Raw genomic sequence first — 114,477 nt, forward strand, 5'->3', positions numbered from 1 at the left:
AGTTATCCCAGTCTTACAGGCAGGTTACCCACGTGTTACTCACCCGTCCGCCGCTAACATCCGGGAGCAAGCTCCCTTCTGTCCGCTCGACTTGCATGTATTAGGCACGCCGCCAGCGTTCGTCCTGAGCCAGGATCAAACTCTCCGAGGTATGCAGGATGCATATCACACATGCGTTGCTACACGATGTAGCGAACTTAGCATGTGATCATTTCCTGCCTCGTCAGCGTTTGACTGACTACCTATGAAGTATCATAGGATTTTTTTATAAAAACTCGAATTAACAGGTACGTTTTGTCTTGTTTAGTTTTCAAAGATCATCTCCGCCGTCTCTCAGAGGCGACTTTATTAATATAACATTCTATCAAGATAAAGTCAACAACTTTTTTCTTAATGTTATTTATCAACCGCGCTGTTTCAGCGGCGAATACAAATATAACACCTTTTGAGAGAAGAAACAAGTATTTTTTCTAAATAATTTATTTTTCCTTATCTCTTCCTATATATCGATACAAATGCTGCTCATCTCGGGAATTGTCTATTGTTGATCCTGCAGGTCTTTAGTATATTTATAATAGATTGAAACTAAATAACCGCAGGGGGAGCTTTGTGCTGAGAGTGAACATTCGTTGTTCTGACCCTTTGAACCTGTCAGTTAATACTGAAGTAGGAATGTGGAATCACTTGGATACATATGGTGTATTCAAATCGATATGTTTTTCTATGAATAACATACTCATCCTTACACGGTCTCTCCTTGCTCAATTCATGAAAAAGGAGATTTTTTTATGCAGCAATCAAATCAATTGGTACGACTGATGGAAATCGCGATTATGACTTCACTTGCACTTGTATTAGATTACTTATCAGGTCTCTTTTTAAGAATGCCGAATGGCGGATCTCTTGCTCTGATTATGATTCCCGTTATTCTCATGTCTATTAGATGGGGGATATCTACCGGATTTATCATCGGTGTGTTAATCGCAGGTCTTCAGCTGATGAATAGCCCGATCATCGCTACACCTGTTCAAGGATTCCTCGATTACTTCGTTGCATCTGTTGTCATTTCTTTAAGCGGCTTGTTTTCTGGATTGATCAAAAAAGCCATTCAGGATCAAAAGCGAAAGCAGCAATTTTTCTATATTACCTTAGCTGTTTTTGTTGCTAGTTTCTTCAGGCTGCTGACGTTCTTTATTTCTGGCGTCGTTTTCTTTTCTCAATATGCACCGAAAGGAACACCAGGATGGGTCTACTCCTTAATTTATAACAGCACATATATGGTTCCTTCATTTATTATTTGCAGTATTGTTCTTTGTATACTCATTCCAAGTGCATCCCGTTTGGTTTTTCCTCATCAAAAATAACCGGCTGATGACAGCTGGTTATTTTTTTATGCATAATTTGCTGCTCTATGGAATCTATTAATAATAGAAGATTTCATGCTGGAGGTACGACAATGAGCCCTTACTCCATTATGCTTTGCTGTTATATTCTCAGTCTTGCTTATTTTTTGGCAGGCTTCTATGAAGCTTTAAAAATAGCAGGCGTGAAAGGAAAAGTAGAAGCTTCACCGTTTATTTCTTACATGTTGCTTGCTGTACTTTTCACTTTTTTCTCTCATTATTACTGGAAGCTGACGATTTAATTCGTTTTACATGGTTATTCAATCTAGACAACTCCCATCCATACCCTATTTCATTATGGTTCTCGCCAGCCAGCTCGAACTGGCTGGTAACGACAAAACTAGGTTGAAGCTTTTGATAAAATTGTTTCGCCGAATTTTGTTCAAACACCCATAGCAGCATATTCTGATAACCCTTTTCTATTAAATATTCCACTCCTTTTTCCATTAGAGCAATACCCGCCCCTGATTTCTGTTTCTGTTGGAATAAATAGATGGCATATAGCTCTCCATCATATGTAGAATAACGTTCGTCACGTTGTTTTCCGAAAGAAGCAAAACCAAAAACGCCATCCTCATCTTCCGCGACAAACGTGCCTTTAAGCGGCCTTCTTCTCCAGCTCTCTTCCCGATCTTCAATGGTTAAACCATCTAAATACTCCTGCGAAATAATCCCTTGATAAGTCGTCTGCCAGCTTTTCACATGAATCTCGGCGATTTTCGGAATATCTTGATGTACAGCATGTCTCACCTTCATCCGCTCCACTCCTTTTAGCTTTTTCCACCTTATCTTCATTATGATAAATTTCTATTACATAGAATTCAATGACTAGCGTTTTGTCAGCACATCTTTCAATGGTTAAATCTTCTTCTATAAAAAAGTGACACCTTCTGGTGGAAGGTGTCTTTTGATTTTATTGTTCTATTTGATCATCAGCTTTTTCGATTTTTCTTGGTTGTTTGATTTCATTTGTCAGTTCTTGAATGCTTTGCTTCACATTGCCTTTGCCAGAAAAGTTCTCAATAATTTCTTTTACATCAATTCCAGAGGATGCTTTCAGACTCTCTTGAAGACTAGACATGAGATTTGTGGCATAGCCTGTAACTTTATTGGCACCGCTGCCTTCACCGTTACCGCCTGTATCCACAACAGTAATTTTATCAATGTTAGAAAGTGGTGCAGATACTTGCTTCGCATATTCAGGAAGCATTTTGACAATCATATCAAGGATCGCTGCCTGACCATACTGTTCGAATGCTTCCGCAATTTTCTCTTTCGCTTCGGCTTCTGCAAGTCCTTTTAGTCTAATGACTTCTGCTTCTGTTTCCCCTTTCGCACGATCCGCTTCCGCTTTGGCAAGCCCGTCAATACGAACTTTCTCAGCTTCTGCTTTTGCCATTGCTTCAATGCTATATTTCTTCGCATCTGCTTCAGCAAGACGTTTCGCTTTTTCTGCCGCAGCCGACTGCTCAACAGCATAACGGTCCGCATCTGCTTTCTTTTTCACTTCAGAATCGTATTGACGTTCACGACGCTGAATCTCTTTTTCTTCTAATTCAATTTGTTTCTGACGCTCTATGATTTTGACTTGCATTTCTTGTTCAGTTACGTGCTGACGGTTACGAGCTGTTTCTAGATCGTACGCTTGGTCAGCACTTGCTTTCGCTGTATCCTGTTCACGTCTGAATTCTGCTCTTTTCAGTTCATTAATCTTTTCTGCTTCAGCGATTTCAGTAGCGCGCTCAAGCTCAGATTTCTTCGCATCTTTATCTGCCTCGGCACGTTTGATCCGTGTTTCTTTATCTGCTTCAGCTGTTGCAATATCTGCATCGCGTTTTACTTGGGCAATTCTTGGTTTACCTAGAGATTCTAAGTAGCCATTTTTATCACGAACATCTTTGATCGTAAACGAGACAATGACTAGACCCATTTTCGCTAAATCTTGAGAAGCAACGCGTTGTACTTCTTGTGAGAATTTCTCTCTGTTTTTATAAATCTCTTCGACTGTCATTGACCCTAAGATGGAACGAAGGTGACCTTCTAATACTTCTCTCGCTTCGTTTTCACGATCTTCTTTTGTTTTACCTAAAAATTGCTCTGCAGCAGTAGCAATTTCTTCAATCGATCCACCAATTTTTATGATGGCCGTTCCATCCGCCATGACCGGTACACCTTGTTCGGTATAGACTTCAGGCGTTGAAACATCTAGCTTGCTAGATAGTAAGCTGAGCGGCTCTGCTTGTTGAAAGACTGGAAGGACAAAGGTACCGCCGCCTCTTACAATCTTAATCTTGTTTCCACCTTCGTCCACGTGGACATTTTTACTTCCTAGATAACTTCCTGTCACGATTAATGCTTCATCTGGACCTGCTGTCCGATATTTAGAAACAAATACACCAATAAGTGCAATAAGAATGACAAGCACAATTCCAATGATCACTAAAATAGTTGTTCCTGGCATAGCATTCCCTCCTAGATTTCTTCATTTGGTATAACAGATAAGACGCCTTTGTTCACTTCGACAACTAGCACACGGGTTCCATATGGAATCTCCTCTTGGTCGAAACTGACAGCTGGCTTTGAGATTTTCCCGCTGTTACTGATTAACAGCACTTCTCCAAACCCGTCTTTTGGAACAGATACAATGATCTCCCCAGTTCTTCCTTTTAAATCGGCCTCCGTATAAGAGAGAGATTCTTCAGCAGAGGAAAGCGGGACTAATACAAATACATTCAAACAGGTCACAAGGATCACTGCGAGGATGGCAGATAATACTGCGCCAAGTCCACTTCCTACAATTGCTGTTTTTTCAGAGATAAACCCTCCAGCCGAGAAAAAGGTAAGAAATGCGAGGATCAATGTTGGTTGAAGGAATGGAACAGGGATCGCTTCAAACCATCCATCAAATACATCGCCGAAAAAGACGAAAACAAGTGTCAGGATTCCTGATATCATCAATATGTATAAATACAGCGTCTGAAGAGGCAGCCCAAACACATCCATCTTCCTCACCCTTTCTTCATGAAATGAACATCTGTTGTTTCATTTAGATCATACTCACCTCCAATGTATTCCTTGTAACAGGTAATACGAACCACTTTTGTAAAGGTTTCATATTTCATCACAATTCTTCAAAGGGATTTTCGGATAGCTCAAGAATGATTGTCATGTACCCTTATGTTAAAATTTGATCTTGAGGTGATGAAGAAAATGAGTTTATTACATGAAGCAAGACAAGAATTGTGGCACGAGCTGCAAGGTTTGAGCGAAGAACAATTGAACCAAAAATTATCTGATGATACTTGGAGTATTCAAGAGGTAGCAGATCATTTAAAGAAAATGGACCTAGTTGCAGCAAAACATCTAGCTGCTGAGGGGAAAAAAGCACCGATCAAAGAATATGAACCAAAGCCGGTGGAAATGGCAGAGGATCGTTCGAAAAAAGCCACTGCGCCTAGTATTGTTGCGCCTGAGCACAAGCATGTGACACCTACACATTTAAAGGATGAGCTCGATACAGCTCGTGAGCAGCTCAATCAAATTTTATCAACATTTACTGAGGAAGATTTCAAACGCGTCATTGCACACCCTGTGTTTAAAGAGCTATCCCTTAAGCAATATCTTGATTTTATCGGCGCACATGAAAAACGCCATATTCATCAAATCAAAGAAATTAAAGAACAACTATAAAACATAAAAAGGACTCCCTTTAGGGAGCCTTTTTTCATTGTTACACTGTTTTAGGTGTTAACTCAAAGCAGCGCGCATAAATCCATTTGTACGCTTTTTCGTTTAGATCTCTTGGGTTTCCAACTGTTTGCGGATCTTTCATCGCTTCTTTAGATAAACGGTCAATCATATCTTTTGATACACCTTGTTCTTCTAATGAAGGAATTTCTAAATCTTCTACTAGATCATACATCCAGTTCACGGCTGCTTTGGCTGCTTCCTCTGTTGTCATTCTGCTTGTATCAACCCCAAACGCTTGCGCAATTCGTGCGAATTTTTCCGGATACCCTTTCCAGTTATATTCCATCACTGGTCCCATCATCGCTGCAACACACTGACCGTGCGCGACAGGAATAATGCCTCCGAGTGTTTGGCTCATCGCATGTGCAGCGCCAGCTGATTCACTTCCATAAGAAAGCCCGGCAAGCATCGCAGCTTGTGCCATTCCATATCTGGCTTCCAAGTCCTCACCATCAGCAAAGGCACGGCGAATATAATGAGCTGCATATTCAATGGCCATGAGTGCTACCGCATCTGTAATCGGCTGAGCAAATTTCATCGTATAGCATTCAATCGCGTGAGCAAGCGCGTCAATTCCAGTCATTGCTGTCACATGAGGCGGCATGGATACATGAAGCTCTGGGTCAATCACTGTAAGATGAGCTGCAATAAGAGGACCACCTGTATTGAATTTGAATTCTCTTTCTTCATCAGTAATGACTGCCCATTGCGTCACTTCTGAACCTGTACCAGCTGTTGTCGGAATAGTGGTTAAAGGCGGGATTCTGTTTTCAAGCGGTTTTTTCCCCTCTGCCGCTTCGTAATCAAGAACTGAGCCTTCATGAGTCGCCTCTACTCCAATTGCCTTTGCTGTATCCATTGAGCTGCCGCCGCCTACTGCGACTAATCCATTACAGCCTTCTTTTTCATATAAAGCAGATCCTTCGTTCACTAGACGGACTGGCGGATTTGGCTCTACTTTATTAAATAGAACAACATCAATTTGCGCTTCTTTTAATGAAGCAATTACGGGGTCCACCACGCCCGCTTGATAAATGCCGGGGTCTGTTACAAGCAATACCTTTGAAACGCCGTATGCTTTTACTTCTTCCCCGACATGTTTCACTGCACCAATGCCGTGTTTGATGACAGTCGGAATTTCAAATGTATGGAATTTCTGCATGCTTTCAATTTTCATATTTAGTGTCATATAGAATCTCCTCCAAATGCGTAATTTTTATTTAAACCAATGAACTGCTTCAGGTTTTGTATTTCGATATAAATGCTTCAGCTCGGTATATTCCTCAAGTCCCGTGCGTCCTAATTCACGCCCAATGCCTGATTGCTTGTAGCCACCCCACGGTGCTTGAGCAAAATAAGGATGGAAATCATTGATCCAAACCGTGCCTAATCTTAATTGCCGAGCCACTCTTTCGGCTTTGCTGATATCAGAAGACCACACAGCTCCTGCTAATCCATAAATCGTATCATTTGCCAGCTTGATGACTTCTTCCTCTGTATGGAAGGATTCGACTGTCAGGACAGGTCCAAAGACTTCTTCTTGCACAATCCGCATATCTGACGTGCAGCCTGAGAAAATGGTCGGCAAGTAGAAGAACCCATTTTGCAGCTCCTCTGCGTCAGGTCTTTTTCCACCTGTCTCTAACTTAGCGCCTTCTTCTAAACCGAAGCTGACGTATTTTTCTACTTTTTCTCGATGCTCAGCTGAGATGAGCGGCCCGCTCTGGGTGTCTTCATCAAAGCCGTTGCCTAGCTTGATTTTTTTCGTACGCTTCACCAGTTCTTCTAAAAATTCATCATGAATGGATTCTTCCACCAGCAAACGTGACCCTGCTGAACACACTTGCCCTGCATGGAAAAACACAGCATTCATTGCCTGGTCAACCGCTACGTCTAAATCAGCATCTTGAAACACAATATTTGGATTCTTTCCGCCAAGCTCAAGGGCTATTTTTTTCACATTACCGCTGGCTCCCTGCATAATTTTCTTCCCTGTATCAATACCGCCTGTAAATGAAATCAGATCTACTTGATCATTCACAGCAAGCTCATCTCCAACCGTTGCCCCAGGTCCAAGCACTAGATTTGCAACGCCTGCCGGAACGCCCGCTTCTTCCATGAGTTTAAATACTTTTATCGTGGTGAGTGGTGTGATTTCACTTGGCTTTAGAACGATTGTATTTCCCGCCGCAAGAGCCGGCGCGATTTTCCAGCTTGCTTGAAGCAATGGATAGTTCCAAGGAGTGATTTGTCCGCATACACCGACAGGCTCTCTGATTAATTCACTTTTCGAGTTTGGAATTGGCGATGCAATGATTTCCCCGCCATCTTTATCAGCCAATCCTGCGTAATATTGGAACACGTTTGCAATATCATCCATATCTGCCTTACTTTCCTCTAAAGTTTTGCCTGTATCAAGTGATTCCAATTTGGCTAGTTCATCAAGATCACGTCTAATCAATTCAGCTATCTTAAACACAATATTTCCTCTTTCAAGTCCAGGCATGTTTGCCCATTCCCCTTGATCGAAGGCTTTTCTCGCTGCTTTAATGGCTAGCTGCGCGTCATTTCTAGATCCTTCGCTGACTGTCGCGATCACTTCTTGATTGAACGGATTGATAATATCCCGTGTGTCGCTACTTTTAGCGCCAACCCATTGTCCGTCTATAAATAGTGTTTGACTCATAGAAGGAACCTCCTCTGATTCTTTTTGATAAGTTTGTTAAATAAAAATTTAACGTTTTGAATATAATTAACTTATCATGTTCAAATTTTTCTGTCAAAGGGGAGATATGCTTCATTTATTTTGACTTTTTGTATTCTTTCGTTAACATATAGTCCATAAAGATTTTTTTGAACGGATTGAATTCTCTTAATAGAAAGCAGGGACAAAATGAAAAAGCAGGAACAGCCGCAAGCAGAAGATCGTATTTTAGCTGCTAAAGATCTAGTCATTGATTCCATAGCTGAAACGATGGATCTCTATGGCATTACACGAAGTGCAGGTATTCTATATGGGACGATGTATTTAAATGAGGAAATGACACTGGATGAAATGCGTGAAGAGCTGCAAATGAGTAAGCCGAGTATGAGTACAGGTGTGAAAAAGCTGCAAGACATGAATATTGTCAAAAAAACGTTTCACCGGGGCCGAAGAAAACACAGCTTTGTTGCTGAAAAAGACTTTTTTAAGTTTTTCACTAACTTTTTTCCGCAAAAATGGGAACGAGAGGTCGAGGTCAATTTAACAGCAATTGAAGAAGCGCAAGAGCAGCTTCAAGAGGTGGCGCATGATGATCAGCTGGAGGAACATGTAAGAGAGGAAGCGCAGCAGCTCATTGAGCAGCTTGAGAGCTCAAAAGCCTATTATGACTGGTTGAGACGATTAGCCCATTCTGTTCATTCTGGCGAAATCTTTGACTATATTCCAATTGAGCAGAAGGAAAAATAGGCGATGTGTTTACGTTTTACAGCTTGAATTTCACAGGAGGATTGATTATAATAAATTATGTCGTCATACCTCGGGGCATTAGCTCAGCTGGGAGAGCGCTACGCTGGCAGCGTAGAGGTCAGCGGTTCGATCCCGCTATGCTCCATACGAAAAACCATTCTTGAGAAATCAAGGATGGTTTTTTTATGTACATATCTCTTATGCTTGTTCTTTGTTTTTTCGTATTCTTAATAAATTTATGATGCGGTATGTAATCACAGAAAGATAAGTTAGGATGAGAATGATTGTATAGGACACAGGAAAATCGCTCGTCATTCCGTGATAAATGAAATAGATGAGTAACGCTGACAGCATGATGATTTGGAACAGTTCTTTTTTCATTTTTCTCTCCTCTCATGATAGTGATTTGGTTGATTATATCACACATGATGTCATTTTTTGTTAGCTATCAGCAAGGAAGCATTTCCTCACTTGCTGATAGCACTTTTTATAGATCGTCACTTCTTCAGCAATTGTTCGATTTTGTTCTTCGTCTTCGGTCCGTAAATTCCGTCTGCCGCTAAGCCGTTCATGAGCTGAAACCGCTTGACTGCATTCGCTGTTTTCGGTCCATAATAACCGTCAATCCCGTTGTTTTTTGCCCCTTTGTCTGGGTAAAAATAGAGGGATGATAAGGCTTTTTGCACAGCAGTGACTTGAGGACCTTTTGTTAAGGGCTTGGTTACTTTTAAAATGCCAGATGGCAGGTTTGACGATTTCTGTTTGGAAACGGGTGCTTTGTGGCTCAAGCTTTCTGCCTGAACTGGTTTTCTTGTGCTTTTGCTGCCGGTATGCGCTGTGGCTATGCCAGCTTTAAACTGATCCCATCGTCCGAGAAGTTTCCTTGGACACTCTTTCCCGCTCCAATGTTTATGAGGCACTACATTTGATAAAGGAATCCCCAAATCTCCTATCAGCTTGCGAATGAGCCATTGGGCATTTTCGACTGCTTGTTCAAAGTTACCGTCTGCATTTTCACAAATTTCAATTCCAATTGACTTCATATTGCCGGTGCCTCTGCCATCCCCTGCATGCCAGCCGTTTTCGTTTAACGGTAAATGCTGATAAATCACCTGATCATCAACAGTGTAATGCCAACTGACACCGGTACTTGAACGTGCAACAAACGCTGCATGACTGGCCGCATTAGCACCTTTTGCACTATTTGACGTATTATGCACTGTAATATAGAGCGGCTTCATCGTGTTTCCTGGTCTGTTGCGATGTTGTTTTGGGATCAATGCTTGAATGATTTTCACCATGTCGTTTCTCCTTCAAGTATTATTTTGTTAGCCCTCTTTGTTTCAGAGCATCTTTTTGTAATTGTCCTTTGTAGGTCACATAATTGTTTTTAAACCAAGCGATAACCGCTGTGACCATAGTAAAAATTGTAGAACCTGCCACATAAAGTGCCTCACCTGCGGTTTGTACTTGCTCCTCACTAATCGGCAGCACCGTCTGTCCAAACATGATAAGCGTTTGATTGATCAGAGCAATAAAAAGAAGCACTGTGCGAATCACAGTGCCTTTGTCGAATGTTTTCATGATTTTTCCTCCTATTTTAAATTTCGTTCTATTTTGTCGAGTTTGTCGATCACGACGTCATACTTTTCACTAAACTTGGCTAGTACATCATTTTGCGCCTCGATTTGCTCATTGAGCTTGTTTTCTCGTTCCTTTGTTGTGTTTAATACGTAAAACAGCACCCAACAAAACAACACCGCAAACGGTCCTTGTGTCATTAAATATTGAGTTAAATCCATTTCCACTGCACTCACCTACTCCCTCACTTTGCGCGTCTTTAAAGAAGGCAAAATAAAAACGCCTATTCAGCGTTTGTTGGATATTCTTCTTTTGTTATTTCTTTGTATTGTTCCGGCGTAATCTTCTCGAAACGAACAAATTTTGCTACATCTTCATTTTCATAACACTTCCATTGATAGAACAATGAAATACTACGGAACCAATCCAATTAAATGACCCCCTTTTCATTCAGCAACATGATAAGTTCTGATATTGTTTTTGATTGTTCTTCTACTCTCTTTTCTGACTCTGACAGCTGCTGAAGCAGATCAGCATTTTGCTGTTTTAATAGATCAATTTCTGATGGTGGCAGCGGTTTTGGCTGCAAGCTATCAATGTATTCCTGTGTTGCCGACTCATACCATGCTCTTTTCGTTTCATTGTATTTACCTTTGTACAAACCATCTTGAGGTCTTACATCTGTATATCCTTTTGGGATGTCTGCATCCTCTTCAATTTCTATTTCTTCCCCTGGAAGGTAATTAAATTTTTCGTCGTATTTATATATCCAGTTCATTTCATCCCTCCTGTGCCGCCATGAATTTAAAGCCGAAAGTAATAAATTCATTTGGGTTTGTTGAATTGGAGACACTTTGTATATACACATTACCATCAGTATCAATATGTGTTCTGTGTGTTTGTGGTGTTGAACCAGCACCAATACTAGATGCTACCCCTATGAAATGCATTCCCTGTATAGGACGATAACCACTTGGCAATGTAAAAACAGGTACTTCAAAACCGATAGTCCCCCCTGTAATAGAACCAATTAACTCTACCTCTCCAAATGGATTCTTATAAAATTGCACTTTTTGAGTGCCGTATTGTTTCCATCCGTTTATTATTGTTGTCGGGGACTTCCATTCTATTTGCTCTGCGCTGGTTAACAAACGTTCCCATTTTGACCATACGCTATTTACAACTGTTTTTCGCCATGTTCGGCCGAGATTATCAAAAGCAATAATAGAACCGTAGTTTCCTGCACTATTACATACCCAAACCCCTCGTAAAGCAACACCTGGTCCGTTAATAGCTGATGTGTCTGAGGTGAAATGAACAAAACCTTTATAACGAGGTAGTATGTCATGAAAATCAACAGAATTGATTATGTGAAATTTTCCAAAACCATCTGGATTGGTAATAGGAAATGCTTGAATAGCATTTAAATCTTTAACTGTGAGCTGCCTTTCCCATTCAGTCCATGTATAGTCAGTCTTCCTGATTCTATAAAAAGAGTTCAGACCATTGACTGCATCATAGATAGCTTGTAGCAGGGTATTCCCATAACTGATAACAATCATAAACGCCCTTTTGATCTCTTTTGGACCATTTAGACCTGCATTATAAACGAGATACATTCCTGTTTCCGTAATTTCGTTATAGTCGGTGGTCTCACCTATACTTTTATAAAAGGGTTGACCATTATCCCTTGTTATTTTATGAAGCTGACTGTTGTTCCATTTATCTTTTTCAGCTGCTGTCGGAATCTGAGTCCAAGTGATAGATAAATGGCTAGAATTATAGTAGAAGTAATATGCATTGCCTGATGTATCTATCACAAAACCTGTTCCAATGTTATTTTGTCCCACTGTCTGTATCCCTCTAATGGCGAATTGTGAAGGGCTATCCTCTATTCCACTGGGTGCATAAAATGTACATGTCCCTTTGTCTTTAATTGAGTCAAAGATTTTTGAGCCGGCAGGAATATTTAAAAGTTGTACTCCATTATCTCCTGTAATTTTATACAGCTGCGACTCATTCCATTTCTTTTTTTCTACTTCTGAAGAGTGTTGGCTAGAATCACCGATATGAAGAGTTAATTGTTCTGATATACCAGTGTCGTTATAAAGCAATGTTTTCAACATATCGTTGAATAGATCAGCATGAGCTTTATCACTCGTTTCAAAAGAACGAGGAGTTTTTATATCCAATGTGTTCTCTCCTTTCATCAACTTCATAAATTGTTTCAATGAGATTGAGGATAAGTTATGATTTAATGGTTTCGCCGGAATCACCTATTTACGGTAAAAAAATAAAGCCATTAGGCTTCGTATTTGTCTCCTGTTATGTCTTGATAGTCATCTGCCGAGATCCAGCCGATGCTTACATAAAATGCAATGTCCTCTGGGCCGTAACACTGCCAGTCCCAAAATTGTTTGATGTCTGCTACAGTTGGAAACATCATTCTGAAGTCCCCCCTTTCTGCATAGCCAATAGCTGCGTTAGTTGTTTTGATAATAAAGCATTTTGTTTCTTTAAAAGTTCTATATCACTTGGTGGGAGAGGGGCTGGTTTTAAGCTATCTATATACTCCTGTGTCGCTGATTCATACCATTGTTGTTTTTCCACATCAAAAGCTGCTTTATAAAAAGAAGGATTATTGGGTGGAGCAATTGCTGTGCATTGATCTGGAATGACATAATTACCTTCATCATCCCTTTCGAACACTTCGATAGGTCTGACCAATTCATTTTGATGATTGTATTCATAGGCTTGTATCATCTTTATCACTTCCTTAATTTAATGGAACGACTGTGTCTAAATAGTAGCCAGTTACTGCACTGTTATTCACTGCATGTAAACCGGTTAGCTTTAGCTCTATTGTCTTATTTACTGTCTTATATAGATATAATTTACTATGACCCGTTGTACCTGATACTGGAACTGATACTACTAGACCTTTATCTGGTAAGCTCGTAATTGGAATCTTTCCACAGATAACTTCTCTGTTGGCTACTAGGTGACCTCTAAGCAATAATAAGTTTCCCCATTTAGCATACTGAACCGGTCTGTCTCCAATAGAGGCGCCATTGTCTAATGTGACATTTAGCCACTGAACATTTTCAAAATCAGCATCAGTCACTATTTTTTTCCACCCCTTGAAAACACCGTCAGTATGAACAGTACCAAACCAATGAGTGTTGTCATAACTTCTAATGATATGAATGGTCTTTCTACCATTTACAGTTTCTAAGATATCGATATTAAACCAAGAAGAATCATTATCGACAGGCATATTTAAAACATTAGATCCAACAGCAAAGTAAAATCCGGATGGCAGCGTTAAAATATCAGTACCTATTGGCATTGAAAGTCTTAATCCCTTTGAGTTTAATAGGTTATGGTCATTGAGACGCTTCCAACCGCTCCACTCTTGTTGGGTACCCGTTACATCAGTTGTTGAACGGTTAATATAGACATCTCCTGTATTGTTTGCTCCGATGACCCAGCCATAGGTATTTTCACTAAAGACAGACAAAGCCCTCATGGAACTTCTTGTCGGAAGATCTGGATGTGCTTCATGGATGTACCATGAGTGAACTCCCGGCAATTTTATCAATTTATCTAAAATACTAGGATCATCTGCATTAATTCTTTCAAAAGCTTTTCCATCATCAGCAGTGATTTTAGATAATTGTCCTGCATCCCATTTGTTTTTTTCATTTTGAGTCGGCATTTGCACCCAGTTGATTCCAATGTCTTTCACATGATAGGAAAAACAAAATGAGTTGCCTGATGTGTCAATTGCAATTCCTACACCAATATTGTTTTGTCCTACAAGCTGGAAGCCTCTTAATGCAGCGTTCCCAATAGCAGGAGAATCAACTACTCCTGAACCTCCTGGGGCATAGAATGAGCAAGCACCTAGCGCTTTAATCTCCTCATAGATACTGCCACCAGCAGGGATATTAATCAATTGGGACCCGTTATCATTTGTCAGTTTATATAGCTGGGATTCATTCCATTTCTTCTTTTCTGAACCAGAGACGTGAGGGTTTGTATCTTCTGCATGATGATGAATTTGAGCTAATAGTTCTGTATCATTTTCAATCAAGGTCTGCATCATCTTATTAAATAAATCTGCATGCGCTTTGTCATTTATCTCAAAAGAACGCGGTGTTTTTAAAACCATATTTCTCCCCCTTATAAAGTTTTAAAATGATTTCAACTCTTTTATGTCATGTAATATCTGTGTCATTTGTTTGGTTAAAAAGGCATTTTGCTCCTTTAATATTTCAAGATCATTAGGTAATGGTTTTGTTTTTAGGCTATCGATATATTCTTGCGTAGCTGTTTCCTCCCATTTCTGTTCTTTAGGATTAAATTTTGCAATATACGATTCAACAGGAGGAGGTACATCAGTAAAACCTTCAGGAATTTTTTCATGTTCATTGATGAGTTTCTCTTCACCAGGCACATAAATCAATTGATCATTATATTTATAAATCCACATTTTAGTTCCTCCTATAATGTACTGAATTTGATTAAAAACGTAATGAATTCTGTAGGATTGGCAGAGTTAGAGGATAATTGTACACATACTCTTCCGTCGTTTGTAATAAATGTCCGATGATATTGTGGTACCCCAGATGTACCAAGACTTGAAGCAACCCCCAAATAATAAACAGAATGTTTCGGGCGGTATCCCTCTGGAAGGACAAAAACAGGAATTTCACCTAAGGCCCCATCTCTAACAGCACCATTTATCTCCACTTCTCCCAAAGCATTTTTACCAAAACGAATAGGTAGCGCACTTGAACTATATTCTTTCCATCCGTTTAAAAGCCTTGGAGTGGTCCATATAATTTGTTGATCTGCCTCACTCAAATTACGTCTCCAGCCTTGCCAGCCTAAATTTAGATCAAGGTAATTCGTATACATGTTGTTTTTGTTATCAATAGCAATGACCCATCCATAAGTTCCTATATTATTACTATCAGACGAAGTAAAATGATAAAATCCTCTGGCAGATGACTCAGAAGGATTATCTTTTGCACCAGCCACGGAATAAAAAGTGCCGAATGTTTTACCAGTTTCAGATATTTTATCAAGAAGACTATCTGCTGCATCTACAGATACACGAACACCACCTGTGTCATTAGTAATTTTAATTAATTGACTTCCATTCCATTTGTTTAAATCGTTTATACTCGGAAGAGGTGTCCAAGTAATAGTTGTATGCCCATGATTGTAGTAAAAGCTGTATGCCTTCCCTGCTATATCTACCGCAAAGCCTGCCCCTATGTTATTTTGGCCTACTATCTGCATACCTCTTAGTGATATATTTGACGATGATGGAGAATCTTCTACTCCAGGAGCTGCGTAAAATGTACATGTTCCTTTATCCTTAATTGCATCAAATATTTTTGAATCTGCTGAGACATTGATAAGCTGCATACCATTATCTGCAGTTATTTTATAGATTTGCGAGTCATTCCATTTTTTCTTTTCTTCTTCAGATGCATGTAAGTTCATATCTTGAGTGTGACTCGTAAGCTGTTCTAACAGTCCATTGTCGTTTTCAAGCAAGGTTTGAACCATTTCATTGAATAAATCAGCATGAGCTTTGTCACTAGTTTCAAATGTTTTCGGTGAATTTATTTCCATTAAAATCCCTCCATTAATAAATATCATCAATCTCAAAAACGAATTCGATGTCGCCATCTTTTTGTTTGTCTGTCATGGTGCGGATGGCGGTGAATTTGCCGTCTTCGTCGACAAGTGCTAGTTCGTTGATCACTTCTCCTGCCAGTTCTCCTTCGGCGATCGTGCAGGTGTAGCGGATTTTTGCTGGCTCCATGAAGGTAAATGAATCAATATTTTTTTGGACTAGTTCTTTTTTGAGTTTTTGTTCCGTGCCGTCTAGTGAGATCGGTTTTCCATCCTTCGTTCCCCCATTTCCAAATGCCATTTTGACGACTTTTGTGAGTTTTGTTCCTTCTGCTCTTGCCTTTGCCATTTGTTGACGTGCATACAGTGTTGTTACGGTTAATTGATCAGCCATTGTGATCCTCCTTATAAATCTATTTTTTTAGAAGTTGCTGCTAGCATTTTTGATCCGTCCAGCGGAACAGATCCATCAAGAATCCAGTAATGGTCCTTGATTAGTAAGCTTCCACCCTGCTCAGTTTGGACATGTACTGGCAGACGGAATGTCATCTTCTTTTTGGTTTGATGCTGAAGCTGATTTTTTGTGCGTAAAGTCAATGCCGCTCCTTGCTTCGTTTCATGTACCGCTCCAGTCATGACATAGTTCATGCGCTGTGCTGTTTCTGACTGATGTTGAAGCCGCAGTCTCATGTTTAATGAATGCCGAAAACGAGCAGGCACATCCGTTGTACCTCGTGTTCCACTGAGATAAAACGTACCATTTAAGACAAATTCACCATTGAGTAAAATCGGGATATGATCGAAAAAACCCACCCTGCTGCGCAGTGTGAGCCTCACGTGATGATCATTTTTTTCATGTACGTCGGTATGATGAAAAGCCGTGAACGTATAAGCCAAGTGAGCAGGCTTTAACGTTTCAAGAATTTCTACAATATATCTCGTGTTTTGCAGATCATCTAGATTCACACGTAAGGCGAAGTGATAACGATTGGTTGTGAGACGGATGACAGCACTTGGATTTTTGAGAAAGCGATTCACTGATTTCTCTAATGAAAGATACGTGATTGGCGGAATATTTGACATCATATTGAGTAAGCGTGCCCTACGCAGTTCAATTGAATCATCTGATTCCCGCTGCACCTTCAGCATCCTTTCCCATCTATTCAATCCCCATGTCGCTGTTAAAGGAAAGAACTGATCCGTTAAATCAAAAATGGATTCGTCCAATTGCTCAAATTCCGGTGCCTCTGTCTTGAGCAGGTGATCCACTTCATAAATTTCTGTAAAATATGGCGGCAAATAGTTTTTCATTTCATCCTGTTTGCTCAATAACCTTCACCTGCCTAAGACGCGGAATCTCAATGTCCTGTAATACTAAGTTTTTCGACTCTCCATTCAATAACACATCTGCATAATCTGACACACTTTCTGAATGATACAAAATATCATTTAAGGCGGACATTCGAATGGTACTCTTTTCAAATGCGATGGATTTCAACAACGTCTTGACCTTTTCTTCTATTTCTTTCTGAGCTCCTTCAAGTGTCCAGTCCATTTGAAGTTCGACAGCCACTTCTATGTCGATATCCAGCCATTTGGCGCTTTCAACGGTTGCTTTTGAACCGATAGGCGCTTGTCCTTCTCCTTCACCTGGCACTGGGTCGATATATTCCTGTACCCTTTTGACAAGAAGGTCTGATGCAACATCTAGATTGCCATCTGTGATGACAATTTTGACCGTCCCTTCTCCGTTCCAAAGCGGGAACACTTTCGCTCTGCCAACACCGGCCACTTCCTCAGCCCATTTTTTATAATGCGCCCTGTTGGCACTGACAGCCTCTCGCCTCGCACGTATTAAATATCGATCGTATAATGAAGCGTCATCTTCCTCCTCTTGACCAGGTATTACCAGTTCTTTCATCGTAATCGATTCAAGTCCTGGAATTGTATCAAGTGACAGCAGCGGCTGATCTGTTAATTGAACATTGCCTGCTTTACCAGGTGTCTCACATTCTAGCGTGCCATCCTTCGAATATTGGAAATAAACGTCTTCAATAAAAAAACGTGAGCCATCTGGAATATTGATATTCTCTGGCTGAATGGCCGCTGACCAAACCGCTTTAGTGGCTGGTTTTCTTTCAATTCCTACTTCAGCAGCCCGTCGATCTAGAAACTCTCCTTGTGCTGTATCTGCAAAGACCAGCTCGAACACTTGATCAAGCCAAATATAGGACTGTGCCAATTCAGCAGCAGCAGGTGCCAAGGCATTCCAAATCACACTGTTTTCTCTTTTATCTATGTCATCTGGCAGTCTGTCCATCATTCTTTCCATCAATGCTTCATACGTCTGTTCCTCAAACATCGCCCTCCATCACCTCCTCTATTTCTAATGTTCCCTCATCTGTGACAATAGCTAATTTGACATGAAACGAGTCATTTTGCTTTGTGACCTCTAACTCTTCAATATGATCAATCCGCTCGTCAACGAGCAGTGCCTCCTCTAGCAGCCTTGGAATCTCCATTTCTTTGTATTCATCCGTGGCTTCTGTATCCGTCAACAGCTCCTGAATTTCAGTGCCAATGTCGTGACTGTAGATAGGATGTGCATACCGCTCTGTCCTAAGTGTCATATAAATAAATTGCCGGATTGCTTCAATACCTGAAATGGTTTCGCCTGTCAGTCTGCCTGTTTCAAAATCTATTCGATACGTCGTCGAGGTTTCGACCTCTTCGTCTTCTTCTATTTCCTCGATTTCTTCCTCTGGTGAAAGTGCCACGTTCATCACCTCCCTTACAATTTGTCGATGATGTAAAAGGACTGCCCTCCTGCCATTGCAAGCACCATAATACTGTCTCCTCTTTTCAGCTCATCATCCTCACCCTTATTTAAGCGCTTCGGCCAAATCAGTAATTCTTCTGGAATGATCAGCTTATGATTTTCATTTAATCGAATGCTCAGCGGGGAAACTGCCGTGACTTCTCCAATGACAAGATCGATTGGAGATTCTGCGTCTACTGCATTCACTGCCAATCGTTTAATCGCTTCACTTAATCTCACGCTTGATCACCCTTTGGCATTGAATTTTTCTCAACAACATCAATGGTCATGGTGTGTTTCACCCCACTGAATTCATGTTTGTCTTGATCGATCCAGTAAGTTTTTTTTACGTTAATTTCAGGAATTTTCAAATAGATTGGGAGACCGCTTTGCAGCTCAGGAATTCCTAGCGCTTGGATGCTTTTGACTTCTTGTTTGACGCCTTTTTTCTCTGCCAGCCGTACTTTGGCTCTTTTTTGCAGCTGCGGCTGGTTAATTTGCCCCGTGACTGTCTCAACATGCTGTAAAATACCGTATTTATTCTGACCGGCTTTATCCTGTTCAATCACAACAATCTCTGATTTACTGCCTTTTTTCTTATTTTTCCCCTGTTCATCAGCAGACGTACGCATCTTGACACGAGTGGCTGTCTCTTCAATTGAGGTGCTGTATTGATAGCTGATGAGATTGATGCCTGATTCAATGACCCATACATTCTCTGGATCAGGCCAGGCTCTCAGCCCCATCTTGCCTTTAGCAGAATAGATTTGATAGTTTCTGCCAGTCTGCCGCTTCGTTTCTTTCAATGCTTTCAATATCATGTCATACAGGCTCGTATCATTTTTAAAGACTAGTGATTTGATGACATGTCCTGTATTGGCAATAGAAGTCATTGGAATTTGAAAGTCAGCTCCAATCCGCCTTAAGATTTGATCTGCTCTTTGATTTGAAAAAACATAGACATCTTGGTTTTTCACCAAATATTGAAGCATATCGTATGCGGTAAAGGTCATCTTCCCTTCAACAGGTGTCCGGGAAAAAACGATGCCTCTAAAAAGCTCTTTTCCTTTCCATTTAAAAAGAACCGTGTCCCCTTCCGAGACACGGTAATAAGTTTGACTGCCTTGCTTTGTGATAATATTTGCCTGAATTGAGCGAGGGGCTTGATACCTTTGCCCCTGAAGTGTCACACTCTCTGTGACAAGCTCATACATGGTGCCGCTTCTGATGGCAAAAAGCTCGATCAATGCCAGCCCCCCCTATTGTGGTATTTTTAACCTTTGTCCAGGGAAAATCCAATGCCCCGGCTGCTTAATATTACGTCTGCTACGTTTAATCATCGCTAATTTATTGGCATTCCAAATACGCCGCCATTTTGTACTGTCGCCATAAAACCTGCCAGAAATGGCCCATAGCGTATCCCCTTTTTTGACGGTGTACATTTTTGGTGGTGTTTTTGAAGGCCGTTTCTTTTTCGTTTGTTTTGCTTTTTTCTTTCGTTTGATTTTCCTAGGCGATGCAGTTTTATATTCCTTTAACTCGATCGTAAATTCACGATCTCCAATATCATATGACCCTTCCTTGTGGGTGAAGCTTTCAATGCTGCACGTCATGTTGATTTTTGTCCCAGTTACAATCAATCGCACGGATTTCTTAGAACGCATCATTCGTTCAATTTTCGCAATTGCATTCTCTGGTGATGGAATGCCTTTATATTCAGCAATCGGCGAATATTTCTTAGGAAATAATGAGGTGAATGATACTTGTTTCGCCGATGGTACGTCAATAAAAGTCAGTTCTCCAAAAGAGGCAACCTTCACTGTTTCATTTTGTACGTTATTTGTGATTTCGAGTTCGGATGGAAGGACAGGGAATCGCAACTTGTCCTTTCCTTGGGAAATCCACAATTGATATACTGATTTACCCATCGATCACGACCCCCTTCGTTCCTGTATGAAGCTCTACTTCCAGTTCATCTACAAGCATTTGTTTAATTTTTTCGACTAGCGATTGCTGATCTTGTCCATTATGGAAATGCTGATCGCCATTGAATTGAATTGTAATTTGTTTATTACCTGACGATGTTGTACTACCAGCAGACTGAGCTGAGGTGACTTGCTGCATCTGTGCTTCTGGTAAAGGAGCAGATGCATTTGATGGATCATATACTTGCATCCCAAGCGCCTTGGCTGCCTGCGTCAATAAATACCTTCCTCGAATGCCTCTTTCTTCTGGAATAATCCATTCACGTTTGTTTCCTTCACCAACTCTAGCAACCTGCTCCTGAGTAATCAGTCCGCCATTTGCGTAGCCTTTATAAGGACCGCCTCTTCTCATACTTCGTAATCCCGGCGTGTTGAAGACTGTTCCATATCTGCCCTTAATGTAGTTAATGGCTGCTACGGCATTATGAATCGGATTCCAAATGTCATTCATGCCCTTGCCTTTATTGGCGTTAAACGTCGTTCCAATGGTTTGCATTAAGCCTTTAGAAGGTGTTCCCTTTTTGGCGTTGGAATCCCATAAGTTGATCGCTCTCGGATTTCCACGTGACTCATGCTGCGCGATGGTCATCAGACCTGGAAGCCAGCTCATAGATGTGCCAGTTGCCATGATAGCCGCCATGAGCCATTGTTTAATATTAAGCCCTGAAGCTCCCATACCGCTGAAGGCACCAATTAATGAACCAGCTTGATTTTCAGCAAACTTTTTCACATCAACTGAGTCGAGCCCTTTGACGACACCAATTGATGCAAATTTCCCAAGACTCATCATGACGCGTGAAGGGGAATGAATGTCTAATTCCTCTCTAAACGCCTGTTCTACTTTCTTCGCCATTTCTTTGGCCGCTTGCGTGACTTCGCTTCCTTTGGAACGCATGCCGTTATTAAAGGCGTCAATCATTCCTGAACCCCAGCCTGGTGATTCTTGTTTTGCTTGCAGGAATGGTTGTTTGATGTGTTGATCTACGTATTGGCTCGTGCCAATTGATGTGGCATTTTGGCCTGCTGCAAAACCACTAACCGTTCCAGAACCCCAAGTTGGTGATGCAGTCATGACTTGTTGGTATGGTGTTTTTACACGACTTTGCAAGAAGTTGGCTGTACCTGTTGGTGTCATCTGCTGACCATTTGCAAAGGCTGAAACCGTTTGTTGACCATACTTTCCTGAGTCTGATGTCAATTGACCAAAAGGCTGCTGAATATTCTTTTGTTTCCATTGATCAAGAGAGATTACTTTACGGTTTAACCCTTGTTCAAAATCGTTATTAAATTGCTCACCAATGCTGGAGGCTTGAATGTCCCCAGTCATCGAGACCGATCCGTCTATTGAACCGACAGAAGATGATGAAGCTACTGCTGTAGGAGCTGGGGAGCTTGACACTGAATTTCCTGCCGCTCCGCTTGGTACAACAGACATTCCAAGTTGAGAAGCGGCCTGTGCCAGCAGCATCTTTCCGCGTCCTCGGTTATTTTGAGTTGGAATAACAAATTCGTTACCTGCTTCACCGATCCATGATAAGGTTGGCTGGGTGATATAGCCGCCTGTGGCTTTTTTATCAGGGGTTCCAAAGACATGTTTCAAAACAAAATCAATACCACCGCCAGCCTTATCAAAAATCTTTTTGACCCAGCCAAACGCTTTAGAAAACCCATCACCAATAGCTTCTGCTACTTTTACAATCGGCTTTTGAATGTTGTCCTCAAACCATTTGGATAATCCATCCCATATATCTGTCACGACTTTATACGCTTCTTCAAACTTTTTACCGAAACTGTCTTTAATGGTTCCTACCGTATCTACAAGTGGATTCCACACATTTTCCATAAACCATGTCGATACAACCCCAAAGATTGATTGTATCTTTTGCCATGCATTTGATAATGCTGTCCAAATCCCTGTAGCGACTGTAACAACTGTGCTGCTTAGCGGCGTCCAAACGTTCTCGATAAACCACCCTGCAACTGTACTGAATGTTTCTTGGATCCATGTCCAGGCATTGACTAGGCTTGACCAGATGGTCGTTGCTACCGTAACGACTGTGCTGCTTAACGGTGTCCAGACATTTTCAATAAACCACCCTGCGACTGTACTGAATGTTTCTTGAATCCACGTCCAGGCATTGACTAGGCTTGACCAGATGGTCGTTGCTACCGTAACGACTGTACCGCTTAACGGTGTCCAGACGTTTTCAATAAACCACCCTGCAACTGTACTGAATGTTTCTTGAATCCACGTCCAGGCATTGACTAAACTCGACCAGATGGATGATGCTACTGTGACAACCGTGCTGCTTAATGGTGTCCAGACATTTTCTGTGAACCAAGTCGCAACTGTTGACCAAACTTCAACAATTTGGTCTTTGATTTCAATGGCTTTTTGGCCAATCTTTTCAAATCCGCCGCCATCAAACCATTTTCCGATCGTTTCACCGATAGATTCGCCGCCCATACTACCAGCGATGCCGCCTACAAGACCACCGATGGCTGTACCTACTCCTGGAACTACGCTTCCAATAGCTGCACCTGCTGCTGCACCTGCCATCCCGCCGGCGATACCGCCTCCAGTCGTACCGATCTTTTCACCAGCATTCTCTTTTTTCATACCGATTAAATTTGTTGCACTAAGTAAACCTCCTAGAATAGGTACTTTCTTTAATAATTTACCGCTCCCTTTACTGATATTTTTCACCGCATCCCCTAGTCCACTTAACCCCTTGCCACCTTTCATTAGACCCGTAAGGCCACCAACTGAAGCTGCGATACCCGCACCTTTCTTTAGTCCACTAGGGATTTTTCCAAATAACTTACCTGCATTTGTTTTCAGTTTCCCTAATTTACTTGGAGGCCTTCTATTCATTTCGGTTCTTGATGTGGCATTTGGATTTGTTGATCGTCTCGGTGAACGGCCATTTCTCGCTTTAGTAGATCCTCGGCTGCTTATACCTCTTGCACAACAAGGGCAACAACTACTGCGAAACAAACCTTTTCCACCTCGTGGCTTAGGCTGCGTTTTAGGAGCCGAATTAGATGGTGTTGATGTTGGTGCAGTTGTCGGAGCTGTTGTTGGCGCTGTTGTTGGCGCTGTTGTTGGTGCCGGAGTGGTACTGTTGTTTTCACTTGATTGATCACTTGTACCAAAGAGGCGATCTAATCCAGTCTTCACCCATTGATCTAGTTTTTTTTCAGGATTAAATTTAATCTTCTCTTTAATTCTTCCGATCACATCTTGTTTGTACTCTTCCATTTTATTTTCAACCCAAGGAAGTGCTTTTTCATCCCAAAACTTTCTAGGACTCAATTTTTCCTTCACTTTGTCTGCAACGTCACCTGCATATTTTTGAATTTCATTTAATCCTTTATTGGCAAAGTTCTGTAGCAAACTCTGTTTAGGTTCATCCGTTTTAGCTGATGGACTAGCAGCCTCAGGCTCTTTTTTTATGGTTTTTTCTTTCACAACAGACTCTGCCTGATCTCGTTTTTTTAGCTTACTTTTTGCATTGTCTTGAACAGACACTCTGATTTCGTGTTTGGACATCGTCAAGCTTTTGAGTGTCTTTTTGATTCGTTGAATTGCTGCGGTGGCTTGGTCAACCATGTTTAATCTCATATAGTACGTTCTGTTGATGAGCTGAAGGATTGATTTTTTGATTGATGATATTTTACCTGACAATTGATCGTTCAATTTAAACGTCATCATCATGGGACTTGTCCCCACTTGTTTCAAACGATCTATGCTGGTTTTAATGACATCCAGTCCCTTTGCTTGAATGGATATGACCATATGATTCGGTAACATATTTAACTGATTTTTTAATAATTTTAGATCACGATAGATTCCCTGATCCAGTGTCATGGAAACAGCTGAAATTTTCCGGAGAGATAAAGTGAGATTTCTCAGCTTCTTTTCATCCATTTCTAGGCTTATTTTCACCGGTTTTCTAAATGGTTTGAGCTGCTTCTCAAACGTCTGAAACCGTTTTTGAATGCGTAATAGCTTTTTCGACACCCGGTCTTCTAATTCAAATCGTGCTGTAAGTTTCGCCATTTACTTACCTCCTTTCTTTGCTTCTTTTTCTAGCATGTCTAGTTTGTAGCTGATCAGTCCGAAAAGGAATGCTTTGAATGGTCTTGGTGATTCGTATAAATCAAGGAGTTCAGATGGGGAGTAGTGAAGTTCGTGCATCGCGTAATATAAAAACACGGCTTCTTTATCCCCATCTTTTATTAGTTTTTTGCTGCTTCTTCTAAATCTTCAATTTCATCTTCGAATCCGTTGATTTCGATTGCTTTGTTTAACCAGTTCGCATATTCACCGCCAACTGACAGGACACGTTTTGCTACTTCAACTGGATCTTGTGTGCTGTAGGCTTCTCTTAATTCCTTTGAACGGAAATCTGGGTAAATCGTCGATTCAATTGCAATACGTGCGTAGAAGCGCTGGCTGTCTAAGTCTTTCACACGTCCTCTGCCTTTGACATTTTTGAAGGTTGTGTTTTCTTTTTCCAGTTCATCAATACGTTCAGTTGTAATAGCTTTAAAGACAAAAGGAATGACATTCCCTTTTTTATCAACAAAACGCTTAGAAATCGGTACTTTGACTTCTTCCGCTTCTACTGTTTGTCCTGGCATAAAAAATGAAAGATCAAATGTTTGTTTTTCACTCATGTTTAAAAACTCCCTTTGTTATGTTTTTTTGAATGCAAAAAAGCACATCCATTTTTTGAATGTGCTTTCCAATCTTTTCATGTATAATTTTAATTGTACAATTGAATGGCTTGCTCAAGGGCGTCTGGCTCATCCCCGATAGGAAGGGGGTGATGCATATGTCAACATTTGAAGCGATTTCCCTCATGTTTTTATTCGGGATGTTTATCCTTACTTTGTTGACGTATATAAACAAAAAATAGACTCCCCTTGAGCTTTGGACGGTTGAAGGGGAAGTCTATCCTAAAAACTATCTAAATTGATTAGCCAGCCCCTTTGAGGGCCTCATTGTACATTGCCGGGATGTTAGAGCATCCTAGCTTTTTTTATTGTATGCAAATGGCTTTGCATGTAAACATATTTTAATGAATCGAATACAAGACGTTGCCAGACGAAATTTAGACGGCTGTATTACAACTGCATTATAGCATATTCAGTTTTTATTTTGCTAATTAATTAGCTGATTTCCTCCACTTTTCTTAGAAAGTATTCTTCAGCTTCTCAGGAAGATCAAAGTCTTCAAACGTGAAAGGAACTTCTTCTTCAAGCGCCTCTGAATCAACATCCAATCCAGCGATTTTAGCTGAATCAAAGTTGACATCAAATAATGTCACACGCTCAGTGCCACGGCCTGATGATTTATCGTCAATGACAGCTTGAAGAGTGAAATATGGATCTTCTCCTTTTTTCACGTAATTGAGCATCAATTGAACGAAACGAGATGTAACTTTATAAAAGGTTGCCGTTCCTGTTCCGTTTGCTCCCGTTGTTTTATGGCCAGTCATTCGGCGGCCCATGACGTTCACTTCTGATTTGTTTTTCTCCACGTTTGCTTCGAAGGTTTTGATAAATGCAAGCTCCTCACCTTCTAAGAAAAGACGACCTTCTTTACCTGAAATTGTATTTTGTGCTTTAAAAGCCATCTTACTTCACCTCCACATTGAAATAGAATTTTTCTGCTGCATCTACTGGTTGAACCGCTAAATCGATGATAAATCCATCACGATCTTCATTGAGGCCGATCACGATATCTGTTTCTGAATTAAAGCCTGTAATGCCGCTGCCATCTTGAAGCTGTGTGAGATACTGGGTAATCAGTGTTTTCACAAGCTGCACACCATCATCTGATGCTGGAATGTCATTGCCATTGGCTTTGCGTAATTTAATCAGATTTTTTAATTCGAATGTTAAATCATTGTTGATCGCATCAAGCACACGAATGATTTTGTTTTTCGCCATTTGCTGGTTCTTTTCAGCTGTGAAGCTTGTCAAGGAGTTAATATCTTTTTCAACACTCACCGTGCGATCTCTCGCATCAAAGGTGAAAATGAACTCCCCTTGTGATAATCGGTATTCTACTTGATCATTGTCAAGGCGTTCTAATGTATCGACTGCTCCTTCGTATTCCACAAAGGTGAGTGACTGATTGAAGTTTGCTCCGGCACTTGCACCTGCGACCCATGCTGTTGTTTGAGCAGGAGTTAGTTCTGTTCCATCTTCGAGTACAACACCGCTTGTCACATTGATGATTCCTTCTTGGTCAGCTGCATAATTCGCCACAACCCCTTGCACCTTACGTCCTTGCTTATCACGTAAACGTTCGATAAATGAAGCGAAGGTTGCTTTTAATTGCTCACTATTATCGACTGGAAGGGCAATGACATCGAAGTATTCTGTTTCTGCTGCTTCTAGGAAAGCTGTATAATCTGCAACACTTGCCACGCCGTTTTTCCCGCCGCTTAGTGCCACACCAGCTGTGATGACTGCTTCACCTTCACCAGAAAATTGAACGTACTTGTTTTTCACAAGATCTTTGACATCAGTGATAACCTGTTTGTCCACAATATCTGTTCCCAGATAAGTGATAACATCGCGCTTTGTGCTATCCAGTACATTTTCTGCCACTTGTACTGTGATCTCATTTCCTTTTAGGCCGCCATAATTTGCTGTGACCACAAAGTTTTCAGCAATTTCAGCTTTGGCCGGCTCCCCTTCATTTAAGCGGTAAAGCAAGACCGTTTGCGCTTTTTTCTTTGCTTCACGGAAAAGAAGAAGTGACTTATCATCAATGTTAAGTCCAACCTTCTTATTTAAGTCTTCCATATTGGAAACGGAAATAAAGGTTTTTGGTTCTCCCCAGCTCATCACAAGAGGAAGTGCCACCGTACCTCGGTCGCCTAAAGTAATTCGCTGCTCTGCTGTTGTTTTAAAATTAAAGTAAATGCCAGGACGCTTTTTCTCTGTACCTGGTGTAAAAGTGCCTCCGTTCATTCTTTAAACCTCCTTGGACAAAAAAGCATCAATGTGCTTTTTCGCTTCTGTTTTTGTAATTGGTTGATCTTTGATATAAAAAAGAGCCCCTTCAAGGATTTCTGGTTTGACCCCAAAAAGATCCTTGCTGTGCTCCTTTAAGGCTTCAAATGAAAAGCCAAATTCTTTTTCTTCGCCGGCTGTTTGAGCGGGCTGTGCATTTTTAGTCTTGCTCACGTTTGATCACTCCATCTGAAAAGTTGATATCTTCAAGGCTTGCCTGTTTGTCTCGGTTGTACCAATAGCTGCTATCCCATGTCAGGACAATCGCTGCTACGCCTTGATCTATCATTCTTGTTTCCACTCTTTTTATGCGGACATAATCATCAAGCACCTCTCCGTCTTCACTCATCATCTGAATGATTTGACGATCAGCAAGCAATGCATCAACGATTGTTTCTGCCGCATCATGTGCTTTTTCTGTATCAATATGAAAGACTTTCACTTGCAGCGAATAAGATTTCATAAAGGTAGAAACCGTATCTGGACCACTGATCACTGTCACAGGCGGCACATAAACGGATGGCACTTGAAAGCGTTCTGGCAAAAGACGATCATACATTGTCACAGGAAAGTGTGTGTAGATATAATGCATGATTGCCCCGACTTCTTGATTCATTCCATCACCTCCCAAAATGTCGATCGAACCAGCTTTGCAGCTTTCGATCCAGCGACTGTTCAAACATTTGCTCATAGAGCATGACAGCATGATCCCAGTAGCCATTACCTTCAATCCATTGAGAGGCAAGCATCATTCCTGTACTTGCATTCGGATCATATTCAAAGCGGCTGCCAGTCCATCTGCCAGGCACCCATCTTCGCTCTCCACTTGAAGAAGTGGCATGTCCGTCATTGACATAGGAGGCATATTCAAGCTGCGTTCCCACTTCAAGTGTGAGACCGCCCTTTGAAAGGAAAAAATGATTCTCCTTGTCGCCTTGTGTAAAGGATTTTAGAAGCCGTCCTGTATCAACAGCATTCTCCTTGATTAATTCATCCTGAATGATGTCTAAAAACTGTAGGCCCATGTCCTCCAGCCAATCTTGGTATTCTGTCTTTAAGCCGCCATCACACGCTGTCTGCAGTTGTGAAATCAGCCGTCCAAGTCCATCAATTTTCATAGATTTTCCTTCCTGACTGCCATCACTTCGATGTGATGATTTTTCACTTTTTTAGGTTGCTGTAATTTGAGTGACACGCCATTCCACACCATTTTGTCATGCAAGCGAATATCACTTCCTAAAGGAAAATGGACAAGATAGGATTGATAAATGACTGTATTCGGCTCTTCTTGCACAAGTGACTGGTTCTTTTCTATGACATAACAAGCTAGATCGGTCAGGCTGGGAGCGTCGGGATAGGAAAGTGTCATTTGTAAATCATCAGCTGGAATGCCAAATTTTCCGCGGGCAGACTCCTTATGTTCAAGGTGAAAAAGATCACAGCGATCTGTTAATAGAGATTGATAGCTCATAATGATCTCACCTTTAGTTTGGCACTTCCGGCAGTTAATGTTGGTTCAATGTAATCTACTAGCAGGGCATATACATAGGGTCTGCCTTTCACTTGATCAGCTGCCTTTGCATATGAATAATCGCCCATTTTCTCTGACGTAAAGCCTTTCATCATAGATTCGTCATCATTCAGCATGGCAAAATATTGAGCCATTTTTAATAATGCGATTCTTGCTTTTTCAGGGAGAGGCTGATATTTTTCGCTTGAGAAATCGTGACCTACGATCTGAAATACCGCAGCTTCTGCTTCGATAATATCTGCTGTCAGTCTTTCTACAGATCGATTTTTCACACGATCAAATACAGAATAGGCCTGCAGTTCTTCAGCAGAAATGATCATGGTCTGCCGTCACCTACTCTTTCACTTTCATCACTTTTGCTACAGCATCCTCTTCCTCAAATTTGCTGTCTAGCTTCGCTGTGAGGACAATAATAAATTTACGGCTGCGAATATCTTTTTCTACTTCAATTCGAATATTTCGAGAGAAACCTACGATAATATTTTTAGGATGTGTCAGCAAAATATCTGATACGTCTGTTCCCGCTTCGTCATATGGCTGCATATTGGCAAGACCTTTGACCGGCACACCGAATGCAGAAGAAAGGCCGCCTTGAATGGCCGCATCTCCAAGGCCCGTCTGACGGTTTGCTACTTGATCCTTCCATTCAACTTCTAAGCTTGGGGATGTGTAGAAACGGAAATCCTGAGGAACACGTAAATATTTTGACGGCATCGCTTTATAAGCTTGCTTAAACATTTGGCGGCTGATTTCCGCTCCATTTGCATCTACGATATGAGATACTGCTTGTTTTCTCACGCCATCCATTTGAGCTAGAAATGGATCTGCTGAAGTCGTATCGCCATTGACGATGAGCTCTTCAATGTCAACCGCTGCTCGTTCAGCGAGCATTTGCATAATCGTCTGCTGAATGCCGTCTTTCTCAATATTGTTTTCAATGCTGTCGTAGGTCATGTGTATCTCTGCGATAACCTCTTTCGCATTTAGCTGGACAGTGCTTGTCGCTGGGACAACACGGTCTTTCGCATCAAGCGCTTTGCCTTCTTCTGCTGGACGCAAAATACGCTGGCCAAAGCCGATTTTTTCGATTTTTTGTGAATCACTTTCCATCGGAATGATACGTGCATCATTTAAAACGGTTGGTGTATTTTGCATCATTCTAATGAATGTGTTGGATTGGGTTGCGTTCATGAGACCGCCGGTTTTTAAGCTGGCAAGTGTCATTTCGGCCTTGCGAATCAACTCTTGATTTCTCACACTGTTTCCTCCTTATTTAGGCTTATAGTAAGCCATCCCATATGGGCTTTGTACTGTCGTTTTGTGTATCGTGGATTGTTTGTTTTGACATGCCGCGCGCTTTTTCAAGCATGTGAATCCGCTCTGAAATAGGCAAAAGCTGCTGCTGAAGCACTTGCTCAAGCGCAGCTTTTTCTCTGCTGGCTGATTTCTCTAAAGAAGAAAGCTGATGACGAATTGGTGCTACGGCTTGCTCAAGCACCTTTTGGACAGGTTCTTCCCCAGTTTGATCTGTTTCCTGCTGTTCAGCATGCTGTAAGACGTTTTCGATGGCCATTTTTGCTTTTTCAAGCTCTCGTACTTGCTCCGTCGTCAAAGCGGCGTCTTGTTTTTGTACGGAGGCTGGCCTTTCACCAATCGTTTGAAGCACATCTTCTGTCTTCAAAATCTCCTGCACGATTGGCAGCAATTGCTCAAGCGCTGATCTTACACCCGCCTCATCACCATCACTTGACTGTAAGGTTTCCAGCAGGTGGTCTAAAACGCTCCAAAATTGTTGTGACATGTTTGCACCTTCCTCTTTCAAAAAGAAATTTTTCAGCAAAGAAAAAAGCCCTCTCTCATTCGTGCTTTGAGATAGGAGCTGATCTTGTTCTTCAATTGCTACGATGTCCGCCGTTCCTGCCATTGAATATCCTGTAATGTGGCCTTTCTGAATTTGATCCCAAATCTCTTGAGAAGCCTTTGTTACAAGCACCCAAGATCCTTTTCGAATCAACTCACCGCCTACTTCAAAATCAGCTGGTGCAATGTATGATTCAACCACTTCTCCAACACCATGTTGAAAATCATGCTGCTTATCAATGTGGCGGGCATCCTTCATAAAACCATGTGCTGCTCTTTCAATTTCTTTGGCAGACATAAAGTCTTGGTGTGCATCAGGTGTATTCGGTTCATACACGACACCATACACAAGGCGATGAGCATCTTCTGCCTTTGTCAGCACACTCACCTCTTTTTGAAAGTCAGGCTGGCTTTTCTTTGCCTTCATCAAAAAGAATTTCTTTTTGTTTGCGGCTCTGTCCACGTAGGAAACATGCGTAATTTTTGCGTTTTTTAATTCTCTTGGCATATGTTCACCCCCTTTCAAAAAAGCGCACGCGCTTCGGTTTATTCTTTCAACTGATCTGGCTCTCGTTGAGGCTGTTGTTCAGCTGATGTCATGCGGCTTTCTAAAGGTCTGTGATAGAGATCCTCCGGCCATTCCTCTAACGTTTTCCCAAGGATACGTCCCGCCAGATCTCGCAAATCGTTTGGTGACACTGCCCCAGCCTGAATAAATGGTGTCAGAACCTTGGCAATCTCTAATGGGTCTCTAAAGTCAGGACCATTTAATAGGAAACGGACATGCCAAATATCAAGATCCGGCAGGAAAAGGGTATTGAGTTTCCCTGTGATGAGATGCCGTTCAGGCTGAAATACCTGTTCTTCTGTTGTTTTCCGCGCCGTATCGGCTGTCGCTTTGTTATAGTCTTGAGACTCACCTGTATAAATAGGCGGCAGTCGAAAAGCAGAGCGGATTTTGTTTCTTGTTTTTTCATCGTATTCTAAAAAGAGTGCATCTTCTTGCAAGATCTCTGCTAAGGATTTGAAGTTCACTTTGACATTTGAAACATCTTCTTCTCCAGTTAACCCTTTTTCCGTCGGGAGACCTTCGACTTCAAGCAATAGAAACTTATGTGCATGATCAGAGCCTTCAATATCGTCCATATAATCTTGAAGCTGCTGATAGGATGACTCAGACAGCATTCCATTTTCGACAATGATGGCACCAGGTACGTGCCGCCCTTGTTTAAAATAAAGGTAGTTCAGTTCTTCTGCCTTGCGTGCCCCATACATATTGACGATGTTGCCAATCCAGCGGGGAATCCCATACGTTCCACTGCCGATTTTAAAATGAATCACTTCTGTTGCACGCAGCGACTCTGGGGTGGTGTCATCGTATTTGCCTGTTTCACAATGTAAAATGCGCGGATCACCATACTCCTTGAAGAAGACTTTCTTTTCATTGATCACCTGCACATATTTACGGAATCGCTTCTTTCGATTCATTGTTTTCAATTCGCCGTTTTCTGTATACCGAAATTCGACGTCGACTGGCTCACTCAGCTTGCAAATGCGGATATGGAGCGCATCTAAATACTCGATTCCTGCCGGCTTTCCCTGGCCATCTCGGAGAACTTCTAAAAAACCATTCCCTGTTTTCTCCCGGTCTTCGATGACATAGCCAAGCACCACATCAGCAGACTCATCATAGTTCATGTATTTCGTAAACTCTTCAAGTCTTGTCCATTCCTTCTCTGCTGCCTTCTTTTTTGCCGGTTTCACGCCTTCTGCATTAAAGTCAAAGGCATATTCTACACCAAAACCAAAGCCTAAAATATTGGTCTTATACGCATCAATACATTGCTGAAGAATGGTTGAATATTCTGCCATGCTTTTTAATTCATTGATATTGTAAGGCGGGGGAACAATGTCATCCTTTTCGTAGGAAAATTCATCTGCATACATTTGTTTTGTATGATCAGACATGTTTGCCTTCATAATGGTTGCTTTCAATTGTTTCATTGTATGGACCTCCTCTCTCTGTTTGGACGGACACGCTCCGAGGCAGTCTGTTTCAAATCTGTCACTTCATAATCATCCAGCGCATACCAGATGGCTGATAATGTGTGTGGATCGATTTGAAACTCATCTTCCTCTAGACGTCCATCCTTATCTGCCTTATAGGTTAGTGATTGAAGTTCATAGATGGTATATGGACATGCATCAGAACAAATAATTTTCTTAAACCGTTTGATCTTTTTTGTATACTGTAAACGTGAGCCTTGGAACTTATGTGCCGCCACCATTTGAAAGCCGCGCTGCCGAAAATAGTGAATGGTTTTAGGTTCGGCTGCATCGGCTTTAATCAGTTCTTTTGATTCAATGAACTCTTTCAAGTCAAGGGCTGTTTCATCATCTGTTTTCCCGCGGTCGTAATATTCCCAATAAATATATAAGTACTTTTTTTCATGATCGACAGCTAGCCGAATGAGCGCATTGTATGATTCAACAAATCCAAAATCCATGCCTGCTCGTTTCAGCGGTCTGTCAATCTGCTGAATGGCTTCTAATACATCAGAATGGCTTCTCACCTCAAACTGAGGAAAAACCTTTGTGCCATTAATGCCGAAATATCCCTTCCTCGCAATGCGATAGAGGTCTGGGTCATACTCTTTCAGCTCATCCAGCTGCTTCACGTAACTTTTAGGAAGGAATAGATTATCTTCTGCCGTGGAGTGATGGTAATACGTATCCTTGATAACAACGGTTCGCTTTTTGTATAAGGTTTCATCATCTAAAACAAAACGCTTCAGCTGTTCATCTCGAAAAAAATGTCTATACGTCCAATTATCCTGACCAACAGGATTGGTCGATAACATCATATAAAGCGGTAAGGATGGATGCCTCAGCCTTCCAAGCAGCTCTTTAAAGCCTTCATAAGAAACCTCTGAACATTCCTCAATCCAAATGATCGAGATGTTGTTGATTGATTTCAATTTTTCAGGTTTGTCCAGCCCTTTAAATAAGATGTTGCTGCCGTTTCGAAACGTCAGTGCAAGTGGCGAACTTCGGCACTTCACCACATGGTCGATGCCGAGGTCGCTGACGATCTCTTGTAATAAAGAAAAGGTTGATTCGCGGTGCGTATCATACACGTCTCGAATGACAAGTGCTGTCCGCTTTTCTTCCAGCAGCTTTAAGACGAGTTTTAAAGCAATGTGATAGCTTTTAGAGGAGCCATAACCTCCAACTAAAAATTGAAACTTTTGATTCCAATCGAATAGAAAGTGTTCAAAGTGAGGATTGACTTCTTTTTCAATCAATGGCGTCATGAGTCGTCCTCTTTTCGCTTGATCATGATTTGAAGATCTTCCTCTTTTTCTTCACGCACTGCTTTTTTTGTTTTTTCGATCGTCAGTTCAATTTGTTTCAGCCTTAATCTTCGTTCATCCTTCGCATGTGCGAGCTCTTCAAACTGTTTTATTAAACGCCTGAGTTCACCCATAGCACGGGATTGTGCATTTAGAAACGTCGCATGCCGATCCCATGAAAATTGAAACGAATATTCTTCTGAGGTGATGTCTAGTTCTGGCTGAATGCCTTCTCCTGTTTCTTCTAATGAAGAAGGCATGTATGCCGCCTTTTTCAACTCTTTGATCATGTCCTCTTGATCTGCTACATACATGATTCGCTGCGCCCGAATAATGGCTGCATATTGAATTTGAATTTGATCCCAGATTAAATCAAGCGATGTGCGTCCATCCATTTTCTCCATGATTTCAATCGTTTCATCTGAAAGAAATTGATTGAAGATTGAGTGTGCTTGCTTTGACGAAGTTTTTTGTCTTTGCCATCCGTATCGCCTTTTCCACGATTTGACGGTATGGATTGAGACATTGTAATGATCAGCAATTTGCTGGTACGTCATCCCCTTCATATAATCCTGCTTGGCCTCTATCCGTTTATCTTTCATTTACATTCACCTGCCGCCTCCTTTTAATTCGAATGATTCCCTTTGAAGGAATCATTTGTGTAGGGCTAGCAAACATTCGTTTGGTCTTTCTAACTATAGGTGGCAACTGTAAGACAAGCTTTAGCTGATTTATTTTGGATAGAAAAAAACGCCTATTCAGCAGCTCTGAATAGGCGTTCTTGTACTTTTTTGGACATCTTCGTCCGCGCTCTTTCCATATGTTTTTGCACAGTTCCTTTTTTGACATCCAGCATGACCGCAATCTCGCTAAACGATAATCCTTGTGTTGTGTGCATAAAGAATACGTCCTTTTCTCGATCTGTTAAAACAGACAAAGCTTCATCAATTCGTTTTTTGTCTCTCTCACTGACTTCTCTTTCTTTCTCTTGAATAAGGGTATATTCATGTGATAAAGCCTCTAACACTTCTGGATTTGCAAGAATGGTTCGCTGATAGACTGAACGTCTGTCTAACCCTCTGCGCGCACCTGGCTCTCTTCCGATTTGTAGCCATTCTACTACGTATTCTAGATCGCTCACCATACTGGCGATCATTTTTTTATCATGCTTGTCTTGAACGGACAGCTGATGTTCTTCTTTTTCTTTAAATGGTTCATATTGTTTTCTAGCATTCTTTAAGGCTCTTTTATATTCAATGAGTAAATCTTGCATATTGGCTCTCTCCCTTTTTTAAGAAAATAAAAAACGGACACCAATCAGGTCCCCTTTTAACAGGGTCTTGATCAGTGTCCGCAGGCTTTCCGTCTTGGACGTATTATGATTTGATGTGTTTAGTCAGTTAGCTGATTTTAAAACCAATCTCGTGATCTACTCTTGCAAAATGACCTTTTGCCGTTTGAATAATGGTTTTTCCATGTTCAGGTACATCCATTTGATAAGCTGTTCCTACATTTCCATCTAACACGATGACTTGAATTTTTCCTTTTTCCATCTCACCGACAAATGTTTGGTTATCTTGAATGAATAGTTGTTTTGGCTCGTTCATATGCTTGTCTCCTTTTTTGGTGATGGCCTCGTGCCACTACCTACCGTATTGATAATGATTTCAACTCTTTCACACATACTATAAAACTGGGAAACTCTTAAATCGACAATCTGCAGAGGGACTTGATCAGCTATAGAATGAAGTGCTTCTTGAATATGCTGTAGACTTGGCTGTAAGATGCTGACGTGGACCGGGCGTATCAACCCTTTTTCTGCGTATGTACGCTTTTTTTGGCAGTCAGCAATGTTAAGCGGCATGTGATCAAATAAACGAATTTCAAGTGATAGTGCGCCTTCTAATTTTTGCGGGCATTGTACTTTTGCAGCTGATCGTATTCTTTTCATCAATGTCTCTTTTGTTAACAAATGTTCATGTTCAATGATTAAATGGATGACCATGTTATGATCTCCCGTCATCCTCTGCCCACTGGCGGATGTCTTGTTCGTTTTTACTCGCTTTGAGCAAGCATTTCAAAAATGTCATGATTTGCTTCCATCGTTTCACGTCGCCCTGATTCCTCCTTTTTTGTCATCGACTTAGCTTTCAGGAGGGTCATATATGTCTCTTTCTCTTCTGCTGTGGCAAAAACAAACATCGGTTTCTGTTGAAAAAAGGCGATCCAGCCGCCAGCTTGGTCTAAACAAAGCTGCGCTTCTTTTCTAGCATCAAACATCAGCTGATGTCTCATCTTCTTCAGATCCCTCCAAACTGTCATCAATTTCTGTTTGGTATCCATATCGTTTCATGTCATATGACCAGTAGCTTTTTGGATAACCAAAGTCACTCATCTGTGTCACCATTGGATGTTCAATATTCATTCTGCTCGTCTCTCCTTTTCTAAGAACTGATCTTCTTCTAGAGAATTACTCTTTTTGTGTAACTTTTGACCAAAAAAAAGCTCTTGAACACCGGTATTTAGCAGATCTGCAATATGCTTTGCTATTTCTAAGCTTGGCTTCGTTCTGCCCATTTCTATATTCGCATAGCCGCTTGTGTACTTATAACCTAATTTTTTCGCCATATAGGTTTGTGTTTTTCCTTGCAATATGCGCTCTTCTCGTAAATTTTCAAGTTTCATCTTTCCACCTCTTACTCAATATGTGTAAGTTATATTCATTATGATAATATACACAAAACGAGTAAGTCAACCACATTTTTATTCTTTTTGTGTATTTATTTATCTTTTCCGTGTAATTCATGATAAAATTTACTCATAACATGAAAAAAGGTGTTTCTGATGGATAATTTGACTGGGAAGATTTTAACTGAATTAAGAGAGAAGCATGGATGGAGCAAGTCAACAGTTGCTAAAAAACTCGGATTAAAGGCGATGTCCACTTATGCAAACTGGGAATATGGCTTGAGAAAGCCCGACGGTGATATGATTGTGAAAATTGCTGAGTTATATGGGGTCTCAACCGATTATCTTCTCACAGGTAAGGACAAAGGCAGACACGATAACGATCTTGCAGACGATCCTGATTTGCAAATTGCGTTTAAAGCCGCCTCAGATTTTTCCGAAGAAGCACGAAGACAAACCATCGATTTTATTAACTACATTAGAGAGAAAGAGAAGCAAAAAGGCCGTCAGCCAAAACAGCAAGACGACCATTGATCACTCTTTCATCTGCTTTACATTGCTGGGGTGAACCCAGCTTTTTTTATACCTCTTTTTTCCCTTAAAAAGAAAGAGCATATGAATAAAAAATCATGTGTTTTTTTAATATTCCCGACATAATATGTGACAATTTTCACCACAATTACTCTTTTTTCACATATTATAATTGACATATAATTCTATTAATATTAATATATGTATATACCAAAAAAAGGAGTGTTACCGATGAAAAAATTCATGAAAGTCTGTACATTGTCTTTAGCTGCTTTAGGTGCTCTTACGTTCTCTCAAACTGAAGGTGCTCATGCAGCTGCACAGCCAAAAGAACCAGTCATAGCAAAAGCTCCTATTATGAATAAAGTAATTACGATCGACCGTAAAGTTAAGGTAGGATGGTCTGGTGCTTTTTTAATTCCAATCAGTAAAATAACTTTGTCCGGTAGTACAGGTGCTGTTGAACTGAAACAAACTGCTCCAAATTATACTTGGATTTACTTTTTAAAACCTGGCTTTGTTAAAGTATCTTATCTAAATTCAGATGGTGAACTTGTGATTAACAACTATACAATTACCTACTAAAACTCTTTTAAATTTATTAAGCTTAAGGCGATGACATCATATCATCGCCTTTAATAATGTGACAATTCTCTAAAACCAGCTAGACATTCAATTCTTGCTATAAACCAACCAATATGTTAACTTTTATTTATAATAAGTTGACATTTTAAGGGGCTGATGATGATAAAACACATATCTTTGTCTTGGGCAGCTATAGCGGAGAAGGCCATGAAAAATGAACCGATTACGGTGCAAGAGGGTTTAGACATTCTTGAAGCTGACGATAGTGAATTGTTACCTATTATGCATGCAGCCTATCAAGTACGATTTCATTTTTTTCAAAAAAAGGTGAAATTAAATATGATTTTTAACGCAAAAAGTGGATATTGCCCTGAGAACTGTGGATATTGTTCACAGTCGATGATTTCAAAAGCACCGGTTGAAAGATATACAATGCTTGATCAAAAAACCATTGTGGCAGGGGCGCGTGAGGCTCTCAAAAGAAAAGCCGGGACTTATTGTATTGTGGCAAGCGGGAGAGCGCCTTCTCATAGGGAATTAGATGAAGTTACAGCAGCAGTAAAGGAAATCACTGAAACGATGCCTTTGAAGGTGTGTGCCTGTCTTGGGTTATTAAATGAAGACAAAGCGAAGCGGCTGAAGGAAGCGGGTGTTCATCGGTATAATCACAATATCAATACACATCACGATCATCATGATCACATTACGACAACTCATACATACGATGACCGCGTGTCGACCATTGAGCAGGTCAAACAGTCTGGCATGTCACCTTGCTCAGGGGTCATTATTGGAATGGGTGAAACCAATCAGCAAATCGTTGAAATGGCTTTTGCGCTTAGAGCACTTGATGCGGATTCAATTCCAGTCAACTTTCTTCATGCCATTGAAGGAACACCGCTTGAGCATCAAGAACGGACACATCCGATCAAAGCATTGAAAGTGCTGGCAATGATGAGATTTGTCAATCCAACAAAGGAAATTCGGGTATCCGGAGGCAGAGAGTTTAATTTACGGACACTCCAGCCACTCGCACTTTATGCGGCAAATTCGATTTTCGTTGGTGATTATTTAACAACAAAAGGCCAGCAAGTTCAAACGGATCATCACATCATTGAAGATTTAGGGTTTGAAATAGAAGAATGTGCGTTATAAAAAAGTCTGCCGATTCACCGGCAGACTTCTAAGATTAGAATCTTTTATGAAAATCGACAGTTCCGCTTCCATCTTCTCGGTCAAAGCTGCCAACAAACGTCCAGTTAATATATCCACCGTCACCATTGTTGACAAACGTACCATCTTCAAATACCCAAATACCAAACGTAATACCGTCATATTCAACACTATCATAGTAGACAACATTGTTCAGACCGCTAAAGTCGTGATCTTGGCTTAAATTTTGGACAACTACGTTGTAGTTTTGACCTGCTTCATAGAACGCACTGTATGCCGCGTTTTTTACGAATCCATCACGATTTTGAGATGATTTTACTGCTTGTTCAATTTTATCGGCAATGGCTACTGGATCAATTGAGACACTTCCATCAACACCTGTTGTTGTAGCAGCTTCAGCCGTTTGACCAAAAGTCGTAAGAGATAGAGGGGCAGCAATCATTGACGTGGCGATGACAGAACCAACAAACATTTTACTTGTTTTTCTCATATTTTCTAACTCCTCCTTTAATTGGTATGTTTATGTACTACCCCTTTCTCTGTCTCTTAAACACTAATTTATGAAAAAAATTCTTATTCTACCAATTAAGAGGGTGTTTTTACTGTTTAATTAGGCGAAATAACAAAAAAACTACTCTTTTATAAAGAGTAGTTTACATATTACATGAACAGGATAAATAAAATCACACCTAGGATAATTCGGTATATCGCAAAAGGCACCAGTTTGATTTTATTGATCAGTTTTAGGAAGAATCGAACAACAAAGAGAGCCACAACAAACGCACTCACAAAGCCGACGATAAAGAATGGCAGCATGTCTGTTGTTAAATATTCAGCATTTTTCACAAGGGTTAACAAGCTTGCTCCCGCCATAATTGGCATCGCCATGATAAATGTAAAGTCTGCCGCAGCACGGTGATTCAAACCAAGAATAACCCCGCCTGCGATCGTCGAACCTGAGCGCGAGAAGCCTGGCCATAATGCCAAACATTGAAACAGTCCAATATAAAGCGCCTGTCTGTACGTCATGTTATCGACAGAGCTTGTTTCTGTTTTCCGTTTATTGATCCAGTCAGCGACAAGCATCAGCACTGCCCCTAAAATCAAACCGACAGCGACCGTTCTGACGTCAAATAAGTATTTATCAATATAATCTTCAAATAAGAATCCTAAAATGACGGCTGGAACAAGTCCAACAGCAATTTGGGCGATGGTCAGCTTATGCCCGCTGCGCTTTTGTTCTTCGGTGATATTTTTCTTTAAGCCCAATAAGTTTAAAATACGATCTTTAAACACGATCATGACAGCTAAAATAGAGCCTAACTGAATCACGACTTTAAATGTGTTAGCCGCTTCTGGCGTAATAATTTCCTTTGATTTTAGCCAAAGATCATCGACAATGATCATGTGACCTGTAGATGAAACAGGTGCGTACTCTGTTAATCCTTCGACAATTCCTAAAACCAGTGCCACGAATAAATCCCATAGATTCATGATTTTCTTTCCTTTCAATTCTGATCTTTTGAACACGCCAAACAGCTATGTCCACATAAAGACAAGCTTCCTTTATCGAAAGCTCGTCTTTATGATACTATATTTTTTTCAAAAAAAGATTATGACATCAAACCTTTTCTTCTTTATACAAATTGGACCGCATTTTAAACCAATCAAACAAGTGGGTTGTGATAACCTTCAGAACGGCATACGTCGGAATAGCGACAATGATGCCGATGACGCTGAACAATTTACCAGCTGTTAATAGAACAAAAATAATCGTAATTGGGTGAATATGAAGGTTTTTCCCCATCACCTGAGGCGAAATAAATTTACCTTCAATGAGCTGAACAACTGTCCAGACAATAATGAGTTTTAAAAGCATCACTGGTGACGTCACAAGTGCAATCACAATCGCTGGTGTAATCGCAATTGTTGGACCAAGGTAAGGTACTACGCTTGTACATGCCGCAATGATAGCAAGCAGCAACGCATAGTCAAGTCCAATGATCATATAACCGATTAACAGAAGAACACCGATACAGAAGCTGACAATAATCTGTCCGCGAATATACGAGCTCAGCCGGTGGTTCATTTCGTGAAGCACGATATGTGTATGTTCTCTCATTTTATTTGGAATGAATTTCAAGAAATAGTCAGGCAGCTTTTTGCCGTCTTTTAATAGATAAAACAGAATGAACGGCACCGTCACGATCGAGATGATAACTTCTGTGAGCGCCCCTAAGAATGTTCCTACACCGGTAAAGGTACTTTCCAAAATCTTCGTCGCTTGACTAGATGCTTTACTTACCAATTCAGACACGTTAAAGTTCATCGTTTTTTGCACTTGATTAATAAAGTTACTTCCTGTTAATTGTCTAATTTGTTCTTCTACTGTATCGACGTATTTCGGAAGATTATGAAATAGACTCATGGTTTGAGCTTGTAAAAAAGGAATAATAGACACGATGGTCACTGTAATAATCCCAATAATGACAATATATAAAAGCAAAATGGAATAGATCCGCTTGATTCTTGCTTTCTCTAACAAGTTGACAATTGGATTTAATAAATAATACACAACCCCCGTTAAAATAATCGGTAAGGCAATGGTTTTGACGAGTACAATGAGCGGTGTGAAAATAAATGATGTTTTCATGAAAACAAGGATATTCAATCCGATTAATAGCAGGACGAGTAAAAAGAGAACAAACTTGTTATCAAGAAAAAATTTTCTAAATCGACTGCTCCACATTTGCATAGAATTCATATCGTTCCTCCAAACACGGGCTATTTTATGAGTAAATTGTACACTACTTGATCATGATATGGTGATCATTGTTTCAGCTTTTTTTCCCATTTTGCAATAGACATCGCCCATACAATGAGAATCGGCTGTCCAATAAGTCTTATCCAAAGCAAAGCTTGTTCTGTATTTTCTTGACCTGGAAATGGTATTCCCTCACGTGCAGCAAATAAGTTTGCCGGGAAAATGAGTACAAGATAGACAGCAATGAATTTTGCCGCTGCAAGCCTGGAATTCGGCAAAAGCAGCAGCACGGCCAGCAGCCATTCAAGACATGCAGTCACATAGACCATTACATATGGAAATGGCCAGCCTGGCATCATGCGAGCAAAGCCGCCCGGCTCTATTACATGAAAAATACCAGCAACTATGAATAAAAGCGCAAAGGTGTATGTACTTCCTATATGCAGGACGCGCTTCATGTTTCCTCCTCTCCCTTCTATCCTGAGTATTACCCGAAGAAGGAAGAAACTACCCACTTTTCGTACATTTATATCCTTTATGTAAGACGCATCAGCCTATATAAAGGTTTCATCCGCTTTTCAATAAAAAGAATATTCTTTCATACAAACGCTTTCAAAGCATGTATAATCAGAGGAAAGCAGAAGGAGGGAATCACATGATTCGATTTGCTGTCATCGGAACGAACTGGATTACAGATCGGTTCTTACAAGCTGGTGAAGGAATCGCTGACTTTACATGTACAGCCGTCTATTCACGGTCCGCTGAAAAAGGACAGGCCTTTGCCGAAAAATACGGGATTGAGACGGTTTTTACGAACTTACAACAAATGGCGGAAAGTGATACGTTCGATGCCGTGTATATTGCGAGTCCAAATGCCCTTCATAAAGAGCAAGCCATGTTAATGATGGAGCATCAAAAGCATGTTTTATGCGAAAAACCATTCGCCTCTCATCGAAAAGAAGTGGAAGAAATGATTGCCGCAGCGAAAAAACATCAAGTGTGTTTAATGGAAGCGATGAAAACGACATTTCTGCCAAACTTTCTGCAAATCAAACAGCATCTTGATCAGCTTGGACCTATCAGGCAAGTGGTCGCGCATTACTGTAAATATTCCTCAAGATACGATGCCTATCGAAACGGCGAGCTTCCAAATGCCTTTAAGCCGGAGTTATCCAATGGTTCGTTAATGGATATCGGGGTGTACCTCGTTTACCCAGTCATATCCTTATTTGGTCTGCCGAATCAAATCACCGCGAGAGGCTATAAGCTTTCTTCTGGTGTGGATGGGAATGGTTCAGTCCTTTTACGGTATGACGGGCATCAAGCACTTCTTTTTCATTCTAAAATTTCAACGTCTCATTTATCGGCTGAAATTCAAGGCGAGGATGCCTCGATGGTGATTGATCAATTCCACCGGCCTTCACGAATCACGATACATGACCGTGACGGACATCAAACTGACATCTCGCTCAAAGATGATCAGCCAGCTATGTCTTATGAAATCAATCATTTTATTGAGTGTATTCAGCAGGGAATGGGGCAGTCCCCGGTCAATACATTTGCGTTATCTGTTCAAACCATGTCCGTCATGGACGAAGCAAGAAGACAAATGGGCGTGATGTATCCTGCCGACAGACAAAATGTATAGGGCATAAAATGATGAACAAAGGGCGAATTATTTTTTGGTTCGCCCTTTGTTTTTTAAGTTTCGTGTCAGTCGCTTATTTTGCCGCTAACACATCCGCAAATGCTTTTACATACGGCGGAAGGTCCGGCGGACGTCTGCTGGAGATGAGGTGGCCATCTGTGACGACCGCCTCATCAAACCAGTCCGCACCGGCATTTGTCATATCATCTTTAATACCAGGTGTACTTGTCACTTGTCTGCCTTTCAGGATTCCTGCTGAAATCAGCACCCAGCCGGCATGGCAAATCTGCCCGATTGGTTTTGCCTTCGCATCAAATGTACGGACGATGTCTAATACTTCTGGATAGCGGCGCAGTTTATCAGGCGCCCATCCGCCAGGGACAAGCACAGCATCATAATCATCAGCTTGAATGGAATAAAAATCTGCATCAGATACTGCCGGCACACCATACTTCCCGATGTACTCATGATTTGCTTTTTCACCTACAAGATGGACAGTCGCCCCTTCTTCTCTTAAACGCAGAACTGGATACCACAGCTCTAAATCTTCAAAATCATCACTGACAAACGCAATGACCTTCTTATCTGATAAACGCATTCTATCTCTCCTCTTCTTTCGATTTCCTCTATTGTACGAGATGTCCTCTTAAAAAGAAAAGCGGTTCCCCTCGAGGAGAACCACTTGACCTTATTCGCTGATCTTGAATTTTTTAATTAAATCGCGTAATTCTTCCGCCATTTGGGAAAGAGTCGTGGATGAAGAACTAATCTCTTCCATTGAAGCAAGCTGTTCTTCTGCTGAAGCTGCGATATCTTGGATGCTTGCTGAACTCTCTCTCGATACATCTGCAATTTCATTCACTGCTTTAGAAATTTGCTCAGATCCTTTCGACAGCTCGCGCACCGTTGTATTCATTTCGTTCATTCTTGCTGCTATTTCCGCTGTTTGCTCATTTATTTGTGAGAAGCTTTCTTTCGTTTGATCTGTAATAGTAAGACCGTTCTTTACTTCTTCATTCACTGCTTTGAACATATTTTGAGATGTTTCAATTTCAGAGACGATTTCATTCACAAGCTTTTCAATCTCTTTTGCTGAATCTGATGATTGAACCGCTAGTTTACGCACTTCTTCCGCAACAACGGAGAAGCCTCTGCCTGACTCGCCTGCGCGTGCTGCTTCAATAGCGGCATTTAGTGCAAGTAAATTCGTTTGATCCGCTATGCCGTTAATCACGCCTAGGATGTTTGTGATATCTTTTGATTTATGCTCGAGTCCGTTGATCACGCCTTCAGCTTCTTTCACTGAATGGTCAATCGTCTTCATTTGGCCGACAGTTTGCTCCACAAGCTGACCGCCTGTTTCCGCGACTGTTTTTGATTGAACAGATGACGCTGTGATGACATCAGACGTTTCGGCAACTTCGTTCAGTCCTTCATTCATTTGTTTTAAATGAACTGCGCTTTGCTCCACCATTTCGCTTTGATTTTCATTGCCGTTTGAGAATGTTTCAATAGACGATGTAATATGTTCGGTTGCTTTTGTTGTTTGACCTGCACTTGCCGTCAGTTCTTCAGATGATGAAGCGACATTCTCAACAGATGTTTGTACAGCTTGAATGACATCTCTTAGAGACTCACTCATTTCATTAAAGCTTGTGCCAAGCTGTCCAATTTCATCTTTTGAGTGGACATCAATTTTTTCTGTCAAATCTCCCTGACTGATCTTCTTCGAAGAAGAGACAAGAGTGGAAAGTGGTTTTGTAATGGAACGGATGATAAAGAAGATCAGAATCCCGCCAATGATAAGCGCGCCGGCTAAAATGATGGCGGCCATATTAAAAACTGGCTGTGCAGCTTCTTCTACTTCACTGACAAACATCGTCCCGACAATCTTCCAGCCAGTCGCCTTGTTTGTGGTGAACTCCATTTGCTTTTCTTTCCCTTCAAACATATAACTCATAGATCCGTTATCTTGTGAGTACATTTTTTCTAACCATTCACCAGATAATTTCGTTCCTGCTTTTTTCTTTGGATGTGCCACATATGTGCGGTCCGGACTTCCAATAAAGGCATAGCCTTGTTTCCCAATGTTAATGCTATTGGACTCTTTTACTAGATTCGCAATGTCTAGGTTCATCGCGATGACGCCTGATCCATCCTCTAGTTTTTTAGAGATTGTGACCACCAGCGTACCGGTTGATGCCGTTGCATATGGAGCTGAAATAGACAGCTCGCCGTTTTTCGCCCAGCCGTCTTTATACCAATCCCGCTCAGTTGCGACATAATCGGCAGGCATTTTTTGATTAGGATATCTTGAAAACACTTTGCCGTCACTTGAAGCGACAAAAATACCTTCTGTGTCATCATTCATACTCATGAACTGCTCAAAGCGTCCTTGAATATCGGTCGTGCCTTTTTGCTTGAGCTTTTTCTCCGTGATCCATTTGCTAAAGAAATCGGCTGCGTCTGTTTTCACTTTTACAACCTTCGTAATATTTTTATCTAGCTGCTCTACATTTTCCTTTGCGCTTTGCATAATTTGATCATTTAAGGAGGTGCTTGCCGTATGATATGAAGAGAATGCCAATACGATGATTGGGCATAAAAGAATAAATAAGAAAGAGAATACGAGCTTTTTTGATATAGATGGCTTTCTGAAATACTGTATGAATTTCATAAAAAAGAAAACTCCTTTTAGTAAGATAGTATATATATCGGAAGTACTACTAGGTTCTTTACTTTTTTAACTTATTAAAGTCTAAATAAGTCCAAATTACCCAATTTATATGCATTGAATGGAAAAACACCTGACGTTTTGGCGTCAGGTGTTTCGCTACTCTCTTACATTTTAAATTGTTTAATGAGCTCTCTTAGTTCTTCTGCCATCTGAGATAAAGTGGCAGAGGAAGAACTGATCTCTTCCATAGATGCAAGCTGCTCTTCTGCTGAAGCTGCGATATCTTGGAAGCCTGCTGAGCTTTCTCTTGAGAGCTCTTTGATTTGATTCACCGCATGAGAAATATCATTTGAGCCATGCGATAGCTCTTTGGCTGATCCGTTCATTTGTTTCATTTGTTCTGTCATTTCTGATGTTTTATCAGTGATTTTCTCAAAACTCACTTTTGTTTCATCTGTAATGTTTAATCCAGACTGTACTTCACCTGCTACTTGTTTAAACATTTTCTGCGATTTTTCTATTTCCTCCACAATTTCGTTCGTCAGGCTTTCAATTTCTTTTGAAGAGCTTCCTGATTGCTCTGCCAGCTTGCGGACTTCTTCTGCGACAACAGAGAAGCCTCTTCCAGCTTCACCTGCTCGTGCAGCTTCGATCGCAGCATTTAAAGCAAGGAGATTCGTTTGATCCGCAATACCGTTGATGACCCCCAGAATATTTGTAATATCCTTTGATTTCTGCTCTAAACCTGCAATGACAAGCTCTGCTTCTTTTACTGCCTGCTCAATGGTTTGCATTTGACCTGCTGTTTTTTGAACGAGTTCTCCTCCAGCCTGAGCGGTTTTGCTCGATTCGATCGACGATTCCATCATATGAGAGGTCGTGTCGACCATATGCGATAGGCTGCGATCCATTTCGTTTAACTGAACTGAGCTTTTTTCGATCATATCATTTTGATGTTCAGTGCTGTTTGAGAACTGTTCAATAGAGGATGTGATATGCTCGGTCGCTTGAGCTGTCTGTCCTGCACTTGCCGTTAATTCTTCAGACGAAGCAGCCACATTTTCAATCGAATTTTGAACAGCTTGAATGACTTGTTTCAGCTTTGCTGACATGTCGTTAAAGCTTTGCGCAAGTTTACCTATTTCATCGTGCGTACGAACTTCAATATGCTGGGTCAAATCACCTTGACTGATTTTCTCAGCCGATTCAGAGAGCTCTATCAGTGGCTTTCGAATCGATTTAATAATAAAATAAACCGCGATTCCGCCAATGACAATCGCAGCCGCAAGGATGATCATTGTTAAGTCGAGCACTGGCTGAGCGGCTTTTTTTACTTCATTCACATACATCGTTCCAGCAAGCTTCCAGCCTGTTGCTTCATTTGTGTCAAAAAACATTTGCTTCGGCTGGCCATTGTATTCATATTCAAAGCTGCCTTGTTTTTTATCATACAATTTCGAGATAAAGTCACCAGTCAGCTTTGTCCCAGCCTTATCGGTTTTATGGGCAACATAACGCTGATCTGAGGTGGCGATAAACGCATAGCCTTCTTGGCCAATTTTGATGCTGTTTGTATCTTTTATAACCGTATTTAATCGTACATTTACCCCGATCACACCAGATCCATCTGCTAATTGTTCTGATATTGTGATGAGCAGGTCATCAGATGACTTACTTGTAAAAGGATCTGAAATAATGAGTTTCTTATCTCCCATCGATTGCTGAAACCATGGTTCATTTTTTGCGCTCTTTGCATTATCTTTGTGTATCTCGGAATATTCAGTTAGTTTACCATTTTGATCTGCAACAAATACTTCTACTACATCGTCATCTGTTTCCGATAATTGCTCTAATTTCACTTTGAGTAAATCTTTGTTTTTAGCAGCCAATTCACTCTTTTTGACCGATTTGGATAAGTATGAAACAATGTCAATTTTAGGCTGTATATCTTTATTAATGAGTTCATTTAATTGTTGAACACCATTTGCAGCGCTAGACATAATCTCATCATTGAGAGACTTTGATGCCACTTCATAAGAAAATGCGGCCAATACGAGAATTGGCACTAGGAGAATCGCTAAAAATGCAGTAATTAATTTCTTCGACATCGTAAAGTGCTTAAAAAAGTTGATTTTTTTCATAACTCTACTCCTTTTGATTTATGATTTGTGGTCTTTCTCTTCTATTCTTAGGTAATATGAATTATTTTTCAAGGAATAATGTTCAAAAAAACCAAAAAATAAGCACAATTACCTATTTCTTTTTATTCAATAAATAAAAAGAGCCTCTAGTTGGAGGCTCTTTTCTTCATGTCTATTCAACCTTAAACTTGCTAATTAAATCGCGTAATTCTTCTGCCATCGAAGAGAGTGTGGCAGAGGATGAGCTGATTTCTTCCATTGATGCCAGTTGTTCTTCTGCTGAAGCAGCAATGTCTTGAATATTTGCTGAGCTTTCACGTGATACGTCTGCGATCTCACGAACAGCCTCTGACACATGTGCAGAGCCTTTTGAAAGCTGGACAACGGTTTGATTCATTGTTTGAAGCTGGTTAGAAATTTCTTTTGTCATTTCGAAAATATTGTGGAAGCTTACTTTCGTTTGTTCAGTGAAGCTTAGGCCTGATTGAACTTCTCGATTCACCGCAGTGAATACTTCCTGGGATACGTCGATGTCTTGCACGATTTCATTGATCAAATTCTCAATTTCTTTTGCCGAGTTAGCAGATTGAACCGCAAGTTTTCTTACTTCTTCTGCTACAACGGAGAATCCTCTGCCAGATTCACCAGCTCTTGCTGCCTCAATTGCTGCATTTAGTGCAAGTAAATTCGTTTGATCGGCAATTCCATTGATGACACCGAGAATTTGGGTAATGTTTTTAGATTTATTTTCAAGCGCCCTGATGACGTTCTCTGCTTTTTTCACGGACTGATCAATAACATTCATTTGAGAGGCCGTTTTTTCAACAAGCTGTCCGCCTTCTCCTGCGATATCTGTTGATTTGATCGATGAAGCCGTAATAGACTCAGCCGATTCATTCATATTTTGAAGACCACGGTTCATTTCCTCTAACTCGACTGAGCTCAATTCGACTTTATCATTTTGGCTTTCATTTCCGCTAGAGAATTGTTCAATGGCTAGTGTAATATGCTCAGTTGCTTTACTTGTCTGTCCTGCACTGGCAGTCAGTTCTTCTGATGAAGATGCGACATTTTCGACTGAAGTTTGAACGGCTCCAATGAGGGATCTCAATGAATCAATCATCGTATTAAAGCCTTTACCAACTTGTCCAATTTCGTCATCTGACTGGATCTGAAGCTTATCGCGCAAATCACCATCGCTGACTTTTTTCGAGAAACGGGCAAGATTGGATAATCTTTTTGAAATAGAGCGGACGATAAAGAAAATAAGGGTTCCTGCTACAATGAGTGTGACACTGAATACGATAATGGCAGTATTGAAAACGGGCTTTGCCGCTTCTTCTACTTCAGATACGAGCATCGTTCCACCAATTTTCCAGCCGGTTAATTCATTGGTGACATATGCAACCTTTTTATCTGTTCCTTTGAGGGTATAGCTGCCGCTTCCTTCTTTGTTTTTATAAATAATACTGGCCAGATTTTCATTGACCTGACTTCCTGACTTTTGGGTTGGATCTGCTAAAACCGTTTGATCTTTCTCCATCATGAAAGCATAGCCTTTTTGCCCAATTTTGATTTCTTTTAGTTTTTGGAGCAGGCTGTCAATTTCCATATCAAGACCAATGACACCTGAACCATCTTTCGTTTTTTGGGCAATTGTGATCACCATTTTGCCTGTTGATGCTGCTACATATGGTTTTGTGATGACTTGTTTGCCGTTTTCTGCTTTCAATGCCTCTTGATACCAAGGACGTTCTCTTGGATCGTAGCCATCCGGCATCTTTTGGACTGGGTATTGCATAAACAATCCCTTTTCAGAGCCTGCATAGATCGCAGAAACATCTTTTTCATTAATTTTTCCAAATTGCTGTAATTCTTTAATGGTTGCATTTCTATTTTTTTCTTGAAGATTAGACGCTTTGAGTGAATCTGAGAACAGTGTCACAGCATCTGATTTGTTTCCAATATTCTCATTGATTAAGGTATCAAATGCATTGACCTGACTCATCGCACTGCCCATAATCTGTTTGTCTAGCTCTGTCTTTGATGTAAAAAACGCACTAATTGTCAGTGCCACGGTTGGCAGGATAAGAACTACCAAGAAGGCAATGATTAATTTTTTTGAAATGGATGGTTTTTTGAACCATTGGATCATTTTTCCCATTTTAACTTTCCCCCTTTACTTCTCTAAAGTTAATATCGGATGAAAGGTGTATTTTTAGAGACTGGAAATGACGTTTAAAAATAAAAAAAATACCCAGACAATTCTGGATATTTTTTCATCATTATTTAATTAATTTTAAATTGACTTGTGAGCTCTTTTAGCTCCTCTGCCATGTTGGCAAGTGTTACAGAAGAAGACGTGATTTCTTCCATAGATGCTAGCTGCTCTTCTGCTGAAGCCGCAATGTCCTGAATGTTTGCTGCGCTTTCTCTTGAGACTTGGCGCATCTCCTGCATCGCTTGTGAAACAAGCTTTGAACCGCTCGATAGGTCAATGGCTGTATCGTTTAATTGTGACAGTTTTTTCGACATTCCTTCTGCCGCCTCATAAATGTGCTGGAAGCTTTCTTTAGCTTCTTCTGTCATACCGAGCCCTGCGTTTACTTCTCGATTGACTGCTTTGAACATATCTTGAGATTTAGCAATTTCTAACACAATTTCTTGGATAAGCTTCTCAATTTCTTTCGCTGAATCTGCGGATTGGACAGCTAGTTTTCGCACTTCTTCGGCAACGACGGAGAAGCCGCGTCCTGATTCACCTGCTCTTGCTGCTTCGATTGCTGCATTAAGCGCAAGTAAGTTTGTTTGATCCGCAATGCCGTTAATGACATTTAAAATACTCGTAATATCTTTAGACTTGTATTCTAATTCTTTCATGACCTGTTCTGCTTCTTGTACTGATGTATCAATATGTTTCATTTGGCTCGCTGTGCTTTCAACAATTCGCCCGCCTTGACCAGCCGCCTCTGTTGATTGAAGTGAGACAGCAGCTACTTCAGATGAGGTTTGTGACATATCTTGTAATCCTTCGTTCATTGCCACAAGCTGATTCGTACTAGATTCGACTTTCTCGTTTTGTGCTTCATTTCCATTTGAAAATTGTTCAATCGACATCGTGATATGCTCTGTTGCTTGACTCGTTTGGCTGGCACTTGCTGTCAGCTCTTCTGAAGCCGAAGCCACATTGTCGACAGACTGCTGTACAGCACGAATGACTTCACGAAGAGATTCACTCATTTTGCTAAAGCTTCTTGTGAGGTCTCCTATCTCATCCTTCGATTTCGTTTCGAGAGTTTCTGTTAAATCCCCTTCACTCACTTTTTCTGAGAAATCAACAAGCCTTCTCAGTCCAATTGTGATCGAGCGAACGATAAAGAAGATAGCGACACCGCCAAGGATAAATGAAGAAATTAAAAGAATAATGGCAGAATTCCAAACTGGCTGTGCTGCTTCTTCTGTTTCTGAGACAAACATCGTTCCAGCAATTTTCCAACCTGTTAAATCATTTGTTACAAAAACGATACGTTTTTGTTCTCCTTTATTCTCATAAGTTGATGTTCCTTCTTTGCCGCTGTAAAGGATAGATGAAATATTTTCTGTGACCTTAGATCCTGATTTTTCTTCTGGATGGGCTACAATTTGTTTATTTTTATTTGCAATAATTGGATATCCTTCTCGTCCAATTTTAATATCTTTTATTTTATCTACAATGTCTTGCACATCAATGTCAATTCCGATCGCTCCCGACCCGTCCTTCAGGCGCTGGGCAATCGTGACTACCATGCCGTTTGTTGTAGCAGAAATGTATGGATTGGTGACAACTGGCTCTCCTTTTTCATTCTGCATTGCTTGCTGATACCAATCGCGTGTTGTTGGATCATAGCCTTTTGGCATGTCTACTTTAGGAAACTGAATGAAATCACGATTTTTACTTGCTGCATAAAAACCAACCACATCTTCTTCATTGATTTTGCTGTATATCTCAAGATGCTCATACAGTTCGTCCTGATTTTTCTTTTTAAAGTCTGCAGCAGTAGATGTTTCAGTAAAAAGTTTCACCGCATTTTCCTTATTCGAAAGCTTTTGCTCGATCATGTCATTCAGTTCATTGACTCTTGCATTTGCTCCGTACATGATTTCATGATCTAGTTCTTCTTTGGCAATCTGATATGAAATCGTACTGAGTGTAATAATGGGCAAGACGAGAACAAGTGTGAATGAAATAATCAATCTTTTAGAAATCGATGGTTTTTTCAACCATTTTATGACACTTTTCATGTTTTTCCTCCTTTTAAACGTTATTTTATATATCGGACGGCTTGATATTATTTTCATGTTTTTCAAATAAAAAGGATGACTTTTTGTTTATTTTCACAAATTGATTCCTTGCCCAAGCACCCTGCATACGCTAATACTAAAGGGGGCGCTTTTCATATGATTATCCTTTCAGGACAGCCAGTGACTAATGAGCAGCTGGCATCGTTTCAGCTAGAAGGACAAAAGCGGATCATTTTGATGCAGTTACAGGCCTCGAATGGTACGTTCCGCTATAGGCAAGCATCTGATTTGTTATTTGAGGTCACTTTAAGATCGAACATTATGAATGCTGCAAGAGATTTAAATAAAAGCGGTGCCTCATTTGCCATCTTTCAAAGATCGCGTGCAAATGATGCGTTTTGGCGTGTATCGGAAGCAGGAGCACTAGAGCTGCGCTATCAAGTGGAGCCATCTAGAGGCATTAAAGACATTTTTGAAAATGGTTCAAAATATGCATTTGAATGCGCAACGGCGATTGTCATTGTGTTTTATATGGGGGTCTTGCAAACAGTAGGCGAGGAGAAGTTTAACCGAAGACTTCGCAGTTTAACACTGTATGACTGGCACTATGATACATTGTCAATTTATACAGAGCGCGGAAATGATTTTATCTATGGAGATTGTTTATATTTCGAAAATCCAGAGTTTAGCTATCAGCAGTCGCAATGGCGCGGGGAAAATGTGATTTACTTAGGAGAAGATCAATATTACGGTCATGGGCTTGGAATTTTAACAGCGGCAGAAATTATCGACAAACTGAATAAGCGAAGACGGCCAGGTGCAGTTCAATCCGCTTATTTATTACCTCAGACTACTCGGATGGATGTGATTTATCTCAGGCAAATGTTTGGCAGCTAAAAAAAGCCTCTTGTCTATTGGTTATGACAAGGGGCTTTTGTATGCCTTGCGTTTACGATAATTTTGGAGTGTGCCAAGCATCGTGTTCGCAAGGATCTCCATTTCTTCTAAATCTTTTCTTGTGACCGGTGGATCGTGCCTGCTCCACTTCACATATCGAACAAAATAGTAATGACGAATGGGCGTAAGGACGGCAGGAGAATGAGGAAAATCATCAAACCAAAATTCAATCTGACCTTTTTTTCGGTAGGAATGTTTTAAGATGTCCATCCTGTCACACCACCCGTCATGATTTTATCTCTTCGTCAGTTCGTGCATGATGTCTTCAACGGTTAAAATCGAGTGAATACGTCCAACGCCCTGTCCTGCCCACAGAGCCATTTGTTCAGGTTTACCGCCGGCAGCGGCTGCTTTTCGCATCGGTGTTGTCCATACATGCTGAACTGGATAAGGAAGAACCCTATCTTCATGCAGGCTTTCATCCTCCATCCACTGATTCACAATACCTCTCGCTCTTTTCCCAGAAAAAAGCCTTGTCACCCTTGTTTCACTGCCTTCTGCCTGTAAAATGGCCTTCTTGTATACCTCTGCCGCAGCACTTTCCTGGCTGGCTAAAAACCTTGTGCCGATTTGAACCGCATCTGCTCCAAGCGCCAGCACTGCTTTCACACCTGCTCGGTCCGTGATGCCTCCGGCGGCAATCAATGGCACGCGGCAGAGCGGTTTGACATCAGAGATCAAACTGATCAGTCCCATCAGTGCGTCTCCTTTTGCACGTAAAAATGTGCCGCGATGCCCCCCTGCTTCACTTCCTTGCAGAACAATGGCATCCATTCCTTTTTCCTCTAAAAGAAGTGCTTCCTCTTTTGTTGTGGCCGTTCCGATTAAAAAGGTTCCCTTTTGTTTTAAGCGGTGAATCGTTTGTTCTTTTGGACAGGCGAATGTAAAGGAAACAATCGGAACGTCTTCTTCCAGAAGAATGTTGATTTTTTGTTCAAAATCATCCCACAATTCTTCTTCGTTTGGCATCCTATCTGCTGACGGGCGTGCAGGCAGTCTCTTTTCCCAAAATGCCACATCCTCTTTTTTCACTTCTGGAATTGGCTCTGGTACAAACACATTGACCTGAAACAGGCGAGATGTCAGTTGGTTGACTTCCCTAATCTGCTGTCTTAAATGGTCAGGCTGCACATATCCACTTGCCAGGCTTCCAAGCCCTCCGTATTCCGAAACAGCGGCTGCCAGCTGCGGTGTCACAGCTCCTCCTGCCATTGGCGCTTGGATGATTCCATGTTCAATCTGCAGTAACTTTTTGATATCCCCCATTTACTTCCCCCATTTCTTACTCGTTTGACGACACTTGTACATAAAAATGACGATGTCTCGGCCCGTCAAACTCACAGAAATAGATTCCCTGCCACGTGCCAAGTACAAGATCTCCATCATGAATGAGAACATGCTGAGACGCCCCCATATAACTCGCTTTCATATGTGCTGCCGTATTTCCTTCCATATGGCGGTCCTTTGGATGTTCCCACGGGAAGACTTCATCAAGCCGGCGAAGCATATCCCGTTTCACATCTGGATCCGCATTTTCATTAATGGTGATCCCTGCTGTCGTATGTGGACAATAGACGATGACAGTTCCGTTTTGTATGCCTGTTTCCCTGACATATTGGAGAACCTCGTGTGTGACGTCGATCATGCCATCGCGTCTGTCTGTTTGTACATTGATTTTTTTCATATGAGCTGCCCCTTTTTGACGTTTTCTATAAATTCATACCCTTTTTATGTGAAACAAATCTTCTTACCTAAAGTTTACCAAGCAAAAAAACCTCGTCAAGCAGTACGAGGTTTTTAAGAAAAGTGAACCTTTTTGACTTCAATGGTTCGAATATGGTGGTCTTCAGCATCAATGATCGTAAATTCACAGCCTTCTGCTTCAATCGTATCTCCAATGTCAAAATCAAATTTATGCGTCATCATCCAGCCTGCAATTGTATCAACATCATCATTCTCAATGGCTAAATCCAATAAATCATTTACTTCGTCAATTAACGCTTTCCCATCCATCACATAATGGAAATCCCCTTTTTTCACGATGTGAGGTGTTTCATCCTGATCATATTCATCTCGAATCTCTCCGACAATTTCCTCTAATATGTCCTCTACTGTGACTAGTCCCGCTGTACCTCCGTATTCGTCTACGAGCACTGACATATGAATTCGTTCCTTTTGCATCAAAATGAGCAATTCTTGAACAGGGGTGCTTTCAATGACCCGGATCACCGGACGCATTAAGTCTTCAATAGATACATCTTGATTTAGGAAGCTCGCCTTAAATACATCTTTGCTATTAATAACTCCAATCACATGATCTTTGTCCTCTTTAATAACAGGGTAGCGTGTGTACCTTTCGTTCAGCATATAATGAGTCACATCTTCTAAGGTCTGTTCAATCTCTATAGCTGAAATTTCTGTACGCGGGATCATGATCTCTCTCGCCACTCGGTTATCAAATTCAAAGATTTTATTCACATATTTGTACTCAGATTGGTTAATCTCACCCTTCTCATAGCTTTCAGATAAAATGAGTCGCAATTCTTCCTCACTGATCGCCACTTCATGTTCTTTGACAGAATGATAACCAAATAATTTCACGATGCTTCGTGCAGCCCCATTTAATGCTTTAATAAACGGGTACATGACTTTATAGAAAAAGATGAGTGGTTTTGCTGTCACAAGGCTGACGGCCTCTGCCTTTTGAATGGCAATTGTTTTAGGCGCGAGTTCTCCAACAACAACATGTAAAAACGTAATGATCACAAATGCGATGATAAACGAAAGGATGTCAGTTAATGCGGAATGAAGCCCGATTTTTTCAAAAAGCGGATGCAGAAAATGCTCCACCGTCGGCTCACCCAGCCACCCTAATCCTAAAGCTGTGATGGTAATTCCAAGTTGGCAGGCGGACAAATATTCGTCCAGATTTGATATCAGCTTTTGAACATGGATGGCCCTTTTATCACCGCTTTCAATCAGCTGGTTGATTTTAGAGCCTCTAATTTTCACAATCGCAAATTCAGTGACAACAAAAAATGCTGTCGCAGCAATGAGTAATATGACTAAAAATACGTTTAAAATGTACAAAAAAACCCTTACCTAACACTGGTAAGGGCTCACCTCCTCTGGCATCAATTAATCATTACGGCCATTTAGGAAGATCATTACAAAACGGAGCAATTCAAACAGGGAGACAAGGGCTGCTGCTACATACGTAAGAGCTGCAGCATTTAACACCTTGTTCACGCCTCTTTCTTCACTGCTTCTAATGATTCCTTCTGAAACAATGATATCTTTTGCACGAGAACTTGCATTAAACTCGACAGGCAATGTCACAAGCTGAAAGAATACAGCTGCTGAGAACAAAATGATCCCAAGCCCGATTAAGTTAAGGCTGCTGAGCAAAATTCCACCAAGGAAAAGAAGCGGAGCAACACCAGATGCAAAGTTCACGACAGGAAAGATCTTATGTCTCAAAACAAGCGCACCATAGGATTCCTGATGCTGCAAGGCATGTCCAACCTCGTGTGATGCGACTGAAATGGCCGAAATGGAGTGGCCGTAGTACACAGGTTCAGATAAACGAACCACACGCTGCGTCGGGTCGTAATGATCAGTCAAAGTTCCTCTTACCGGTTCAACGGGCACATCGTATAACCCGTTGCGATCTAAAATATATCGAGCGGTTTCAGCACCTGTTTTCATACTGGATGCTTCCACCTTTGAATACTTTTCAAAATTATTCTTCACTTTAAATTGTGCCCAAAATGATAATCCCAATGCGGCAAATGTTAAAAAATAAAAAAACAGCATGCTCATCAGCTTCCTTTTTATTTTATATATTTATTTACAATTTTAATGACTTTTATGTACCATGTACAGCAAAAAGCACTAGGTCTTTTTCAGGGGAATGACCGCACCAATGAAAAAGAAGAACACACCTAAGCAAGCTGTATAAAAGGTCACTGTACCATAAAGTTCTTGAAAAAAATGCAGCCATGAAAAATCATTCATAAAATGATTCACAGCATTTAAATCAAACACGAGTAAGATGACAGCTGATGATAAAAAGTGCACACCAATAAAAAGAAGTACGGTCTTTTGAACGAACGACATTCGAATTCCCTCCTTCTTCTCCCTTATTTTAAGATATGGGTTCTATTTCAATACATGACGAAGATGAAAAAATCTTTCCTCAATCGGGCATACTGACATTAGCATTCTCCTGAAAGGAAGAGTCCGATGAAATCAAACCGTATCTTTATCGCTTGGCTAAGGTGGCCGCTTTATCTTCGAATTGCTATTATCATTTGTTTCTTGCTTCTTTTTTTTGGACAATTAATCGTTTTACTTGAACCGAAGCAGTATCATACGATCTTTGATGGGATCTGGTGGGCGCTCATTACAGTCTCTACGGTTGGCTACGGTGATTTTGTTCCGCAAACCATGCCAGGGCAGGTGGCGGGTATGGCACTCATTTTTATCGGAGCCAGCTTTGTCACCGCTTATTTCGCCACACTTGCCGCCGCTGTGTTCAGCAAGCAGCACCATTATGTTGAGGGCAAGGTAGCCTTTAAGGGGGAAGGACACCTGATTATCGTCGGCTGGAATGAGAAGACGAACAAACTGCTTCAGTCGTTTCAAACGATTGATCCAGCCATGCCGATTGTGCTGATTGATGACTCCTTGAAAGAGGGGCCTCTTTTGGAAAATGTTCATTTTATTAAAGGACATGGGACCGAAGACGGCACACTCCGGAAAGCCAATATTACCGGTGCAGATACACTGATGATTACCGCAGATCAGCATGAAAATGAAGTGACAGCCGATATGCAGAGTGTCTTAACCTTACTTGCTGCAAAAGGCTTAAACCCTTCGCTATATTGTTTAATTGAAATTTTAACAGATCGTTACGTGAAAAATGCCGAGCGTGCTGGCGCCAACCAAGTCATTCATACCTCTGATGCTGTCAATCATTTAATGGTTGAACATTTTCTAATAAAGGAACAGCTTACGGCGATTAAGAAAAAACGACATATGACGTTGCATAAACACGTCACGATCATACCTGTACCAGCTTCATTAGCCGGAGAAACATTCTTAACAGCGCTCCATCACTTTTTAGAGCATCATGTGATCATCGTTGGCGTACAAAAAAAAGAAGGACCCATGATGAATCCTCCCTTTGGCTATGAGCTTCATCCAGAGGATGAACTGATCAGCCTTTAAAGCAGTGCGTCTTCTAATTCCTTGACGAGTGAAAAGCCAATCTCAGCATAAGCCTTTGATACATCTCCATCTTTCTCTTTTGGTTCTTGGAATTGGTTAAAGGATGCGCCCACATTTCCAACCATCGCATGATCATCTAACTTGTCTTGATATACATGCTTTAAGAGAAATGGATGTCCCATTTTCACCACAACCCCTGGCTGATCCAGCTGGCCTTTCTCGGCTGTAAAAGGAACTCTGAGAAAGGTATAGCCATCACGGTTATCAATTTTATAATCAAAATACCCGTGATCATAATCCCAGTTCCCATTAATGACATAACCGAGCGGCTTCATCGTTTCTTCTAAATGGTAAAGTGAAAAGCTTTCACCAGGCAGCCTGGATGGTACATGAATCATACGAAACCCTCCTTTTTTATTAGGGTTCGTTAAAGAGAGGAATTCATACATTTCCTCTCGCGATTTGTACATTGTTTGTAAACGCGGCATCAAATAAGCTTTGATTGGTTGATTGATTCGTCTCGTTATCGCTGCCGGAACCTGCTGTTTCCTTCGTAGTACTCTTAGAACAAATGCGTCCGACATTGCCAAAGTTCACGATTGCCTGGCCAGAAATATCATGAATATAGACATGATTCGTCCTCATTTTTCACCCTCCTCCATTTATTATTCTATGTACAGAACATAGGAAAGCTTGCACAGGAACCTGAAGAAAACAAAAAAGGCACACCTTTATGTAAAGGTGTGCTTTTTCGTCTTATGATTGTTTTAAACGGCTTTCAAGCTCTGCTTTTTTCTCTTCGAAGCCCGGTTTGCCTAGTAAAGCAAACATATTCACTTTATAAGCTTCTACTCCAGGCTGATCGAATGGATTGACGCCTAGTAAATATCCAGACATCGCACATGCTTTCTCAAAGAAGTACACAAGGTATCCAAATGTATAAGCATCCATCTCAGGAATTGTCACGATAAGATTCGGTACTTTTCCATCTGTATGGGCAAGCATTGTTCCTTCAAATGCTTTTTTATTGACGAAATCAACCGTTTTTCCTGCCAGATAGTTCAAGCCATCAAGGTCTTGCTCTTCTGCTTCAATCACAAGCTCATGTCGAGGCTTGTCTACATTGACGATTGTTTCGAACAAATCTCTTCTTCCTTCTTGAACATATTGGCCAAGTGAATGAAGATCTGTTGAGAAGTTAGCAGATGAAGGATAGATTCCTTTTTCATCTTTACCTTCACTTTCACCGAATAATTGCTTCCACCATTCTGCGAAATATTGCAGGCCTGGCTCATAGTTAATCAGCATTTCAATCGTTCTGCCTTTATTGTAAAGGACATTGCGGACGACAGCATATTGGTAAGCCGCATTTTCAGAAAGCTCAGATGAAGCGAAGTCTTCGCTTGCTTTTGCCGCACCTTCCATCATCTGATCAATGTCTGCACCACTCACAGCGATTGGCAAAAGACCGACTGCTGTTAATACAGAATAGCGTCCACCAACATCGTCAGGGATGATAAATGATTCGTAGCCTTCTTCAGTTGCTAATGTTTTCAGTGCACCGCGTGCCTTGTCAGTTGTCGCATAAATACGTTTTTTCGCTTCTTCAGCACCGTATTTTTCAATGAGGAGCTTTTTAAAGATGCGAAACGCAATGGCTGGCTCTGTTGTTGTACCAGATTTTGAAATCACATTAATGGAGAAATCTGCATCTTCCAATAGATCCATCACATCTGTTAAATAAGAAGAACTGATGTTGTTTCCAATAAAAATGATTTGTGGTGTCTTGCGCTTGCCTTTTGGCAAAGTGTTATAGAAAGAATGGTTCAAAAACTCAATCGCCGCACGTGCACCTAGATATGACCCGCCGATTCCGACAACAAGCAGGACGTCAGAGTCAGACTTAATTTTATCTGCACTTTTTTTAATGCGGTCAAATTCTTCGCGGTCATATTGCTTCGGCAAGTCCACCCAGCCTAAATAGTCACTGCCTGCACCCGTTTGTTCATGAATATTATGATGGGCCACCTTCACAAAATCTTTTAAATATGTAAGCTCATGTTCTTGAAAGAAAGGTAACGCTTTCGAGTAGTCAAATTGAATATGTGTCATCGCTTGTAAGCCCTCCATTACGTTAGTTCTGTCCCTTTCACTTTAGCGGAACTAGCTTTTGAAATCAAGTGATCGTCACTGGCATAGCAAAAAGCCGCTTCTCATTCGGAGAAGCGGCAATCTGAATTATAAAGAAGCTTTCAAAATCGATAGAATGTCATCACGGTTAAGTTTCATAAAGTTTCCAAAACCACCATATTCCATTTCTTTTGCTGCAATGTCAGCAATTTTGTCCAGCTGATCCTCACCAATGTCATAATCAGCTAAACGGCTTGGTGCACCAAGGCTTGTCCAGAACGCTGACAGTTTGTCGATTCCTTCTAATGCGATGTCACGATCTGACTTTCCTTCTGTTTCGATATCAAACATGTTCAGCATAAGGTTTTTAAAGCGTTCGACATTATGATCGAGTGTGTGGCGCATCCAGTTTGGGAAGAGGATAGCAAGCCCGCCTGCATGCGGAATGTCATAGACAGCCGACACAGCATGCTCAATCGTATGGGACGCCCAGTCGCCAAAGTAACCCATTTGCAGCGTGCCGTTTAAAGCAATCGTTCCTGCATAAAGAATGGTTTCACGATGCTCATAATTTTGTAAGTCCTCCAGCAGTTTTGGTGCTGTTTCGATGACCGTTTGAAGAACAGCAAAACACATCCGGTCCTGTAAAGGCGTGTTTTTCACATTATGGAAGTATTGCTCAAAGACGTGGCTCATCATATCAACCATACCATACACTGTCTGGTTTTCTGGCACAGAATACGTATGCTCAGGATCTAGAATCGAAAAAGCAGGGTGAGTGACAGAGCTGCCCCACACATATTTTTCATTCGTTTCCCAGTTTGTGATGACAGAGTCCGGGTTCATTTCTGAACCAGTTGCTGCAAGTGTCAGTACTGTGCCAAACGGCAAAGCTTTTTGAGCGGTTGTTTTCTTTGAAATAATATCCCACACATTACCGTCATACTCTGCTCCGGCTGCAATTGCTTTTGTACAGTCGATCACACTCCCGCCGCCAACGGCTAATAAGAAATCAATGTTCTCTTTTTGGCAGATATCGATTCCCTTTTTCACTGTTGTGAGTCGCGGGTTTGGTTCAACGCCAGACAGCTCAAACACTTCAGCATCTGCTTCATTTAACGCACGGATGACATTGTCATAAAGACCATTTTTCTTAATGCTGCCGCCGCCATATACAAGTAACACTCGTTTTCCATAACGAGCGAGTTCGCTTTTGAGTCCTTCTAGTTGTCCTTTTCCAAACATCAATTTTGTTGGATTGTAGTAAATAAAATTCTCCATCTGTTGAAACATCTCCTTACAACGAATATATCCAAAAACATGAAAGACTACTGTAACATATGTACACGATGAACTCAAAAAAAGATAACTGCCCGCAAGCAGCTATCTTTTGTTGTTCAATTATAAAGAAGCGTTCAGAATGGCTAAAACATCTTCTTTGTTTAGCTTTTTAAATTGACCAAATTCACCGCGTGCCATTGCACGGTCTGCAATTAAATCAATTTTCTCATCGTTGATATCATAATCCGCTAAACGGCTTGGCGCACCAAGACTTGTCCAGAAAGCTGACAGCTTGTCGATTCCTTCTAAGCCGACTTCTTCATCTGTTTTGCCCGCAGGATCTACATCAAATACACGCACCGCTAATTGTTTAAAACGGCCTGGGTTTTCTTGAATCACATGTTTCATCCAGTTCGGGAACAAGATCGCAAGTCCGCCTGCATGAGGAATATCATAGACAGCAGATACTGCGTGCTCAATGTTATGAGATGCCCAGTCACCACGTGCCCCCATTGAAAGCATTCCATTAAGCGCAATTGTGCCAGTGAATAAAATCGTTTCACGCAGCTCGTAGTTCTCTAGATCGTTGATCAACTTCGGTGCCGTTTCAATGACAGTGCGAAGAAGTCCTTCACACATACGATCTTGGTAAGGTGTATTTTCTGTGTGATGGAAATATTGTTCGAACACATGTGACATCATGTCAACCATGCCATAAATCGTATGGTTTTTAGGCACAGTGAATGTGTTGACTGGATCCAGAATAGAGAATTTCGGGAAAACTGCTGGACTTCCCCAGCCATACTTCTCATTTGTTTCCCAGTTTGTGATAACTGATCCAGAGTTCATTTCAGAGCCTGTTGCGGCAAGTGTCAACACAGTACCGAACGGAATAGCTTCCATTGGGACGTGCTTACGTGTCACGATATCCCAAGCATCTCCATCGTACTTCGCACCAGCAGCGATTGCTTTTGTCGCATCAATGACACTGCCGCCGCCAACTGCCAAAATAAAATCAATATCGTTCTCTTTGCAAAGCTCGACCCCTTTTCTTACTGTTGTTAAGCGCGGGTTTGGCTCTACGCCAGCAAGTTCAGTGATGGCAGCTCCTGATTCTTTTAGGATGCTGACAACTTGGTCATAAAGGCCGTTTCGTTTAATACTGCCTCCACCATATACAAGTAATACGTTTTTTCCGTAGTGTTTGAGTTCATCTGAAAGGGCTGATACTTCTCCCTTTCCAAAAATTAATTTCGTTGGGTTCCAATAAGTAAATCGATCCATGTGATCTCCTCCTCGCGCTACATTATGCGCCTCATTCATTCCAAAAGTAAAGTAATTTGCTTTCATCCATTTTCTTACGCATAGTTTGGCTAAAAATCTGCAAAATATAAATGTATTGATGCTGTAGCGAAAGGAGGAATCACGATGAGTGCTATTCAGCGTATTGCCCTCGTGCTCACGATTATCGGTGCTATTAACTGGGGACTAATCGGCTTTTTTCAATTTGACTTAGTAGCAGCGATCTTTGGCGGACAAGGTTCTGCATTATCACGTATTATTTATGGTCTTGTTGGAATTGCAGGTCTTGTCAACCTTGGTCTGTTGTTCAAGCCAAGCGAAGAAGCTGTTCGCCGTGACGAGCCGAATCCAGAGGTTCGTTAAATAAAAAGGCTGCCTACATGAGGCAGCCTAAGGCACCGTTTGAAGCGGTGCTTTTTTATTATTTCTTGATAAGGTCTTTACGGTTTGATTGCTCAATCCACTCTTCAAGTTTATCTTTAAGCGTATTGAAACCTTGTGGTGCAGCAGCTTCTTCTTTCACTTGCTGTGGTCTTTGTTTCTTTGGTTTGCTTTCTTTTCTTTCAGGTGCTTCTTGTGTCGCACGGATAGAAAGGCTGATTTTACCTGCATTTTCATCAACAGAAAGAACTTTTACTTGTACTTCGTCACCAATTGAAAGGTGCTCGTTGATGTCTTTTACAAAGCCATGTGTTACTTCAGAAATATGCACAAGTCCTTGAGTTTCTTCATCTAATGCAACAAACGCACCATACGCTTGTAATCCTGTTACTTTACCAGTGTAAACACTGCCTACTTCAAACTTTGTCGCCATGATAACAACTCCTAAATAAATGTTTTAATATTCGTTTATACGCAATTAAAAACTATATCACAGAACGGGCAGTTACGCAAAATATTTTTTAAATGGGTTTAGATTAGATCAAAAGGGGGAATACCTGAAAACAAGAATGCTTTCTAGTATTCCCCCCTAATTTGTGAGGCATGAGTCCATTTGGATTGATGCCTTTTTTTATTTTAAGATGGCTGATGCTTCTTCCTTCACTTGTCGAGCCTGCAAAAAGCGCTGAATTCTTGAAAGTGATTCCTGAAGATGATCAAGTGACGAAGCATATGAACAGCGTATATGACCCTCACCGCTCGGTCCGAATACATTCCCAGGAACAACAGCGACTTTTTCACTTAGGAGCAGCTCCTCAGCAAATTGTTCTGATGTCATGCCTGTGCTTTTAATCGATGGGAACGCGTAAAACGCTCCGTTTGGCTGGTGGCATGTGAGGCCTAGTTCATTCAGGGAGCCGACAAACAAATTACGGCGTCTTCTATAGCTTTTCTTCATTTTCTCTACATCTTCAAGCCCATTTTTTAATGCTTCTTCTGCCGCATATTGTGCCATCGCCGGCGCGCACATCATAGAATATTGATGTATTTTCAGCATGGCATCGCGCAGTACAGGTGGTGCTGCCACATATCCTAAGCGCCAGCCTGTCATAGCAAACCCTTTAGAAAAGCCTGAAATCAAGATCGTTCTTTCTTTCATATCCTGTATAGCCGCCACGCTTGTAAAAGCTTCATCGTATGTCAGCTCCGCATAAATCTCATCCGTAATAATGAGCAGGTCATGCTCTTTCGCAAATTGAGCAATATCTTCAAGCTCTTCCTTTGAATAAACAGATCCCGTTGGATTTGATGGCGAGCAAAGCAAAATGGCTTTTGTCTTCGGCGTCAGCTTTGTGCGAAGATCAGCAGAATCCGCTTTGAAATCCTTTTCAGCGGATGTACTTAAATAGACAGGCACTCCGCCTGCAAGTGTCGTAAGCGCCCCGTATGCTACGAAACAAGGCTCTGGAATGATCACTTCATCTCCGCTGTTTAAAATCGCACGAAAGGCCAAATCAAGCGCCTGGCTTCCGCCAACTGTGATAATGAGTTCTTCTTCTGGACTGTAGTCAATGTGAAACCGCTTATATAAATAGTGGCTCAGTTCTTTTCGCAAAGAGATTAAACCTGCATTCGCCGTATAGGAGGTCAGTCCTTGTTCTAATGACATAATACTTGCTTCTCTGACATTCCAAGCTGTCACGAAATCCGGCTCACCGACACCAAGGGAGATAACCCCTTCCATTGTGGCAGCCAAATCAAAGAATTTCCGAATACCTGACGGCTGAATGCTTTGTACCGTTTCAGATAAATAAGACTTTTTCATTTAAGGAGACACCACGATTCTTTTGTCATCGTCTCCTGTTTCAAACACTTTCCCATCATGTTTATATCTTTTCAAAATAAAGTGGGTAGTTGTTGAAACAACGGAATCAAGTGTCGATAATTTTTCAGATACGAAGCGGGCAATATCAGACATTGATCTTCCGCGGATCACAACGGAAAGGTCGTAAACACCTGACATGAGATAGACAGACTCCACTTCCTGAAACCGATAAATCCGTTCAGCAATTTCGTCAAATCCGACGCCTCTTTTTGGTGTCACTTTTACATCAATCATTGCTGTAACGCCTTCATGGCCATCCACTTTTCGCCAGTCAATCATAGTTGAATAATCAATAATGACTTTTTGATCTTCAAGTTTTTGAATGATGGCTTCGGCTTCTTCTGTTGTCACGCCTGCCATTTTTGCAATTGTATTTAAATCGGCGCGGCTGTTTTCATCTAAAATCTCTAATATTTCAGTTTCTTTTTCTGTTAGTTTCATTTGATTTCACACCTCAGATTATAAAAGCTAGTTTTAAAAAATCTTCTGAACATTATAGCACGTTTTTCCCATTATGCTAAGCAGGGAAAAGATTCTAATGATAGCTTAAAATCCACTTTTTAGGGTACAATACAGTCACCTAACAGAGAGAGTATCAAGTATCGGAGTGAAGAATGTGGACATTGTTCAGCCAGCTTATATGAAAAGTACATTCGGTTTAGATATCTATTACGAGCACTATCCAAATGAGGGCAAGAAGACATTGATCTTAATTCACGGTCTCTTCTCTTCTACCTTCAGCTATCGAAAACTCATCCCGCTTCTGAAACAGGACTTCAATTTAATTGCAATAGATCTGCCGCCATTTGGACAGTCTGAGAAGTCGAATACGTTTATTTACAGCTATCGCAACATGGGAAAAATTATTATTGAGCTAGCTGGTTATTTACAGATTCAGCATGCGATTCTAGTAGGCCATTCAATGGGAGGACAGATTGCCTTATACGCTACCACTGAGCGGCCCGACCTATTTGAAAAGGCGGTTCTTTTGTGCAGCTCTGGATATTTGAATAAGTCAAAAAGATCACTCGTTTACAGCACATATATTCCTTATTTTTATCTGTATCTAAAAAGAAAGCTTTTAAAGCAGGGCATTATGAAAAATTTAACTGCCGTTGTGCATGATCACTCCATCATTGATCAAGAGATGGTCGACGGATATTTAAAACCATTTTCAGATGATCAAATCTTTCGGGGGATCTTTCGTTTGATTCGGCACCGGGAAGGAGATTTAACCTCGGACGTTTTAAAGAAAATGGAAACACCTGTGCTGCTTATTTGGGGCGAGGAAGATCGAATCGTTCCCATTCAAATAGGCGAAAGACTGCACAAAGATCTGCCGAATTCGACCTTACATGCATTAAAAAAAACCGGGCACCTCATTCCTGAGGAAAATCCGGTCTTTGTGTCTGATCAAATCGGACATTTCAGCCTGTCTTAGCGTGAACAGGAGCTGCTGTCTCGCAAGACAAAAAGCTGATTCGCAGTTTGTTGACAGCTCTCTATCGGAAGTAGCTGTTCAAATGAGTGATGGTAGATGGCTTGAATCTCTTTTGCTAAAGATAACGGGTCTTCTGCGTCGTATAATGCACTGATGACGTCAGCAGGCTCCGTTTCATAAAAATCCTCTCCATAATGAAAAGGGTCCCATGCCTTAATGAATTGAATCATCTCTTCTACAGCTTGACTATCTTTCATCGGTATCACCGCTTATAATAAATTTTGTGATGTTTATTTTAGCACAACCAAGAATGGTTGAAAAACAGCTAGAGGTGGGTTTCATGAATTTCGACGAACAGATCATACGTAAAGGTTCAAAATCAGTGAAATGGGATCAAGCAGAGTCTTTGTTCCTGACAACAGATGCCCTCCCGATGTGGGTGGCCGATATGGATTTTAAAGCGCCGCAGGTCGTCCTTGATGCATTGAAAGAGCGATTAGACCATGGTGTATTTGGCTATGCATTTCAAGATCAGGATACGCAGCAGGCAGTAGCTGGATGGCTCAAAAGAAGACACGGATGGACCATTCAGACAGAAGCGGTCACTTTTACACCAGGCATCGTAACGGCCCTTAGTTTTGCTGTTCAAGCCTTTACAGCACCGCATGACGAAGTAGTTATACAGTCACCAGTGTATACACCTTTTTATCAAATGATTGAGCGAAATAGACGTACAGTCTCAACCAATCCTTTAAAAATAGAAAACAACCGTTATTTGATGGATTTTGATGATTTAGAGAAAAAACTGAGCAGACCACAAGCAAAGCTCATGTTCCTATGCCATCCGCATAATCCGTCTGGAAGAGCGTGGACAAAAGAGGAATTAAAGCGAGTTGGAGACCTCTGTGTGAAGCATGGTGTCACGGTCATATCAGATGAGATTCATTCAGATTTAATGCTTTACGGGAAGCAGCATGTGCCCTTCGCCAGCCTTTCTGACGACATTGCACATATCACGGTAACGTGTATTGCGCCGAGTAAAACCTTTAATCTAGCGGGTCTGCAGGCATCTGCTATTATCATTTCAGATGAAGAAAAAAGAACCCTTTTCACCAATGAATTGCAAAGAAATGGACTGTCCAAACTGAATGCATTTGCGATTCCAGCGATGGAAGCAGCATACCGCCACGGGGATGAGTGGCTTGATGCCCTTGTTCTTTATCTCGAAGGCAATATGAAGATGGCGATGGACTATATTGACGAAAATCTTCCAAATATGCGTTATATGAAACCAGATGCTTCTTATTTATTGTGGCTGGACATTCGGGATTATCAATTCAGTCAAGCGGAATTAAAGCGGAATCTGCTAAAGAAAGGGAAAGTGATCCTAGAGCTTGGCCACGTGTACGGACACGAAGGAGACGGCTTTATTCGGATGAATCTCGGCTGTCCTGCTTCAACAGTCAAAGAAGGACTGAAACGTCTTCATCAAGCGTTCACGCTATCAGCTGAATAAGATCTATACGGTAGAAAGAACATCCTAACGGGTGTTCTTTTTAAAGAAAAAAACCCTCCTTTTATCATATCTACTTTGTACATGAAATGATATAATGAGAGGAATTACTATTATTTACGAGGAGAGCATTTAAATGGAAATGTTCAAGGATTTTCTGCTCCATGTATCTTTTATTCTATTTCCAATCTTTTTATATCATGCGCTATGGCTAAGCCGGACCCCTGCTCATTTCCCAAAAACGAATAAACTGCTCATCACAGTATTCGCATCCATCTCTTCAGCACTATGTATTATGTATCCAGTTGGTTCGATTTTAGATTTGCAGACTGGGCTTCAATCCATTCCCCTTGTACTTGCTATTTTATACGGAGGATACATGGCGGGGAGCGTTGCCATCTTGATAAGCATCATTGTCAAATTCGTGATGTATGGCTCTTTCTTATGGATTGGACTCATTGTTGTCCCAATTTACTTTTTCATCCCGTTCCTGTTCTACCGAAAATGGCATCAATATTCGAAGCCAAATAAGCTTTTTTACGGAGTGCTTATCGGTTTATCCAAAGGATTCTTTATTTACATTGGACTGCTTGCGGTCAGCTTACTGGAATACAGCCCAGCTTTTATTATGCAGCAAAAGCTCCTTGAGTTATTTTTCTCAACTCTTTACTACATATTCTTTCTTGTGCTCAGTATCTATTCCATTGAATTCGTTAAAGAAAATGCGGAAATGAGAACACAGCTTGTCCAGTCAGAAAAACTGACCATTGTAAGTGAACTTGCTGCAAGTGTCGCCCATGAAGTACGCAATCCGCTGACAGTTGTGAGAGGATTTATTCAATTGCTCTTTTCGAGTGATCATACAAAAGAGCCGCCTGCCAATAAAGATTATAAAAATCTTGTTCTATCCGAATTAGACCGGGCGCAGGACATTATCACGAGTTATCTTGACATCGCAAAACAAAACTATTATCAAATTGAATCACTCAATCTATCTAAATTACTTGAGGAATGTGCATCACTGATGACATCCTATGCGAATTTTAAATCGGTCACGATTCATCAATCCATTGAACCTGACTTATACATTCAAGGTGACGTAACGAAGATCAAGCAAGTCATGATTAATTTAATCAAAAATGCGATAGAAGCAGCTCCCGAACATGAAGGAAAGGTTGAACTTTTTGCTTCGAAAGAAAATCATAAAATCTGCCTTTATTTCGTTGATAATGGTGTAGGTATGACAGAAAGCCAAATGAAAAAGCTTGGCGAACCGTATTACACCTTGAAAAACAAAGGGACAGGGCTTGGGCTGACAGTGACTTTTTCAATTATTGAAAATCACCATGGAACCATACGTTTCAAAAGCTCGCTGCAGTCTGGAACAACCGTCACCGTAAAATTTCCTGAAGATACAAGAAGAAAATGATTAATCCATTTTTTTTGTTCTTTTTTCATCTATCCGCTCCTGCTTCTTAGACGCACGCACGATGAGACGAAAACAAATAAACGCAGCAATAAAGAACATCACCGTGGTGATCGCCGCCGGGATGTACTCCCTTTTATCTTCAGGAAAATATAGTAGAAAAAGTACGATGAATGACATCTCGCCATTCCCCCTTTTGCTCGTTTACTTCACTATATTGGCTAAAAGAAATGAAATACCTTCCTATGAGAAGGAAATGGAGGAATTTCACATGACAGACATTCAAATTGGACAAGTTGTGAAAGGTTTTTATAAAACAGGTGTATACGTTGGGGAAGTGACAGCAGTGAAACCATCGACCTATCTCGTTCAAGTAAAAGCCATTCTGACACATCCCACTCAAGGCGACCTGCATCATCCGAAAGAAGCAGACGTGCCTTTTTTCCAGGAGAGGCGGGCTTTGGCCTATAGAGAACAGACCAATATCCCTCATCATATGGTGAAACCTTTTGATGGCGATATACCTGATTATGAAGAGTCACTGAAAGAAGCTGTAGATAAATTGAAACAAGCACTCCATGCGGATGATTCCAAATGGGCTGAAAAATCAAGAGCGTGCCTATCTTCTCTTGAGAAAGATTATTTTCCAGAAGACGTCCGTTAATCAGCCGAATCAAAAAAATGCGAGAAATCGATCAGCTCACCAATTTTGGTTGTTTGCGGATTTTCCACATAGGCTCTGTCTTTTTCAAAAAGGGTTAACAGCTGATAAGTCGTCATGGCATCATCGAGTGCTTTATGATGCTTACCAGCTCCTTCACTGCCGTATTCCTTTGCCGCTTTTCGAAGCCCTGTCAGTGTGCGGTCACCAAAAAAGGTTTTATATTCAAAGGCAAGATCCCTCAGCTTCCCCTTAAAAGGAAAGCTAATATGATTAAGCATACAATTTTGCTTCAATACCTTCATGTCCATGTTGCCCCACGTAATAATCTCACAATTCTCTCCCCCATCAAGTGACACGAGCTTCTCGATAAACACCTCAAATGAAATCCCGCTCTCTACATCCTCCTGCGTAATTCCGAGGAATGATTTACAGCGCTTCGTCAGCTTTGGGAACTTTTTCGGTTTGACGTAGCTGGAGAATGTGTCTATGATCGTTTCATCTGTTGCTTTCACTACCCCAGCTTCAATAATTTCAGGAAAAAAGTTTTGTGGATGATATTTTCCATCAGGCATCGTAAATTCAAAATCGACCACAAGCACCGTCTTCTGTTCCACCAGTCTCACCTCACTTTTTCGTCAGTTTTCATTCTCATACCATTATATTAAGGTGGACCTTGAAATCACTTCATTTTCGTGAAAATAATGCAGATTCACTACGCCCAACCTATTCATCTGATGAAAGATCGTTTATTTTCCTTTATAATTATTAAGGAACACGAAATAAATAAAGAAGGTGGTCTCTATCACAAACAGGAAGAAAAACTTGTACATCATGTGGTTTGTGAACTTTTTTGTATCTGCGAGCATTACAATGATCGTCCCTTTTTTATCACTTTACATAGAATCTCTTGATAGCAGCTATTCAAATGAATTTGTTCAAAGATGGAGCGGCTATGTCTTTGGGGTCACGTTTTTAACGGCCTTCCTGATCTCTCCAATTTGGGGGCGGATTGGCGACCGGCATGGCTATAAAAAGATATTATTAATTAACGGTATTGGCATCGCCACAAGCATTCTATTAATGGGGCTTGTGCACACCGTGTATCAGCTATTCGCATTAAGGCTCTTCATGGGGCTTGTCACAGGCTTTATCTCGACTTCAATGGCACTGATTTCTGCACAGACCGAAAAAGCAACTGCCGGTAAAACCCTTGGAACGATGCAGATGAGTAATGTCGCCGGAGGATTGTTTGGCCCATTAATGGGTGGATTCATGGCAGACAGCGTCGGATTTATTTATACGTTTTTCCTCACAGCGGCTGTCATTTATGTGTCAGCTATTGTGATTATCTTCGGAGTGAAGGAACAGCCGATCCGGTCAAAAGAAGCAAAGCGTGTTTCTTACTCACGGAAGGATGTACTCTTTCACATTTTCAAACAGCCTTTACTTATAGTCACGATGCTTTTAACGTTTATTACACAAGTAGGGAACTTTAGCATTCAGCCGCTTTTGGCTTTATACATTCATGATTTACATGGTCCTGTCAATCTCGCTTTTTATGCGGGGCTTGCATTTTCTGCAACTGGACTTGGCAATTTGCTGTTTACGCGAAAATGGGGAGATCTCGGAGATCGAATTGGTCATGATAAGGTGCTGCTTGCCCTTCTCATCCTCTCCTCTATTTTATTCATCCCGCAAGCGATGGCGGATTCGTACGTGATGTTAGTCATTTTCCGTTTCCTATACGGGATGGCACTTGGCGGCATTATTCCGTGTACGACGGCGTATATTCGGATCAAAGCACCTGCTTCTATGCAAGGGGAAGTGCTCGGATACAATGTCAGCTTCCGCTTTCTTGGGAATGTCGTCGGTCCGGTAATCGGCGGCATTGTGGCGAGTCATTACGGGATTCCAGCTGTCTTTTATGTCACTGCCGGCATTTTTCTGTTTGGCGCGTTATTTTTATGGGCGGTCCGCTCGCATGCGAAGACAAAGGAAAGGAGTGTCTGATCATCTTCAGACACTCTTTTTTTCTTGCGGAAAAGCCTTATTCACTAGACTTCACGCCCATTCTTTTCTAAAAATAACCTTCTCGTATCCGCAAAAGAATGGTACGATATGGCTAGAAAATTGAAGAAAGTGAGTGACCTCATGTTTCGTGCAATCATTGGTTGGTTATTACTTGCTGCCCTCATCCCATTATTTGCTCTGACTTTTTATCTATCAAAGGAAGAAGCTGCAAGTGTAAAGCCTGTTAACGAAGTGCTTGATCAAAAAATCAAGCTGGAAAAGATAGATTTTTCCCAAAACAGTTATATGTATGACCGGGATGGTTCTCTTATCTCCGAGATCGTCTCAAACGATGAGAACCGAGTGTTTGTGAAATACGATAAAATTCCTGAACCTGTGAAGGAGCTGTTCCTTCGTTCTGAGGACCGCAACTTTTATGACCATAAAGGCATTGACTTTATGGGGGTAGTTCGTGCCCTTGCTGCAAACGTCAAAAATCATGGCATCAGCCAAGGAGCGAGTACGATCACACAGCAGCTGTCCCGCAACTTATATTTAAGCCATGAACGTTCGTTCAGCCGAAAGTTTACAGAGCTGCTCTATTCCTATGAACTTGAGCGGAAATTCTCGAAAGATGAAATTCTCGAAAGCTATTTAAATACGATTTATTTCAGTAATGGTGTTTACGGTGTCGGTTCTGCGGCTAATTACTATTTTGATAAGCCGCTTAGTTCTTTAACACTCGCACAAATGGCATTTATCTCTGCTATTCCAAACAACCCAACACTGTATGACCCATTAAAACAGTTCAAGCACACAAAGAAACGCCAAGAACGGCTGCTTGGTATTTTGAAGAAAGATGGCGTCATCACCAAAAAGCAATACAAAAAAGCCGTTAAAGAAAAAATCAGCCTATCCTTAAGTGAAAAGAAAAACCTTTATCCTGACTATGTGACATATGCCAATGAAGAGTTTACCGATCTTGTGTCTGATCAGGAGGGCTTTACAAAACGATTGAAGAAGGCCAAAACGGCTGAAGCAAAAAAGGCGATTCAAAAAGAATTATCTGAAAAGGTCAGTGCTCTGCTCCAGGATGGCGTGAAGATTTATACGGCGCTTGACCCTTCCTTACAGAAAAGAGCTGTCTATCAGCTCAATGCTCAATTGCCTTACCAAGGGGTCGAAGGTGGATCAGCCGTCATTAATCATGAAACGCATCAAATTGTTGCACTTGCTGGCGGGAAAAACTATAAGAAATTTGATTTCAACTACGCTTATCAAGCGCAAAGACAGCCTGGTTCTGCGATTAAGCCGCTTTTAGACTATGCGCCTTATATTGATCAAACCGGCGCAACAGCTTCAAGCACCATCAGTGCCGGCAAGTTTTGCAGCAGCGGATACTGCCCGCAGAACTATAATCATAAAACGTATGGAACAGTCACACTTGAAACAGCCTTTAAAAATTCTTACAATACGCCTGCGATCCGAATGCTGGATACAGTAGGTGTCAAAAAAGGCTTCAGCTATTTAGAGAAGTTCTCATTCGAGCATATCGTAGCAGATGATTACCGCCTTCCTTCTGCACTTGGCGGATTTACGAAAGGCTTCTCACCGCTAGAAATAACAGATGCGTACACCGTTTTTGGCAACCAAGGAGCCTACACACAAAGTCATTCGATCACAAAAGTGACAGACTTAAACGGCAAGACCCTTTACAAGTGGAAAGAGTCGCCAAAGCAAGTATATTCTCAGCGGACAAATGAAACGATGCGTAAGCTTCTTTCCTCCGTTGTGAAAAGTGGAACAGGGAAAAAAGCGAATTTCAATGCCCCTTACATCGGTGGTAAAACAGGAACATCCAATGACTACAAAGATATTTGGTTTGTGGGACTGACAGATCAGTACACAATGGGTGTCTGGGTCGGAAGAGATAGAGGGACGGTTGAATCGATTTATCATTCAAGCCCGCACTTACGTATTTGGAAAAATACGATGCAATACGCCAGATAAACAGGAGGTTTGATTGCGATGCATTCAACACATCCACCCCATTTAATTTTATTTGACGGTGTCTGCAACGTGTGCAGCGGAGCTGTTCAATTTGTGATTATGCGCGATCCGAAAGAACGGATGATGTTCGCTTCATTACAATCAGATACAGGACAGCGTATTTTAAAGGAAAACGGTTTGCCTTTAGAAGAGTTCAATTCATTCATTTATATTGAAAAAGGAACACTTTATACGAAGTCAACAGGCATCTTAAAAGCGGCGCGGCATTTAAAAGGGATCTACAGATGGAGCTTTTTACTCCTTGCCATACCTCGCCCAATCCGTGATTGGTTTTATGAGCTGATTGCAAAAAATCGCTACAAATGGTTTGGTCAAAAAACATCTTGTATGATGCCTACACCCGATATTCAAAAGCGGTTTCTTTCATAAAAAAAGCATCCTCCAATGATAGGAGGATGCTTTCTTTGTCTGCTTACGAAGGCAGACTTGCCATCACACTGTTATAAAGCTTAATAAATAAGTACAAAATACCGATCAAAAATGTCGCCCAAAACAGCAGAATAAACATCATAAATCCAATCAAATTCAGCATATTAAGCGATTGATAAATGCGAACCACAACCCAGATAAAATAGACAAGACTTGCTAATGCAAAAAGTCCGACTAGCAGAATGAGCTGCTGCGTCAACAGAAATGCAAGCAAGCTGGCAAATAAATAAACAACGGATGCAATCCGAATTTTCTTTAAGTTCTCTCCTTCAGGGTCCTTAGCGAAAAAAAGTAACGCCAGCTCTAATACCGTATCTGCAATTAGTTTTAAGGCAGATAAGATCATAAAATAAACAAGTGCAAAAGCGGCAAAGAGAGCAAGACGGATGCCCTGTTCTGAGAAAAATTCCAGCATTCCTTTTAAAATACCTGCTTGAGTCAAGAAATCAGTTGTGATACCTACTGTAAAAATCGAAAAAGCAGAGCTGAATAGTAAGATTGAAATCAGCGGAAAATATCCAGTCAAATATGTATTTTTCATAAATAGTTCCTTTCTCATAAGCTCACATTTATTATGGCTCACTTAAAACGGATTGACAAGATGCTTTCAAAGTAAACTGACAGCAAAATCAAATTTATGATTTTGCACGTACATTCCTTCACAAACTTACATTTTCCCGTTAAAGTATTACTGTTACGAAAAAAATCGCGCGTTAGGGGTATACTCGTGAAAAAAACTTTAAGACTGCAAACACGGCTGACGATCTTTGTGTGTATCGTTGTCCTGATCTCCCTTTGTATCACATTCTTTACGATATGGTCGGAAACAGCCAAGAACATTCATCAGCAGGAGCGTGACATTGCTCTCTCTACTGCCAAAATGGTCGCAGAGGCACCGATCACAGCACAATCATTAGAAGATCATTCATATTCATCATTACGAAAATATACAACAAATGTTCAGCAAATCACCAAAACCGAATTCGTTGTCGTCATGGATATGAAAGGTATCCGCAAAACACACCCGAATCCGCAGAAGATTGGGAAACGGTTTGCCGGCGGTGATGAAAAAGCAGCATTACAGGGAAAAGAACATATTAGTACGGCTTCTGGAACACTCGGCAGATCCATGCGTGCTTTTGTTCCTGTTTATGATCAAAATGGTAAGCAGCTCGGGGCTGTAGCCGTAGGAATTACGTTAAAGGAAATTGACTTGATTATTCATCAAAGCTTACTTCCACTCTACTTCGTCACATCACTCAGCCTTCTATCTGGCATCATCGGGGCACTCATTGTGGCAAGAAAAGTGAAGAAGATTATGTTTGGACTTGAGCCGGATGAGATTGCCACATTGCTAAAAGAACGAAGTGCCATGCTAGAATCAACAAAAGAAGGGATTCTTGCCGTCGATCAGCGCGGTAAAATCAAGCTGGCCAATGCAGAGGCAAAACGACTCTTTCATAATATGGGCATTATGGTTGACCCTAGAGAACAAGATGTTCAAACTCTCCTCCCTTCAAGCGGCTTAAAACAGGTCATTGAAACACGCAAGCCGCTGCTTGATCGTGACGTGAGAATGAATGGACTGGAGCTCGTTTTTAATGAAGTACCAATTACAGTAAATGATGAGATTGTCGGGGCCATCGCCACCTTCCGTGACAAAACAGAAGTCAAACACCTGGCTGAGCAGCTTAGCGGAGTAAAAATGTATGCGAATGCCCTCCGTGCCCAGTCACATGAATTTATGAACAAGCTTCATGTCATTTTAGGTTTGGTCCAGCTCAAAAACTACGATGACCTTGGCACCTACATCAAAGATATTGCCATTTATCAGCAAACGGAAACAAATGAAATCATCAACCATGTGAAAAACTCTGTTTTAGCAGGATTTTTACTAGGAAAACAAAGCTATATCAGGGAACAAGGCGCTTCCTTGGAGGTTATTTGCAGCACACAAGTGCCAAATACGGAGGACCCGGCAGTGACGCATGACCTCATTACCGTGATTGGCAACCTGTTAAATAATGCACTCGATGCGGTTTCACATACTGAGACGAAAAACATCTCGATCTCCTTCAGATACGTTCAAGAGCAGCTACACATTGAAATCACGGACACAGGTGTTGGTCTCACAAAAGAAGAACAAGACATCATGTTTGATCAAGGCTTTTCAACTAAAGGAGAAGACCGAGGTTTCGGACTCTACTTCGTTGACCAAAGCATCAAGAAATTGAATGGACATATGATTGTCACGAGTGAAAAAGGAGAAGGAACGACCTTTAGTCTCCGCATTCCGTATAAACAAAAGGAGGATTCACATGATTAATGTGTTAATAGTAGAAGATGATCCAATGGTTGGGGAGCTGAACAAACGCTACCTGACCCAAATCGATGGCTTTGAGTTAAAGGGAATTGCCACCTCTTTTCAGCAGGCGCTTGAAGTGTTAAAAACAGAAGTCATTCACCTCGTACTGCTCGATATTTATATGCCAGGTCAAAATGGGCTGGCTTTACTAACAGAAATTCGCCAGCAAAATCATGCCGTTGATGTCATTGTCATTTCGGCTGCAAATGAAGTGGATGTTGTTCAGCAAACGATGCGAAACGGAGCGGTAGATTATTTAATCAAACCTTTTGAGTTCGAACGATTCCAATCAGCACTGGCAGAGTATAAACGGAAACACGCCCTGTATCAATCCATGAACAGCATTTCGCAAAATGATTTAGATGCGAAGCTTTTTCATAAAAAAGCAGAAGCGGAAAAAGTCCTCCTGCCAAAAGGCCTGACCAAAAGCACACTCAAACTCATATGGACAAGCATTCAATCATTTGGTCAGCAGGCTTTCACGACCGAAGACCTAGCCAATCATACAGAAATCTCTCAAGTCTCCATTAGAAAATATTTGAAATTCCTTGAGGACATCGAAGTGGTGGATGTTGAAATGGCTTATGGGACAATTGGACGTCCTGTTTTCCAATATAAACTGAACACGAGCAATATGAATTTGATTCAGCAATATCTTTAAACTGTTACATCTGACCTTCACGAAAGGCCAGATGTTTTTTTATGGCATACGATGTAACAAACCCCTTGATATCAGTGGTTCTACTGTAATAGAGCACATCACAAAAGCGGCATTATATCATATTTCAGCAGATAAAAAGACATCAAATAAAGCCATTTAACATTTTTTTAAAAATAAAACAAATTTCTATTTATTTATTCGATGGGAAATGATAAATTATGATTGATTAGTTCAACGAGATATAAGTCTGATGTCTTACATCTTCTCTCCTGCCCTCCATAAGTTTCATGAGAAAGCAGGATAAAATACCCTCTTTAGGGTGAGAAGAAGATAGATCGGTCTTTTTTCGCGAGACTTTTCTGAAACTTTTAAATTTTATAGGGGGTTATGTTTTGAAGAAGCGCAAAATTGGACTAGCATTTTCCTTAGTCGTAGCAGCAGGAACCATCCTTGGAGCATGCGGCAACTCTGGCTCAAACAGCGGTGAAAGCAAAAAAGATAAAGATCAATTCACTGTTGCAATGGTAACTGATGTCGGTGGTGTCGATGACAAATCGTTTAACCAATCAGCTTGGGAAGGTTTACAAGCATTTGGGAAAGACAACAATCTAAAAAAAGGTAAAAACGGCTTTGATTACTTACAATCTAAATCAGATGCTGACTATACAACAAACTTAAACACACTTGCTCGTGAGAAATTCGATCTGATTTACGGAATTGGTTTCTTAATGGAAGATGCTATTTCTGAAATTGCGGATCAACGTAAGAAAAACCACTTTGCTATCGTTGATGCAGTCGTGAAGAAAGACAACGTAGCCAGCATCGTGTTTAACGAAAACGAAGGATCATTCCTTGTGGGTGTTGCGGCTGCTCTTACAACAAAATCAAACAAAATTGGTTTTGTCGGCGGCGTTGATTCTGAATTAGTCAGAAAATTCGAAGTCGGTTTCCGCGCTGGTGTTGAAGCAGCGAACCCAAAAGCAAAAGTTGAAGTGAAATATGCTGGTGCATTCGATAAGGCTGACATCGGTAAAGCAACAGCTGAAAGCATGTACAAATCTGGCGTAGACATCATCTATCATGCTGCTGGCGGCACTGGAACGGGTGTCTTCACAGAAGCGAAAAACCTGAAAAAAGCAGATCCTAACCGTAAAGTTTGGGTCATCGGTGTAGATAAAGACCAGTATGACGAAGGAAAAGTACCTGGAACAAAACAAAGTGTCACTCTTACTTCTATGGTTAAGAAAGTAGACACAGCGGTACAAGACTTAACAACAAAAGCAAAAGATGGTAAGTTCCCTGGCGGCGAAGTGATCACATACGGTCTGAAAGAAGGCGCTCTTGACATCTCTCCATCTAAGGAAAACCTTGATAAAGATGTATTAAAGAAAGTGGAAGAATGGAAACAAAAAATCATCAAGGGCGAAATCAAAATCCCTGCAACACGTGATGAATTAAAAGATTTTAAAGCTTAATTTGAGCATCGGGATAAGCGCGCCTTATCCCCTTGCCTCTCCTTTACCTCCTCTTTATTCGTAAAAGGTGGTAAAAGAAAAGCTGCAGCCTCGTTTTGCAGCTTTTCTTTTGCTAGTTTTTATCTTCATCAGCACCCTAAAAAAGGAGCGGTTAAACCTGTGGATTATGTCATTGAAATGTTGAATATACGCAAGGAATTCCCTGGCATTGTAGCAAACGACAACATTACGCTGCAGCTAAAAAAGGGCGAAATTCATGCGCTGCTTGGTGAAAACGGCGCTGGAAAATCAACGCTCATGAACGTGCTTTTCGGACTGTACCAGCCTGAAAAAGGTGAAATCAAGGTACACGGAAAACCCGTGACCATCTCTAGTCCAAATGATGCTAGTGATTTAGGCATCGGAATGGTGCATCAGCACTTTATGCTTGTCGATACCTTTACTGTCGCTGAAAACATCATTTTAGGTAAAGAGCCAAAGAAGTTTGGAAAGATTGACAAAGAGCAAGCCATACAGCAAGTACAAGAGCTTTCTGACCGCTATGGTTTGAAAATAGATCCTGCCGCAAAAGTATCTGACATCTCTGTCGGTATGCAGCAACGTGCAGAAATCTTAAAAACACTTTACCGCGGCGCTGACATTTTGATCTTCGACGAACCAACGGCCGTTTTAACACCTCAAGAAATCAAAGAACTCATACAAATCATGAAAAACTTAATTAATGAAGGCAAATCCATTATTTTAATCACCCATAAGCTGAAAGAAATTATGGATGCCTGTCATCGCGTGACCATTATCCGAAAAGGTCAAGGTATTCGTACACTTGATGTGGAAAGCACAAATAAAGACGAACTTGCAAGCCTCATGGTTGGTCGTGAAGTGTCATTTAAAACAGACAAAAAAGCTGCTTCTCCTGCTGAGGAAGTTCTTCAAATTCAAGACCTCACAGTAAAAGACGCCAGAGGAATTGAAGCGGTCAAACAGTTAAACCTCTCAGTAAAGGCTGGCGAAATTGTTGGAATTGCTGGGGTAGACGGCAATGGCCAGTCTGAGTTAATTGAAGCCATTACTGGTCTAAAAAAATCAGAATCTGGCACGATCATGCTAAACGGGAAAGCCATTCAAAATCTCCCGCCTCGTAAAGTGACCGAATCTGGGATTGGACATATTCCTCAGGACCGTCATAAACATGGACTTGTACTCGATTTTTCAATTGGAGAAAACATTTCCTTACAAACGTATTATCAGCGTCCTTATTCAAAATTCGGCTTATTGAATATGAAGAATATTTATCAAAAGGCAAAACGAATCATTGCGGAGTATGACGTCAGAACACCGAGTGAATATACAGAAGCGCGCGCCCTGTCAGGCGGTAACCAGCAAAAAGCCATTATCGGCCGTGAAGTGGACCGCAATCCTGATTTATTAATTGCCGCTCAGCCGACACGAGGACTTGATGTTGGTGCGATTGAATTTGTTCATAAACGTCTCATTGAGCAAAGAGACTCTGGCAAAGCCGTTTTGCTCATCTCCTTTGAGCTTGATGAAATTATCAATGTTAGTGATAAGATCGCTGTCATTTTCGAAGGCAGCATTGTGGCCATTGTTGATCCAAAAGAAACAACAGAGCAAGAGCTTGGCCTATTAATGGCTGGAAGTACGCAACAGGAAGTGGGGAAAGAAGCAAATGTCTAATCGCTTAACAAATCTGCTGATTCCGCTTATAGCCATTGTACTTGGTCTTTTGGTTGGGGCCATTATTATGCTGGCAAGCGGTTATAGTGTCATCGAAGGCTATGGCGCCCTTTGGAATGGCGTTTTCGGTGAAACCTATTATATGGGAGAAACCATCAGGCAAGTGACACCTTATATTTTATCAGGTCTTGCTGTTGCCTTTGCATTTCGGACAGGCCTGTTTAATATCGGTGTCGAAGGTCAAATGCTTGTTGGCTGGGTAGCTGCTGTATGGATTGGAACAACTGTCCATGCACCTATGTATATTCATCTGCCGCTTGCACTCATCACCGCAGCTGCTGCAGGTGCTTTATGGGGCTTTATTCCCGGATTTTTAAAAGCTCGTTTTTATGTGCATGAGGTCATTGTCACCATCATGATGAACTACATTGCCCTTCATGTCACAAACTATTTAATCTCAAATGTCTTAACAGATAATAAAGATAAAACAGATAAAATCGATGCCACTGCCTCTCTTCGCTCTGGATTTTTTGAGCAGATCACTGATTTCTCCCGGATGCATAACGGTATTTTTGTTGCCATTATTGCGGCGGTCGTGATGTGGGTCATTATTCAAAAAACTTCTAAAGGGTTTGAATTACGGGCTGTTGGAATGAATCAGCAGGCATCACAGTATGCTGGCATGAACGTTCGCCGCAATATCATTTATGCGATGCTCATTTCAGGTGCTTTTGCAGGTCTTGCAGGCGCTATGGAAGGTCTTGGTACATTTGAATATGCCTCTATTAAAGGCTCGTTTACAGGCGTAGGTTTTGATGGAATTGCCGTCGCTTTATTAGGTGGAAATACGGCTGTTGGTGTTGTCCTTGCTGCATTATTGCTTGGTGGATTGAAGGTCGGTGCATTAAATATGCCGCTTGAATCAGGCGTACCGACTGAGGTTGTTGATATTGTCATTGCGATCATCATTCTTTTCGTCGCCTCAAGCTATATTATTCGTCTTGTGATTCAACAAATGAAAAAAAAGGGGGGAAAATAAGTGGGATTTCTGCAAATACTTGAAATCATCGTCCCAGCTACACTTGTTTATGCTGCACCACTTATTTTAACCGCTCTTGGAGGCGTCTTTTCAGAAAGATCAGGTGTTGTCAATATCGGTCTTGAAGGTTTGATGGTCGTCGGAGCATTTTCCAGTATTATCTTTAACTTATTTTTTGCTGATACGTTTGGAGCCTTGACCCCGTGGCTTGGGCTTCTCGTTGGAATGGCCGTTGGCGGATTGTTCTCACTGATTCATGCAGTGGCGACCATTACCTTCCGAGCTGATCAAACGGTCAGTGGTGTGGCCATTAACATGCTGGCACTTGGCGCTACATTGTTTGTCGTAAAACTGATTTACGGAAAAGCACAAACTGATAAAATTACAGAACCTTTCTATAAAGGAGATATTCCCCTTTTAAGTGACATTCCGATCATTGGTGATATTTTCTTTAAAGATGTTTATTATACGTCCATACTTGCTTTAGCCCTTGCGGTGGTTGCATGGTTTGTTTTATTTAAAATGCCATTTGGTCTTCGTCTTCGTGCAGTTGGAGAGCATCCAATGGCAGCTGATACAATGGGAATCAAAGTGTACCGGATGCGTTATATCGCTGTCTTCATTAGTGGACTGTTTGGCGGTCTGGGCGGGGCTGTTTATGCCTCAACGATCGCGCTTGATTTCTCCCATGCTACCATTACTGGACAAGGCTTTATCGCACTAGCTGCGCTTGTATTCGGTAAATGGCATCCATTTGGCGCAATGGGAGCTGCTTTATTCTTTGGATTTGCTCAAAGCTTAAGCATCATTGGTTCTCTCCTGCCGCTGTTCCAAGATATACCGAATGTTTATATGCTCATAGCACCATATGTGCTCACCATTTTAGCACTTACTGGCTTCATCGGACGTGCCGATGCACCGAAAGCACTTGGTACACCTTATTTAAAAGGAAAACGATAAATACGATGTATGATCAATCCCCTGAAGGACAAACTATCTTCAGGGGATTTTTGTATGATAAAAAACTCAAAAACTCCTGTTTATTTTACTTTTATTACACTTATTTTAGTTTAATAAATAGATGAGTGTCACAGAATCTTCTACAATTGAGACAAATAGCATTTGGGGGTGTTTATGTGGCTAATGCACAACAATTGAAATCGATTACAGACGATTCTGACAATAATAAAAGCGTTTTCCGTAAGATCATGTCTTGGAAAATTGGTGTTATTGATCTACCTGTGTATTTAGTACTTGCAGCGATTATTTTAACTGCCGCTTATTTTAATAAAATTCCAGCAAATATGCTTGGTGGTTTCGCTGTTATTATGATTTTGGGGATTTTCCTTGGAGATGTAGGACAACGTATTCCAATCTTAAAAGATATTGGTGGACCGGCGATTCTTTCTTTATTCGTACCATCGTTCCTGGTCTTTTTTAATGTTCTGAATCCGAACTCATTGGAAGCGGTTACGTCTCTTATGAAAACGTCGAACTTCCTTTACTTCTATATTTCTGCTCTTGTAGTAGGTAGTATTCTTGGGATGCAGCGGACTGTTTTAGTACAAGGCCTTATTCGTATGTTTGTCCCTCTAGTTGCAGGTACAATTGCAGCTGTGAGTGCTGGTATCCTTGTTGGCCTTTTAGTTGGTTACACACCGCATCATTCATTCTTCTTTATTATTGTACCGATTATTGCCGGTGGTGTTGGAGAAGGAATTTTGCCATTATCTATCGCTTATTCACAAATTCTTGGTGTATCAGCAGAGTCATTAATTTCTCAATTAATCCCTGCGGCTGTCATTGGGAACGTCATTGCCATTATCTGTGCTGGCGCAATGAAGAAGCTTGGTGAGAAACGTCCTGAACTGAATGGGAATGGCCGTCTTGTGAAATCTAAAGAAGCAAACGAAATTTTCGAACAGCCAGATATGGATGCAAAAGTTGATTTCGGGTTAATGGGTGCTGGTGTACTCGTTGCTTGTACAACCTTCATCTTTGGTGGTTTGTTAGAAAGCTTTGTTCATATTCCAGGTCCAATCTTAATGATTGTTCTTGCTGCTTTAATCAAATACTTAAACGTGATGCCTCAGCATCTTCAAAATGGCTCACAGCAGTTCTACAAGTTTGTATCAAGAAGTTTTACATGGCCGCTAATGGTTGGTCTTGGTATTCTATACATTCCACTTGATGATGTAGCAACTGTCATCTCAATTCCATTCGTATGCGTATGTATCGCTGTTGTACTCGCAATGGTTGGTTCTGGTTACTTCGTTGGAAAACTAATGAACATGTATCCAGTAGAATCTGCTATTGTCACTGGCTGTCACAGCGGACTTGGCGGTACTGGTGATGTTGCCATTCTTTCAGCTTCTGGAAGAATGGGTCTTATGCCTTTCGCACAAGTATCTACACGACTTGGCGGAGCAGCAACTGTTATCTGTGCAACGATCTTACTCAGAATGTTTAGTTAAACTACCACACATAAAAAGCATGAGCTCTCACATGGGCTCATGCTTTTTTATATTTCTTTTCTCCTATAGGATCTCTTATTCATCAGCTAATACAATTCGTAAATATTCCCTGGGCTGAAAAGGATACAGCTTCGTTTCTTGATAGCTCATGTGAAGAAGATGCTCAGAAAATAGCGGCCATTCACTTCCGGCCTGCCACCTTTTTTGATCATTTCGGTCAATCAAGAATGCTCCTCCTAAAATCGTGCAGAATAGGCTTAAGCTGATGGCGATCTTTCGTTTCATTTGATCAGCTCCTTTAAGAAAAGCATGTACGAAAAACAAAACAATATACAATGAGTGTCATTTTTGATAAAATTATTTTTGTGGTCAAAAGAACCTAAAACAAATACAGTTTGCTTGAAATCGTTTCAAACCAATGCACTATGGCTGTATTTACGCTATAATTTTAATTACCAGTTCTTTAGAACGTGAATTTATATTGATCAAAGGAGGTTCATTTTCTTGCAGCTTATTCACTTCGCCATCCTATCACCTTTTTTACTCGCTTTTGTTGTACCTTTCCTTTACAAATATGTGAAGCGTATACATACAGGATGGTTTGTTCTCATCTTGCCGATTCTTTTATTTACCTATTTCATCCAAATGTTACATATCACTTCGAATGGACGAACGCTTTTCTCACAGGCTGAATGGATTCCATCTTTAGGGATGAATTTCACTGTGTATGTCGATGGTCTCAGCCTGTTATTTGCTTTATTAATTACAGGTATCGGCGCACTTGTGGTACTGTACAGTATTTTCTACTTATCAAAGGAAAAAGAACAGCTTGGCTCTTTCTACACGTATTTGCTCATGTTTATGACCGCGATGCTGGGTGTCGTTCTTTCTGACAACATGGTGGTTCTATACTTGTTTTGGGAGTTAACGAGTATCTCTTCCTTCCTCTTAATTGGGTATTGGTATAAGCGTGAGCGCTCTAGGTATGGAGCAACGAAATCACTGCTTATTACTGTTTTTGGCGGATTAGCTATGCTTGGTGGCTTCATCCTCATTTACCTGATTACTGATTCATTCAGTATTCGTGAAGCAGTCAATCAGCTTCAGCTCATTATGGCATCACCTTACTTTATCCCTGCCATGATCCTAATCTTACTAGGTGCCTTTACGAAATCAGCGCAGTTCCCATTCTATATCTGGCTGCCTGATGCAATGGAAGCACCGACCCCTGTGAGCAGTTATCTGCATTCTGCTACGATGGTGAAAGCCGGTATTTATCTTGTTGCCCGCTTCAGTCCAATCTTTGCTATATCAGAGGTATGGTTCTGGACCATTTCCATCGTTGGACTTGTCACATTATTCTGGGGATCATTCCACGCCGTCCGGCAAAACGATTTGAAAGCCATTCTGGCCTATTCGACAGTGAGTCAGCTCGGCATGATTATGCTCATGCTTGGCGTCGGCGCAGCTGCGATTCATGAAAACAATCCTGCCTTTTTTGGCGCAGCCGTTCTTGCAGCTATTTTTCACCTCATTAACCATGCTACGTTTAAAGGAAGTCTCTTTATGGCAGCTGGTATTATCGATCATGAAACAGGGACTCGTGACATTCGAAAATTAGGCGGATTAATGACGATCATGCCGATTACCTTCACAATTACGTTAATCGGTACATTTTCAATGGCCGGATTACCGCCATTTAACGGTTTCTTAAGTAAAGAGCTATTTTTCACAAGTATGATACGAATTTCTGACATCAGTTTTACGGACGTTTCAACATGGGGTGCTATCATCCCAGCACTTGCTTGGCTCGCTAGTGTCTTTACGTTCATTTATAGTATGATGCTCCTCTTTAAAACTTTTAGAGGCCGTCTGAATATAGACCAATTGGAGAAAAAACCGCATGAAGCACCGATCGGCATGCTCATTCCGCCAATCATTCTCGCTGCACTTGTGGTCACCTTCTTCTTTTTCCCTAATATTCTTGCCTATTCTGTCATCGAACCCGCAATTGCGGCGATCATTCCTGAAGCGATTGAAACAGGAAGCCGTTTTTCTGTGAAGATTGAAGCATGGCATGGCTTCCAGCCAGAGCTCTATATGACAATAGGTGTTGTTGTACTCGGCACAATCGGCTACTTGACGCTTTCAAAATGGCGTCCAATGTACAACATCTTTAAGGAAAAATGGTCATTTAACGCTTTATACGACCGCTCTCTTATCGGTTTGGAAAAAGGGTCATACCGCCTGACCAACAGTTATATGACTGGTTTTCTTCGTGACTATCTTGTCTATGTGTTTGGGTTCATGATTATCGTCATTGGCGGCGTCATGTTTTATCAGCAGGCCTTTTCATTTCAAACAGATCAGGCTGCCTCAATTGGCACGTATGAGGTGATTCTTTCACTTGTGATGGTGGCGGCGACGATTGCAACAGTCTTCGCAAGCTCACGATTAACAGCTATTATTGCTCTAGGTGTCATGGGCTACACGCTGTCATTATTCTTCGTGATTTTCAGAGCACCTGACCTTGCGCTGACGCAGCTGATTATTGAAACGATTTCTGTCGCACTGTTTTTGCTTTGCTTCTATCATTTGCCGAAGCTGAGCTTAAAGCAAAAAACGAGAAGATTCAAAATGACCAATTTCATCATTTCATTAGGTGTTGGGGTTGTTGTCACTTGTCTAGCTTTCGCTTCCACAAGTCAGCAGTCACTTGACACTATCTCAACTTACTTTATTGAAAACAGCTACAAACTTGCTGGCGGTGACAATATTGTCAATGTCATTCTTGTCGATTTCAGGGGCTTTGATACCCTTTTTGAAATCACTGTGCTCGCCATTGCGGCACTTGGTATTTATGGGTTATTAAAAACACAAGCAAAACGGAAGAGAGGTGTGCGGCGATGAGAAAGATTGATACGAATGATATGCTTTTGCAAGTCACAACAAAAATCACAGCATTCATCATCTTGCTCTTCTCCCTTCACCTATTTCTTGCGGGGCATAACAATCCTGGCGGCGGATTCATCGGCGGCCTGATGAGTTCTGCGGCTGTCGTTCTTCTGCTTTTAGCCTATGATCTGAAAACAGTAAGACGCATTTTACCCTTTGACTTTATTTATGTAGCTGGAGCCGGTTTGCTCGTTGCGATCCTGACAGGTATGGGATCCTTTCTATTCGGTGCACCTTTTCTATCACATGCATTTGATTATTTCCAATTACCGTTTTTAGGAAAAACAGAACTGGCAACAGCCGTCCTGTTTGATATCGGTGTGTACTTGGTCGTTGTTGGTGTCACCATGACCATTATTCAAATGATTGGAGAGAAGGAATAATGGAATTTCTAATGTCTATTATCGTCGGAATTATTTTTATGGCGGCGACCTATTTGATGCTGTCAAAAAGCCTTCTGCGGGTCATCGTCGGTACTGCTGTTTTGAGTCACGGCGTCCACTTGCTTCTTTTAACAATGGGCGGCTTAAAAAAGGGAGCACCTCCCGTTCTAAAAGAGGGGCTCACATCCTATGTAGATCCATTGCCGCAGGCATTAATTTTAACAGCCATTGTCATTGCTTTTGGTGTGACATCCTTATTACTTGTCATGGCCTTCCGAGCCTTCCAAGAGCTGCGAACAGATGACATGGATCAAATGAGAGGAAATGATCAGCATGAATAATCTCGTGATCCTGCCTATATTAATTCCATTACTAGCTGCTACACTATTGATTTTTATAAATAAAAACATCATGCTGTCAAGAGTTTTTAGTGTCTTGGCATCTCTTTCAGCCATTATATGTAATGCATATTTGGTTCAAACGATTTTCACAAATGGGATACAAACCCTTTATTTAGGCGGCTGGAAAGCCCCATTTGGAATTGCCCTTGTCGCCGATCAATTTGCTGCACTCCTTGTGCTGACTGCTTCCGTTGTCGGGCTTGTGACAGTCCTCTTCTCCTTTCAAACGATTGGGAAAGAAAGAGAGCGGCTCTTCTATTATTCTGGTGTGCAGTTTTTGTTAGCTGGCGTGAGCGGAGCCTTTTTAACGGGAGATATATTCAACCTGTTTGTCTTCTTTGAATTACTGCTGATGGCATCTTATATGCTCATTGTATTAGGCGGATCAAAGCCTCAGCTTCGTGAATCACTCAAATATATTGTGTTTAATATCATCTCGTCGGCATTATTTATTGTCGGAGTTGCCTGTTTATATGCAGTGACGGGTACGCTCAATATGGCTGATTTAAGTGTGAAAATAGCTGAATCAGGGCAAACAGGGTTAATCACTGTTATTTCCATCCTGTTCCTCATTGTATTCGGCTTAAAAGCTGGGATCTTCCCGCTTTATTTCTGGCTGCCAGGATCGTATCATGCACCGCCAGCAGCGATTTCAGCTCTTTTTGGGGCTTTGCTCACAAAGGTTGGCTTATATGCGATTGCCAGAGTCTTTACATTAATTTTTATACACGATACAGGCTTCACCCATACACTCATGGCGTGGCTTGCCGCACTGACGGTGATATTCGGTGTGATAGGTTCGATCGCCTATTCTGATGTGCAGAAGATTGTGATTTATAATATTGTCACAGCTGTTGGTGTCATTTTGTTTGGATTTGCAGCCAACACACCTGCATCACTCCAAGGAGCTATTTATTATCTCATTCACGACATGGTGATCAAAGGGGCTTTATTTATGCTGGCAGGTGCCCTCTTTGTGTACGCTGGTACAAACCAACTGAAAAAAATGGGCGGACTGATTCAATCTCAGCCTCTATTAGGATGGATGTTTTTCATTTCGGCTTTATCGCTGGCAGGAATTCCGCCGCTGAGTGGCTTTGTTGGAAAACTAAAAATTGTGGAAGGTGGATTTTCTGCTGGATACATGACGTTTTCTATCTTGGTCTTACTGTCCAGCCTCCTTGTCCTCTACTCTATTATGAAGATTTTCATGTCCGCATTTTGGGGCGAGGAACAGGATAAACGCAGAAGAAAGCCGTCAATTAAAGGAATGGTGTATCCTGGCGTACTGCTTGTCGTCTTATCGCTTGCTATTGGGTTAGGGACAGAGTTCATTGCCCCTTATATCAATCAAGCAGCGGAAATGCTCTCTACACCAGAAAAATATATTCAAGCTGTGCTGAAGGAGTAGATGAACATGGCCTTTCAAATATTACTAAACGCTCTCCTCGCCTTTACATGGATGTTTATGAATGATACATACAGAGCCGCAGACTTTGTATCAGGTTTTGCATTAGGGATGATCGCCATTTTTATGCTGCGGCGATTTTTCCCGCAGCGTTTTTACGGCTATGCCCTTTATGCGATTTTCAAGCTTATCATCATTTTTATTCGCGAGCTGCTTCTTGCCAATTTAAGTGTATTAAAGACCGTATTATCTCCAAAGCTCACGATTAAACCCGGAATTTTCGCCTTTCGTACGGATTTGAAAACAGATTGGGAAATCACCATACTGGCCAATATGATTACATTGACACCAGGTACACTAGTGATTGATATTTCCGACGATCGTTCCATTTTATACATTCATGCGATGGATATTGAAGATGCTGAAAAAGCCATTCACGATATCCGGGTTTCATTTGAGAAAGCGATTCAGGAGGTGAGCGGTAAGTAATGGAACTCATTTTGCAAATTTCACTTGGCATTCTTGCGCTGTCTACCTTGCTTTTTGTGATACGAGTGATCAAAGGTCCCTCTATTCCTGATCGTGTGAGTGCGCTTGATGCGATAGGAATCAATTTAATTGGGATGACAGCCATCGTTTCAATTTTACTGAAAACCACTGCATTCTTTGAGATTATTTTACTGCTCGGTATCCTTGCCTTTATCGGTACTGTCGCTTTTTCCAAATTTCTTGAGAAAGGGGAAGTGATTGAAAATGATCGTCATCGCTAAAGCCATCGTCATTTTCTTTATCCTGCTAGGCGCTATCCTCTGTTTGATTTCAGCTATTGGTGTCCTTCGACTGCCGGATGTTTACACACGTATGCATGCTGCATCAAAAGCATCGACACTTGGCGTTGTTCTGATTTTAGTAGGTGTGTTTTTTCATGAATGGTTTCTTGCAGGCGTTATTTCTGCAAAAATCCTTCTCGGCATCGTATTCATCTTCCTGACAGCACCAGTCGGCGCACACTTAATCGGAAGAGCCGCCTACAATACTGGTGTTAAGCTCGACAAACGCAGTGTACAAGATGATTATGGCGGTTTCCGTAACTTTGTAATTAAACGAAAAGAAGATTCTTATTTATAAAAAGCGAAAAAAGAATGGCCTGATATGTTGGGCCATTCTTTTTTTATCGCTCAACGTGCATATAAAAAAAGCTTCCGCTGCACCGGGAGCTTTTTTATATGCGATCAATGACAGCAAGTGTGCATCTGGACGTACAGATGTGCCGGTCTCGATCATCTTTTATATCGATTTGAAATACCATTGTACGCCGTCCTATATGCACAGGAACAGCTGTCGCTGTCACAACTCCATCGCGTACAGATTTTAAATGATTGGCATTAATTTCAATACCTGAGCAAACTTGCTGCGTTAAGTCTAAATGAGCCGCAGCCCCCATGCTCGCCACTGTTTCTGCTAGAGCAGCAGATGCTCCTCCATGCAGCAGTCCAAATGGCTGTTTTGTTCTGTGATCGACTGGCATTGTTGCAACGCATCGTGATTCATTGCACTCTACAATCTCAATGCCTAGTGCCTCAAGCAGTGTATTTGATCCGCTCACATTCATTAAGGCCCTCTCCCTTCACACGTTTACAGCACACTTTCAGACTTGGCAATTAACACCGCTTCTGTACGAGATCCAACATTCAGCTTATTAAAGATGGATGTCAAACTGTACTCAATTGACCGTTTGCTCAAATGAAGCACATCGGCAATCTCCTGGTTCGTGTATCCTTTTTCCACTTCTCTAAGGATCAAACACTCCCGTTCCGTTAAGAGATCGTGGTCAGTCTGCTGCGCTTGTTCTGGCTTTTCTTGCTGCTGTGAAATCAATTTCTTTAAATAGGACAGCTGAATGACAACTTCTCCTTGCAATGTCCGGTGTATGTATTCAATAATTTTGTCTTTCGTCTCTGTTTTACTAATTGCACCGTGTAATCCAGCCCGAATAGCCTCTTCAAAATAATCATCTACTTCATACCCTGTATAAATGATAATTTTAACTTGATGGTTGGTTTCTAAAATTTGTTTCGCAATGTCCATTCCATTGATATCCCCGAGATTTAAATCCATTAAAATCACATCATAGATGGAAAAGTCATGCGTCTTTAAAAAGGCGGCTTCTGCATCAGGACTTAAACAATCGACTGATAGCTGCTGGTCTGATTCTAATATGCTTTTTGTCCCTTCCATGACAGCCGGATGATCATCAATGACCAATATCTTCTTCATGTCTTCCTCCCTTTAAATCACTCACTTCCATTTTATATAAAAGACTTGGCTGATGCCAAGTCTTAATCCTTAATAAATGGTTACAATTCCATTTCAATTTTCACCTTGAGCCCTTTTTTCGGTGCTGTGTGAATTTGAAGCTTTCCATTTAACGCTTTCACTCGTTCTCTAATTCCCGAAAGCCCCATGCTCATTGTGTGCTGATCAAGATGACTTGCATCAAAACCGACTCCATCATCCTCATAGTGAAGAACAACCTGATCTTTAATACAAATCAGCATCACTAACACTTGAGTGGCTTTAGAGTGCTTCAGGGCGTTGGATAACAGCTCCTGAACAATTCGGTAAATATTCAGCTGTGAATCAATATCAATGTCCAATTCTTTATCAAAGCGTGTCGTATTCAGCCTAATATGAAACGGCGCTTCCTCCTGAATTTGAGAAGTCAGCTTCGATATCGCCTTTACTAAACCTAAATCATACAGCAGCTGAGGCCGAAGCTCATGACACGTTTCTCTCGTCGTTTGAATCACTTTGGACATTTGATCATTCCATGAGATAAGCGAATTTTCAATAGATGTCGGGCATTGGTTATTTTGGAAATTCGTTAAAAACATTTCCGACTGCCTTTTTAGTGATATCAAGTCCTGCAGCACGGAATCATGAAGATCTCTCGCTAAATCTGAACGCTGCTTTTCTTCCATAGCAAACATGATTTTCTTCAGCCAGGCAGGATTGGCCTCGCGCTGTTTCAAATCGTCAAGATGCTCCATCAATTCTTCGATCTTGACGACATTTTCTAAACTGACACTTGTATAAAAGGCCAATGTTTTCAGCCAAGAAATCTCATCACGAGACAATTTTGGTGTCCGTAAATTAGATAAACAGCAAATCACAAAAGAGTGACCGCCCCGCTCACCAATTTTCATCATGAATCCTTTATCAAGCGCAATGATTTTTCCAACTTCACCTAATAATTCTTGAAATTGGTCTACATACCTTTTCCATAGCTTACTGTCCTCTGTCGATTCATCAATCTCTTCAACCTGTCCATCTGCCTTCACTTCAAGCACAAAGGCTTTGTTCACAACAAGTACTTCTAAAATGGTGTATTTTAACTGATAGAACACTTGGTGAAGTGATGACGCCTCACGAATGAGCTGCGTGAATTTAAACACGCTATCTTGGTAATTATGCTTCTCTGAAAAACGCTTCAGACGAAAACGGAAGTCGATGATTTCTTTAAAATAGAAGACAGTGAGCATAAGAATATACGTGATAATCGTAAATTTCATTGTATAAAAGTTAGCACTTGGCTTCTGAATGAAATCAAAGATAACGACTACCACTATAGTAGGTGTGATGGCTAAAAGACTATAATATTTGATTCTCCCCAAGAAGAAATCAACATTATATAATTTATTTGTCATAAATTGATAGACTAAGAAAAACGGAATCAATAGAGCGAACGATGCAAGGATATAAGGTGAAATAAAATATTTATGAAACAAATAAGGAATAATAAAAAATAGCATAAATGGACTGAATGATGAGATCAAAATAAGTGCAAAGGCACTAAGGACATTTCCGATTTCAGTCCCTTTCAACTTTTTAGCAGCCCTTAAAGTGATAATAATCGTAATAAATGCAAGTGCAAAGAATGAAAGTAAGTTAAAAGCAGCTAAAACCATATTTTTAAACAGAATTTCTAATACAATATTTATAAAAGGGACGGCATACAAACAAAGAAGTACACGCCAACTAATAATTTCCGTTCCTAATTCCTTTATATATTGATACATAAAGTGCATATACAACGGCGGTACACAAGTCATCGTAGAAATGACGATAAAACCGCTAATATATTCCCCTTTACCAGAGCCGCCAGAACTTACATAGGCTACAGCAACAGCTAGCAAAAAGAGAGCAAGAATGTATGCAGACTCTTTTTTCCTAGATTTATTGATTTTTAAAATCATAAATATACAGAATAAACAAATCGAATAAAAAATGATAGGTATTAAATAAATAAACAGATTTTCTTGACTTAATAAGCTTACATTCTCTATTTCAATTTCATCACCATGTCTATCAACAACTAAGCTCTTGACATTCGCTAAATAACCTCGTCTTACTTCTTTGGTTGGTTCTTTATTACCGTTCACTTCAAGGATGATATCGCCTTTTCTCACACCAGCATAATAGCTGTCTGTAAAATCTACAACATCCTCTATTTCAAGTTGTCCGTCACTATTCACCGAAACGACTGCTCCTACAAAAATATTAAACACATTGATGTAGGAAATATAAATCACATAAATGAAGCTAAGGATCAGTAAAATAAAAGTTAATTTCGAGTAAAATTTTTGCATAGACCCTCTATACTCACCCAGCATCTCTCCATTTTTTTGATCTAATGGTGTCTTCTTTTTGAAAACCTTCAACAATAATGCTTGCAGTCACTTGATCAACGTGAAGTAACGATGCATTTCCATTTGCAACTTGCTTTAATGCCAAAGGATTCTCCACTAGATAACTAACTAGTTTCTGAATGTTCATCTTCTCCATCTCCAATTAAAAAGAGTATTAGCTTTTCCTTTTTAGAAGCCTCTAAATGTAGTATTTTGAATGCTTCTTTAAACTTATTTCTGAGAAGGTTTCTCATAATAAATACATATTGTTGAACACCAGATTCTTTTAATTTATCCTTTAATTCTTCAGAGCCGATGCTCTTATCCTCTGATTGATAATAACTGAGCAAGTCTGAACTGGATGGATTAAATTCATTTTTTAAATATACTAGCGGTAATGTTTGCATTCTTTTAAAATCAATATTCTTTTTATTAAAAAGAGCCACATAGTCATTTTCAAGTTGCTCTGCCATGCCTAGATAATAAGCATATTCTTCTACATTTTTTTCAAATGAACCTGTTGCCAAGATAACCCCTAACATACAGGGTAACACAAACAGTGATCCTGCCTTTAACTTCATGATATTTAAACAATCCTGCTCATTCTCCGGCTCCAGTGTCATATCCAAATACTGTCCTTGCATTGACTGAAAGGAATAGGAGTATACACTGTTTAAAAGCTCCGGTGCATGATCAAGCTTTGAAAAGACTTCAAAGCTCAATACAAAAAGAACATTCGCCGCATTAATCGCAATTCCGCTCTGACATTTCATCCAAGGATACGAATCATTGTCCTGATCTTCAATATCATCTAATATATCGGCTGATAAGATGAGAAGTTCAATCCCTGCTGCCAGTTTTGTAATCGCTTGCTTGTCTTGACCGCCAAATGCCTCATAATGCTGGTAAGCTAATTGTCCAAAAGGGAATTCATTCTTTATATCAGTAAATTTCAGAAGCAGCTTTTGTAAATCATTCTGCCTGACTGCATGTTGAATAAAATCAGACATATTCTGCTTGATTTTTGTATTCTCTAGATAGTTTAGCATACTCGATCTTGTACCTCACCCTTTCGTCTTTTATTTTACTAAAAAGACATAAGCAAATGTCCACTGACATCGCTATTTAACAATTATATAATAATATATCCTTTTTTTGTATGTATTTGGATAAAAAAAAGACTTGATGATTATCAAGTCTTTAAGAAATTTTCACATATTCATATTTGTCGTATTGATCAATGCTTTTGTTAATGTTATGAAGAGAAGCCGTTGTTTCTCTGATTTCGTTTTCAAGTTTCCATAATAATTGTTTAAGTTCTTCGATTTCATACTTTTCCATCGATTCCACTCTCCTTTTTTGGAAGATCAATGTATTTGTGTATGGTGATTGGGTCATAAGTATTTGATCTGTTACTAACAGTGTAAATGTAATTGAGTATTTTTTCACCGAAAAGTATGCACAAAACGTGTGCGCGATACCGCAAAATTCAATAGGTCTTTTTTCATCATTTTCTGACTTTTCAAATCATACTTTTATCTCAATTTCAAGGGAATTGCGTCATTTTTGCGACAGGAATAGGCATCATTCGTCACACTTTCCTCCCAACAGAACGTACGATCCCCTATATATCTTCGGTTTTGCGTGTCATAGGTCAGACGACAGACGCTATTGTGGACACCGCAATTTTTTGGCGACATTCACCGAAATTGACCGCAAAAGTACCTATTTTTACGCTGGAATTACAAAGATAGAAAGATCATTTTGATTCTTTATTCTGATTTTCTACATACATTTAGAACAGATATCCGTCCAATTTCACGCCAATGAGAGAAGAGGTGACCATGTGTTTTACTATGTACCTTATCCTGCTTTGCAGGTTCCCGCAATGTGCAGCGCATACCCGACGCGCACGCCAATGACTTTTCCTCCAGTTGATGCCCACTCATTTCAACGAGCCGCAAAGGAATCAGCCCGTCTCGTTGCTGATGCTTCACTCATCACGCAGCAAATTTCCAGCTCTCTTCCGTTTGCACAGCGCATCATGGAGGCTGCTGAGCGCTCTGATTCGACAAGTGTCATCCGAATGCTGAAGCAAATCGGGGTGAAAAGCGGCATTGATATCCGCTTTAGTCCAGAAGGCATTCGAATCTACTTGTCTCTTGCCTCCAGCAGACTTTTCCTTCTTTTACAGTGGGCATGACAAAGAAAAAGCCGCTCTCACGCGAGCGGCTTTTCTTAAGATTCAAACATTTTATGGCACCATTCAATGGCTTCTATATAACAGCCATAGGCTTCCTGTTTCGGGAGATTTCCATCGAACATTTCATCATCCCATTCATTTCGTTCAATACGTTTGGCCACACCTAGCACAAAAGAATAATCATTTTCATAGCCAAGTAGTGCCTCGCCAACTTCATCAGAAAGTGGCAACTCCTTCACAAGTTCTGTAATATCTGCCCTGACAAGTGTATCAATGAGAGAAAACATGCCTGTCAGCATATAAGAGGCAGGGTGCTCCCGTTCAGTCCGATAGGCAATCAGTTCACACGTTTTGGCACGAATGAATGACATTTTGATAATTTCTTTTTGGCTTGAGTTAGCTTGGACATTCAGTTCTTTAAACGAAAGGATAAAGATCCAGCGCCGAATTTCATTAAACCCAAGCAGGATAATCGCCTGCCGGATACTCTTAATTTGATATAGACGTCTCATGCCGCCTGAATTCAGCATTTTTAATAATTGATATGATAGCGAAAGGTCACTTTCAATAAAATGGGTCACGGTCTGGATATTCGGCTGGTCCTTGCTTAACTCATTTAAAAGCTGATGGTACGCATGGAAGCTGGTCGATAATGCTCGTCCTGATATCACATGCGGCTCACTAAAGAAATACCCTTGAAACAGGTGGAAACCTGCTTCTAGCGCTTCTTCATATTCTCTTCTCGTTTCTACTTTTTCTGCTAGAAATCGAAGGCGATACTTTTTATACGTATTCAGAATAGCTCTTCGTTCTTGCGTTGTCGTTTTCAGAAAGTCAATTTTTAAAATATCAATGCAATAGAGGAGTTCCTCAAGCAGCTTGTCACTATAATGTGTTCCGTTTAGGAAGAAATCATCGAGTGCAATCGTATATCCCCATTTTTTTAACTGCTTACATCTCATAATAAGTGCCGGGGTAATCGGTACATTTTCTAATATCTCGATCACAAGCTGATGCGGATCAAAATAGGTGAGCAGATCAGATGAAAGCAAGCTTTCGGTGAAATTAATGTAGCATCGTTTTCCTTCTGTCAGTGTTTCGATGCCGATATTTAGAAAACTGTTGATAATGAGGTCCGTTGTCGCTTGATCACCGTCTTCAGCGCTATATGTATTGGTTTCACTATCTCTATAAAGCAGCTCATATGATACGACTTGTTCTTTTCTATTAAAAATAGGCTGTCTCGCAACAAACACCCTCAACTGCTCCAATCCTCCTTTATGCCATGACAAACAAGATGTGCTTTCAGTATACCAAATGATTGCGCTTTTAGTTCATTTTCAATCGGTCAAAATAAAAAAAAGAGACCATCTGGCTTGATGATCTCCCTTTCTTCTAATCATTCGCTTTCATAAAGCTCTTTTTTGATTTTATTTTTCACATCATGGATAAACTGCATTTTATTATCCCAGCATTTTTGACTCAAATCGACTGGATATTCTTCTGGTTTGCTGATTCGTTTATATTCCTCCCAGAAGAGTCCAAGACTGTCCTGCACATAGGCCTGAATTGTTTGAATATCCGGATTGTCATAGACAAGTTTACCTTGTTCAAAAATCGGGACGTGAAGATCTTTCGCCACAAAGTTTGTCACGAATTTACTAATAAATGTATGCACGGGATGGAACATTTTTAGTTTATCCTCACTATGAACATCTTCCTCTTCAAGTGCAATGTAGTCACCTTCAGAATGATGGTTCAATTGATTAATAATGCGGTACACCCGTTTACGGCCTGGTGTTGTCACTTTCTCTGGGTTGGATGAAATTTTGATGGTATCATTCATTTTACCGTTTTCTTCAATGGACACCAGCTTATACACTGCACCGAGAGCTGGCTGATCGAATGCTGTGATCAGTTTTGTCCCAACACCCCACACATCAATTTTGGCGCCCTGTGCTTTTAAATTCATAATGGTGTGTTCATCAAGATCGCTTGATGCAATGACTTTTGCATCATGGAATCCTGCTTCATCCAGCATTGTTCTAGCTTTTTTAGACAAGTATGCAAGGTCCCCGCTATCAAGTCTGACACCAATGAAGTTGATTTTGTCTCCAAATTCTTTCGCTACCTTAATCGCATTCGGAATACCTGATCTGACAGTATCATACGTATCGACTAAAAAGACACAGTCTGTATGTGTTTCAGCATATTTTTTAAATGCTGTATATTCATCGCGGTATGCTTGTACAAGTGCGTGAGCATGTGTTCCTGATACAGGGATGTTAAAGCGTTTCCCAGCACGAACATTACTTGTTGCCTGGAAGCCGCCGATGAGTGCCGCTCTTGCTCCCCACATCGCCGCATCCATTTCATGTGCCCGTCTTGTTCCGAATTCTAATGCTGTCTCATCTTCAATGATTCCTTTAATCCGAGCTGCTTTTGTTGCAATCAGCGTCTGGAAATTCACGATATTGAGCAATGCCGTTTCGATTAACTGAGCTTCAACAAGCGTTGCCTCGATGCGCATAATCGGTTCATTCGCAAAGACAATTTCCCCTTCTCGCATTGAATGAAGTGTACCTGTAAAGGACAATCCGCTTAAATAGTCAATGAAATCGCTTTTATAACCAAGTTCATCTTTTAAATACGCGAGATCGCTTTCAGTGAAGGAAAAGTCCGATAAATATTCAATCGCTTTTTCTAAGCCAGCAAATACAGCGAAGCCATTGTCAAATGGAAGCTTTCTAAAGAAGAGTTCAAAGACTGCCTTCTTCTCATGTATGCCGTCTCTCCAATACGTTTCTGCCATGTTAATTTGATAAAGATCTGTATGTAGTGATAAACTGTCGTCATTAAACCGATGCTCCAACTTCCATTCTCCTTCCCTTACTTAACCACTTTCGCACCAAGCGACTGCTCAAAGTGAGAAAGTGCCCACTCGTGCCCCGCTTCATTAAAACTCGCCACAGCATTTTGGTGAATCACAAGTTCAAAGCCTTTATTGTACGCATCAACAGCTGTATGAAGTACACAAATATCGGTACATACGCCGGCTAAGTGAAGTTCCGTGATGCCGCGCTCGCGCAGTTTCATTTCTAATTGAGTGCCTGCAAAAGCAGAGTATCTTGTTTTTTCCATATAGTAGACATGTTTTAAATGTTTTGACGTGTGAAATAGTGAACTTAGTTGTCCATAAAGTTCAATACCCTCTGTTCCGCGAATATTATGGGGCGGAAATAACTTTGTCTCTGGATGATAAGGGTCCTCTTCTTCATGATGATCGACAGCAAAGACGACAAAGTGGCCTTCATCAATAAATGAAGAAGTGATCTCTGTGATCTTAGACTCAATCGCCTGTCCAGGCTTTCCGCATGTCAGTTTTCCATCGTCTGCAACAAAATCAACTGTATAATCAATACAAATCAACGCTTTGCCCATCCGCATCTCTCCCATATGCTCTTTTGAATCATTATAGCTTATTCATTTCACTAGGGAAACCTATTCAACAGATTCATGAGAAAAAGCTTTTTGAAACAGCTCATCTTTTAGATAGATGTGCTCTTGATTGACCGCACTTGGCATCTCTATGACAAGACCAAATGGAGAGTGCGCTTCATGATGATTCACCACTTTAAACGAACATCCAGCGGCATTTGCCATTTTGACATATTGAGAATAGGAGGCATAGGACAATTCACCATTTAAAAGAACTGTGGCCTGGCGATTGGTCTTCAATATTTGTTCGACCTCATGATACGGTTTATTTCTTGATACCTGTCCCTTTGTCAGGGCGAGAAGCGCTCGTTCCCTTAATGAACCGAGAAACATTCTTCGTTCATCTGGTTTTGTTTCAGCATGTCCAAATATCCCTTGCTGCAAATAAAAGTCTACGGATTCTTCTTTCATCGCTGTGTTCACTCCTGGTTTCTAAATTTACATTTCTGTGACCCAGTGCACAACCTTGAGTGCGAGGTCACGTGCTTCATCTGTTTCTACTCTTTCCATTAAGGATTGTTCAAGCGTATGGATGAGCTGCTCTTTTTCGTCCTCATACGCAATGGAAATACTCCATTCAATGTCAGGTACGGCAACAAGCGTTTTATATTCTTTTTTATTTTCATGTAAATATACATTGTAGGTCTTTGGTTGTCCGCTTGTGATGTGTGCTTTTCTAATTTTCATTTGACTCTATTCACACCTCTTTTTTCTTCTTACATCCATATCCATTGTACCATAAAAAAAGACAGCTTCTGAAAAGGAATTCCCTTTCAAAGCTGGCTACGCATTAAAGCTCTTTTGCTGGCTGATCAGGTCTATATCCCACATAAACGTAACGTTTGGACTGCTAAAAAATTGGACAAAGTCCCCTGCATTATAGGTACCTGAACCACCGGCGGAGTGATCGACACTTTTTGGCGAAATGGCAAAAACATCACCGAAATGTGCAGAACCATTTCCAATCACACGGTCAATATGAATAGGTCCAACAATCGCTGGCATCTTTCCACCACCTTTTCTCCCCACATCATATGCCCAGCTCAAAAATACGTGTATGAAAAATAAAAAAGACAGCTGATCTGTAATCATCAGCTGTCTTTCTATGCGTTAAATGATTGAGGCTGGCCAAACAATGTGAAGTCCCAAAGCATTGTGGCATTCGGATCACTTGTAAGTGACATATAATCACCTGAATTAAAGGCTCCCGCTCCGCCAGTAGAGTGGTCTACAGCCAAAGGGGCAATGGCCAGGACATCACCGAAAGTAGCTGCACCGTTTCCTCCTAATGACTCGATATGAATAGGTCCAACGATTGCAGGCATCAGAATCTCCCCCTATCTGCTTATCTCAATCATCTTATGCAAAAAGGGAAAAGGTGTGCATCTGTCCTAGACGTTTAAATGCTGTTCCTTACGAGATCGCTGACGCAGCTGCACCAATCTGACAATATTCAAGGTGATGGCTTTGAGCAGTGCATAAACAGGAACCGCAAAGATCATGCCAAGGATCCCGCCAAAGCTTCCTGCCCCAATTAATAAAAGGATAATGGTCAAAGGATGTGTGTTGAGGCGTTTCCCAATGATCAATGGAGAAATGACATTTCCATCAACTTGCTGAACGACAAGAATGACAATGACTGTCACCACCGCTTTTCCAGGCGAATCAAGAAACGCAATAAGCACAGCTGGTGCCGCGCCAAGATATGGCCCAAGGTAAGGAATCACATTCGTGACCGCAATGATAATACCGAGAATGAGCGCATATTTCACACCAATTAATAAGTACCCGATAAAACAAGCCACTCCAACAAATAAACAGACGACAATCTGCCCTTGTATGTAAGCCGCAAGCGTATCGTTTAATTCTTTAAAGATTTTCAATCCTTCTTTACGGTAAGGCATTGGCAAAAATTGAACGAGCTTGTCCGGAAACTTATGTCCGTCTTTCAACATATAAAACAAAATGAACGGAACTGTGATCACAGCTAAAGCAATATTGGCAATCACACCAAACACAGCAGACATACTTGAAGCAATATTTTCCGGCAAATCTTTTAATGTCGAAACAATTGTCTGTTCAAACTTCGAGACGGAGACATAATCTTGATTCATCATCCAAGTAAATGTTTTAGAATGCGAGAAGTCATTCATAAATTTCTGCATATCCGTCACATAACCAGGGAAGCTTTTGACAAGTCCACCGACCTGCGTGACAATAATCGGTCCCGCAGCATTCACAATAAACGTGATGAGTCCGATGAACAAAAGATAAATGATCAGGATAGCCAGTGTCCTAGGAATTTTCTTGGACAAAAATCGAACAATTGGATTAAAGATGAAAAAGAGAATTCCAGCCAGTAAGATGGGAACAAACAAGGTTGAAGCAAATAAAATAATCGGCTGAAATAAAAACGAAACCTTTGTTGATACATAAACAATGAGTAAAACAAGTAATATTTGGAATGTCCAAAAATGAACTTTAGATTTTAACAAAGATGCTCCTCCTGTTACGTATTGATCTTATTAAAAAACTACTATTCAACCCACCTTCTGTCAACTGCTTCTTGTTTTAGAACCTTATTTTTTGTAAAAAAAAGAACAATTGGTATATCATGCACTTTTTCCAGATATACATTCTGTAAGCATGAAAAAAGCAGACACCTTTGCGTCTGCTTGTTACACTCTTTCACTGTGATCAGGCATCACCGATACAATTTGCTGGATCCGCACATAAAAAACTGATTTTGCCCCTGCCTCAATGACAATATGATCCGGCATGACTTCTTTCAATTTTCCACGCACCGTATCTTTCACTGTTTGAACAATTAATCTCATACCGATTACTTTCTGCAATGTTTGATAAACATATGGATCAACTAATGAAACAAGCTGTGGACTTCCTTGTTGTGCCATCCTACCTGCCCCTTTACTTGTGTATTTACCCACAGCGTATGCAATGACCCATGTGAATGTCACTCAGGGCAAACCCACAACATAAATACCATATTTTAACATTTTATGTTATTTTACATCTTTTGGAAGTATAATAGATTGGTGCTGCCAACAACTTAAATCATTTGAAGAGGTGAATGATCTTGAAAAAACTCATCTGTCTCGCTGCTGTCATGCTCTTTTTTTCCTTTGCAAGTTATGCGTATGCAGGATCAATTGGAGATGAACCTGGGACACCGGGGAAGTGGTTTAAAGGAGAAGCGCCAGTTCAAAAAGACGAGTCAAAACCGCCACTTGTTTTTGTTCACGGCATTAACAGCTCCTCCTCCACATGGTTCGACCGAAACGACATGGCAAAGCAAGCTGTTCTGAACGGATACGAAAGCGCATTCATAGATTTGTATCCAGATCAGGATACGAAAAAGAATGGCAAACTATTAGCAGAAAAGCTAAAAGAAATCTATGATGTGTTCGGTCGAAAACTCATTGTGATTGGTCATAGTAAAGGCGGGGTGGATACACAGTCCGCACTCGTGTATCACAATGCCCATCCATATGTAGAGAAGGTCATCACACTTGGCTCCCCTCATTACGGGACGCCGCTGGCAGATTTAGCGTATAGCAAGGGCGGAAGCTGGCTCGCGGAAATTCTTGGACAAAAAAGCGATGCGCTCTATTCTTTGCAAACGGGGCTCATGGCGGCTTTTCGAAGTGAAACCGACAAGCTGGAGAAGTTTCCTCAAAAATACATCACTTATTCGGGATCGGAATGGGGCACATTTGGCGGGGTGCTGTACTTAGGCGGCATGTATTTAAAGAGCTTTGGTGCAAACGATGGCGCCGTCACGGTAAGCAGCACAAGACTATCATATGCAAACAATATTTTAACAGGGAAATGGGATCACAACTCCATTAAAAACGGCACAAGCATGTTCCCTGTGTTCCAGCATCAGCTGCTGGCAAATGCCGCAAGCACTGGAAGTGAAAATATAGAGAGCCCGAACTCTACTGAGCTGAATACAGATGTTTATGTGAAAGGCGGAGAAAGTGAAAAGGATAAAACAGAAGCGTTCTATGTAGAGGAAGGAACGAATGGCTTATCGATTCAGTGGTTAAATGAAAGGCAGGAGGCGTGGCCGGAAATCATCGCCCCAAATGGAGACGTCTTAACAAATCTGAAGACATCGGAAGCATCTTTCCCATATGAAGGCGCATTTTCGCACCATGTGCAAATCAATAAACCCGTTCCTGGAAAATGGACAATTCGATCAAATTCAGAAAAAATGACTCCTTATTTGCTGCTCGTATCCTTTGATTCACCATTAAATGAAGAAATCAAAGCAGAAGCAGCGCAATCAGGGGATGATGCATCAACCCATTCAAGCGGTCTGATTAAACGATTAAGCAAGAAAGTAGAAACCTTTTACTTTAAGGATGCCCAAAAAGATCATCCTCTCAAAACAACTGCTTCATCAGCTGTTCAATTGAAAAAAGAAGGTGCTTATTCTGTCACGGTTCATTACACTGGACTCACTGCATCAGGTACATCAGCATTTAACCGTACCGTTATTCGCACATTGTATGTCGATCAGCATGGAAATATTCATGGTGACATTCCATACTAAACAGAGCGTTTCATGGGCTGAAGTGCCTGTTGCACTTTCTGATCCAATTCCGTGATTTTTTTCATTGCAAGTGATTCGTCTATTTGTCTGTAATGGTGATGCCCGCCAGGCTCTTCATCCATTTCATCTGCTTTCTTAACGATTTGCTGGAGTGTGTCCTTATGAAGGTCGCCCTCTGGCAAATATGAATCCGTATGAAGCAAAATTGCAAGCGCAATATCTTTGGCTGCCTTTGGTTCCTCACCGAGGCGTATGAGCAGTTTGTGAGCACGCTCCGCGCCTTTAATGGCATGAATATCATTCCGTCTATATGTCTCGTAATCCCATTCTCCGCCAGCTGTATACCATTCATAGTGGCCGATGTCATGCAAGAGGGCTGCTTTCACAGCGAGATCTGGATTAATCCCAGCCTGCACCGCCAGTTTGAATGCGTGATAAGCACAAGCAATCGCATGGGCTTTACCTGAACGATTTAAATATTTTTGAGCGACTGGATGGGTGTAAACATCCATTAATGTAACCTTCCTCATGGAAACCCCTCCTTATCTATATTTTTAGCATCCTAACATATTCTGAAAAGAAACTCAAATATTCTGTTATATTTTCTATGAGTCTCCAAAATAGCTTATGTCAAATAAGCTGTTTTTGCTTGTACAATACGAAAAAAGCAGTCGTTATGACTGCTTTTTTTCTTCTTTTCAGCGTGATATGAAAACCCTTGAAGTCTAGGAAGGCCGAGTACTGGCGCGGAGCGAATTTGACATTCGTGAGCACTAGCACGCAGGCCTGACACCGAATGCGAGGGTTTGTCTTTACGCTGCAGCAGTCGTTATGACTGTTTTTTCACATACTCACGTGCATCGTAGACACATCCGCCAGCTGGATCATCTCCTAAAAGATCGAGCAAAATCCCTGCGACTTCATCTGGACTCTTCAGTGTGCCTGTTTCATATAATTGCTGAAAACGGTCTATTTGTTCAAAGTCTTGTTTTGATGACTTCCGAATTTCCCCCTGCATATCTGTATCGATCGTGCCAGGTGAAAAGGAAAACGTGTTGATCGGATGCGCCTCGTCCTGCTGTTCCTCATGAAAAGTCCTCATAAACATATCGAGTCCTGCCTTTGAACTGCAATACGCACTCCAGCCTTTGTATGGGTTTTTCGCCGCTCCAGAAGAGAGATGAACGATCGTTTTCTTCCCGTTAAAAGATTGAGTCTGTTTGGCAAACACATGGCTCAGCAAAACAGGAATGACAAGATTCAACTTGTAATGCTGATGAAGCGTATCCTGTCCGCCTTGTCCAACGCGTTTGATAGGTGTAACCATTCCTGCGTTATTGACGAATAAGATGTCATCAGCATCTGCCAGAGTTTGCGGCATGAGACTATGTTGAAGCCATTTGGCCGCTGCTTCTTCATCCGTCAGATCGACCTGAGTATGTGTGAGCTTTGGATGGGATATCGGCGATGCACTTCTTGCTGCTGTGTACACATGATCCCCGCGTGAAAGCAGCCTGTTCACAAGTGCTAGGCCAAAACCTTTTGATCCGCCTGTAACGATTGAAATTCGAATGACAATCTCCTCCCTTGATATCACTATTTTACGTAGTGAAACGGTGGGACATCAAGCAATCTGCATAAAGAAAAGCCTGCCTCTTTTAAAAGAGACAGACTATTTCTTTTCAGCCTTCGCATTCACCTTTGGAATCAGGATAATCATCACGACGAGACCAAGGGCTATCAAGAAACCAAAGATAATCGGGAGCAGTGCTGATGTCTGCTTCTCATGTTCATCCTCAGAAGGTGCTGATACAGCCGAATCACTAAAAGAGATATTCATCTCTTTCATCATGTGAGCTGGTGTTTTGGGTGGGTTCTCTTTTAGATCACTGAAAAGCTGCGGAGAAAGAGATCCACCCGGGGCTTTAGGCGGTTCAGCAAAATGAATGTCTGTTTTGACCTTTGACGTTGTTTTACTTTGTTCATATTTCGTTTGATCCCTCAATATACTCGAGTTAATATTGAGCTCCTTTTCCTGATATTCATTCGGCTTGACATTCGTATCCGTATCTTCACCAGCAGCAAAAGCGGCAGGGATGAGGAGAAAAAGGGAAACGGCAGCGAGTGCCGCCCCTTTCACGAATAGATTAAGCTTCATGAGTCACATCACGTTCCTCTGTTTTATCTTTCCATAGCTTTTTCACAAGCGGTACGACCATGAAAAGGACAGTTAAAATCACTAACCCTGTGACGCCCATTCCAAAGGTGTCTCCATTTCCATATTGGATCGACAGGTACACGTCTGTCACTGGATTGGTAAAGTGGAAATTCGGCATCACCAAATCAATTAATGGTGCGACAAAGAAGAAAATAAGCGCCGTTGCTGCCATCCATCCGGCAATGGAACCGAAAAGGAAGGCCGTGCGAATAAAGGCAGAGCACGCCACTAATAACAAAATGGTGAAGATCGACCATTGAATGGCTTGATCATCTGCAAGCTTGTAAATGTTCAGTCCAAACAAGCTGATCATGAGTCCGACTAATAGATTTAAGATGCCAAACAGTGCACCTTTGACCAGCATCGGAGCTGACGCATAATACGAGCTGAAAAAGCCAATTAACAAACTGCTGATCATCACAATGACCAAAATGACGACCGGCGGTACAGTCTGCGTTTTTTCTTCCGGCACATCGCCGCTGATTTTCAGCGGATTGGCTAAATGGTTATACACATAGTTGCTGTTGCCTTGATCACTTAATGTATTTCCTAAAATACCTTTTAAATCTTGCTGAACAAGTTTTGTAGAGTCGACATTCTTGCTCCAGTTTTCATTCAGCGTATCTGCTTTTTCTTGTACTGTTGTGACACTCTCTTCAATGTTATTCGTATAATCCGCCACCCCTTTTTGGCGGTCGGTTAACGAACTCATATTTTCAGAAAGACGAAGCACTTCCTGACCAATTGAATCCTGTGCACTGACAACAATTGAACTGCCTGCAAGGTCTGCTGTATATACCGCATCTCCTTGATCAGCCATTTGCTCAGCTACATTGTCCGCACTTTCAGCAATTGTCTGTAATTCCTGTTCCATACTTGCCTGCTGAGTCGTGATGTACTCCGCATAACCATCTGAGAACTTCTGCATCTCATCAATAAAAGTAGACACATCATCGTTTGATGTCAGCATCTGGTTTTTGAGCTTATCCCAGTTTTCTGTTTCTTCTTTTTTGATGGAGAGGATGGATTGGATTTTCTCTTCTTTTGCGTCATATAGAGAAGAGTTATTTGTTGGTTCGTATAAATCACTAAGCATCTTTTCTAGTTGGGAGAGTTGATTGGAATACTCCATTAATTTCTTAGTGTCTATTGACTTTACTTCAAACTTCTTCTTAAAAAGATCATCATCTAAGACATCACCAATCGGTGAGTTTTTTTGCTTCAGATATTTCACTTTGCTTAAAATAGCCGATTCCTGATTTTTGATTTCATTCGGAATCACATTATATCGATCTATGATCTTTTCAAGTTCATCTATTTTCTTAGAAAGATATTTAAGCTCTTTACTCAATTGACTCACTTTATCTTTCAATTCGTCATTATGAGCAGCAGCTTTTTCTTGAATTTTCTTTTTCACTTCATCTAAGCGAGTTGAGAGTGCTTTTAGGTCATCCTGCGATGAATTCTTACTGCTGGTATCTGGCTGAGCAGGATTTTCACCGCTTTCACCTTGTTCCCCATCTTCAGTCGAAGGCGGTGTTTCCGGTTCTCCTAATTGATCCGCAAGTTCGTTCATCTCTATTGAAATTTGTGAGAGTTCATTTGTTTCTTCATCTAAGTTAATCCCAATCTCTTCTGGGTTTTCATTATCTTGGTCTGATGGCCCGTCATCATCAGAATCAACTGGCGGTTCCGACTCGTCCATTAACTCTTGCCTTTTTGCTAATAGCTTTGTCTGCAGGGCTGATATTTTATTTCGATAATCTTCTAAGTAACGCTCTTCATACTTTTTAATCAGTTCTTCCTGAGACGTCTTCACAAGTTCCGTTAATCCCGTTGATTGCTTAGGAATAGCCTCTTCTCTCGACCTTTGAACAGATTGGATGGCGCTGTCAGTTGTTTTCAGCTGGCTTTGTACCCCGTTGATGTCTGTTTTGAGTCCACCCATTTGATCACTAAAGCTGCGGGCATTTTGGTTTTGAATGTCAGCGAGCTGTTTGAGCCCTTGCTGGATTTGCTTTTGGCTTGTTGATTGCGCTTTGATCAAGAGATCCTTTTGTTTGTCTTGATACTGCTGGTATTGATCGACTACTTTCACAAAGTCCTTTAACTGGTTCTTTGCTTCTTCTGTTGTACTCAAGCCGTCTTTATATTGTTTCTGTGAATCGGCCATTGCATTCTTTAATTCTTCTATTTGTTTCTTCTGCTGCTGTACGGCATCTGATAGTTTGTTCGAGTTCGGTTTATAGAAGTTGTACATCGTGTTTTGGAATTCGACTTCTTTGCCGACAATATGCTCAAACTCTTCTCTCACATTGCCAATTTCCTGTGATACAAAACTCCAGTATAACGTCGACATCTGTTCATTCATTTTCTTTTGTGCATTTTCCAGCTCTCTTTGCACTTTCTCTTTATTGACTGCATTGAGCTGATCTTGAATCGAAAATTGAATGGACGCCTTTTCCGGATGGTCTTTATCATAGCTCAGCACATTTTTAGAGAAGTCAGACGGAATATAGAGGACAGCGTCATACTTTCTGTTTTTCAGTCCATTTTCCGCCGCACTGCGATTCACTACAGTCCATGTATAATCAGGACGCTCTGACAATGCTGCCACAACATCCTGTCCGAAACGAGCCGTGTTTTCACTTTCACTCGCCCCCATATCCTCATTGACCACCGCAATATTTCGTGTGGCATTCTTCTTCTGCTTTGCCGGATCATCTCCAATCAGGTGGAAAAACAAAACCGGCAGCACAAGAATTAATATCATGGTGGATATGATTTTGATGGAGCTTTTTTGCTGCTCTGTCATTGAACACTCTTCCTTTCTACCGCACATAAAGGAACCTGGATTTTCTTCTCTTTCCCGTTTTCAACCAAATAGCCGAAGCCTGGCTGAATGTCTGGTTCTTGTCTTGCATACGGAAGCGGTATGATGTTTTGCTCTGATTTTTTCATGAGTAACATGGCATGACGAACTTGTTTGATTTCGTTTGTGAGTGCATCATAACCCTTACTGAACTCGGTATGATTCCCTGATGCAATCAGGCTGAAGCCTAAGTGTGCATATGACTTCATGAAATCAGCCAATTGATCTTGAAGACGCGGATCGATCGCCTGCTGAAAACGCGTAATGCCATCAATCACAAGCACAATTTGAGGAAATGACAGCTGATCGGTCTCTCCTCGGCGTACAGCTTCGACATACATCTCTTCCCGCACCTTGAATAAGCGGTCCATTTCTTCTGCCCATTCGGTGATATCATCCTTTGTTTCAAGGTAATCAATGTTCTCTTCTTTTGCATAATGGGATAGACCTCGATCAATTGAATCAAAAACAGCCAGCTTTTCAGGCTTTGCCATTAAAAGCTGATCAAGCATCAGTTTTGTCACATTTGTTTTCCCACGCTGCGTTTGACCGATGATGAGGCAATGTTTATTCTTTTTCAAGTCAAAATAAACAGGTGCCACAGATTCCTCATCTAATCCGACTGGAATGTCATAAGGCGGTTTTTGTTCATCTAAACGACTCTCAAGCTCCCAAACTGTCAGCTTATCAGGAAGCATTGGCACAGGCTTTGGTTTTTCGGCTGCTTCAAAGCGGTCATGAAGAAGCTGTATCTCTTGTTTCAGATGCTCAAACAATTCGAGATCGTTCTCTCCTTCAACTGGCAGAAACATTTGCGCAAAATAAAGCTCTTCTTTGTTGATAATCACTCGTCCTGGGATCGGCTCTAAACTGAATTTCGGTCTGCCAATAATCGAGTACGCCTCTCCTTGATCCATTAAGTAATGGACAATCTTAGTTTTCAGATTGTTCATCAGCGATTGACGCACTGCATTTACCCGAGTAGCTGTAATCAAGAAGTATATACCTAGTGATTGTCCGTCACGGCTCAGCTGAATAAATTCAGATTCGAGATCATGCATTTCGTCTTTGACAATGTCAAAGTTATCAATCACGATAAAAATGAACGGAAGCTTTTTCTCATTTAAGGCATTGTACATTTTGATATGACTCATTTCTTGCTGTCTGAATAACCGCTTGCGATATTCAACCTCTTCCCGCAGACGCTTCATTGATTTTTGAATCTTTCTCATCTGATCCATTAAGAAATAATCCGCCGTATGTGGCAGTTTTGCTAACGGAAGCAATGTTCCGTTTCCGAAATCATAAATATATGCGTGCCATTCTTCAGGTGAATACCTCTCCGCAAAGCTCATCAATAGTGTTGTAGCAGCAAGTGATTTGCCGTAGCCGGAGGAACCAAAGATGCCAATGTTCCCATCTTCCATCATTTGATAAGAAAGTGGATGCTGGCTTTGCTGATCTGGTTCATCGACAAGCGCAAAATGGAAGACATGCTCTTCACTCGACGCATACCGTGTTTTTGGAATCCGCTCTTCAAGCGGTGGAAGCCATGGACTTGGCAGCTTCTCAATTCCAAGCTCTTGCTGCATACGTTCAATTTCATCCACAACAGCAGAAATTTCCGTCACTGTCTCTTTTTTCACTGCTGGCTCTGTGCTTACTCCTGATAACGGAATAAGACCAGTATCAGTCACAATGGCAATATCATCTTCTGACCCGTAGCCATCTTCCATATATGGTGCACCGCTCCAAGCTGATTGGAACAATTCATAAATTTCATTATTGCCCACTTGTAAATAGCCGCGGCCTGTGACGGTAATGGACGCTGCATCACTATTTTTCAAAATTTCCTTACTGTCTGACGCATCTTGCACTTTGAGTGCAACCTTAAAGCGAGAGTTACTCCAAATCTGGTCATCAATGACCCCGCCTGGCTTTTGGGTAGCTAAGATCAGATGGACCCCGAGGCTTCGGCCGATACGTGCAGCACTGACAAGCTCCCTAATAAAGTCTGGCTCTTCACTTTTTAATTCAGCAAACTCATCAGAGATTAAGAACAGGTGAGGCATTGCCTGCTCAGCCTTTTTCTCCTTGTAGAGCTTCGTATAATCATTGATGTGATTCACATGATATTGATCAAACAGCCGCTGTCTTTTCTTCAATTCACTTTTAATTGAGGCAAGCGCTCTTTCACTAAAGTTCTTGCTGCCTTCAATATTGGTGATCGTTCCAAGTAAATGAGGAATATTTCGGAACGGCTGCGCCATTCCGCCTCCTTTGTAGTCAATCAACAGGAAAGCAACTTCGTGCGGGTGAAAATGTACAGCGAGCGATAAAATATACGTCTGTAAAAATTCACTTTTCCCTGATCCCGTTGTTCCCGCCAATAGTCCGTGCGGGCCATGTGCTTTTTCATGCAGGTTCAGATCGACAATGTCGTTTTTCCCTTTATAACCGATTGGCACTGATAATGATTTGGCCGTTTCTGAAGTCAGCCATTTTTCACGAATGCCAATGTCATCTACCTGTTTGGCATGGAAAAGATCAAGGAATGAGACCGTCTCAGGAATCGAATTGGTCATACCGACTTGATGATCTAATGTTCTCAGGGTTCTGGCAAACAGTTCATTGTCCCCGCGCTGATGTGTATCAAGCTGAAACGGAATTCTTACTGCCTTCTTGTGCTGAATGAGAATATCCCCTTCTTCTTCGTTAATATAACGGACAAGCGTCGAAATATTTTCAGCTAAACTTTCCTTTGTTTCTGCTGCAAAGATGATGGAGATACCAAGATCTGTCCGGCTGCCTTCTAAGTATTCTAAAATCACATGCTCGGCAATGAGCTCATGATTTGTCACGATGAACACAAAATGAGGCGTAAAGATTTTCTTCTCTTTTTCTTCTTCTAAATCACGCTCACGTAAAATTTCATAGATTGAGGACAACAGCTGATCGCGTGTTTGTTCGTTGTAAATAAACCCTTTGCCATATGTATGAGGCAGCTGGAAGTGTGGAAGCCATTTCATCCATTCCCAATTCTCATACTCCTGCTCATGAAAGATAAAGACAAATCTCAAATCATGATAGCTGTGCGAGAAAGCAAGCTGTCCGACAAGCTGATGAAGCTCATTTTTCACAATCGCAGGCTTCCCAATTAATCCTGTTGGACCATCCGCAAGACCGAATGTAATCGGGACATTCTTCACTTCACGATATACTTTTTGCATGTGTTGCGTTTGTTCCATTAAGTCATCAACATCCCGGTTGGCCATATCGCCGCCGCTCATCGATAATTCATAGCTTGATGGAACTGCGCCCGTTCCAAGACGCAGATGCAAGAAGTCGTCACTCACAAGCGTCTTTTCCCAAATGCGGCCGCTGATTTCTGATGTTAAATACTTCATTTGTTCAAATGACGGATAATGATACGTCAAAATATATTGCTGGCGGTCATACAGCTCCTGTAGCTCTTTCCGCTTATTTTCTAAATAAAGAGAATAGACTCGCTGCCGCTTCTCTTCTCGTCTTTTGCGCTGTGATTTTTCTTTAAAGTATTGAACGGACGATGTAATTAACGTCATGATAAACATCGCCATCGACACGACAATAAAGATTCCGCGCGGCTGGATAAGGGCGACAATCCCCATCACAAGGAGCATGACAAGCGGAGGAAGGACAACAAGCCAAAGACCTCTGCTGTTATTTTCACTCTCCTGCGAAGGAAAGCTAAAGGATACCCGGTCATCTGGTAAATCATAAATCAAACGCGGTGTACGTCTGTATGAAGGGTATTTTTGTTTTGTTTCGGTGCTTGGCGGTCTTGTTTTTTCCAAGCGTGTTTGAAAAGGTTCGTAAGCTGTCACCTGTAATAAATCATCATCTATAAATGTCACCGTCAGAAAGTTCCAGAACAGCTCATCTCCGGCATAAAC

The 114,477-nt window shown here is 41.1% G+C and carries 127 protein-coding genes, 1 tRNA gene, 1 rRNA gene, 3 pseudogenes and 1 riboswitch (1 of these 133 only partly in view); of the genes and pseudogenes, 35 read left to right on the top strand and 97 right to left on the bottom strand.

Annotated elements, in window-relative coordinates:
- Positions 1-151 (bottom strand): 16S ribosomal RNA (locus AMR95_RS07950); the annotation flags it as partial.
- Between the two features lie 437 nt (positions 152-588).
- Positions 589-690, top strand: a riboswitch (TPP riboswitch).
- A 98-nt stretch (positions 691-788) separates the two neighbouring features.
- On the opposite strand from AMR95_RS07950, the gene thiT reads away from it, so the two are divergent.
- A complete protein-coding gene (gene thiT, locus AMR95_RS07955) occupies positions 789-1,364 on the top strand; it encodes an energy-coupled thiamine transporter ThiT (RefSeq protein WP_039180928.1) in 576 nt (191 codons plus the stop codon).
- A gap of 240 nt (positions 1,365-1,604) precedes the next feature.
- Here the strand turns inward: thiT and AMR95_RS07965 are convergent, their stop codons facing one another.
- The 3 genes from AMR95_RS07965 to AMR95_RS07975 form a co-directional block, all read right to left on the bottom strand.
- Positions 1,605-2,159 carry a GNAT family N-acetyltransferase gene (locus tag AMR95_RS07965; RefSeq protein ID WP_039180933.1) on the bottom strand — a complete coding sequence of 185 codons (555 nt, stop codon included), beginning with the start codon at positions 2,157-2,159 and terminating at the stop codon, positions 1,605-1,607.
- A gap of 157 nt (positions 2,160-2,316) precedes the next feature.
- Complete coding sequence (locus AMR95_RS07970) at positions 2,317-3,864, bottom strand: flotillin family protein (RefSeq protein WP_039180936.1); 1,548 nt, start codon at positions 3,862-3,864, stop codon at positions 2,317-2,319.
- An 11-nt stretch (positions 3,865-3,875) separates the two neighbouring features.
- Positions 3,876-4,406, bottom strand: a complete 531-nt coding sequence (locus AMR95_RS07975) for a hypothetical protein (protein ID WP_048237226.1) — start codon at positions 4,404-4,406, stop codon at positions 3,876-3,878.
- Between the two features lie 207 nt (positions 4,407-4,613).
- On the opposite strand from AMR95_RS07975, the gene AMR95_RS07980 reads away from it, so the two are divergent.
- Positions 4,614-5,093, top strand: coding sequence for a DinB family protein (locus tag AMR95_RS07980; RefSeq protein WP_180272435.1), 480 nt, complete (start codon positions 4,614-4,616; stop codon positions 5,091-5,093).
- 40 nt (positions 5,094-5,133) lie between these two features.
- Here the strand turns inward: AMR95_RS07980 and AMR95_RS07985 are convergent, their stop codons facing one another.
- Positions 5,134-6,342 (bottom strand): iron-containing alcohol dehydrogenase, encoded by a 1,209-nt coding sequence (locus AMR95_RS07985; RefSeq protein WP_039180944.1) that lies wholly within the window; start codon positions 6,340-6,342, stop codon positions 5,134-5,136.
- 27 nt (positions 6,343-6,369) lie between these two features.
- Complete coding sequence (gene betB / locus AMR95_RS07990; protein ID WP_058838032.1) at positions 6,370-7,839, bottom strand: betaine-aldehyde dehydrogenase; 1,470 nt, start codon at positions 7,837-7,839, stop codon at positions 6,370-6,372.
- A gap of 207 nt (positions 7,840-8,046) precedes the next feature.
- Here betB and cudC point away from each other — a divergent pair, with 207 nt between their 5' ends.
- Together cudC and AMR95_RS08000 are read left to right on the top strand one after the other, a co-directional pair.
- Positions 8,047-8,604 carry a choline uptake/conversion transcriptional regulator CudC gene (gene cudC, locus AMR95_RS07995; protein WP_058838033.1) on the top strand — a complete coding sequence of 186 codons (558 nt, stop codon included), beginning with the start codon at positions 8,047-8,049 and terminating at the stop codon, positions 8,602-8,604.
- 72 nt (positions 8,605-8,676) lie between these two features.
- Positions 8,677-8,749: transfer RNA gene (locus AMR95_RS08000), tRNA-Ala, on the top strand.
- 53 nt (positions 8,750-8,802) lie between these two features.
- Here the strand turns inward: AMR95_RS08000 and AMR95_RS08005 are convergent.
- The 22 genes from AMR95_RS08005 to AMR95_RS08100 all read right to left on the bottom strand — a co-directional run bounded on the left by AMR95_RS08005 (position 8,803) and on the right by AMR95_RS08100 (position 25,323).
- On the bottom strand, positions 8,803-8,985 hold the full coding sequence (locus tag AMR95_RS08005; RefSeq protein WP_058838034.1) for a hypothetical protein: 183 nt from the start codon (positions 8,983-8,985) through the stop codon (positions 8,803-8,805).
- Between the two features lie 116 nt (positions 8,986-9,101).
- Entirely contained in the window at positions 9,102-9,905 is an 804-nt protein-coding gene (locus AMR95_RS08010; RefSeq protein ID WP_047204001.1) for a peptidoglycan recognition protein family protein, read from the bottom strand.
- Positions 9,906-9,924: 19 nt separating this feature from the next.
- Positions 9,925-10,188, bottom strand: coding sequence for a phage holin (locus AMR95_RS08015; RefSeq protein WP_034624525.1), 264 nt, complete (start codon positions 10,186-10,188; stop codon positions 9,925-9,927).
- An 11-nt stretch (positions 10,189-10,199) separates the two neighbouring features.
- A complete protein-coding gene (locus tag AMR95_RS08020) occupies positions 10,200-10,412 on the bottom strand; it encodes a BhlA/UviB family holin-like peptide (protein ID WP_008344062.1) in 213 nt (70 codons plus the stop codon).
- Positions 10,413-10,468: 56 nt separating this feature from the next.
- Positions 10,469-10,615, bottom strand: coding sequence for an XkdX family protein (locus AMR95_RS18815; RefSeq protein WP_008361668.1), 147 nt, complete (start codon positions 10,613-10,615; stop codon positions 10,469-10,471).
- Entirely contained in the window at positions 10,616-10,963 is a 348-nt protein-coding gene (locus AMR95_RS08025; RefSeq protein WP_058838035.1) for a hypothetical protein, read from the bottom strand.
- Position 10,964: 1 nt separating this feature from the next.
- On the bottom strand, positions 10,965-12,377 hold the full coding sequence (locus tag AMR95_RS08030; protein WP_058838036.1) for a hypothetical protein: 1,413 nt from the start codon (positions 12,375-12,377) through the stop codon (positions 10,965-10,967).
- Positions 12,378-12,487: 110 nt separating this feature from the next.
- Positions 12,488-12,631, bottom strand: coding sequence for an XkdX family protein (locus tag AMR95_RS08035; RefSeq protein WP_034624530.1), 144 nt, complete (start codon positions 12,629-12,631; stop codon positions 12,488-12,490).
- Positions 12,628-12,948 carry a hypothetical protein gene (locus AMR95_RS08040; protein WP_058838037.1) on the bottom strand — a complete coding sequence of 107 codons (321 nt, stop codon included), beginning with the start codon at positions 12,946-12,948 and terminating at the stop codon, positions 12,628-12,630. The genes AMR95_RS08035 and AMR95_RS08040 overlap by 4 nt, the downstream gene beginning before the upstream one ends.
- Positions 12,949-12,961: 13 nt before the next feature.
- Entirely contained in the window at positions 12,962-14,359 is a 1,398-nt protein-coding gene (locus tag AMR95_RS08045) for a hypothetical protein (RefSeq protein WP_058838038.1), read from the bottom strand.
- Between the two features lie 21 nt (positions 14,360-14,380).
- Positions 14,381-14,680 (bottom strand): hypothetical protein, encoded by a 300-nt coding sequence (locus AMR95_RS08050; RefSeq protein ID WP_058838039.1) that lies wholly within the window; start codon positions 14,678-14,680, stop codon positions 14,381-14,383.
- Between the two features lie 11 nt (positions 14,681-14,691).
- Positions 14,692-15,834, bottom strand: a complete 1,143-nt coding sequence (locus tag AMR95_RS08055) for a hypothetical protein (RefSeq protein WP_058838040.1) — start codon at positions 15,832-15,834, stop codon at positions 14,692-14,694.
- A 13-nt stretch (positions 15,835-15,847) separates the two neighbouring features.
- Positions 15,848-16,231 (bottom strand): phage tail-collar fiber domain-containing protein, encoded by a 384-nt coding sequence (locus tag AMR95_RS08060; protein ID WP_024423249.1) that lies wholly within the window; start codon positions 16,229-16,231, stop codon positions 15,848-15,850.
- An 11-nt stretch (positions 16,232-16,242) separates the two neighbouring features.
- Positions 16,243-17,166: a YmfQ family protein gene (locus AMR95_RS08065; RefSeq protein WP_058838041.1), complete on the bottom strand. Its 924-nt coding sequence runs from the start codon at positions 17,164-17,166 to the stop codon at positions 16,243-16,245.
- Positions 17,150-18,199, bottom strand: coding sequence for a baseplate J/gp47 family protein (locus AMR95_RS08070; RefSeq protein WP_058838042.1), 1,050 nt, complete (start codon positions 18,197-18,199; stop codon positions 17,150-17,152). Before AMR95_RS08070 ends, AMR95_RS08065 begins: the two co-directional genes overlap by 17 nt.
- A complete protein-coding gene (locus tag AMR95_RS08075; protein WP_024423252.1) occupies positions 18,192-18,614 on the bottom strand; it encodes a DUF2634 domain-containing protein in 423 nt (140 codons plus the stop codon). The genes AMR95_RS08070 and AMR95_RS08075 overlap by 8 nt, the downstream gene beginning before the upstream one ends.
- A gap of 14 nt (positions 18,615-18,628) precedes the next feature.
- A complete protein-coding gene (locus tag AMR95_RS08080; RefSeq protein WP_024423253.1) occupies positions 18,629-18,895 on the bottom strand; it encodes a DUF2577 family protein in 267 nt (88 codons plus the stop codon).
- Complete coding sequence (locus tag AMR95_RS08085; RefSeq protein ID WP_058838043.1) at positions 18,892-19,902, bottom strand: XkdQ/YqbQ family protein; 1,011 nt, start codon at positions 19,900-19,902, stop codon at positions 18,892-18,894. Before AMR95_RS08085 ends, AMR95_RS08080 begins: the two co-directional genes overlap by 4 nt.
- Positions 19,903-19,914: 12 nt before the next feature.
- Positions 19,915-20,583 (bottom strand): LysM peptidoglycan-binding domain-containing protein, encoded by a 669-nt coding sequence (locus tag AMR95_RS08090; RefSeq protein WP_058838044.1) that lies wholly within the window; start codon positions 20,581-20,583, stop codon positions 19,915-19,917.
- Positions 20,576-24,703, bottom strand: a complete 4,128-nt coding sequence (locus tag AMR95_RS08095; protein WP_058838045.1) for a transglycosylase SLT domain-containing protein — start codon at positions 24,701-24,703, stop codon at positions 20,576-20,578. Before AMR95_RS08095 ends, AMR95_RS08090 begins: the two co-directional genes overlap by 8 nt.
- Positions 24,704-24,841: a hypothetical protein gene (locus tag AMR95_RS19130; RefSeq protein WP_095285871.1), complete on the bottom strand. Its 138-nt coding sequence runs from the start codon at positions 24,839-24,841 to the stop codon at positions 24,704-24,706. It lies immediately after the preceding gene.
- Positions 24,842-24,882: 41 nt separating this feature from the next.
- Positions 24,883-25,323 (bottom strand): phage tail assembly chaperone, encoded by a 441-nt coding sequence (locus AMR95_RS08100; protein ID WP_012011040.1) that lies wholly within the window; start codon positions 25,321-25,323, stop codon positions 24,883-24,885.
- A gap of 185 nt (positions 25,324-25,508) precedes the next feature.
- On the opposite strand from AMR95_RS08100, the gene AMR95_RS19380 reads away from it, so the two are divergent.
- The gene (locus tag AMR95_RS19380; protein ID WP_231730857.1) at positions 25,509-25,565 is read left to right on the top strand and encodes a putative holin-like toxin; all 57 of its coding nucleotides are present in this window, start codon (positions 25,509-25,511) and stop codon (positions 25,563-25,565) included.
- A 276-nt stretch (positions 25,566-25,841) separates the two neighbouring features.
- On the opposite strand, the gene AMR95_RS08110 is transcribed toward AMR95_RS19380, so the two are convergent.
- From AMR95_RS08110 to AMR95_RS08190, 18 genes are all read right to left on the bottom strand, one after another.
- A complete protein-coding gene (locus AMR95_RS08110) occupies positions 25,842-26,285 on the bottom strand; it encodes a phage tail tube protein (RefSeq protein ID WP_024423257.1) in 444 nt (147 codons plus the stop codon).
- Between the two features lies 1 nt (position 26,286).
- Positions 26,287-27,633 carry a phage tail sheath family protein gene (locus AMR95_RS08115; protein WP_058838046.1) on the bottom strand — a complete coding sequence of 449 codons (1,347 nt, stop codon included), beginning with the start codon at positions 27,631-27,633 and terminating at the stop codon, positions 26,287-26,289.
- Between the two features lie 3 nt (positions 27,634-27,636).
- The gene (locus AMR95_RS08120) at positions 27,637-27,849 is read right to left on the bottom strand and encodes a hypothetical protein (protein ID WP_039180988.1); all 213 of its coding nucleotides are present in this window, start codon (positions 27,847-27,849) and stop codon (positions 27,637-27,639) included.
- The gene (locus tag AMR95_RS08125; RefSeq protein ID WP_039180991.1) at positions 27,836-28,291 is read right to left on the bottom strand and encodes a phage tail terminator family protein; all 456 of its coding nucleotides are present in this window, start codon (positions 28,289-28,291) and stop codon (positions 27,836-27,838) included. Before AMR95_RS08125 ends, AMR95_RS08120 begins: the two co-directional genes overlap by 14 nt.
- A 4-nt stretch (positions 28,292-28,295) precedes the next feature.
- Positions 28,296-28,793 (bottom strand): HK97 gp10 family phage protein, encoded by a 498-nt coding sequence (locus AMR95_RS08130; RefSeq protein ID WP_058838047.1) that lies wholly within the window; start codon positions 28,791-28,793, stop codon positions 28,296-28,298.
- A complete protein-coding gene (locus tag AMR95_RS08135; RefSeq protein ID WP_039180997.1) occupies positions 28,790-29,146 on the bottom strand; it encodes a YqbH/XkdH family protein in 357 nt (118 codons plus the stop codon). The genes AMR95_RS08130 and AMR95_RS08135 overlap by 4 nt, the downstream gene beginning before the upstream one ends.
- Entirely contained in the window at positions 29,143-29,526 is a 384-nt protein-coding gene (gene yqbG, locus AMR95_RS08140; RefSeq protein WP_039181000.1) for a protein YqbG, read from the bottom strand. Before yqbG ends, AMR95_RS08135 begins: the two co-directional genes overlap by 4 nt.
- A gap of 13 nt (positions 29,527-29,539) precedes the next feature.
- Positions 29,540-30,463, bottom strand: coding sequence for a phage major capsid protein (locus tag AMR95_RS08145; RefSeq protein ID WP_024425904.1), 924 nt, complete (start codon positions 30,461-30,463; stop codon positions 29,540-29,542).
- A 22-nt stretch (positions 30,464-30,485) separates the two neighbouring features.
- Positions 30,486-31,574, bottom strand: a complete 1,089-nt coding sequence (locus AMR95_RS08150) for an XkdF-like putative serine protease domain-containing protein (protein WP_058838048.1) — start codon at positions 31,572-31,574, stop codon at positions 30,486-30,488.
- Between the two features lie 38 nt (positions 31,575-31,612).
- The gene (locus AMR95_RS08155) at positions 31,613-33,070 is read right to left on the bottom strand and encodes a phage portal protein (protein WP_058838049.1); all 1,458 of its coding nucleotides are present in this window, start codon (positions 33,068-33,070) and stop codon (positions 31,613-31,615) included.
- Positions 33,067-34,368 (bottom strand): PBSX family phage terminase large subunit, encoded by a 1,302-nt coding sequence (locus tag AMR95_RS08160; RefSeq protein WP_197412145.1) that lies wholly within the window; start codon positions 34,366-34,368, stop codon positions 33,067-33,069. Before AMR95_RS08160 ends, AMR95_RS08155 begins: the two co-directional genes overlap by 4 nt.
- Before the next feature lie 8 nt (positions 34,369-34,376).
- Positions 34,377-35,021, bottom strand: a complete 645-nt coding sequence (gene terS, locus AMR95_RS08165; RefSeq protein ID WP_024423266.1) for a phage terminase small subunit — start codon at positions 35,019-35,021, stop codon at positions 34,377-34,379.
- 152 nt (positions 35,022-35,173) lie between these two features.
- Positions 35,174-35,692: a sigma-70 family RNA polymerase sigma factor gene (locus AMR95_RS08170; protein WP_039181011.1), complete on the bottom strand. Its 519-nt coding sequence runs from the start codon at positions 35,690-35,692 to the stop codon at positions 35,174-35,176.
- 127 nt (positions 35,693-35,819) lie between these two features.
- On the bottom strand, positions 35,820-35,972 hold the full coding sequence (locus AMR95_RS08175; RefSeq protein WP_371412189.1) for an XtrA/YqaO family protein: 153 nt from the start codon (positions 35,970-35,972) through the stop codon (positions 35,820-35,822).
- A gap of 50 nt (positions 35,973-36,022) precedes the next feature.
- Positions 36,023-36,424 (bottom strand): hypothetical protein, encoded by a 402-nt coding sequence (locus AMR95_RS08180; RefSeq protein ID WP_058838051.1) that lies wholly within the window; start codon positions 36,422-36,424, stop codon positions 36,023-36,025.
- A 50-nt stretch (positions 36,425-36,474) separates the two neighbouring features.
- Positions 36,475-36,714, bottom strand: a complete 240-nt coding sequence (locus tag AMR95_RS08185) for a hypothetical protein (protein ID WP_117616630.1) — start codon at positions 36,712-36,714, stop codon at positions 36,475-36,477.
- The gene (locus tag AMR95_RS19225; RefSeq protein WP_175297167.1) at positions 36,692-36,844 is read right to left on the bottom strand and encodes a hypothetical protein; all 153 of its coding nucleotides are present in this window, start codon (positions 36,842-36,844) and stop codon (positions 36,692-36,694) included. Before AMR95_RS19225 ends, AMR95_RS08185 begins: the two co-directional genes overlap by 23 nt.
- Positions 36,841-37,104 carry a helix-turn-helix transcriptional regulator gene (locus tag AMR95_RS08190; protein WP_058838052.1) on the bottom strand — a complete coding sequence of 88 codons (264 nt, stop codon included), beginning with the start codon at positions 37,102-37,104 and terminating at the stop codon, positions 36,841-36,843. The genes AMR95_RS19225 and AMR95_RS08190 overlap by 4 nt, the downstream gene beginning before the upstream one ends.
- Positions 37,105-37,263: 159 nt before the next feature.
- On the opposite strand from AMR95_RS08190, the gene AMR95_RS08195 reads away from it, so the two are divergent.
- The 3 genes from AMR95_RS08195 to bioB all read left to right on the top strand — a co-directional run bounded on the left by AMR95_RS08195 (position 37,264) and on the right by bioB (position 39,378).
- Entirely contained in the window at positions 37,264-37,641 is a 378-nt protein-coding gene (locus AMR95_RS08195; protein WP_058838053.1) for a helix-turn-helix domain-containing protein, read from the top strand.
- A gap of 228 nt (positions 37,642-37,869) precedes the next feature.
- Positions 37,870-38,223, top strand: coding sequence for a hypothetical protein (locus AMR95_RS08200; protein ID WP_058838054.1), 354 nt, complete (start codon positions 37,870-37,872; stop codon positions 38,221-38,223).
- A 159-nt stretch (positions 38,224-38,382) separates the two neighbouring features.
- The gene (gene bioB / locus AMR95_RS08205; protein WP_058838055.1) at positions 38,383-39,378 is read left to right on the top strand and encodes a biotin synthase BioB; all 996 of its coding nucleotides are present in this window, start codon (positions 38,383-38,385) and stop codon (positions 39,376-39,378) included.
- A gap of 34 nt (positions 39,379-39,412) precedes the next feature.
- Here bioB and AMR95_RS08210 read toward each other — a convergent pair whose 3' ends face one another.
- From AMR95_RS08210 to AMR95_RS08225, 4 genes are all read right to left on the bottom strand, one after another.
- Positions 39,413-39,886, bottom strand: a complete 474-nt coding sequence (locus AMR95_RS08210; protein ID WP_024423274.1) for a hypothetical protein — start codon at positions 39,884-39,886, stop codon at positions 39,413-39,415.
- 170 nt (positions 39,887-40,056) lie between these two features.
- On the bottom strand, positions 40,057-40,890 hold the full coding sequence (locus AMR95_RS08215; RefSeq protein WP_039183288.1) for an undecaprenyl-diphosphate phosphatase: 834 nt from the start codon (positions 40,888-40,890) through the stop codon (positions 40,057-40,059).
- A gap of 127 nt (positions 40,891-41,017) precedes the next feature.
- On the bottom strand, positions 41,018-42,160 hold the full coding sequence (locus AMR95_RS08220; RefSeq protein ID WP_058838056.1) for an AI-2E family transporter: 1,143 nt from the start codon (positions 42,158-42,160) through the stop codon (positions 41,018-41,020).
- A 65-nt stretch (positions 42,161-42,225) separates the two neighbouring features.
- Positions 42,226-42,618 carry a DoxX family protein gene (locus AMR95_RS08225; RefSeq protein WP_058838057.1) on the bottom strand — a complete coding sequence of 131 codons (393 nt, stop codon included), beginning with the start codon at positions 42,616-42,618 and terminating at the stop codon, positions 42,226-42,228.
- A 197-nt stretch (positions 42,619-42,815) separates the two neighbouring features.
- On the opposite strand from AMR95_RS08225, the gene AMR95_RS08230 reads away from it, so the two are divergent.
- On the top strand, positions 42,816-43,808 hold the full coding sequence (locus AMR95_RS08230; RefSeq protein ID WP_058838058.1) for a Gfo/Idh/MocA family protein: 993 nt from the start codon (positions 42,816-42,818) through the stop codon (positions 43,806-43,808).
- 73 nt (positions 43,809-43,881) lie between these two features.
- On the opposite strand, the gene AMR95_RS08235 is transcribed toward AMR95_RS08230, so the two are convergent.
- The 8 genes and pseudogenes from AMR95_RS08235 to AMR95_RS19580 form a co-directional block, all read right to left on the bottom strand.
- Complete coding sequence (locus AMR95_RS08235; protein WP_024423278.1) at positions 43,882-44,406, bottom strand: type 1 glutamine amidotransferase domain-containing protein; 525 nt, start codon at positions 44,404-44,406, stop codon at positions 43,882-43,884.
- 90 nt (positions 44,407-44,496) lie between these two features.
- Positions 44,497-46,485: a methyl-accepting chemotaxis protein TlpB gene (gene tlpB, locus AMR95_RS08240; RefSeq protein WP_058838059.1), complete on the bottom strand. Its 1,989-nt coding sequence runs from the start codon at positions 46,483-46,485 to the stop codon at positions 44,497-44,499.
- Between the two features lie 164 nt (positions 46,486-46,649).
- Positions 46,650-47,597: a methyl-accepting chemotaxis protein gene (locus tag AMR95_RS19555; protein ID WP_369880186.1), complete on the bottom strand. Its 948-nt coding sequence runs from the start codon at positions 47,595-47,597 to the stop codon at positions 46,650-46,652.
- A pseudogene (locus AMR95_RS19560) lies at positions 47,589-48,626 on the bottom strand (HAMP domain-containing protein); the annotation flags it as partial. The pseudogene AMR95_RS19560 and the gene AMR95_RS19555, both read right to left, overlap by 9 nt.
- A 172-nt stretch (positions 48,627-48,798) precedes the next feature.
- Positions 48,799-49,749, bottom strand: coding sequence for a methyl-accepting chemotaxis protein (locus AMR95_RS19565; RefSeq protein WP_428839914.1), 951 nt, complete (start codon positions 49,747-49,749; stop codon positions 48,799-48,801).
- A pseudogene (locus AMR95_RS19570) lies at positions 49,744-50,790 on the bottom strand (HAMP domain-containing protein); the annotation flags it as partial. The gene AMR95_RS19565 and the pseudogene AMR95_RS19570, both read right to left, overlap by 6 nt.
- A 125-nt stretch (positions 50,791-50,915) precedes the next feature.
- Entirely contained in the window at positions 50,916-51,866 is a 951-nt protein-coding gene (locus AMR95_RS19575) for a methyl-accepting chemotaxis protein (RefSeq protein ID WP_390892038.1), read from the bottom strand.
- A pseudogene (locus AMR95_RS19580) lies at positions 51,858-52,964 on the bottom strand (cache domain-containing protein); the annotation flags it as partial. The gene AMR95_RS19575 and the pseudogene AMR95_RS19580, both read right to left, overlap by 9 nt.
- Before the next feature lie 99 nt (positions 52,965-53,063).
- Here AMR95_RS19580 and AMR95_RS08260 point away from each other — a divergent pair.
- Positions 53,064-53,804, top strand: coding sequence for a protein-glutamine gamma-glutamyltransferase (locus AMR95_RS08260; RefSeq protein ID WP_039181052.1), 741 nt, complete (start codon positions 53,064-53,066; stop codon positions 53,802-53,804).
- 21 nt (positions 53,805-53,825) lie between these two features.
- Here AMR95_RS08260 and AMR95_RS08265 read toward each other — a convergent pair whose 3' ends face one another.
- The 6 genes from AMR95_RS08265 to AMR95_RS08290 all read right to left on the bottom strand — a co-directional run bounded on the left by AMR95_RS08265 (position 53,826) and on the right by AMR95_RS08290 (position 57,983).
- A complete protein-coding gene (locus AMR95_RS08265; RefSeq protein ID WP_058838062.1) occupies positions 53,826-54,074 on the bottom strand; it encodes a hypothetical protein in 249 nt (82 codons plus the stop codon).
- Between the two features lie 24 nt (positions 54,075-54,098).
- The gene (locus AMR95_RS08270) at positions 54,099-55,130 is read right to left on the bottom strand and encodes an NAD(P)H-dependent flavin oxidoreductase (RefSeq protein ID WP_058838063.1); all 1,032 of its coding nucleotides are present in this window, start codon (positions 55,128-55,130) and stop codon (positions 54,099-54,101) included.
- Between the two features lie 16 nt (positions 55,131-55,146).
- The gene (locus AMR95_RS08275; protein WP_058838064.1) at positions 55,147-55,548 is read right to left on the bottom strand and encodes a secondary thiamine-phosphate synthase enzyme YjbQ; all 402 of its coding nucleotides are present in this window, start codon (positions 55,546-55,548) and stop codon (positions 55,147-55,149) included.
- 113 nt (positions 55,549-55,661) lie between these two features.
- Positions 55,662-56,954, bottom strand: coding sequence for a hemolysin family protein (locus AMR95_RS08280; RefSeq protein WP_024423287.1), 1,293 nt, complete (start codon positions 56,952-56,954; stop codon positions 55,662-55,664).
- A 48-nt stretch (positions 56,955-57,002) separates the two neighbouring features.
- Positions 57,003-57,677 carry a zinc metallopeptidase gene (locus AMR95_RS08285; RefSeq protein WP_024423288.1) on the bottom strand — a complete coding sequence of 225 codons (675 nt, stop codon included), beginning with the start codon at positions 57,675-57,677 and terminating at the stop codon, positions 57,003-57,005.
- An 81-nt stretch (positions 57,678-57,758) separates the two neighbouring features.
- A complete protein-coding gene (locus AMR95_RS08290) occupies positions 57,759-57,983 on the bottom strand; it encodes a hypothetical protein (protein ID WP_058838065.1) in 225 nt (74 codons plus the stop codon).
- Between the two features lie 126 nt (positions 57,984-58,109).
- Here AMR95_RS08290 and AMR95_RS08295 point away from each other — a divergent pair, with 126 nt between their 5' ends.
- On the top strand, positions 58,110-59,096 hold the full coding sequence (locus tag AMR95_RS08295) for a potassium channel family protein (protein ID WP_058838066.1): 987 nt from the start codon (positions 58,110-58,112) through the stop codon (positions 59,094-59,096).
- Here the strand turns inward: AMR95_RS08295 and AMR95_RS08300 are convergent.
- The 5 genes from AMR95_RS08300 to AMR95_RS08320 form a co-directional block, all read right to left on the bottom strand.
- On the bottom strand, positions 59,093-59,494 hold the full coding sequence (locus tag AMR95_RS08300; RefSeq protein ID WP_024423291.1) for a YugN-like family protein: 402 nt from the start codon (positions 59,492-59,494) through the stop codon (positions 59,093-59,095). The two genes, AMR95_RS08295 and AMR95_RS08300, sit on opposite strands and share 4 nt — an antisense overlap.
- 43 nt (positions 59,495-59,537) lie before the next feature.
- Positions 59,538-59,741, bottom strand: coding sequence for a spore germination protein (locus AMR95_RS08305; protein WP_231746875.1), 204 nt, complete (start codon positions 59,739-59,741; stop codon positions 59,538-59,540).
- A gap of 111 nt (positions 59,742-59,852) precedes the next feature.
- Positions 59,853-61,208: a glucose-6-phosphate isomerase gene (locus tag AMR95_RS08310; protein ID WP_058838067.1), complete on the bottom strand. Its 1,356-nt coding sequence runs from the start codon at positions 61,206-61,208 to the stop codon at positions 59,853-59,855.
- Between the two features lie 126 nt (positions 61,209-61,334).
- Positions 61,335-62,507, bottom strand: a complete 1,173-nt coding sequence (locus tag AMR95_RS08315) for an iron-containing alcohol dehydrogenase (protein ID WP_058838068.1) — start codon at positions 62,505-62,507, stop codon at positions 61,335-61,337.
- A 120-nt stretch (positions 62,508-62,627) separates the two neighbouring features.
- Entirely contained in the window at positions 62,628-63,791 is a 1,164-nt protein-coding gene (locus AMR95_RS08320) for an iron-containing alcohol dehydrogenase (RefSeq protein ID WP_034282535.1), read from the bottom strand.
- 144 nt (positions 63,792-63,935) lie between these two features.
- On the opposite strand from AMR95_RS08320, the gene AMR95_RS08325 reads away from it, so the two are divergent.
- A complete protein-coding gene (locus AMR95_RS08325) occupies positions 63,936-64,172 on the top strand; it encodes a DUF378 domain-containing protein (protein ID WP_003212952.1) in 237 nt (78 codons plus the stop codon).
- 58 nt (positions 64,173-64,230) lie between these two features.
- Here the strand turns inward: AMR95_RS08325 and yugI are convergent, their stop codons facing one another.
- The 3 genes from yugI to AMR95_RS08340 form a co-directional block, all read right to left on the bottom strand.
- The gene (gene yugI, locus AMR95_RS08330; protein ID WP_008345795.1) at positions 64,231-64,623 is read right to left on the bottom strand and encodes a S1 domain-containing post-transcriptional regulator GSP13; all 393 of its coding nucleotides are present in this window, start codon (positions 64,621-64,623) and stop codon (positions 64,231-64,233) included.
- A gap of 198 nt (positions 64,624-64,821) precedes the next feature.
- Positions 64,822-66,015 (bottom strand): aminotransferase, encoded by a 1,194-nt coding sequence (locus AMR95_RS08335; RefSeq protein ID WP_039181074.1) that lies wholly within the window; start codon positions 66,013-66,015, stop codon positions 64,822-64,824.
- A complete protein-coding gene (locus AMR95_RS08340; protein WP_003213765.1) occupies positions 66,016-66,516 on the bottom strand; it encodes an Lrp/AsnC family transcriptional regulator in 501 nt (166 codons plus the stop codon).
- Positions 66,517-66,691: 175 nt separating this feature from the next.
- Here AMR95_RS08340 and AMR95_RS08345 point away from each other — a divergent pair, with 175 nt between their 5' ends.
- Positions 66,692-67,516: an alpha/beta fold hydrolase gene (locus tag AMR95_RS08345; protein WP_058838069.1), complete on the top strand. Its 825-nt coding sequence runs from the start codon at positions 66,692-66,694 to the stop codon at positions 67,514-67,516.
- Here the strand turns inward: AMR95_RS08345 and AMR95_RS08350 are convergent.
- Entirely contained in the window at positions 67,513-67,773 is a 261-nt protein-coding gene (locus AMR95_RS08350) for a DUF1871 family protein (RefSeq protein ID WP_058838070.1), read from the bottom strand. The genes AMR95_RS08345 and AMR95_RS08350 overlap by 4 nt on opposite strands.
- 83 nt (positions 67,774-67,856) lie before the next feature.
- On the opposite strand from AMR95_RS08350, the gene AMR95_RS08355 reads away from it, so the two are divergent.
- Complete coding sequence (locus AMR95_RS08355; RefSeq protein WP_058838071.1) at positions 67,857-69,032, top strand: MalY/PatB family protein; 1,176 nt, start codon at positions 67,857-67,859, stop codon at positions 69,030-69,032.
- Positions 69,033-69,165: 133 nt separating this feature from the next.
- A complete protein-coding gene (locus AMR95_RS08360) occupies positions 69,166-70,458 on the top strand; it encodes a sensor histidine kinase (protein ID WP_047203298.1) in 1,293 nt (430 codons plus the stop codon).
- Here AMR95_RS08360 and AMR95_RS19230 read toward each other — a convergent pair whose 3' ends face one another.
- Positions 70,459-70,635: a hypothetical protein gene (locus AMR95_RS19230; protein ID WP_180272437.1), complete on the bottom strand. Its 177-nt coding sequence runs from the start codon at positions 70,633-70,635 to the stop codon at positions 70,459-70,461.
- A gap of 91 nt (positions 70,636-70,726) precedes the next feature.
- Between AMR95_RS19230 and AMR95_RS08365 the strand changes: the two genes are divergently transcribed.
- Entirely contained in the window at positions 70,727-71,119 is a 393-nt protein-coding gene (locus AMR95_RS08365) for a kinase-associated lipoprotein B (RefSeq protein WP_058838072.1), read from the top strand.
- On the opposite strand, the gene kapD is transcribed toward AMR95_RS08365, so the two are convergent.
- Positions 71,116-71,733 carry a 3'-5' exonuclease KapD gene (gene kapD / locus AMR95_RS08370; protein ID WP_058838073.1) on the bottom strand — a complete coding sequence of 206 codons (618 nt, stop codon included), beginning with the start codon at positions 71,731-71,733 and terminating at the stop codon, positions 71,116-71,118. The two genes, AMR95_RS08365 and kapD, sit on opposite strands and share 4 nt — an antisense overlap.
- 217 nt (positions 71,734-71,950) lie before the next feature.
- Here kapD and AMR95_RS08375 point away from each other — a divergent pair, with 217 nt between their 5' ends.
- The 3 genes from AMR95_RS08375 (at position 71,951) to AMR95_RS08385 (ending at position 75,568) form a co-directional block, all read left to right on the top strand.
- Positions 71,951-73,129 (top strand): MFS transporter, encoded by a 1,179-nt coding sequence (locus AMR95_RS08375; RefSeq protein ID WP_221885112.1) that lies wholly within the window; start codon positions 71,951-71,953, stop codon positions 73,127-73,129.
- Positions 73,130-73,237: 108 nt separating this feature from the next.
- A complete protein-coding gene (locus AMR95_RS08380) occupies positions 73,238-75,139 on the top strand; it encodes a transglycosylase domain-containing protein (protein ID WP_058838075.1) in 1,902 nt (633 codons plus the stop codon).
- A gap of 18 nt (positions 75,140-75,157) precedes the next feature.
- Positions 75,158-75,568 (top strand): thiol-disulfide oxidoreductase DCC family protein, encoded by a 411-nt coding sequence (locus AMR95_RS08385; RefSeq protein WP_058838076.1) that lies wholly within the window; start codon positions 75,158-75,160, stop codon positions 75,566-75,568.
- Between the two features lie 43 nt (positions 75,569-75,611).
- Here the strand turns inward: AMR95_RS08385 and AMR95_RS08390 are convergent, their stop codons facing one another.
- The gene (locus AMR95_RS08390) at positions 75,612-76,169 is read right to left on the bottom strand and encodes a YufK family protein (protein WP_039181089.1); all 558 of its coding nucleotides are present in this window, start codon (positions 76,167-76,169) and stop codon (positions 75,612-75,614) included.
- Positions 76,170-76,355: 186 nt separating this feature from the next.
- Between AMR95_RS08390 and malK the strand changes: the two genes are divergently transcribed.
- The 7 genes from malK (at position 76,356) to AMR95_RS08425 (ending at position 85,337) form a co-directional block, all read left to right on the top strand.
- Entirely contained in the window at positions 76,356-77,954 is a 1,599-nt protein-coding gene (gene malK, locus AMR95_RS08395) for a malate sensor histidine kinase MalK (protein WP_058838077.1), read from the top strand.
- Positions 77,947-78,654: a response regulator gene (locus AMR95_RS08400; protein WP_024423307.1), complete on the top strand. Its 708-nt coding sequence runs from the start codon at positions 77,947-77,949 to the stop codon at positions 78,652-78,654. The genes malK and AMR95_RS08400 overlap by 8 nt, the downstream gene beginning before the upstream one ends.
- 392 nt (positions 78,655-79,046) lie before the next feature.
- Positions 79,047-80,129: a BMP family lipoprotein gene (locus tag AMR95_RS08405; protein ID WP_058838078.1), complete on the top strand. Its 1,083-nt coding sequence runs from the start codon at positions 79,047-79,049 to the stop codon at positions 80,127-80,129.
- 159 nt (positions 80,130-80,288) lie between these two features.
- Entirely contained in the window at positions 80,289-81,824 is a 1,536-nt protein-coding gene (locus AMR95_RS08410) for an ABC transporter ATP-binding protein (protein ID WP_039181099.1), read from the top strand.
- Entirely contained in the window at positions 81,817-82,863 is a 1,047-nt protein-coding gene (locus AMR95_RS08415; RefSeq protein WP_039181102.1) for an ABC transporter permease, read from the top strand. Before AMR95_RS08410 ends, AMR95_RS08415 begins: the two co-directional genes overlap by 8 nt.
- The gene (locus tag AMR95_RS08420) at positions 82,864-83,823 is read left to right on the top strand and encodes an ABC transporter permease (protein WP_024423311.1); all 960 of its coding nucleotides are present in this window, start codon (positions 82,864-82,866) and stop codon (positions 83,821-83,823) included.
- Positions 83,824-83,999: 176 nt separating this feature from the next.
- Positions 84,000-85,337: a 2-hydroxycarboxylate transporter family protein gene (locus tag AMR95_RS08425; protein ID WP_047203307.1), complete on the top strand. Its 1,338-nt coding sequence runs from the start codon at positions 84,000-84,002 to the stop codon at positions 85,335-85,337.
- Positions 85,338-85,412: 75 nt separating this feature from the next.
- On the opposite strand, the gene AMR95_RS08430 is transcribed toward AMR95_RS08425, so the two are convergent.
- Positions 85,413-85,622 (bottom strand): hypothetical protein, encoded by a 210-nt coding sequence (locus AMR95_RS08430; protein ID WP_024423313.1) that lies wholly within the window; start codon positions 85,620-85,622, stop codon positions 85,413-85,415.
- 219 nt (positions 85,623-85,841) lie between these two features.
- Between AMR95_RS08430 and AMR95_RS08435 the strand changes: the two genes are divergently transcribed.
- The 7 genes from AMR95_RS08435 to mnhG are packed head-to-tail and all read left to right on the top strand — an operon-like array spanning position 85,842 to position 91,612.
- On the top strand, positions 85,842-88,247 hold the full coding sequence (locus AMR95_RS08435) for a Na+/H+ antiporter subunit A (RefSeq protein WP_039181108.1): 2,406 nt from the start codon (positions 85,842-85,844) through the stop codon (positions 88,245-88,247).
- Positions 88,244-88,675: a Na(+)/H(+) antiporter subunit B gene (locus AMR95_RS08440; RefSeq protein ID WP_039181111.1), complete on the top strand. Its 432-nt coding sequence runs from the start codon at positions 88,244-88,246 to the stop codon at positions 88,673-88,675. Before AMR95_RS08435 ends, AMR95_RS08440 begins: the two co-directional genes overlap by 4 nt.
- On the top strand, positions 88,675-89,016 hold the full coding sequence (locus tag AMR95_RS08445) for a Na(+)/H(+) antiporter subunit C (RefSeq protein WP_024423316.1): 342 nt from the start codon (positions 88,675-88,677) through the stop codon (positions 89,014-89,016). Before AMR95_RS08440 ends, AMR95_RS08445 begins: the two co-directional genes overlap by 1 nt.
- A complete protein-coding gene (locus AMR95_RS08450) occupies positions 89,009-90,487 on the top strand; it encodes a Na+/H+ antiporter subunit D (protein ID WP_058838079.1) in 1,479 nt (492 codons plus the stop codon). The genes AMR95_RS08445 and AMR95_RS08450 overlap by 8 nt, the downstream gene beginning before the upstream one ends.
- Before the next feature lie 6 nt (positions 90,488-90,493).
- The gene (locus AMR95_RS08455; RefSeq protein WP_024425941.1) at positions 90,494-90,973 is read left to right on the top strand and encodes a Na+/H+ antiporter subunit E; all 480 of its coding nucleotides are present in this window, start codon (positions 90,494-90,496) and stop codon (positions 90,971-90,973) included.
- Complete coding sequence (locus AMR95_RS08460; RefSeq protein WP_039181117.1) at positions 90,973-91,254, top strand: Na(+)/H(+) antiporter subunit F1; 282 nt, start codon at positions 90,973-90,975, stop codon at positions 91,252-91,254. Before AMR95_RS08455 ends, AMR95_RS08460 begins: the two co-directional genes overlap by 1 nt.
- Positions 91,238-91,612, top strand: a complete 375-nt coding sequence (gene mnhG, locus AMR95_RS08465) for a monovalent cation/H(+) antiporter subunit G (RefSeq protein ID WP_024423320.1) — start codon at positions 91,238-91,240, stop codon at positions 91,610-91,612. The genes AMR95_RS08460 and mnhG overlap by 17 nt, the downstream gene beginning before the upstream one ends.
- Before the next feature lie 94 nt (positions 91,613-91,706).
- Here the strand turns inward: mnhG and AMR95_RS08470 are convergent, their stop codons facing one another.
- The 6 genes from AMR95_RS08470 to degQ form a co-directional block, all read right to left on the bottom strand.
- Complete coding sequence (locus AMR95_RS08470) at positions 91,707-92,096, bottom strand: hotdog fold thioesterase (RefSeq protein ID WP_047203310.1); 390 nt, start codon at positions 92,094-92,096, stop codon at positions 91,707-91,709.
- Between the two features lie 23 nt (positions 92,097-92,119).
- Positions 92,120-92,761: a response regulator transcription factor gene (locus tag AMR95_RS08475; protein ID WP_024423322.1), complete on the bottom strand. Its 642-nt coding sequence runs from the start codon at positions 92,759-92,761 to the stop codon at positions 92,120-92,122.
- 80 nt (positions 92,762-92,841) lie between these two features.
- On the bottom strand, positions 92,842-95,133 hold the full coding sequence (locus AMR95_RS08480) for an ATP-binding protein (RefSeq protein WP_058838080.1): 2,292 nt from the start codon (positions 95,131-95,133) through the stop codon (positions 92,842-92,844).
- Between the two features lie 13 nt (positions 95,134-95,146).
- Positions 95,147-95,320, bottom strand: a complete 174-nt coding sequence (comX, locus tag AMR95_RS08485; RefSeq protein ID WP_058838081.1) for a competence pheromone ComX — start codon at positions 95,318-95,320, stop codon at positions 95,147-95,149.
- Complete coding sequence (locus tag AMR95_RS08490) at positions 95,298-96,221, bottom strand: polyprenyl synthetase family protein (RefSeq protein ID WP_058838082.1); 924 nt, start codon at positions 96,219-96,221, stop codon at positions 95,298-95,300. Before AMR95_RS08490 ends, comX begins: the two co-directional genes overlap by 23 nt.
- Positions 96,222-96,372: 151 nt before the next feature.
- On the bottom strand, positions 96,373-96,513 hold the full coding sequence (degQ, locus tag AMR95_RS08495) for a degradation enzyme regulation protein DegQ (protein ID WP_003213123.1): 141 nt from the start codon (positions 96,511-96,513) through the stop codon (positions 96,373-96,375).
- A 505-nt stretch (positions 96,514-97,018) separates the two neighbouring features.
- Between degQ and AMR95_RS08500 the strand changes: the two genes are divergently transcribed.
- Positions 97,019-97,375: a hypothetical protein gene (locus AMR95_RS08500; protein ID WP_058838083.1), complete on the top strand. Its 357-nt coding sequence runs from the start codon at positions 97,019-97,021 to the stop codon at positions 97,373-97,375.
- Between the two features lie 35 nt (positions 97,376-97,410).
- On the opposite strand, the gene AMR95_RS08505 is transcribed toward AMR95_RS08500, so the two are convergent.
- The 9 genes from AMR95_RS08505 to AMR95_RS08545 all read right to left on the bottom strand — a co-directional run bounded on the left by AMR95_RS08505 (position 97,411) and on the right by AMR95_RS08545 (position 103,788).
- Entirely contained in the window at positions 97,411-98,637 is a 1,227-nt protein-coding gene (locus AMR95_RS08505) for an EAL and HDOD domain-containing protein (protein ID WP_047203313.1), read from the bottom strand.
- A 137-nt stretch (positions 98,638-98,774) separates the two neighbouring features.
- Entirely contained in the window at positions 98,775-100,247 is a 1,473-nt protein-coding gene (locus AMR95_RS08510; RefSeq protein WP_024423327.1) for a nicotinate phosphoribosyltransferase, read from the bottom strand.
- 17 nt (positions 100,248-100,264) lie between these two features.
- On the bottom strand, positions 100,265-100,816 hold the full coding sequence (locus AMR95_RS08515) for a cysteine hydrolase family protein (protein ID WP_024425949.1): 552 nt from the start codon (positions 100,814-100,816) through the stop codon (positions 100,265-100,267).
- 60 nt (positions 100,817-100,876) lie between these two features.
- Positions 100,877-101,284, bottom strand: a complete 408-nt coding sequence (locus AMR95_RS08520) for a YueI family protein (protein WP_047203314.1) — start codon at positions 101,282-101,284, stop codon at positions 100,877-100,879.
- A 27-nt stretch (positions 101,285-101,311) separates the two neighbouring features.
- On the bottom strand, positions 101,312-101,560 hold the full coding sequence (locus tag AMR95_RS08525; protein ID WP_058838084.1) for a YueH family protein: 249 nt from the start codon (positions 101,558-101,560) through the stop codon (positions 101,312-101,314).
- Positions 101,561-101,656: 96 nt separating this feature from the next.
- Positions 101,657-101,878, bottom strand: a complete 222-nt coding sequence (locus AMR95_RS08530) for a spore germination protein (protein ID WP_024425952.1) — start codon at positions 101,876-101,878, stop codon at positions 101,657-101,659.
- 98 nt (positions 101,879-101,976) lie between these two features.
- Positions 101,977-102,198, bottom strand: coding sequence for a spore germination protein (locus AMR95_RS08535; RefSeq protein WP_003213446.1), 222 nt, complete (start codon positions 102,196-102,198; stop codon positions 101,977-101,979).
- Positions 102,199-102,264: 66 nt separating this feature from the next.
- Positions 102,265-103,368, bottom strand: a complete 1,104-nt coding sequence (locus tag AMR95_RS08540; RefSeq protein WP_039181146.1) for an AI-2E family transporter — start codon at positions 103,366-103,368, stop codon at positions 102,265-102,267.
- Between the two features lie 183 nt (positions 103,369-103,551).
- Positions 103,552-103,788: a YuzF family protein gene (locus AMR95_RS08545; protein WP_024423334.1), complete on the bottom strand. Its 237-nt coding sequence runs from the start codon at positions 103,786-103,788 to the stop codon at positions 103,552-103,554.
- Positions 103,789-103,964: 176 nt separating this feature from the next.
- On the opposite strand from AMR95_RS08545, the gene AMR95_RS08550 reads away from it, so the two are divergent.
- On the top strand, positions 103,965-105,452 hold the full coding sequence (locus AMR95_RS08550; RefSeq protein WP_231746876.1) for an esterase/lipase family protein: 1,488 nt from the start codon (positions 103,965-103,967) through the stop codon (positions 105,450-105,452).
- On the opposite strand, the gene AMR95_RS08555 is transcribed toward AMR95_RS08550, so the two are convergent.
- From AMR95_RS08555 to essC, 5 genes are all read right to left on the bottom strand, one after another.
- Positions 105,449-105,982: an HD domain-containing protein gene (locus tag AMR95_RS08555; RefSeq protein WP_024423336.1), complete on the bottom strand. Its 534-nt coding sequence runs from the start codon at positions 105,980-105,982 to the stop codon at positions 105,449-105,451. The two genes, AMR95_RS08550 and AMR95_RS08555, sit on opposite strands and share 4 nt — an antisense overlap.
- A gap of 299 nt (positions 105,983-106,281) precedes the next feature.
- Positions 106,282-107,025 carry a (S)-benzoin forming benzil reductase gene (locus AMR95_RS08560; protein WP_058838170.1) on the bottom strand — a complete coding sequence of 248 codons (744 nt, stop codon included), beginning with the start codon at positions 107,023-107,025 and terminating at the stop codon, positions 106,282-106,284.
- Between the two features lie 99 nt (positions 107,026-107,124).
- Positions 107,125-107,610 (bottom strand): type VII secretion protein EssA, encoded by a 486-nt coding sequence (gene essA, locus AMR95_RS08565; RefSeq protein WP_039181152.1) that lies wholly within the window; start codon positions 107,608-107,610, stop codon positions 107,125-107,127.
- Positions 107,600-110,485: a type VII secretion protein EsaA gene (gene esaA / locus AMR95_RS08570; protein WP_058838086.1), complete on the bottom strand. Its 2,886-nt coding sequence runs from the start codon at positions 110,483-110,485 to the stop codon at positions 107,600-107,602. Before esaA ends, essA begins: the two co-directional genes overlap by 11 nt.
- Positions 110,482-114,477, bottom strand: partial view of a type VII secretion protein EssC gene (gene essC / locus AMR95_RS08575; RefSeq protein ID WP_058838087.1) — the 3' portion only. The gene runs 480 nt beyond the window's last position; 3,996 of the gene's 4,476 nt are visible here — the last part of the coding sequence; the start codon falls outside the window, past its right edge — the gene reads right to left on this strand; the stop codon is at positions 110,482-110,484. The genes esaA and essC overlap by 4 nt, the downstream gene beginning before the upstream one ends.

It is taken from the genome of Bacillus sp. G1(2015b), assembly GCF_001482475.1.
In the GTDB taxonomy this organism is placed as follows: Bacteria; Bacillota; Bacilli; order Bacillales; family Bacillaceae; genus Bacillus; species Bacillus safensis.

What these genes read in the sequence shown, in the direction of transcription:
- thiT (WP_039180928.1), top strand. Translation starts at nt 789, where the DNA reads ATGCAGCAATCAAATCAATTGGTACGACTGATGGAAATCGCGATTATG.
- AMR95_RS07965 (WP_039180933.1), bottom strand. Translation starts at nt 2,159, where the DNA reads ATGAAGGTGAGACATGCTGTACATCAAGATATTCCGAAAATCGCCGAG.
- AMR95_RS07970 (WP_039180936.1), bottom strand. Translation starts at nt 3,864, where the DNA reads ATGCCAGGAACAACTATTTTAGTGATCATTGGAATTGTGCTTGTCATT.
- AMR95_RS07975 (WP_048237226.1), bottom strand. Translation starts at nt 4,406, where the DNA reads ATGGATGTGTTTGGGCTGCCTCTTCAGACGCTGTATTTATACATATTG.
- AMR95_RS07980 (WP_180272435.1), top strand. Translation starts at nt 4,614, where the DNA reads ATGAGTTTATTACATGAAGCAAGACAAGAATTGTGGCACGAGCTGCAA.
- AMR95_RS07985 (WP_039180944.1), bottom strand. Translation starts at nt 6,342, where the DNA reads ATGACACTAAATATGAAAATTGAAAGCATGCAGAAATTCCATACATTT.
- betB (WP_058838032.1), bottom strand. Translation starts at nt 7,839, where the DNA reads ATGAGTCAAACACTATTTATAGACGGACAATGGGTTGGCGCTAAAAGT.
- cudC (WP_058838033.1), top strand. Translation starts at nt 8,047, where the DNA reads ATGAAAAAGCAGGAACAGCCGCAAGCAGAAGATCGTATTTTAGCTGCT.
- AMR95_RS08005 (WP_058838034.1), bottom strand. Translation starts at nt 8,985, where the DNA reads ATGAAAAAAGAACTGTTCCAAATCATCATGCTGTCAGCGTTACTCATC.
- AMR95_RS08010 (WP_047204001.1), bottom strand. Translation starts at nt 9,905, where the DNA reads ATGGTGAAAATCATTCAAGCATTGATCCCAAAACAACATCGCAACAGA.
- AMR95_RS08015 (WP_034624525.1), bottom strand. Translation starts at nt 10,188, where the DNA reads ATGAAAACATTCGACAAAGGCACTGTGATTCGCACAGTGCTTCTTTTT.
- AMR95_RS08025 (WP_058838035.1), bottom strand. Translation starts at nt 10,963, where the DNA reads ATGAACTGGATATATAAATACGACGAAAAATTTAATTACCTTCCAGGG.
- AMR95_RS08035 (WP_034624530.1), bottom strand. Translation starts at nt 12,631, where the DNA reads ATGATGTTTCCAACTGTAGCAGACATCAAACAATTTTGGGACTGGCAG.
- AMR95_RS08040 (WP_058838037.1), bottom strand. Translation starts at nt 12,948, where the DNA reads ATGATACAAGCCTATGAATACAATCATCAAAATGAATTGGTCAGACCT.
- AMR95_RS08045 (WP_058838038.1), bottom strand. Translation starts at nt 14,359, where the DNA reads ATGGTTTTAAAAACACCGCGTTCTTTTGAGATAAATGACAAAGCGCAT.
- AMR95_RS08050 (WP_058838039.1), bottom strand. Translation starts at nt 14,680, where the DNA reads ATGTGGATTTATAAATATAATGATCAATTGATTTATGTGCCTGGTGAA.
- AMR95_RS08055 (WP_058838040.1), bottom strand. Translation starts at nt 15,834, where the DNA reads ATGGAAATAAATTCACCGAAAACATTTGAAACTAGTGACAAAGCTCAT.
- AMR95_RS08060 (WP_024423249.1), bottom strand. Translation starts at nt 16,231, where the DNA reads ATGGCTGATCAATTAACCGTAACAACACTGTATGCACGTCAACAAATG.
- AMR95_RS08070 (WP_058838042.1), bottom strand. Translation starts at nt 18,199, where the DNA reads ATGTTTGAGGAACAGACGTATGAAGCATTGATGGAAAGAATGATGGAC.
- AMR95_RS08090 (WP_058838044.1), bottom strand. Translation starts at nt 20,583, where the DNA reads ATGGGTAAATCAGTATATCAATTGTGGATTTCCCAAGGAAAGGACAAG.
- AMR95_RS08095 (WP_058838045.1), bottom strand. Translation starts at nt 24,703, where the DNA reads ATGGCGAAACTTACAGCACGATTTGAATTAGAAGACCGGGTGTCGAAA.
- AMR95_RS19130 (WP_095285871.1), bottom strand. Translation starts at nt 24,841, where the DNA reads ATGCACGAACTTCACTACTCCCCATCTGAACTCCTTGATTTATACGAA.
- AMR95_RS08100 (WP_012011040.1), bottom strand. Translation starts at nt 25,323, where the DNA reads ATGAGTGAAAAACAAACATTTGATCTTTCATTTTTTATGCCAGGACAA.
- AMR95_RS08110 (WP_024423257.1), bottom strand. Translation starts at nt 26,285, where the DNA reads ATGGCTTTTAAAGCACAAAATACAATTTCAGGTAAAGAAGGTCGTCTT.
- AMR95_RS08115 (WP_058838046.1), bottom strand. Translation starts at nt 27,633, where the DNA reads ATGAACGGAGGCACTTTTACACCAGGTACAGAGAAAAAGCGTCCTGGC.
- AMR95_RS08125 (WP_039180991.1), bottom strand. Translation starts at nt 28,291, where the DNA reads ATGAATCAAGAAGTCGGGGCAATCATGCATTATATCTACACACACTTT.
- AMR95_RS08130 (WP_058838047.1), bottom strand. Translation starts at nt 28,793, where the DNA reads ATGAAAATTGATGGACTTGGACGGCTGATTTCACAACTGCAGACAGCG.
- AMR95_RS08135 (WP_039180997.1), bottom strand. Translation starts at nt 29,146, where the DNA reads ATGAGCTATCAATCTCTATTAACAGATCGCTGTGATCTTTTTCACCTT.
- yqbG (WP_039181000.1), bottom strand. Translation starts at nt 29,526, where the DNA reads ATGATCATTTCTGCTGAAGAACTGCAGGCCTATTCTGTATTTGATCGT.
- AMR95_RS08150 (WP_058838048.1), bottom strand. Translation starts at nt 31,574, where the DNA reads ATGCCAAGAGAATTAAAAAACGCAAAAATTACGCATGTTTCCTACGTG.
- AMR95_RS08155 (WP_058838049.1), bottom strand. Translation starts at nt 33,070, where the DNA reads ATGAAACAATTGAAAGCAACCATTATGAAGGCAAACATGTCTGATCAT.
- terS (WP_024423266.1), bottom strand. Translation starts at nt 35,021, where the DNA reads ATGAAAGATAAACGGATAGAGGCCAAGCAGGATTATATGAAGGGGATG.
- AMR95_RS08170 (WP_039181011.1), bottom strand. Translation starts at nt 35,692, where the DNA reads ATGCAAGATTTACTCATTGAATATAAAAGAGCCTTAAAGAATGCTAGA.
- AMR95_RS08175 (WP_371412189.1), bottom strand. Translation starts at nt 35,972, where the DNA reads ATGGAAAAAGGAAAAATTCAAGTCATCGTGTTAGATGGAAATGTAGGA.
- AMR95_RS08180 (WP_058838051.1), bottom strand. Translation starts at nt 36,424, where the DNA reads ATGGTCATCCATTTAATCATTGAACATGAACATTTGTTAACAAAAGAG.
- AMR95_RS08185 (WP_117616630.1), bottom strand. Translation starts at nt 36,714, where the DNA reads ATGAGACATCAGCTGATGTTTGATGCTAGAAAAGAAGCGCAGCTTTGT.
- AMR95_RS19225 (WP_175297167.1), bottom strand. Translation starts at nt 36,844, where the DNA reads ATGAATATTGAACATCCAATGGTGACACAGATGAGTGACTTTGGTTAT.
- AMR95_RS08190 (WP_058838052.1), bottom strand. Translation starts at nt 37,104, where the DNA reads ATGAAACTTGAAAATTTACGAGAAGAGCGCATATTGCAAGGAAAAACA.
- AMR95_RS08195 (WP_058838053.1), top strand. Translation starts at nt 37,264, where the DNA reads ATGGATAATTTGACTGGGAAGATTTTAACTGAATTAAGAGAGAAGCAT.
- AMR95_RS08200 (WP_058838054.1), top strand. Translation starts at nt 37,870, where the DNA reads ATGAAAAAATTCATGAAAGTCTGTACATTGTCTTTAGCTGCTTTAGGT.
- bioB (WP_058838055.1), top strand. Translation starts at nt 38,383, where the DNA reads ATGATAAAACACATATCTTTGTCTTGGGCAGCTATAGCGGAGAAGGCC.
- AMR95_RS08210 (WP_024423274.1), bottom strand. Translation starts at nt 39,886, where the DNA reads ATGAGAAAAACAAGTAAAATGTTTGTTGGTTCTGTCATCGCCACGTCA.
- AMR95_RS08215 (WP_039183288.1), bottom strand. Translation starts at nt 40,890, where the DNA reads ATGAATCTATGGGATTTATTCGTGGCACTGGTTTTAGGAATTGTCGAA.
- AMR95_RS08220 (WP_058838056.1), bottom strand. Translation starts at nt 42,160, where the DNA reads ATGAATTCTATGCAAATGTGGAGCAGTCGATTTAGAAAATTTTTTCTT.
- AMR95_RS08225 (WP_058838057.1), bottom strand. Translation starts at nt 42,618, where the DNA reads ATGAAGCGCGTCCTGCATATAGGAAGTACATACACCTTTGCGCTTTTA.
- AMR95_RS08230 (WP_058838058.1), top strand. Translation starts at nt 42,816, where the DNA reads ATGATTCGATTTGCTGTCATCGGAACGAACTGGATTACAGATCGGTTC.
- AMR95_RS08235 (WP_024423278.1), bottom strand. Translation starts at nt 44,406, where the DNA reads ATGCGTTTATCAGATAAGAAGGTCATTGCGTTTGTCAGTGATGATTTT.
- tlpB (WP_058838059.1), bottom strand. Translation starts at nt 46,485, where the DNA reads ATGAAATTCATACAGTATTTCAGAAAGCCATCTATATCAAAAAAGCTC.
- AMR95_RS19555 (WP_369880186.1), bottom strand. Translation starts at nt 47,597, where the DNA reads ATGTCAGCAAAGCTGAAACAAGTCATTCAAGCTGTTCAAAATTCGATT.
- AMR95_RS19565 (WP_428839914.1), bottom strand. Translation starts at nt 49,749, where the DNA reads ATGATTGATTCATTGAGATCCCTCATTGGAGCCGTTCAAACTTCAGTC.
- AMR95_RS19575 (WP_390892038.1), bottom strand. Translation starts at nt 51,866, where the DNA reads ATGAGTGAATCTCTTCGTGAAGTCATTCGTGCTGTACAGCAGTCTGTC.
- AMR95_RS08260 (WP_039181052.1), top strand. Translation starts at nt 53,064, where the DNA reads ATGATTATCCTTTCAGGACAGCCAGTGACTAATGAGCAGCTGGCATCG.
- AMR95_RS08265 (WP_058838062.1), bottom strand. Translation starts at nt 54,074, where the DNA reads ATGGACATCTTAAAACATTCCTACCGAAAAAAAGGTCAGATTGAATTT.
- AMR95_RS08270 (WP_058838063.1), bottom strand. Translation starts at nt 55,130, where the DNA reads ATGGGGGATATCAAAAAGTTACTGCAGATTGAACATGGAATCATCCAA.
- AMR95_RS08275 (WP_058838064.1), bottom strand. Translation starts at nt 55,548, where the DNA reads ATGAAAAAAATCAATGTACAAACAGACAGACGCGATGGCATGATCGAC.
- AMR95_RS08290 (WP_058838065.1), bottom strand. Translation starts at nt 57,983, where the DNA reads ATGTCGTTCGTTCAAAAGACCGTACTTCTTTTTATTGGTGTGCACTTT.
- AMR95_RS08295 (WP_058838066.1), top strand. Translation starts at nt 58,110, where the DNA reads ATGAAATCAAACCGTATCTTTATCGCTTGGCTAAGGTGGCCGCTTTAT.
- AMR95_RS08300 (WP_024423291.1), bottom strand. Translation starts at nt 59,494, where the DNA reads ATGATTCATGTACCATCCAGGCTGCCTGGTGAAAGCTTTTCACTTTAC.
- AMR95_RS08305 (WP_231746875.1), bottom strand. Translation starts at nt 59,741, where the DNA reads ATGAGGACGAATCATGTCTATATTCATGATATTTCTGGCCAGGCAATC.
- AMR95_RS08310 (WP_058838067.1), bottom strand. Translation starts at nt 61,208, where the DNA reads ATGACACATATTCAATTTGACTACTCGAAAGCGTTACCTTTCTTTCAA.
- AMR95_RS08315 (WP_058838068.1), bottom strand. Translation starts at nt 62,507, where the DNA reads ATGGAGAATTTTATTTACTACAATCCAACAAAATTGATGTTTGGAAAA.
- AMR95_RS08320 (WP_034282535.1), bottom strand. Translation starts at nt 63,791, where the DNA reads ATGGATCGATTTACTTATTGGAACCCAACGAAATTAATTTTTGGAAAG.
- AMR95_RS08325 (WP_003212952.1), top strand. Translation starts at nt 63,936, where the DNA reads ATGAGTGCTATTCAGCGTATTGCCCTCGTGCTCACGATTATCGGTGCT.
- yugI (WP_008345795.1), bottom strand. Translation starts at nt 64,623, where the DNA reads ATGGCGACAAAGTTTGAAGTAGGCAGTGTTTACACTGGTAAAGTAACA.
- AMR95_RS08335 (WP_039181074.1), bottom strand. Translation starts at nt 66,015, where the DNA reads ATGAAAAAGTCTTATTTATCTGAAACGGTACAAAGCATTCAGCCGTCA.
- AMR95_RS08340 (WP_003213765.1), bottom strand. Translation starts at nt 66,516, where the DNA reads ATGAAACTAACAGAAAAAGAAACTGAAATATTAGAGATTTTAGATGAA.
- AMR95_RS08350 (WP_058838070.1), bottom strand. Translation starts at nt 67,773, where the DNA reads ATGAAAGATAGTCAAGCTGTAGAAGAGATGATTCAATTCATTAAGGCA.
- AMR95_RS08355 (WP_058838071.1), top strand. Translation starts at nt 67,857, where the DNA reads ATGAATTTCGACGAACAGATCATACGTAAAGGTTCAAAATCAGTGAAA.
- AMR95_RS08360 (WP_047203298.1), top strand. Translation starts at nt 69,166, where the DNA reads ATGGAAATGTTCAAGGATTTTCTGCTCCATGTATCTTTTATTCTATTT.
- AMR95_RS19230 (WP_180272437.1), bottom strand. Translation starts at nt 70,635, where the DNA reads ATGTCATTCATCGTACTTTTTCTACTATATTTTCCTGAAGATAAAAGG.
- AMR95_RS08365 (WP_058838072.1), top strand. Translation starts at nt 70,727, where the DNA reads ATGACAGACATTCAAATTGGACAAGTTGTGAAAGGTTTTTATAAAACA.
- AMR95_RS08375 (WP_221885112.1), top strand. Translation starts at nt 71,951, where the DNA reads ATGTGGTTTGTGAACTTTTTTGTATCTGCGAGCATTACAATGATCGTC.
- AMR95_RS08380 (WP_058838075.1), top strand. Translation starts at nt 73,238, where the DNA reads ATGGCTAGAAAATTGAAGAAAGTGAGTGACCTCATGTTTCGTGCAATC.
- AMR95_RS08385 (WP_058838076.1), top strand. Translation starts at nt 75,158, where the DNA reads ATGCATTCAACACATCCACCCCATTTAATTTTATTTGACGGTGTCTGC.
- AMR95_RS08390 (WP_039181089.1), bottom strand. Translation starts at nt 76,169, where the DNA reads ATGAAAAATACATATTTGACTGGATATTTTCCGCTGATTTCAATCTTA.
- AMR95_RS08400 (WP_024423307.1), top strand. Translation starts at nt 77,947, where the DNA reads ATGATTAATGTGTTAATAGTAGAAGATGATCCAATGGTTGGGGAGCTG.
- AMR95_RS08415 (WP_039181102.1), top strand. Translation starts at nt 81,817, where the DNA reads ATGTCTAATCGCTTAACAAATCTGCTGATTCCGCTTATAGCCATTGTA.
- AMR95_RS08430 (WP_024423313.1), bottom strand. Translation starts at nt 85,622, where the DNA reads ATGAAACGAAAGATCGCCATCAGCTTAAGCCTATTCTGCACGATTTTA.
- AMR95_RS08440 (WP_039181111.1), top strand. Translation starts at nt 88,244, where the DNA reads ATGAGAAAGATTGATACGAATGATATGCTTTTGCAAGTCACAACAAAA.
- AMR95_RS08445 (WP_024423316.1), top strand. Translation starts at nt 88,675, where the DNA reads ATGGAATTTCTAATGTCTATTATCGTCGGAATTATTTTTATGGCGGCG.
- AMR95_RS08450 (WP_058838079.1), top strand. Translation starts at nt 89,009, where the DNA reads ATGAATAATCTCGTGATCCTGCCTATATTAATTCCATTACTAGCTGCT.
- AMR95_RS08455 (WP_024425941.1), top strand. Translation starts at nt 90,494, where the DNA reads ATGGCCTTTCAAATATTACTAAACGCTCTCCTCGCCTTTACATGGATG.
- AMR95_RS08460 (WP_039181117.1), top strand. Translation starts at nt 90,973, where the DNA reads ATGGAACTCATTTTGCAAATTTCACTTGGCATTCTTGCGCTGTCTACC.
- mnhG (WP_024423320.1), top strand. Translation starts at nt 91,238, where the DNA reads ATGATCGTCATCGCTAAAGCCATCGTCATTTTCTTTATCCTGCTAGGC.
- AMR95_RS08470 (WP_047203310.1), bottom strand. Translation starts at nt 92,096, where the DNA reads ATGAATGTGAGCGGATCAAATACACTGCTTGAGGCACTAGGCATTGAG.
- AMR95_RS08475 (WP_024423322.1), bottom strand. Translation starts at nt 92,761, where the DNA reads ATGAAGAAGATATTGGTCATTGATGATCATCCGGCTGTCATGGAAGGG.
- AMR95_RS08480 (WP_058838080.1), bottom strand. Translation starts at nt 95,133, where the DNA reads ATGCAAAAATTTTACTCGAAATTAACTTTTATTTTACTGATCCTTAGC.
- comX (WP_058838081.1), bottom strand. Translation starts at nt 95,320, where the DNA reads ATGAACATTCAGAAACTAGTTAGTTATCTAGTGGAGAATCCTTTGGCA.
- AMR95_RS08490 (WP_058838082.1), bottom strand. Translation starts at nt 96,221, where the DNA reads ATGCTAAACTATCTAGAGAATACAAAAATCAAGCAGAATATGTCTGAT.
- degQ (WP_003213123.1), bottom strand. Translation starts at nt 96,513, where the DNA reads ATGGAAAAGTATGAAATCGAAGAACTTAAACAATTATTATGGAAACTT.
- AMR95_RS08515 (WP_024425949.1), bottom strand. Translation starts at nt 100,816, where the DNA reads ATGGGCAAAGCGTTGATTTGTATTGATTATACAGTTGATTTTGTTGCA.
- AMR95_RS08520 (WP_047203314.1), bottom strand. Translation starts at nt 101,284, where the DNA reads ATGAAAGAAGAATCCGTAGACTTTTATTTGCAGCAAGGGATATTTGGA.
- AMR95_RS08525 (WP_058838084.1), bottom strand. Translation starts at nt 101,560, where the DNA reads ATGAAAATTAGAAAAGCACACATCACAAGCGGACAACCAAAGACCTAC.
- AMR95_RS08530 (WP_024425952.1), bottom strand. Translation starts at nt 101,878, where the DNA reads ATGCCAGCGATTGTTGGACCTATTCATATTGACCGTGTGATTGGAAAT.
- AMR95_RS08535 (WP_003213446.1), bottom strand. Translation starts at nt 102,198, where the DNA reads ATGCCTGCAATCGTTGGACCTATTCATATCGAGTCATTAGGAGGAAAC.
- AMR95_RS08545 (WP_024423334.1), bottom strand. Translation starts at nt 103,788, where the DNA reads ATGGCACAACAAGGAAGTCCACAGCTTGTTTCATTAGTTGATCCATAT.
- AMR95_RS08550 (WP_231746876.1), top strand. Translation starts at nt 103,965, where the DNA reads ATGATCTTGAAAAAACTCATCTGTCTCGCTGCTGTCATGCTCTTTTTT.
- AMR95_RS08555 (WP_024423336.1), bottom strand. Translation starts at nt 105,982, where the DNA reads ATGAGGAAGGTTACATTAATGGATGTTTACACCCATCCAGTCGCTCAA.
- essA (WP_039181152.1), bottom strand. Translation starts at nt 107,610, where the DNA reads ATGAAGCTTAATCTATTCGTGAAAGGGGCGGCACTCGCTGCCGTTTCC.
- esaA (WP_058838086.1), bottom strand. Translation starts at nt 110,485, where the DNA reads ATGACAGAGCAGCAAAAAAGCTCCATCAAAATCATATCCACCATGATA.